Here is a 115,343-nt window from a genome sequence, read left to right as displayed (position 1 = left end):
ACCGGCCCGTCGCGTACGACTTCGCGATCAACTCCGCCGTCGACGACACCGACGCCCTCAAGCGTTACCTGGAGCACCCGGCACACCAGGCCGGTGTCGCGATCTGGCGGGAGTTCGCCACTTGGGTGATCGCCGACTACCCGTTCTGACCATTCTTGATCGCATTCGCTTCCGGAGCCCCTGACCGCAACCGGTCAGGGGTTTTTGGCGTCTTACGCCCCAACTCACCTCCAACTCACCTCCAACACGGCGTTATGCGGTGCTTGCACACAGTGCACATGTCTTGTGATGCTATGACCGCTTTTGACGGATGAGTTGACGGATACGTCGACGGATCGTTGACGAACAAAGAGGTGGCGTTGACCGTGTCGGCCAGTACTGCGCCGCCCCAGGAGGAAGCCCCGGCCAAGGCCCAGGCACCGGCCCTCACGCCTGCCCCGGCCCCCGCCCCGGCCCCGCCCTCACCCCCGGCACAGACCACGGCACCGACCGCCGCCCCGAGCGCCTCGACGAGCCCCGCGCCGCACACCGCACCGGACCGCACGCCGAGCCCGGCGCCCGCCACCACGCCGACCGCACCGACCGCACCGATCCAGGAGGTCGTCCAGGAGGTCGCTCCGGAGCGGCGCCGCGGTGCCGACACCCGGGCCCTCACACAGGTGCTCTTCGGCGAGCTCAAGGTGCTGCAGCCGGGCACTCCCGAGCACAACCGGGTCCGCGGCGCCCTCATCGAGGCGAACCTCCCGCTCGTCCGGTACGCGGCGGCCCGCTTCCGCTCCCGCAACGAGCCGATGGAGGACGTGGTCCAGGTCGGCACCATCGGCTTGATCAACGCCATCGACCGCTTCGACCCGGACCGTGGCGTGCAGTTCCCGACCTTCGCGATGCCGACGGTCGTCGGCGAGATCAAGCGGTACTTCCGTGACAACGTTCGCACCGTCCACGTGCCGCGCCGGCTGCACGAGCTGTGGGTGCAGGTGAACAGCGCGACCGAGGACCTGACGACCGCCTTCGGGCGCTCGCCCACCACCGCGGAGATCGCCGAACGGCTGCGCATCACCGAGGAGGAGGTGCTCTCCTGCATCGAGGCGGGACGGTCGTACCACGCGACCTCCCTCGAAGCGGCCCAGGAGGGTGACGGGCTGCCGGGACTGCTCGACCGGCTCGGTTACGAGGACCCCGCGCTCGACGGAGTCGAACACCGCGACCTCGTACGGCATTTGCTCGTACAACTGCCCGAACGCGAGCAGCGGATCCTGCTGCTCCGCTACTACAGCAACCTCACCCAGTCACAAATCAGCGCCGAACTGGGAGTCTCCCAGATGCATGTGTCAAGGCTCCTCGCCCGCAGCTTCGCGCGTCTTCGATCCGCAAACAGGATCGAGGCGTAACCGGAAAGAGCGAATCGCTCAAGGTTGCTTTTTCTGGCAGTTCAGCGCTGAAAGAGCGTCAGACCCCCCTTTTCCAGGGCTGATCCACCCTCTACATGTCGACAAGTCTCTACAGCGTGTTGCCGACATGTGACATTCTGCCGGAAGCGCGTTTGCCGCGGCCTCGCCTCCGGTATTCAGGTGGAGGCTGCGTTCCTCCGACGGGAGCGACTGCCGCGACCGTCCGCGACCCAAAGGGGGTGGCATGTCCGCAGACCAGGGCAGCTCGAAGGTGCTCACGCTCACGAAGAGCGACGCAGCGCCCGAGGCGCACGCCGCGCTTCACGATGTCCCTGCCGCCGAAGCCCCGGTAGCCGTTCGGGCTCCCGAGTCCTCCGGCGCCATCGACACCCGCACCCTGTCCCGCTCCCTCTTCCTGCGGCTCGCCGCACTCGCCGAGAACAGCCCGGAGCGTGCCTACGTCCGGGACACCCTCATCGAGCTCAACCTCCCGCTCGTCCGGTACGCGGCGGCCCGCTTCCGCTCCCGCAACGAGCCGATGGAAGACATCGTCCAGGTCGGCACCATCGGCCTGATCAAGGCGATCGACCGCTTCGACTGCGAACGCGGCGTCGAGTTCCCGACCTTCGCGATGCCGACGGTCGTCGGTGAGATCAAGCGGTTCTTCCGTGACACCTCCTGGTCGGTCCGCGTCCCGCGCCGCCTCCAGGAGCTGCGGCTCGCCCTCACCAAGGCCAGCGACGAGCTCTCGCAGAAGCTCGACCGTTCTCCGACGGTCGCCGAACTCGCCACCGTCCTCGGGGTGTCCGAGGAGGACGTGGTCGACGGCCTCGCCGTCGGCAACGCGTACACGGCGTCGTCGCTCGACTCGCCCGCCCCCGAGGACGACGGCGGCGAGGGCTCCCTCGCGGACCGCCTCGGCTATGAGGACACCGCACTGGAGGGCGTGGAGTACCGCGAGTCGCTCAAGCCGCTGCTCGCCAAGCTGCCGCCCCGCGAGCGCCGGATCATCATGCTCCGCTTCTTCGCGAACATGACCCAGTCGCAGATCGGCGAGGAGGTCGGCATCTCACAGATGCACGTCTCCCGTCTCCTCACCCGCACCCTGGCCCAGCTGCGGGAAGGCCTCATCTCCGACTGACCGCCCCACGCGGGGTTCATAATTGACGGATCGTCAGCCACACTGGCGCGATGCGTCACGAGTCGATACGTGGTCGCCGAGGTGCCCTGGTGGGTGCCTCGGCGGCTGTGCTGTGTCTGGGCGGAGCGCTGGCCGCGTGCGGGAGCGACGGGAGTGGCGGCGGGTATGTCGCCGTCGGGGCGGCGGGTGGCTCTCCACGGCCGTCGGGCGCGGTGGCGGCTCCTTCGGGCGAGGTGTCCCTGGTGCCGCTGCGCGGCGCGAAGGATACGGACGGCTCCAACGACCCCGGGGACAAGGGGAGTTCCGGTCCAGGGGCAGCGGCGTCGACCACCGATCCGGGCTCGCCCTCGGGCGACGGCACCGGTGACCCGGATGGCGCGGCGACCCGTGGCGGTGGCTCGGGGGGTACAGGGGCTGGCGCGGGCGGTCCGGGCGGCGTGGGGACCGGCGGCGGTGGCGGGTCCGCTTCATCTTCCGGCGGCGACTCGGGTCGTACGGGCGGGAGTTCGGGGCAGTCCTCCGCGCCGCCCGCGCCCGGGTCGACGGTCGGCACAGGGCCCGCCGTGCTCAGCGTGAGCGACACCTCGCGTGCGGCCGCCGATCGGCGGTGGTGCGAGAAGGTGACCGTCTCGTTCCGCAACACCGGTGGTACGGCGGTGCGTTCGGGCACGGTGACGTTCGGGACGCACATCATCGGGTCGCTCGGGATCGACTGGGCGACGATCGGGTCAACCGAGGCCCTCCCCGCGCCGATCGCCGCCGGCGCGAAGAAGAGCAGGACCTGGACGGTGTGCGTCGACGCGTGGCGGGTGCCGCTGGGCATGCACATCGAGACGCGGGACGTGTCCGGCCAGTGGAAGTAGGGCCTGCCCCGGAAGCAGGCGTGGCCCTACCCGGTCACATGAACGCGAGCCAGGCCACCGCGGCGACGACCGCGACGGCGAGGACGACGCCGACGATCAGGCCCACGCGGGGACCCGCCGGAGCGGCCGCCTGCTGCTGCCGGCCCTGGGGGGCCTCGTCGACGAACGCACGGAACATCTGGGTGCTGCCCGCGGGGTCGTAGTTGCCCTCGGGGCCCTGGGTGTTTGCCATAGGCCAGGACCCTAGCGAATACGCGGGGACCGCCCAAGTGCCGGGTTCCCCTTCAGACCGATCCCGACGGGTCTTCACATCGATCACGACGCACCTTCACGCCGATCGCGACGCACCTTCACACCGATCGCGACGCACCTTCAGCCGACCGCGACGCACCTTCACGCCGGCCATCACCGCCTCGACGCCGACCATCACCCGTAGCCCCGCACCCCCGGCCATCGGCCATCGGCCATCGGCAGCACAGCGAACGCGCGACCAGCCGCCACACCGACCCCCGCCTCCCATTCCCCACCTGCAAGTTTACGTTCGCCAATGCTTGCCTTTGCCAAGTTTTTAGCCCTCAAGCCCCCAACTCATTTGCCTGCGGCAACCAACTGCTTTTATGGTTGCCCCAAGCAACGAACAGGGGAGGTGCGATGGCCGAGCAGGCGCAGTACGAGGAACTGGCTCGTCAGCTCAGTGCCATCGGTGCCGTGAAGAGGGACATGGGACGGATCCTGCCGTCCGACTGCCCCGGAGGCTCCGCTGCCGTGCTCACGCTGCTCGGCCGGTACGGCGAGATGCGGATGAGCAGGCTCGCGGAGCTGCTCTCCGTGGACATGTCGGTGACCAGCCGCCATGTCGCGCATGTCGCCGACCGGGGCTGGATAGAGCGGTCCCCCGACCCGGCCGACAAGCGCTCACGCATCCTGCGCCTCACCGACGCCGGCCAGGAGCAGCTCGACGAGCTCTCCCTGCGCACGTCGCGGCTGCTCGCCGACCGGCTGAGCCACTGGTCCGACGACGAGGTCGGACTGCTCATCGAGCTGATGGGCCGGCTGCGCGAGAGCTTCGGCGACTGCCGCTCCCCGCAGCGGACGCCCGCGCACCCTCCCCCGTATGCGACAGACGTATCAGAACCGACCACCCGTACACCCGTGTAAGTACGTAAGAAAAGGAAGCCCATGGCAACGACCACACCAGCCGGTGTGCGGGGCTCTCACGCCAAGCACGGAGGCGCCGCCGACGGTGCTCCGATGACTCACCGGCAGATCATGGAGGCGCTCTCCGGGCTGCTGCTCGGCATGTTCGTCGCGATCCTGTCGTCGACGATCGTCTCCAACGCGCTCCCCGAGATCATCGGCGACCTGGGAGGCGGCCAGTCCGCGTACACCTGGGTCGTCACCGCGGCGCTGCTCTCCATGACCGCGGCCACGCCCCTGTGGGGCAAGCTGTCCGACCTGTACAGCAAGAAGGCGCTCGTCCAGCTAGCGCTCATCATCTATGTGCTGGGATCGGCGGCCGCCGGTCTCTCGCAGAACGCCGGCATGCTGATCGCCTGCCGTGTCGTGCAGGGCATCGGCGTCGGCGGTCTGTCCGCCCTCGCGCAGATCGTGATGGCCGCGATGATCTCCCCGCGTGAGCGCGGGCGCTACTCCGGCTACCTGGGTGCGACGTTCGCCGTCGCAACCGTCGGCGGCCCGCTGCTCGGCGGTGTCATCACCGACACCTCGTGGCTCGGCTGGCGCTGGTGCTTCTACGTCGGTGTGCCGTTCGCGATCATCGCGCTGATCGTGCTGCAGAAGACCCTGCACCTGCCCGTCGTGAAGCGGGACGTGAAGGTCGACTGGGGCGGCGCGTTCTTCATCTCCGCCGCGGTCTCGCTGCTGCTGCTCTGGGTCACCTTCGCGGGTGACAAGTACGACTGGGTCTCGTGGCAGACGTACACGATGGTCGGCGGCGCGATCCTGCTCGGCCTGCTGTTCGTGCTGGTCGAGTCCAGGGCGAGCGAGCCGATCATCCCGCTGCGGCTGTTCCGCAACCGCACCATCACCCTCTCCTCCCTCGCGTCGCTCTTCGTGGGTGTCGCGATGTTCACCGGCACCGTCTTCTTCAGCCAGTACTTCCAGCTGGCCCGGGACAAGTCCCCGACGATGTCGGGTGTCATGACGATCCCGATGATCGCCGGCCTGTTCATCTCCTCCACCGTCTCCGGCCAGGTCATCACCAAGACCGGACGGTGGAAGTACTGGCTGGTCGCGGGTGGCTTCCTGGTCACCGCGGGTCTCGGCCTCCTCGGCACGATCCGCTACGACACGGACTACTGGCACATCGCGGTCTTCATGACGCTGCTGGGCCTCGGCATCGGCATGATGATGCAGAACCTGGTGCTCTCCACGCAGAACCAGGTGGCCCCGGCCGACCTCGGCTCGGCCAGTTCCACGGTGACGTTCTTCCGTTCCCTCGGCGGTGCGATCGGCGTCTCCGCGCTCGGCGCGGTCATGGCCAACCGGATCACCGACTACGTGAAGGACGGACTGACCGACCTCGGCCCCAAGTACGCGGCCCTGGGCTCCGGTTCGGACTCCAGCTCCAGCATCCCGGACATGGACAAGCTGCCCGCGCCGCTGCGTACCGTGATGGAGAGCGCGTACGGGCACGGCATCGCGGACGTCTTCCTGATCGCCGCCGGCATGGCGCTGATCGCCTTCCTCATCGTGCTGTTCATCAAGGAGGTCCCGCTGCGGACGTCCGGCGCGATGGCGCAGGCCGCCGCGGAGAAGTCCGGGGCACCGGTCACCGAGGCTCCCGTCGCCGAGGCCGTCGAAGCCGCGGCCGCCGCGACCCTCGCCCCGGCCGTCGTCGCCACCACCGAGGCGGGCCCCGAGAGCACGCAGCCGCTCGCCGCCGTCGCCACCGCGACGCGGGAGGGCGCCCCGCGGCCCCCTTCCGGCGGCATCACCGTGCACGGTCAGGTCCGCGGCACCGAGAGCACGCCCGTGCCGCAGGCCGCGGTCACGCTGATCTCAGCGGCGGGACGGCAACTCGGCCGCTCGGTCGCACAGGCCGACGGCTCCTACGCGGTGGACGCGCCCGGTGCGGGCTCCTACGTCCTGATCGCCTCCGCCGACGGCTTCCAGCCGCAGGCCTCGACGATCGTCGTGAACGACGAGCCGCTCGCGTACGACATCCTGCTGAGCGGCACGAGCGGGCTGAGCGGTGTCGTGCGGGCCGCCGAGGGCGGTAACCCGGTCAAGGACGCGATGGTGATCGTGACCGACGTCCGCGGCGATGTGCTGGCCACCGGGACCACCGGTGAGCAGGGCGAGTTCGCGTTCGCCGAGCTGGTGCCCGGCGTCGTGACGGTCGCGGTGAACGCCGCGGGTCACCGGCCACGGGCCCTGCCCGTCGAGGTCGGCGGTACCGGGGTCACCCGGATCGAGGTCGACCTCGACGCGGGCGCCCAGGTCCAGGGCGTCGTGAAGGCGCCGCACGGCCCCCTGTCGGACGCCCGCGTGACGCTCGTGGACGCGGCCGGAAACGTGGTCGGCACGGCCAGGACCGGCAGCGACGGGGCGTACGCCTTCACCGATCTGGACGGCGGCGAGTACACCGTCATCGCGGCGGGCTATCCGCCGATGGCGACCGCGCTGACCGTCGGCGGCCGTGGCGTGGACGACCACGACATCGAACTCGCCCACCCCGGCGAGTAGTCCGAGCCCCGGCCCGTGGGGAAGCGCGCACTCTGAGCGGAGGTGCGCCCCCACGGGCCGGTCTTCATTGCTTCATCGCAAGGAGTTACTGCCATGGGACTGACCGCGAAGATCCGTACCCGGGACGGATGGGCCGTGTCGCACGCGGTCGTCACGGTGACCGACGCGACCGGGGCGCAGGTGCTGCGGGCCGAGGCGGACACCGACGGAGCCGTGCACGACACCACGAGCCTCGCCCCCGGCGCGTACACGGTGATCGTGACCGCGCTCGGCTACGCGCCCGTCGCGGCCGGCGCGATCGTCACGGCGGCAGGGCGCGCCGAGGTCGGCCAGGTGACGCTGGCCCGTCAGGGCGGCACCGAGCTGCCCCCGCCGGGACCGTGGACCATCGACCCGGCGCACTCCTCCATCGGCGCGGTCGCCCAGCACCTGGGCATCTCCAGCGTGCACGGCCGCTTCACGGACTTCGCGGGCCGCGTCGAGATCGCTGCCGACGACGTCGCGAAGTCCCGGGTCGAGGCGACGATCACGGCCGCCTCCATCGACACCGGAAACGGCATGCGCGACGGACACCTGAGGTCGCCGGACTTCCTGGACATCGAGACGTACCCCCACATCACCTACCGCTCGACGGACCTGAGCCCCGCCGGTCCCGACCGCTGGACCGTGCACGGCGAGCTCACCCTGCACGGCGTCGTCCGTCCCGTCGACCTCGACCTCGCCTACCTCGGCACCGGCGCCGATCCCTGGGGCGGCACCCGCGCCGCGTTCCGCGCGACCGCCGAACTCCACCGCGAGGACTTCGCCATGCACTACAACCAGGTCGTCCAGGCGGGCATCTCCGCCATCGGGACGACCGTGAAGGTGGAGCTGGACATCCAGGCGGTCCAGGGGGAGTCGCTGCCGACAGCGTGAGCACGGCTCACCCGACCGACTCTCCTGACTCGCCCCGCTCGCCCTACTCCCCCTACTCCCCCCTGATCGCCCTACCGCCCTGGTCACCCTCACTGGCGTCCACGATCCGTCGGGCCAGGTCACGGAGCTTGGTGTTCTCCCGCTGGGAGGTCCGTACGAGACGGTCGAAGGCCTCGGACGCGTCGATGTCGAGCCGCTCCATGAGGATGCCCGTGGCCTGCCCGATCAGATCCCGGGTGCGCATCGCCTCGGTGAGCTGTTCGCGCATGGTCGCCGAGTCCAGCGCGATGCTGACGTGCGCCGTGAACAGCCGCCCGATCCGGGTCGCCGACTCGTCGAAGGCGCGGGGTCTTCGCGCGTACGCCGTCAGGACGGTCAGCCGGCGCCGGTCGGCCCGCAACCGCAACGACAGCACCGAGCGCAGCCCGAGGCCCGACAGCGCGAGCTCCCCGTCACCGTCCGCCGAGGCGCTGTCCTCGATGCGCGCCACCGGCGCGGTCCACAGCCGGCTCCAGTACGGATGTTGCTCGCGGCCCGCGGTCAGGGCGTCGGCGGAGCGGACGACCTCGTCCGTCCAGGCCAGGGTCTGCCGGTGGGCCTCGTGCTCGATGACGGAGATCCCCGCGTGCTCGGCACCGGGCAGGATGCACACGGCCAGCCGGACGGCGGTGCGCAGGATGCTGTGGGGACTCGACGTCTCGTGCAACTGCTGCGCGGCGACCATCAGGGAATCGGCCAGCTCAAAACCCGTAGCACAACGGGGCAATTCAGAAAACTCGGACGCAGCCACCACGAACCTCTTCGGCATGCACGGCCATACGGCCATACGCAGGAGAGCTCCGCAGCACATTCCTGACTGCGAGCACAGGACGAACAGAACTTTAGCCGCTCCGTCGGAGGTCGGTGCCGCCCACCGGCCCAGTCCGCGGGCGGCTCCGGGGCACGCGGCCTAGGCTGATCGCATGGCACCCGACATCGCGACGAACACCTCTGTCTCCCTGGACGAGTTGCTGGACTTCGTACGCCCCCGGCACCGGGCCGTGCTGCTCACCCGCCGTGCCGACGGCGGCCCCCAGGGCTCCCCGCTGACCTGCGGTGTCGACGACTCGGGCCGGATCGTCGTCTCGACGTACCCGGAGCGCGCCAAGACCCGCAACGCCAAGCGGGACGAACGGGTCAGCCTCATCGTCCTCAGCGACGAGTGGAACGGCCCCTGGGTCCAGATCGACGGCACCGCCGAGGTCCTCGACTCCCCGGACTCCGTCGAGCCTCTCGTCGAGTACTACCGGAACATCGCCGGGGAGCACCCCGACTGGGACGAGTACCGCGAAGCCATGCGCAAGCAGGCCAAGTCGATCATCCGCGTCACCCCGACCCGCTGGAGCCCGGTCGCCACCGGCGGGTTCCCGGCCCACCTGGCCCCCCAGGACTGACGGGGTCCGGCACAACCTTCTTTCGCCCCCGCCGCCCCTACCCTTCCCGTACCTGGGGCTCCGCCCCAGACCCCGCTCCTCAAACGCCGGAGGGGCTGGATCTTCGCCCTCGACCCACCCACCCGGGCGCCGAAGAGGCCGGACCCCGGCGCGGGGCTCAGCCCCGCGCCACCATCGCCTCGATCCCCGCGACCAGCGTCTCCAGCGCGAACGAGAAGTCCCGCTCCCGCATCTCCGACACGGTGTCCCCACCCCGCGCCTCCATCAGACCCGCCGCGCTCTCGACGTTCGCCGCGAACTGCGGCTGTTCGCTGATGGTGCTCATGGCCTGCCGGAAGTACTCGTCCTGCGACATCCCCGCCGAGGCGCAGCGCTGAACGAAGTGCCCCTCGATCGTCCCGAACCCGTACACGAACTGGAACACCGCCGACATCGCCCCCATCCGCCCGTGCGGCGGCAGCCCGGTGTTCCGGATCACCTCCTGCACACGCAACGAGAACGCCATGGAATGCGGCCCGATGTTCAGGAAGTTCCCGATGAGCGGCGACACCCACGGGTGGCGCACCAGCAGCGCCCGGTAGCCGACGGCAAGCCCCCGCAGCTGATCCCGCCAGGCCTCCCCCGGCTCGGCGTCCGGCAGCTCCAGTTCACCGAACACGGCGTCGAGCGCGAGCTCCAGCAGATCGTCCTTGGTGTCGACGTACCAGTACACGGACATCGCCGTGACGTTCAGCTCCGCCGCCAGCCGCCGCATGGAGAACTTCGCCAGACCCTCCGCGTCGAGCAACCGCACCGTGGCCTCGGTGATCCGCTCCCGGTCGAGCCCGGACGGCTGGCCGCCGCCCCGGGCCGCCGTCCCACGCCGGGGTGCCTTGCCCTCCAGCCAGACACTGGTCCGCGCCGGCCGCTCGGCCCTGTCGGCTGTCCTCACCATGGCGCACCCTCCTCGGAACCGTCATACGGAGACCACCACCGCGGAGTCTGCCCTCTCCGCCCGCCGCAGCAACGCCGCCGCCCGTCAGCGATTCCGGGCGCCCTGGCTCTCCGGGCGGCACGGCTCGGGGCGGCACGGCTCTCGACTCGGCACTGGGCGCACGGCTCTGGGCGGCACGAAAAGGCGGTGGCCCGGGGCGTGTTCGCCCCGGGCCACCGCCCGTCTGCCGGACCCTCGGTCAGCCGTCTGTCGGCTCCGGCCGTCAGCTGCCGCTCGTCGGCTGCGTCAGGTCGTAGAAGGTGGCCGAACCCACCGTCACCTTCTTGAAGTTGGCCGCGACCCACGAGCTGATCTGCGAGGAGCTGGAGGTGGTTGCGGAGTTTCCGCCGCCCATGCCGCCGCCCGAGATGAAGTAGTGGATCCTGCCGTCCGTCACGTACTTCTTGAACTGGGCCAGGGTCGGGGACGGGTCGGTGCCGTTGAAGCCGCCGATCGCCATCACCGGCTTGCCGGTGGCCAGTTGGTAGCTCGCGGAGTTCTGGGAGCCGACGGCCGCCGCCGCCCAGGTGTAGGCGTCCGCGTTCTTCGACAGCAGCGTCTTGGCCTTGGAGCTGACGGTCGCGCCGCTCAGCAGTCCTCCGGCCCCGCCACCGCCGCCCATGCCGCCTTCACCCGTACCGCCGCCGGGCATGCCGCCCTGCTGGTTCTGGCCCTGGGTGGTGCCGTTGCCCTGCTGGTTCTGCCCGGGGAAGCCACCGGTGCCGCCCGTCGGAGGCTGGCCCGTTCCGCCGCCCTGCTGCCCGTTCTGCGGGGTGCCGTTGCCGTTCTGCTGGTTCTGGCCGCCACCGGGGAAACCGCCCCGCATGCCACCGCCGCCGCCGGGACCGCCGCCCCGGCCGCCCATCATGCTGGCCCCGGACGGACCGGCCGTCACGATGGAGCCGGTGTGTCCGGAGTCCACCGTGGACAGCGTGTAGGCCGTCGGACCGGCGATGGCAGCCACGAAGCTCAACCCGACCGCCGCGAGGGCGAGTTGCCGGCCCAGCCTGGCCACGAAGATCAGGCCGAGCGCGCCGGTCAGACCGCCGACGAGGACCAGCCACTTGAGCCACGGCAGGTAGTCGGAGGTGCGATTGAGCAGGACGTATCCCCAGACCGCGGACGCGGTGACCGCACCGGCGAGGGTGAGCGACGTCCACACCTTGCCCCGCTCCTCCCACAGCACCGTCACACCCATGCCGACCACGGCGGCGATGTAGGGGGCCAGGGCCACCGTGTAGTACTGGTGGAAGATGCCGGCCATGTAGCTGAAGACGAGCGTGGTCATCAGCAGCGCGCCGCCCCAAGCCAGGAAGGAACCACGGGCCAGGTCGGTCCGATTCGCCTTCCAGGTGAGGACGATGCCGGCCACCAGCAGGATCAGCGCCGCCGGGAGCAGCCACGAGATCTGGCTGCCGATCTCGGAGTTGAACATCCGGTCCCAGCCGGTCTCGCCCCACTGCCCGGTGCCGCCCGCGCCGCCACCGCCGCCGACGCTGCCGGTCTCGTCGCCGTTGATACGGCCGAGGCCGTTGTAGCCGAAGGTCAGCTCCAGGAAGGAGTTGTTCTGCGAGCCGCCGATGTACGGGCGGGAGGACGCGGGCCACAGTTCGACGACCGCGACCCACCAGCCCCCGGCGCCGACCATCGCGACCGCCGAGAGGCCCAGCTGCGCGAACCGCTTCCGAGCCTTCACCGGCGCGCAGACCGCGTACAGCACGGCCAGCGGAGGCAGGATCAGGAAGGCCTGGAGCGTCTTGGCGAGGAAGGCGAAGCCGACCGCGACGCCCGCCCAGACCAGCCACTTCGTCCGGCCGTCCTCCAGCCCGCGGATCACGCAGTAGACCGTGACGGTCATGAGCAGCGCGAGCATCGCGTCCGGGTTGTTGAACCGGAACATCAGCGCGGCGACGGGAGTGAGCGCGAACACCGCGCCCGCGATCAGACCTGCCGCCGGGCTGAACCGGCGACGTACGGCCGCGTACAGGACGCCGACCGTGGCCACGCCCATCAGCACCTCGGGGACGAGGATCGCCCAGGAGCTGAGACCGAAGATCCGTACCGCCAGGGCCATCGGCCACAGTGAGGCCGGGGGCTTGTCGACGGTGATGGCGTTGGCCGAGTCGAGCGAGCCGAAGAAGAAGGCCTTCCAGCTCTGGCTGCCGGCCTGCACGGCCGCGGAGTAGAAGGAGTTGGCGTACCCGGAGGCGCTCAGGTTGTACAGGTACAGCACCGCGGTGGCGAGCAGCAGACCGAGCAGGGCGGGGCGCGCCCAGCGCGGGTCCTCGGGCCGGCCTCTCCAGGCCCGCCGGAAGAAGGGCTGCTGGGGCTCACCGGACGCGGGCGCCGCCGTGGGCGGGACCGGCTCCGGAGGGAGCGTCGAGGCGGGCGGCCCCCAGGCGTGACCGGCGCCGACGGCGGGACTCGCGCCCACCGGACGGCTCGTACTCGTCTCGGTACTCGTATCAGTGCTCGTATCGGGCTGCGTCGTCATCGCGCGTTCCTCGGATCGTGATCGTGCGGGCGCACCGCCTGCAACTGCATGGTCGAGTCCCCCCAGGAGCGGTCCGCGGCATCACCGGCGCGGAACGGGGCGGTGTCGTACGGGGACGAGGGCGCCGTCGGACGCTGCGGCAGCGGCGGATACGCGTCCACGCCCTGCCGTACGGCCGTCGGGTGGACCGGCGGAGCCGGCTGGTGCGAGGCCACCACCGGGGACGGCGATGGTGTCTCGCCCGGTCGGTCCGGGAAGACCCAGGCCCGGAAGAGCAGGAAGCGCAGCACGGTCGCCGCGAGGTTGGCGGCGATCAGGACCGCCAGCTCGGTGGAGTGCGAGGGCTCGCTGGTCGCCGCGTTCAGGGCGGCGAGGGAGCCGCTGGTCAGGGCGAGGCCGATGGCGAAGACGACGAGGCCCTGCGCCTGGTGCCGGACGGCGCCGCCCCGGCCGCGTACGCCGAAGGTCAGCCGCCGGTTGGCCGCCGTGTTGGCGACCGCCGACACGAGCAGCGCGAGCGCGTTGGCGACCTGCGACCCCGAGATGGAGCGGAAGCCGCTGTAGAGCAGCAGATAGAAGAGCGTGGACAGTCCGCCCACGACACAGAAGCCGACGAGCTGGCGGGCCAGGCCCTTGGGTACGTCGGTCAGTTCGCGGTCGCGCGGGTCGTCCCCGAAGGGCCGGGCGAGCCGGTCGAGCGACAGCGAGCCGGTGGCGAGAGCGCGTCCCACCCGCCACACCCCCTTGAGGTCGTCCGTCGCGGTCTTCACGATGTGGACGGTCGAGTCCGGGTCGTCGACCCAGTCGACCGGCACCTCGTGGATGCGCAGCCCGGCCCGCTCGGCCAGCACCAGCATCTCGGTGTCGAAGAACCAGCCGGTGTCCTCGATCAGGGGCAGCAGCACCTGGGCGACGTCACGACGGATCGCCTTGAAGCCGCACTGCGCGTCCGAGAAGCGGGCCTGGAGCGAACCGCGCAGGATCAGGTTGTACGTGCGGCTGATGAACTCCCGCTTGGCACCGCGCACCACGCGCGAGGAGCGGGACAGCCGCGAGCCGATCGCGAGGTCCGAGTGACCGGAGATCAGCGGGGCCACCAGCGGCAGCAGCGCGTTCAGGTCGGTGGACAGGTCCACGTCCATGTACGCGAGGACCGGCGCGTCGGACGCCGACCACACGGTCCGCAGCGCCCGGCCGCGGCCTTTCTGCTCCAGCCGGAAGGACGTGACCTCCGGGATGTGTGCCGCCAGCCGCGCCGCCACCTGAGGGGTGGTGTCCGTCGACGCGTTGTCCGCGACCGTGATGCGGAACGCGTACGGGAACGTGCGCTTGAGGTGCTCGTGGAGTCTGAGCACACATGGCTGGAGGTCCTTCTCCTCGTTGTAGACGGGGATCACTACGTCCAGGACAGGCGTACCGGCGTCTCCGGCCGGGAGGTGCTCCCGCGCCGGCAGGTTGCCGGGAGAAGAGTCGGTTCGCATGGGAACGACTCTCGTCAAACCCCCTGTTGCACCCATGTGGTGGCGCTGTGCTGTGCCTGTGAGTGCGATTGCCAGGATGTTTCGAGGACAAGCGCGGGCAGATGCAGGGTGAACACCGTCCTGCCGGGGAGGCTGTCCACGGTCACCGCGCCCCCGTGCGCGGCCGCTACGGCCTGCACAATGGCGAGCCCGAGACCGGTCGAGCCGGAGGAACGGGAACGCGACGAGTCGCCTCGCGCGAAGCGCTCGAAGACACGCGGCAGCAGATCGGCCGGAATACCGGGTCCGTCGTCCTGGACGTCCACGCACAGCCACGGCCCGTGCCGGTGCACCCGCGCGGTGACGGTCGTCCCCGGTGGGGTGTGCGTGCGCGCGTTCGCGAAGAGATTGACCATGACCTGCTGCAGGCGCGCGGCGTCCGCCGACACCAGCGCGGGCTCCTCGGGCAGTTCGAGCCGCCAGTTGTGATCGCGCCCGGCGGCCCGCGCGTCGCTCACGGCATCGATCACCAGGGGTACGAGATCGGTCTGCTCGTACTGCAACGGCCGCCCGGCGTCGAGCCGCGCGAGCAGCAGCAGATCCTCCACCAGCCCCGTCATCCGGCTGGCCTCGGACTCGATCCGTCCGAGGGCATGCCGGGTGTCGGGCCCGGTCTCCTCCCGGCCGCGTCGGGTCAGCTCGGCGTACCCACGGATCGACGCCAGCGGCGTGCGCAGCTCATGACTGGCGTCCGCGACGAACTGCCGTACGCGCATCTCGCTCTGCTGCCGCGCGTGCAGCGCCCCGTGGATGTGGTCGAGCATGCGGTTGAGGGCCGCCCCGACCTGCCCGACCTCGGTGTGCGGATCGGACTCAGACTCCGGGACACGCTCGTAGAGGGTGACCTCGCCGGTGTGCAGGGGGAGTTCGGAGACGCGGGTGGCGGTCGCGGCGACCTTGCGCAGGGGGCGCAGGGCGAGCGTCACGATGGCCGCGCCGGCAAGGGAGGCTGCCAGGAGACCGGCGCCGGTGACACTGATCTCGACGTAGATCAACGTGGTGAGGGTATTGGTGACGTCGCCGGTCGGGAGCGCCACGTAGAAGGCGCCGTTCCTGCCCTCCTGGTACTTCACGCGGTACTCACCCCTGCCGGGGATGTCCACGGTGTGCGGGTGCTTGTCCTTCGCGACGGAGGCGAGGACGGCCAGCTGGCTGTCGCTGAGCTGGACCATGGTGGGTTGCTTGACCCCGCTGGAGTCCTTCTTCCCCACGCTGACGACGCCTTTGGTGACCTCGCCGTTCTTCACGATCGCGCCGATGGCGCCCATGTCCTGCCCCCGGGTGACGAACTCCAGGGGATCCTTGACGATGCCGTCCTCGATCGGGGGCGGCAGGGCCCCGCCGCCGGACGGGCCGCCCACCGGGCCGCCCGCCGCGCGCATCGACGCCTCGGCCACGTTCTCGTCCAGCTGGTGGTAAAGGTGCTCGCGCAACGCGATCGTGGTCACGGTGCCGATCACCGCGCACACGACGGCGATCAGCGCCACGGAAGCGACGACGAGCCGCGTCCGCAGGGTGCGCGGCTGTCCTCGCCTCTTCTGCGCTCGCGTCCGTCGTCGTCCGCTCATGACACGGCGGGCTTGATCAGATATCCGGCCCCACGCCGGGTGTGGATCATCGGCTCACGCCCGGCGTCGATCTTGCGCCGCAGATACGAGATGTAGAGCTCGACCACATTGGCCTGCCCACCGAAGTCGTACGACCACACACGGTCGAGTATCTGCGCCTTGCTCAGCACCCGGCGCGGATTGCGCATCAGGAAGCGCAGCAGCTCGAACTCGGTCGCGGTGAGGTGGATGTTGTCACCGCCCCGCGACACCTCGTGACTGTCCTCGTCCAGGGTCAGGTCCCCGACGACGAGCACGGATTCGGACCGCCGGTCGGCGGCGCCCGAACGCCGGATGAGACCGCGCAGCCGGGCCACGACCTCCTCCAGGCTGAACGGCTTGGTGACGTAGTCGTCGCCACCGGCCGTGAGTCCCGCGATCCGGTCCTCGACCGCGTCCTTCGCCGTCAGGAACAGCACCGGGACATCGGGCAGCTCCCGGCGGAGCCGGCCGAGCACCGTCAGCCCGTCCATGTCCGGCAGCATCATGTCGAGAACGACGGCGTCGGGCCGGAACTCGCGCGCGGTCTGCATCGCGCCCGTCCCGTCACCCGCGCTGCGGATCTGCCAGCCCTCGTAACGAAGGGCCATGGACAGCAGCTCGGTGATCGACAGCTCGTCGTCCACCACAAGCACCCGGACGGGGCTCCCGTCCGGCCTCAGCAGTTCGGTGCGCCCCTGGGGCGAGGTCGTGGTCATAGCGGACACCTTGGTGGGCGCCGCTGAGAGCATCCTTTCCACAACCTGTGATTTCCCTGAGAAACGCACAGGTACCTCTCAGGGAACTCCTGGGAAGATCACGCGGTTCCCGTTCCCGGGCAGGGCCCGAGCCGGCGGTGCGAGCCGGGGCCCACCCCCGTCGGCGTCAGCGGCGGCCGAAGAGGCGTGCGCCGTTCTCGTAGCAGACCGCCCGCAGCCAGTCGTCCCCCAGCCCGAGCCGTTCCAGCGCGCGCAACTGGTGGACGTACGGGTACGGGATGTTCGGGAAGTCGGTGCCGAGGAGGACCCGGTCGCCGAGGTCCGCGAGCCGGGGCAGCAGCTCCGGCGGAAACGGCGCGAGCCGCTCGCTGAAGTCCGTGAACGCCATGGTCGTGTCGAGCCGGACCTCGTCGTACCGCTCGGCGAGACGGAGGAAGTCCTCGTACTCGGGCATCCCCATGTGCGCGAAGACGAACCGCAGCCGGGGATGCCGGCCGAGGACGGCCGCAACCGGTCCCGGCCCGGTGTGCTTGCCGGGCGAGGGCCCCGATCCGCAGTGGATCACCACGGGAATGCCCGCCTCGGCGAGCAACCCCCAGGCCGGATCGAGGAGTTCGTCGCCCGGGTCGTACGCCCCCACCTGCACATGCGCCTTGAAGACGCGCGTGCCCGCCTCCACCGCCTCGCGCACGTACCGCTCGACGCCCGGCTCGGGGAAGAGGGTGGACGTGTGCAGGCAGTCCGGGGTCCGGTCGGCGAAGTCGACGGCCCAGGAGTTGAGCCACTCGGCCATGCCGGCCTTGTGCGGGTAGAGCATCGCCGTGAAGGCGCGCACCCCGAACTCCCTGATCAGCGCGAGCCGTTCGTCCTCGTCCGCGCGATAGGTGATCGGCCACTCGACGCCGCCGGTGAGCTCACCGAGCCCGTCGAAGTAGTCCCAGACCTTTCGCAGCACCCGCTCGGGCATGAAGTGCGTGTGGACGTCGACGAGTCCGGGCAGCCCGAGCCCCTCCCAGAACCCCCGCACTTCCCGCGCCTCGCCGCGCGCCTCCTGGTGGGCCCGGCCGCGCGTCTCCCCGGCGCCGTCCGCGCCCTCCCGCTCAGCCGCGGGCACGCTCGAACCCATGGCTCCGCTCGACCTTGGCGACGTGCAGGGTGTACCGCTCGTACCAATCGGCCCGGCCGCGCTTCTGTGCCGCCCGGTGTTCGGCGTGCGCGCTCCACTCCTTGATGGCGTCCTCGTCCCGGAAGTACCCGACGGTGATGGCCAGTCCGCCCGGCGTCCGCGCGTGATCCATCCCGAGGTAGCCCGGGATCTCCCGCACCAGTTCCTCCATCCGCTCGGCGGTCTCCCCGTACCCGGCGTCGTCCTCCCTCCGCGCGGAGGTGAACACGGCGACGTAGTAGGGCGGCTCATGGGCTGCGACAGGCACATCGGAGTGATCGCTCATGTCCGCCACTCTCCGTCCGGGCGTCCGCCGTCGTCCAGCACCTTTCCGAACGGGATCCAAAAGGGATCGAAGTCTTGACCATTCCGGCCCACTGCGCCCTCCCGCCCCGCCCCCGCTCAGAAGAGCCCGTCCTGGACACCGACGTCCGCGACCCGCAACTCCCGTACAGGAAAGGTGATTCCGAAGCCCCCGTCCCGGCTCTCACCCGCGCCCGCGTCACCCTCGCCGTTCCCCTCTTCCTCCCGGTGACCGCCCCTGCCCTCGACGCCGGTCAGGTCCCACCCCCTCATCAGCCGTGTGTCGAGAACGACGACTCCCCGCCCGGTGACGAGATGGAGATCGGGACCCGCGGCACCGCACAGCTCACCGCTGATCGCGCCTCCCGCGACCAGTTCGCTCACGACCCCCTGAGCGGGCGGGAGCCCGGCGAGTCCGAACACGTCCATATGGTCGACGGGTTCGAAGGGCGCGCGCGAGAGCGACTCCGGCCAGCCGTCCAGCCGTCCGACGAGCGCGTGCAGCTCCCGGATCTCGGCGACGCGCTCCTCCGGCCCCGGCAGCGTCGCCCGCACCACCCGCTTGGCGGCGTACGGAATCCGGTCCGGCACCTTGACCGCGGCCCGCAACAACTCCTCGGCCCGGCGCGCGGCCATCAACGGCCCCTGCCCCAGCCAGCTGAAGGTGACGGCGCCCTGCTCCAGGAGGCGCGCGGAACCCCGCTCGACCCGCGTGATCCCCACCTTCACCAGGCCGGGCCCGAACCAGGCCAGATACACGTGGTACGGCCGCGGATCATCGGCGAGCGTGTCGGCGGCCACGGAGTGCGCCCGGTCCAGCCGCGCGCACTCCTCGCACCGCGCACCCGTACCGCGCCGCGACACGGCGGCCCGCACGGGACACGGGTTCCCGCGCGCCCCGACGCACGTCCGCACACCGCCGTCCACGACGCCGAACGCCACCCGCTTCCCCCGGGCCAGCGGACTCCCCCGTCCCCCGCCCCACACCAGCACGGGCCCGTCCCCCGACCACCGCAACCCCGAACACGTCCACACCTGCCGCACCCCATCGACATTAGAGCCCCGCACCGACAAACCCGTCCGGGAGTCGGGCGCCGGCCCCGCCTGGCAAACCCACGAGACGGGGCTGTTCAGCCGTGCGGACCGGGGTCCGGAGTAACCCGTGAGGCGCTGCGCAGTTGTCGGGTTGATCAAGTGGGCGGACACGCTCCGCCCGTGAACCGCAACAACGTGGAGGACAGATGACCACCCCCACCGCCGTTCGGCGGACCGCAGTACGGACAACCACGGTCGTCGCGCTCACAGCGGGACTCCTCACCCTGGGCGTCATCAGCGCTCAAGCCGCCGGCACTCCGGACCCCCTCGGGGTGGTCCCGGCTCCCGTCAGCAATCCCACGGACATGGTGAGCCGGCTCCTGACGAATCCCAAGGGCGTCGTCAGCCAGCTCCTGACCAATCCCTCGGGCACCGTCAGCTCGATCCTGCCCAACGGCATCCTGGGCGGCTGAGCCGGCAATCCGAGGCCTGCCCTCTTCAGGGGGCCCCATGCGCTCGGCGTCAGACACAAGCACTGAGCGTTCCCTGGGTGCGTTGATGTCACCCGCTGATGTCAAAGGCCCTGCTGATGTCAAAGGCCCCGCCGGTTCAACCGGCGGGGCCTTTGAGCTGTGTGCACTCGGCAGGATTCGAACCTGCAACCTTCTGATCCGTAGTCAGATGCTCTATCCGTTAAGCTACGAGTGCTTGTTCTGTTTTCTGCTTCTGTCTTCGCTTCCCGGGCTTTTGCCCCGCTCGCGGCGACAGGAAGAACATTACATGACTGCCGCCGCCATGTGAAATCCGTTTGCCTCACCCCTTGTGAGCTGGGCAAACGCACTTCTGAGCCCTCACGGGCGCCCTGGACAGCGGCGCGCTCCACGACTCTCACGGACACCCGGAACGCCGAAGCCCCGGTCCACTGGACCGGGGCTTCGGATCTTCGCGCGGAGGCGGAGGGATTTGAACCCTCGATGGGCTTGAAGGCCCAAACCGCATTAGCAGTGCGGCGCCATAGACCGGACTAGGCGACGCCTCCCGCACAACCGCTCACGCGAGCGCGAGTGGTGCGTGCAGATGATGACACAGACGAGCGCGGTGTCACCAATCGCCCCCCACGGTACTAGGCAGGCAGGCCCCAGGGCAAAGCCCCCACCGACGCGCAACCGGGTGGGTCGCGTCGCGTTATGCAGGTCATGTTGCGCCGACTGCTCCTCACCGCCGCCGTGTCCGCCACCGCCGCGCTCTCCGCCGTACCCAGCGCCATCGCCGGCACGCCCACGGTCGACACCCTCACCGCCGGCACCTCCACCGCCGACACCCCCACCGGCGCACCCGCCGCGCCCCCCGTACCCACGGCGTCCCCCGCACCCGCGGCGTCCCCCCTATACACAGCGGTCCCCGCCGGGCCGCCCGCACTGTCCGCCGCATCGCTTTCCGCCGCGTACGGCGTCGCCCTGCCTGCCCTCATGCCGCCGCCGGCCCGCCCGGACGACTCGCAGGACCGGCTGACGGTGACGGTCCACGGCGTGGGCGGCGGTGCGGACGGCACGTTCGAGCTGGAGTGCCACCCCGCGGGCGGGAGCCATCCGGACGCGGCGGAGGCCTGCGACAGGCTGGACCGGATGACCACCTGGGGCAAGGACACCTTCGCCCCCGTACCGCCGGACACCCTGTGCACCATGCAGTACGGGGGTCCGGCCACCGCACATGTCACGGGAACCTGGGCGGGGCGCACCGTCGACGCGCGCTACGACCGCTCGGACGGCTGCGAGATCTCGCGCTGGAACGCCCTGGTGCCGCTCCTGCCCGGCGCCCGCCCCTAGCGCGGCCCCGGCCAGGACACGGCGACATCACGGTGATCTCACGGTTCCGCAGGCCGAAGTACGTGGTCACAGGTTCTCCGCCTCTTCTGCGTGTCTTCTGTGTGCGACCTCCCTCTCATCCGGCGTCGCGAGCGCAACCACTGCCCGTAGACTCCCTCGCGTGACACGCCGCGGGCAGGTTGGCAAGATGGCATCCGCGGTCGGCAAGGTGCGGTAACAGGGAGGAAGCGTCTCGTGAGCAGCAGGCCATCCCGAGGCGCTGCTCGCCTCGCAGCCATACTGGACGCGCTGCCCGATGCGCTGGTCCTGGTCAACGCCAATGGGACCGTCGTCAACGCCAACACCATCGCCCTGGAGGCCTTCGAGACCCCGGGCACGGCTCTGGTGGGCCGCGGGCTACTCGATCTGCTGCCCGAGTTCGACTCCCGGCTGATCCCCGGATCCATGCGGCGGCCCGACACCACCGACCAGCGCGGGCGGACCAAGCCGACCCGGATGATCGCGCGGCGGACCGACGGCACGGAGTTCCCGGTCGAGGTCACCAGTGCGAATCTGGAGGACGGCCAGCAGGCCTACGACAACCACGGCCCCACCCCTGACGAGCTGCTCATGCTCGTCGTACGCGACCTTTCGGGCACCGTCGACACCGAGGCCGAGCTCGCGCGTTCGCAACGCCAGACCGAGATGATCCTGCGCGCGGCGGCCGAGGGCGTCGTCGGGACGGACACCGAGGGGCGGGTCGTTCTCGTCAATCCCGCGGCCGCGCAGATCCTCGGCTACCGGGCCAGCGACCTCGGCGGCAAGGAGCTGCACGCCCTGATCCTGCACTCGCGGGCGGACGGCGAGGCGTTCCCCTATGCGGAGTCGCCGCTCGCCGACACCCTGCGCTCCGGGCGCAAGCACCGGGTGCGCGGGCAAGTGCTGTGGTCGAAGTCCGGGGACCAGGTACCGGTCGATCTGACGACCTCTCCGGTGCGCGACGGGGACCAGCTCGTCGGTGCCGTCATGACCTTCACCGACCGGCGGCCGTACGACACCCTGGTCGAGGAGAAGGACGCGGCCGAAACCCGGCACGCGGAGGAACTGGAACGGATCGGCGAGGAACACGCCGCCGAGCTGGAGGCGCTGCGCGAGCGGCACACCGCCGAGCTCACCGAGCTGAGCGAGGGGCACGAGGAGGAACTCGCCGCCGGCGACGAGCGGTACGCGGCACTCGGCGAGCGGGAGAAGGACCGGTTCGAGGCGCTGACCGCCCGGCACGAGCAGCTGCTCGCCGTCCTCGGCCAGTCCCTGCGCGGGCCGCTCGACCAGCTGCGCGGCGAACTCTCCAAGCTCGCCGCCGACGACGCGGGCCAGCTGTGGCCCGAGGCCAACCAGGTGCTCCACCACCTCGCGGCCGGCTACTCACGCATCACGACGCTCGTCGACAACGTCCTCAGCTACCAGCGGCTGGACGCCGGCGCCGAGACGATCTTCCGTACGAACGTCATGCTCGACGCCGTGGTCGCGGCCGGTGTCGACGGGGCCGTCGACCTCATCGGGCCCGGTCGCGTGCAGTTCGCCGTGCACGCGCCGCCCATCGAGGCCGAGGTCGACCCGCAGCGTCTCGCGGGCGCCCTCGCCCATCTCATCGCGGACGTCGCGGGAGTCGACGCGACCGGCAACGCGCCGGTCTCGGCGGGCGGTTACATGGACAACACGGTCGTCGTGGCCGCGGCACAGCGCGGCGAGGTCGTCCGGATCGAGGTGCGCGGGCCGTACCCCGGGGGAGACCCGGTGCACGAGCCGATCGTGCGCGGGATCGTCCGCGCACACGGCGGTGTGCTCCAGACGCACGAGGTGCCGGGGATGAGCGGCAGCGCGTTCGTCCTCGAGGTGCCCATCGGGGACGGGGCCGGAGCGGTTCCGCCCGCCACCGGACCGACGGTCTCCACCGAGGTCGCCCTTGCCGAGCCGGCCGCGCAGCAGAGCGGTGGCAGGCGTCGGGCCCGGCGGTCCTCCGTCGACGCCTTCCTGGAGAGCGAGGCGACGGGGCCGTCCGAGCCGACGGCATCCGAGGGTGCCGGAACCGACGCGACCGCTCCCACCGGACGCCGTCGGCGCCGTGCTGCCGAGGAGCAGGCGGCCGGCGAGCTGCCGGCTCCCGCACAGGCACAGGCACAGGCACAGGCACAGGCGATCGAAGGCGACGGCTCCGGTGGTACCGGGCGACGCCGTGGTCGGCCCAGCCCCGCCGAGGGCACGGGCGACGCCGCGGCACCGGGCATGTCCGACGGGGTCTCCGAGGGCGCGGTCGTCATGGCGGGCGAGCAGGCGGGGACCGCCGCCGTGGGAACCGGGCTCGGCGGGACGGTGCCTCCGCAGGGGGTGCCGGTGCCCTCCGGACGACGCGCCCGCCGGGACGGCGAACAGCACGCACTGCCCGCGGCGTTGCCGTCGGCGGCCGGCGCTCAGGCCGCTCCGGCCGCGGGGGCGACGGCGCCGGACGACGATCCCGCCCAGGCCGAAGACGGTGCCGTCGACGACGCGGGGCAGCCGACCGGACGGCGCCGTCGTGCGCTGGCCGCCGCGGCCGAGCGTGCCGCCGCGCAGGAGACGGGCGCCCGTACGGTGTTCGCGCTGCCTCCGGCGGAGGCGGACCGCTCACCGGAGTACGTCCAGGCCGCGGCCCAGGCGCAGGCCGCCCAGGCACAGGCCGTTCAGGCACAGGCCGCCCAGGTCCAGGCGGCTCACGCGCAGGCCGCTCAGGCGGCACAGGCTCAGGTCGCCCGGGCTCAGCAGGCCGACGACGACCGCCACGACGTGATGCTGCACAACCCCGACGACGATCACACCCCGCCGCAGCCGCACCCCGCCTCCGCCCCGACGGGCCGACGGCGCGCCCGTCAGATCGCGGCCCCGGGCCAGCCCGCCGCGACGGCCGGAACACCCGCGCAACCGTTCCCGGCACAGGGCATTCCGGGGCAGCCGGTCCCGGCGCTCGGGCAGGCCGTTCCGGCGCAGGGGCTTCCCGCGCAGGGCGTCCCGGGCACGGCCACCGCCGGCCGGCCGGTTCCCCCCGGGCAGCCCACTGTCCCCGCGCAGGCCACCCCGGCCGGTGCCATGCCCGCTCCGGCGCCCCAGCCGTGGCCCGACGCGAACACCGCCCCCGCCGCCGACGCCGCCTCGGGCAGCCCGGTGCCGCCCCGTGGCACCGCGCAGCCCGCTCTCCCGGCGGCGAACGCGGCGGCCCCGGCCCAGCCGATCCCGGCCCCGCTCCCCCCGGAGCGCCCGGCCGCGCGGGTCGCCCAGCCGCTGCCCGCCGAGGCGACGGCCGCGTCCGCCCCGGCCGACGCCACCTCGGCGCAGGCCCGTGCCATAAGCGTGCGCACGCTCGGCCAGGGCGTTCCGTTCGCCCGCCAGGTCGCGGCGGCCCAGCCGGGCGCCGGCCCCCAGGCCCCGACGCCTCCCCCGCACGCGACGAACGGTGGCGGCCGGCGCCGCAAGCTCGGTACTCCGCCCCAGCCCGTCGTCGAGCGCCCGGAGACGGCCGCGGGCTCGCTTGCGCAGGGCGGGCGGCCGGCTCCAGGATCCCGGCTGCCCGGAGCCACCGAGGGCGCCGGACGGTCGTACGCCATAGGAGCACCGGACGAGAACGCCGCCGAGGGCCCCGAGCCGCTGGACGGTCCCGGCGGTGCCGTCGAGGTCGCCGACCAGCCGCAGCCGCGGCCCGTGGACGACGAACTGCCCCCGGAGCCGCTGGACAACCCGCGGCGGCTGCTTGTGTGGCCGGCGCCCGACGTCACCACCCAGCAGGCGCTGAGCGACCGCGGCTACCGGCCCGTCATCGTGAACTCGCGCGAGGAGGTCGACGCGCAGATCGCCGCGTTCCCGGCCGCGCTGTTCGTCGACCCGCTGACCGGCCCGATCACCCGCACGGCGTTGCAGTCGCTGCGCCAGGCCGCCGTCGCCGCCGAGGTTCCCGTCCTCGTAACGGCGGGGCTCGGACAGGCGTCGCGCGAGGCGGCGTACGGCGCCGACCCCGCCGTACTCCTTAAGGCGCTCGCGCCCCGCGACTCCGAGCAGCACCCGCCGCGCGTGCTGCTCATCGAGGAGCACGCGGAGATCGCACTGGCGCTGACGGCGACGCTGGAGCGGCGCGGGATGCAGGTCGCGCGCGCCTCGACGGACGAGGACGCCGTCACCCTGGCCTCGCAGATGCGGCCGAACCTCGTGGTGATGGACCTGATGCAGGTACGGCGCCGGCGTGCCGGAATCGTCGACTGGCTGCGGGCGAACGGGCAGTTGAACCGCACGCCGCTCGTCGTCTACACCGCTGCCGTCGACCCGGCCGAACTGCCGCGGCTGGCCGCGGGGGAGTCCGTACTGTTCCTCGCCGAGCGCTCGACGAGCGCCGAGGTCCAGGACCGGATCGTCGACCTGCTGGCCCGCATCGGCACCAACTAGCCGTACGTCCGTACGCCGGTCCCCATGGACCTTCGCGCGTACGTCGACGAACGCGTACGTCGATGAACGCGCGTACGCCGGGCGGGGAGCCCTGGGGCACCCCGCCCGGCGTACGTGTCGACACTTCCCGGAGTCGGCCGTGGCCGCCCCGTCACGTCAGAGCTTGGTCACGTCCAGGCTGCCCTCCGCGTACTTCTTGCGGAGCACCTTCTTGTCGAACTTGCCGACGCTCGTCTTCGGGACCGCCTCGACGATCGACCAGCGCTCGGGCAGCTGCCACTTGGCTATCTTGCCCTCGCCGGCGAGGAAGGCCCGCAGCGACTCGAAGTCGGCGGTGGACCCCTCCTTCAGGACGACGGTGGCCAGCGGCCGCTCGCCCCACTTCTCGTCGGGGACGGCCACGACCGCCGCCTCGGTCACATCCGGGTGGGACATGAGGGCGTTCTCCAGGTCGACCGAGGAGATCCACTCGCCGCCCGACTTGATGACGTCCTTGGCGCGGTCGGTGAGGGTCAGGAAGCCGTCGGGGCTGATCGTGCCGACGTCACCGGTCTTGAGCCAGCCGTCCTCGCTGAACTTGTCGGCGGGGCGCAGCGGTTCCGCGTCGTTGCCGCCGTAGTAGGCACCGGCGATCCACGGGCCGCGGACCTCCAGCTCGCCGGCGGACTCGCCGTCCCACGGGAGCCGTTCGCCGCCGGGGCCGGTGAGGCGGGCCTCGACGCCGGCCGGGAAACGGCCCTGGGTGAGGCGGTACGCGAACTCCTCGTCCGTGCCCACGGCGTGGGCCGGCGGGCGGGCGACGGTACCGAGCGGGGAGGTCTCGGTCATGCCCCAGGCGTGGCTGACGCGCATGCCCAGACCGTCGAACGCGGCCATGAGCGAGGGCGGGCAGGCCGAGCCGCCGATCGTCACCTGGGTGAGGGAGGAGACGTCCCGGGGCTTGGCGGTCAGCTCGGCGAGCAGGCCCTGCCAGATGGTCGGGACGGCGGCGGCGTGCGTCGGACGCTCGCTCTCGATCATCTCGGCGAGCGGCGCGGGCTGGAGGAAACGGTCCGGCATCAGCATGTTGATGCCCGACATGAACGTCGCGTGCGGGAGACCCCACGCGTTGACGTGGAACTGCGGGACCACGACGAGGGTCGTGTCATGGTCGGTGAGCCCCATCGACTGGGCCATGTTCACCTGCATGGAGTGCAGGTAGATCGAACGGTGGGAGTACACGACACCCTTGGGGTCTCCGGTGGTTCCGGAGGTGTAACACATGGCCGCGGCCTGCCGCTCGTCGATCTCCGGCCAGTCGTAGACCGTCGGCTTCCCGGCGAGCAGCTCCTCGTACTCGTGCACCCGCACGCTCGTCCCGTCGAGCAGCGAACGGTCACCGGGACCCGAGACCACCACGTGCTCCACCGTCGGCAGATGGGGGAGGAGCGGCGCGAGCAGGGGGAGCAGCGAGCCGTTGGCGATGACCACGCGGTCGGCCGCGTGGTTGACGATGAAGACGAGCTGCTCGGCCGGGAGGCGGAGGTTCAGGGTGTGCAGCACGGCGCCCATGGAGGGGATCGCGTAGTACGCCTCGACGTGTTCGGCGTTGTTCCACATCAGCGTCGCGACCCGCTCGTCGCCCGTCACACCGAGGTCCTCGCGCAGGGCGTGGGCGAGCTGGTTCGCGCGCTCGCCGGCCTCACGGAAGCTGCGGCGGTGCGGCTCGCCCTGTCCCGTCCAGGTCGTGATCTGCGACTCTCCGTGCACCAGCGCCCCGTGCACAAGAATGCGGGTCACAGTCAGCGGTACGTCCTGCATCGTGCTCAGCACGGCGTCCTCCCGGGGGCGACATTGCCTACGCGGCAGTAATGGTGCGCTGATTCTGCTCACATACCGCGTGGTATGTCACTAGGGGCAGGAATGATCGATCACCGCAGGGACTGCTCGGCCACCGCTCGGGGCGTGCCCTGCCGAACGGGCATCAGCTCTGGGTCCTCGCGCAGCTTGCCCAGCGCACGGGACACCGCCGACTTGACAGTACCGACGGAGACCCCGAGGACCTCCGCCGTCTGGGCCTCACTCAGGTCCTCGTAATAGCGCAGGACCACCATCGCCCGCTGCCGCGCCGGCAGCTTCGTGATCGCCCGCCACATGGCGTCGTGCAGCGCCTGCTGTTCGGCGGGGTCCGTGGCGGACAGTCCCTGCGGCTCCGGCAGCTCGTCGCAGGCGAACTCGTCGACCTTGCGCTTGCGCCACTGCGACGTCCGCGTGTTCAGCAGCGCCCGCCGCACATAGCCGTCCAGCGCCCGATGGTCCTCGATCCGGTCCCAGGCGACGTACGTCTTCGTCAGCGCCGTCTGCAGCAGGTCCTCGGCGTCGCTCGGGTTCGCCGTGAGCGACCGGGCGGTCCGCAGCAGCACGGACTGGCGGGCCTTCACGTACGACGAGAACGACGGGTACGAACGGGTCTGCGTCGCCCTTGTGGCGGCGTCCGAGGCGCTGGTGCAGACGAGTGTGGTCATGGCTCCACGCTAGGTTCGCCCCCTCCTCCCGCGGATCGGCCGCAGGTCCCGAAGCCATGTCCGCCTCAGGTTGTAGAAATGGGGTTGTCCTCACCTCCTGAAGGTGGACGAGCGGGGCCCGCCCCCTGAGGGTTCACCCCTGAGAGACGACGCCCGGGGGAGTACTCGGGGGAGTGCTCGGGAGTGCTCGGGAGTGCTCGGGAGTGCTCGGGAACGCTCGGGGAGTCCTCAGGAAGTGCTCAGGGTGCGCCCGGGGGAGTCCTCGGCAGAGCAGGACGCGGGACCGCGCACGGCGGTCTCATCCGTCGGCCCCGAGGATCAGGCCCGACGTGGGAACCCCGGTCCCCGCGGTCACCAGGACGCGCCCGGCGCCCGGTATCTGGTTCACGGACGTGCCGCGCAACTGCCGTACGCCCTCCGCTATGCCGTTCATCCCGTGCAGATACGCCTCCCCGAGCTGCCCCCCGTGCGTGTTCAGCGGCAACCGCTCCTCGGCGACGAAATCCGCGGCCTCCCCCGGCTTGCAGAACCCGAACTCCTCAAGCTGCATCAGCACGAACGGCGTGAAGTGGTCGTACAGAATCCCCACGTCGATCTCCGCCGGGCCCATCTCCGCCGTCCGCCACAACTGCCGGGCCACCACGCCCATCTCCGGGAGCCCTGTCAGATCGTCCCGGTAGAAGCTGGTCATCTGCTCCTGCGCGCGGCCCGCGCCCTGGGCGGCGGCCGTGATCACCGCCGGGGAGTGCGGCAGATCACGGGCCCGCTCCACGGAGGTGACCACCAGCGCCTGGCCGCCGTCGGTCTCCTGGCAGCAGTCCAGCAGCCGCAGCGGCTCCACGATCCACCGCGACGCAGCGTGCTCGGCGAGCGTGATCGGCCTGCCGTGGAAGTACGCCGCCGGGTTGGTCGCCGCGTACTTCCGGTCCGCCACCGCGACATGGCCGAAGGCCTCGGGTGTCAGGCCGTAGGTGTGCAGATAGCGCCGGGCCGCCATCGCCACCCAGGAGGCCGGGGTGAGCAACCCGAACGGCAGGGCCCAGCCCAGCGCCGCGCCCTCCGCCGACGGCTCCCGCCGCTGCACGCCCGAACCGAATCTGCGGCCCGACCGCTCGTTGAACGCCCGGTAGCAGACCACGACTTCGGCCACCCCGGTGGCCACCGCGAGCGCCGCCTGCTGGACGGTCGCGCACGCCGCCCCGCCGCCGTAGTGGATGCGCGAGAAGAAGGACAGCTCCCCCATCCCGGCCGCCTGCGCGACGGTGATCTCCGGGCTGGTGTCCATCGTGAACGTCACCAGCCCGTCCACGTCCCCCGGCGTCAGCCCCGCGTCGTCGAGCGCGGACCGCACCGCCTCCACCGCCAGCCGCAGCTCGCTGCGCCCCGAGTCCTTGGAGAACTCGGTGGCCCCGATCCCGACGATCGCCGCTCGCCCACCGAGGCCGTCCCTCTTCCGCACGCTCACGCGACACCGCCTTCCGCCGAGGCGGCGGGGGTGGGGGTGGGGGTGGGGGTGGGAGCCGCCGCGGGGGCGGGCGCGGGGGCGGAGGCTGCCGCGGGGGCTCCGGCTGCGGCTGCCGCGGGGGTGGGGGCGGGCGCCACCGGCTCGGTCGGGACCGTCACCGTCACCGTGCCCATGACGTGCCGGCCGATGCCGTTGGCGCCGAGGATCTTCACCGTGGCCGTGTCCCCGTCGAGCTTCTCGATCGAGCCGGTCAACACCATCGTGTCTCCGGGGTGGTTGGGAGCGCCCAGCCGGATCGCCACCTTGCGCAGCACGGCGGCCGGGCCGAAATGATCGGTCACGTACCGTCCGACCAGGCCGTTGGTCGTCAGGATGTTCATGAAGATGTCCGGCGAGCCCTTGGCTCTCGCCAGGTCCGCGTCATGGTGCACGTCCTGGTAGTCCCGTGAGGCGATCGCCCCGGCCACGATCAGCGTGCGGGTGATCTCGATCTCCAGCGGCGGCAGTACGTCGCCCACCCTCATGTCTCCACCTCCTCGTCCACGATCAACTCCCCCAGTTCCTGCAGCACTTCGCCCCCGCACCCCAGATACGCGTCCAGCTGCCTGCCCCACAGGAAGTGCCGGTGCACGGGGTGTTCGAGGTCGGCCCCCGCCCCGCCGTGCAGATGCTGGCCCGTGTGCACCACCCGCTGCCCGGCCTCCGACGCCCACCAGGAAGCCGTCAGAGCGTGCGTCGCGTACCGCAGGCCCTCATCGCGCCGCCATGCCGCCTCGTACGCCGTCACCCGTATCGCCTCGGCGTCCATGTGCGCGTCGGCGGCCCGCAGTTGGACGCCCTGCTTGGCGGCGAGCGGCCGCCCGAACTGCTCGCGCGCGTTCGTGTACTCCACGGCCCGGGCCAGCGACCCCGCGCACACCCCGGCCTGGAGTCCGGCGAAGGCGGTGCGTGCCGTGGCCAACACGTCGTCGTACGCCCCCGCCGCGCCCAGTGCCTCGCCCGGCGTCCCGTCCAGCGTCAGACGCCCCGCCGACCAGGGCGCCGTCAGCTCGACCGGCTCACTCGCCGCCGCCTCCGCGGTGCGGACCAGCCAGAGCCGGCACAGGTCGTCGGCGACGAGCACATGGGTGGCATCGCGCAGCCAGGGCACCGCGGGGACGACACCGGTCAGCTTCCCCGGCGCCCCCTCCCGAGCGGGACCGGCCCCGGCCGCCTCACCCGATCTCGATCTCGATCCGGAGATCGCGCCGGCCACCACCACCGTCCCGTCCGCGATCCCCGGCAGCAGCCGCTCACGCTGCTCGGGCGAACCGTGTGCCGACACCGCGAGCAGCCCGTACACACAGCTCGCCGCGAACGGCACCTGCGCCGTGGTGCGCCCCTGCTCCTCCAGCAGCAGGACGAGACCGAGGAGCCCGATGTCCTCGACGGCCGCCACGAGCCCGGCGGCGCACAGCTCCTTCCACAGTTCGGCGTCGCTGCCCGTCCCGGCCGCGGTGAGCCGCTCGTGGGTGGAGAGGTCGCCGAAGATCCGCGCCGCCAGGTCCCGGGCGGCCGCCTGTTCCTCAGTGGGCGTGAAGTCCATGTCAGCTCCCCTCACCCGAGCGACCGACGGAACGGGCGGTCGAGCGGACCTCCGTGCGGGCCGAGGATGCCGGACGGTCCGAACGGCCGGAGCCGCGGGGTTCGAGCGCCGCTGTACGGGCGGACCGGAGGGCTTCGCGCGTGGCCGGCCCGGCGGGGCCGACGGGCTCGCGCGCGGCCGAGTCGCCGGGACCGTCATCGTCGCCGCGCCCCTCTTGGGCCCGGAAGACGGGCAGCTCCAACTCCTCGTCGTACCGCTGGAATTCGAGCCGCACGGGCATCCCGATCCGCACCTGGTCGTGTGACACGCCCACCACGTTGCTCACCATCCGCACGCCCTCGGCGAGTTCGATCAGACCGACGGCGTAGGGAGGGTCGAAGGCCGGGAACGGCGGGTGATGCATGACGACGTACGAATAGACGGTCCCTTCGCCGCCCGACTCGACGGTGTCCCAGTCCGGGCTGCCGCAGGCGCCGCACCCCGGCAGCCAGGGAAATCTCAGCGTCCCGCACCCCGTGCAGCGCTGGATCAGCAGCCGGTGCCGCTCGACGCCCTCCCAGAACCCGGCGTTGTCCCGGTTGATCACCGGACGCGGGCGCCTGCTCTTCGCCTCCTCGGCGTTCGCCTTCACCGTGCTCGATGAGTCCCGTGCCTCCGCCGGACCCTTCGGATTCCGTTGCGCCGGAACGTACTTGAGGATGCGGAACCTGTGCGTCCCGGCGAGCTCGCCCCCCGCGCGGATGTCCATCCGCGTCGTGACGAAGTACCCCGTGCCCAGCTTGGTCGTCTTGCGTTCGGAGACGGACTCGATCACCCCGTCGAAGGTGATCTCGTCCCCGGGGCGCAGCGGACGCAGGTACTCCTGCTCGCAGTCCGTGGCGACCACCGAGGTGTACCCCGCGCCGTCGAGCAGCCGGAGCAACTCGTCGTAGGCACCGGAGCGACCGGGGTGCCCGCGGAGGCCGCCCATCGTCCACGCCTGGAGCATGGTGGGCGGGGCCACGGCGTCCGGCCCGTCGTACGCCGGACTGGTGTCCCCCATCGCCTCGCACCAGTGCCGGATCATCGCCAGGTTGACCGGGTCCTTGCCGACGCCCCCGACGGTGGCCGCGCGCCCCTCGTACCCCTTCAGGCGCACCGCCAGGTCGCCCTCGTCGCGATCGGCGCCGTCCCGCACGGCAGTCCCCTCAGCTTCCGCTCCACGGCCGCTCACCGCCGCCCCCTCCTCATGCCGAGCCGCATCGTCGCGACGATCTCCCGCTGCACCTCGCTCACCCCGCCCCCGAACGTGTTGATCTGCGCCGCCCTGTTCATCCGCTCCAGCTCGCCGGACCCGAACGCCCCCGGCGAACCGGAGCGGACCAGTGCGTCCGCTCCCACAATGTGCTGACACATTCGGTACACCGCGACCGCGGATTCGGTTCCCATGACCTTCACGCCGCTCGCGTCCCCGGGCGCCGGCCCGCCGGCTCCCACATCCCCCACCAAACGCCAGTTGAGCAGGCGTGATGCCGCCAGCCGAGCATGCACTTCGGCCAGCTGGAAACGCACCCACGGCTCGTCAACCCTGCGCCGCCCGGTCACCGGATCCGGTGTACGGGCCGCCTCCAGCGCGGCCGCGTAGAAGTCCTCGGCCTGCATGCCGATCGCGGCGAGGGCCACCCGCTCGTGGTTGAGCTGGCTGGTGATGAGCCCCCAGCCGCCGTTCTCCTCGCCGACCAGGTTCCCGGGCGGGACACGGATCCCGTCGTAGTACGTCGCCGTCGTGGTCTGGCCGCCCACCGTCTCGATCGGTGTCCACGAGAAGCCGGGAGCGTCCGTGGGGACGAGCAGGATCGAGATGCCCTGATGCTTCGGCGCGTCCGAATCGGTCCGGCACGCGAGCCAGATCCAGTCGGCGTTCTGGGCGTTTGACGTGAAGATCTTCTGCCCGTCGATCCGCCAGCGCCCGCCCTCGGCGTCGGCCGGACCCGCGCTCCCCCCGGCCTCCCGCACGGCGCGCGTCCGCAAAGAGGCGAGGTCCGTGCCGGCCGACGGCTCCGAGTACCCGATCGCGAAGACGAGGTCCCCGCTCAGGATGCGGGGCAGGAAGAAGTCCCTCTGCTCCTGGCTGCCGTACTTCATGAGGGTCGGCCCGACGGTGTTCAGCGTGACCATCGAGACGGGCGCACCGGCCCGGTAGGCCTCGTCGAAGAAGACGAACTGCTCGTCCGCTCCGCGCCCCTGCCCCCCGTACGCGACCGGCCAGCCGAGCCCGAGCAGGCCGTCGGCCCCGATGCGGCGCCGCAGCGCCCGCTGTCGTACGGGGTCGTCGGCGGGCGGTGGCCCGTCCGGCATCAGATCCCGGAAGTACGTGCGGAGTTCGGAGCGCAGCCGCTGCTGGCGCTCGGTGGGGGCGAGGTGCACGGCGGCGGCCCTCCCGGACCTCGTACGAACAAGGTTTTCTGACTGTCCGTCAGATACCGTGGACTGTCAAGGTCACCGGCACCGCCCCGCCCGAGCGCGCCACACCCCTCGAACACGGCTGCGCGACGGCGCCGAAGCACCGTCGCGCAGCCACTGTGAAACCCCCACAAAGCGCTACCCCACGCAGGAGACCCAGGGCCGATGAGAGCGCATCGGCCCCCGGCTCACCAGAGGTTGACGAAGTTGACGAGGACGTTCTCGTTGCCTTGGTTGATGGCCGTGAACGCCGAGCCGTTCACCTGGGCCGTATTGCTCTGATTCGAGGCTCCGGAGCCGACCGCCTGCTGTTGAGTGGTGGAGGAGTTGCCGCTGTTGTCGTGTCCGACCCCGCTGCCGCTGACGGTCGCGACGCCCGCGTTCGATCCGTTGTCCGCGAAGGAGCCGTTGTCCGCCGCCGCGACGCCCGAGCAGAGGGCGACGGCCAGGGGCAGGGCCGAGACGGCGGCGAGGACGCGAGCGGTACGGATGCTTGCCATGTGAATTCCTCCAGAACCGGTTGTACCCACCGGCGGTGAACCGGGGTGTACGGGAAATACGGCTTGTTCCAAGGCGGTTGGCCGACCGCCTCGGCGTTGTCCACGACGTCGCGAGTCCAGAGTTGCCCACGGGGTCCCCGGCGAACCACCCCGGAAGCCGCGATTCCCCCTGAAGCGTGAGGACATGTCGATAAACCACCTTCGCGCCCACAAAGCCCCTGCTCAGCCCCCTGTCGACCGCTCAATCCCAGGCGCCGCAACGGCTGAAGCGTTCCGGCACATTTTCGGCCGATCTCGCCCATCGCCCACTCCGCGGCCTCGTACGCCTGGGGAGCCCTTCCCTTTTTCGAACACTCGTACGAACATGGAGGCATGGCCACCATCGACCGGCGGGCCACCACCCTGGCCCTGGCCCACGCCCTGTCCGCAGCCGAGCGCGGGCTGGCGGTGATCCCGCTGTCCCGAACGAAGCTCCCGGCCCTGCGCTCCCCCCACCGCGACGACCCCGATCCCCAGCCCTGCCACGGCGAATGCGGCCGCTTGGGGCACGGCGTGTACGACGCCTCGACCGAGCCCCGGCGCATCCGCGAACTCTTCGCCGCCGCCCCCTGGGCCACCGGCTACGGCATCGCCTGCGGGCTGTACCCGCACCACCTCATCGGCATCGACCTCGACACCAAATCCGATACGGACTCCTCGGCGGCCCTGCGCGAACTGGCGCTGCGCCATCTCTTCACGATCCCGGACACGGTCGTCGTCATGACCCCCAGCGGCGGCCGCCACCTGTGGCTGAGCGGGCCACCGGACGTCGTCGTCCCCAACTCGGCCGGCCGGCTCGCCCCCGGCATCGACATCCGCGGCGCCGGCGGCTACCTCGTCGGCCCCGGATCACGCACCGAACACGGCGTGTACGGGACGGCTCCCGGCACCGCCCGGCTCGCGCCGGCACCCTGTCCGCGCGAACTCCTGGACCTCCTGCTGCCCCCGCCCCGTACCCACCACCCCACGCCCTCCGCGACCGGCCGGCAGGGCCAGGGGCTGGTCCAGTTCGTCCTCGCCGCGCACGAGGGCCAGCGCAACACCCGTCTCTTCTGGGCCGCCTGCCGCGCGTACGAGAACGGCCTCGGCCCCCAGCTGATCACCCCGCTCGTCCAGGCCGCCGTCCGGACGGGCCTCACCGAACGCGAGGCCCGCTCGACGATCGCCTCCGCGGCACGCATGACGGCTCCCTCGCCCCACCAGCACTGAGGCGGCGCCGCGAACGGACGAGGAGCGACGGCGCCCGGCGGGCAGCGGACAGCGGGCACGAGAACGGCCCCCGACCGATCCACCCGGTCAGGGGCCGTTCATCCCGCAGGGCGGCAGGCATCCGCGTACGGCGTCTTCCAGACCGGGGCCGGGGCATCCACGCGACCGCCACCAGGGGTAGCCTTCCCGTCCGTTCGAAGGTCCCTGGAGGCCCCCTGTGCACACCACCGTTTTTCTGCTGCGGAGCGCGTTGGGCCTTGGCGGCGGTCTCGTGTTCGCGTGGGAGCTGAACCGCCAGGCTTCGGGACCGGGCTGGAGGAAGCCGCGGGTCTTCTCCGCGACGGCGGCCGTGCTGCTCGCCGGGCTCCTCGCCGGGCCGCTCAGCGCCTAGAAATCACCGGTCGATGTGCCCCTCCCGTGCCCGTTCGGTCGGGAAACAGCGGGGAGCCGCGGTCGCCGGCGGACATCACTCACATGAACGGCCCCTGACCGAGATACCTGGTCAGGGGCCGTTCACCTGCGGTGGGTGTGGGATTTGAACCCACGGTGACATCGCTGCCACGACGGTTTTCAAGACCGTTCCCTTAGGCCGCTCGGGCAACCCACCCCGCGCCGTCGGTGATCGGCGGCGCGGGGACAAGAGTAACGGGTCCGATGCCGGAAGCGGGGGTCAGCTGTCGCCCTCTCGGGAGGCGAGGGTGACGTCGGCCGTGCGGGTCTTGCCGTCGCGCGTGTAGGTGAGCTTGACGGTGTCGCCGGGCTTGTGGGTCCAGATGGCGCCGATGAGGGTCGGGCCGCTGTCGATCACCATGCCGTCGAGCTTGGTGATGACATCGCCGGGCTTGAGACCCGCCTGGGCGGCGGGGCCGCCGGACTCGACCGCGGCGGAGCCGCTCGCGCCCTGCTCGGTGATCTTCGCGCCGCCCGTGCCCTCCTCCAGGGACACCGACGCGCCGATCTTCGCGTACACGGGCTTACCGGTCTTGATCAGTTGCTGGGCGACGTACTTGGCCTGGTTGACCGGGATCGCGAAGCCCAGGCCGATGGAGCCGGACTGGCCGGAACCGCCGAGGCCGCCGCTGCTCGACGACTGGATCGCGGAGTTGATGCCGATCACCGCGCCCGAGGCGTCGAGCAGAGGCCCGCCGGAGTTGCCCGGGTTGATGGAGGCGTCCGTCTGCAGGGCGCTCATGTACGAGGCCTTGCTGCTGGCGCTGCCGTCGCTGGAGGCGACCGGACGGTTCTTCGCGCTGATGATGCCCGTGGTCACCGTGTTGGACAGACCGAAGGGCGCGCCGATCGCGATCGTGGAGTCGCCGACGGCCACCTTGTCGGAGTCGCCGAGGGCGAGCGGCTTCAGGTCCGAGGGCGCGTTCTTCAGCTTGATGACCGCGACGTCGTAGCCCTGCGCGTGGCCGACCACCTCGGCGTCGTACTTCTTGCCGCTCGAGAAGGTCGCGGTGAGCTTGCCGCCGTCCACCGCGTCCGCCACCACGTGGTTGTTGGTGAGGATGTGGCCCTGGGTGTCGAAGACGAACCCCGTGCCGGTGCCGCCCTCGCCGTTGCTGCTCTGGGCCTCGATGGTGACGGTGCTCGGCAGCGCCTGGGCGGCCACGTTCGCGACCGTGCCCGAGGCGCGCTTCACCTCGCCGCTGCTGCTCGGGGCGGAGACCGTCGTCGAGCCGGTGGAGTTGTCGTTGTTCTTGGCCAGGGAGTAGCCGAGGCCGCCGCCCACGCCACCGGCGACCAGCGCGGCCACCAGGATCGCGGCGACCAGGCCACCGCGCCCGTTCTTCGGCTTGGGCGCGGGCTGCTGGTAGGAGGAGCCCCAGCCGCCGGTTCCCGAGCCGCCGCCGTCGGCGTACGAGGGAGTGGCGGGCGGAGGAGGCGGCCAGCCCGCCTCGGGGGCGGAGCTCTGGGTTGCGCCCTGTCCATAGGGGTCGGCCTGTCCGGCTCCGGCCGACGCGTACGCCGGCAGGCCCGCGGGCGCCGACGCGTGCTCCGGTGCGCCGGGCACCGCGGGGATCGGTGCGGTCGGCGCGCCCCCCGCGTGCGCGGCGTCCTGCGCGGAGGCAGCGGGAGTTTCCACCGGCACGGGAGGTGCGGACGGGGCCGGGGGGACTGCGGTGCCCTCGTTCTCGGTGCTCACAGCTCTTCTCCTCGATCCACGGCTGTTGTTCTCGGTCGCACTCGGTCACGCCCACTCACACTTGTCGGATGGCCCGGCGCGATGCAGCTGTGCATGTGCTTTTGTACGCCGTCAGCTTTTCCCACAGGGCGTCAGGGCACCATAAGCGGTGCCTGTGCGTCCGAGGCCATCCTTTATAACGGACCTTTAACACTAAAAGTGCTCAATTGCGACGTATCTCACCTCACGCCCGCCGCGCGACGGTGGCACCATGACGCGGTGACCCTCGCACGACAGCACCCGATTCAGGTCGTCGCCCACCGCGGAGCCTCCGAAGAGGCCCCGGAGCACACACTGGCCGCGTACAAGAAGGCGATCGAGGACGGTGCGGACGCCCTCGAGTGCGATGTACGGCTGACCGCCGACGGCCATCTCGTCTGCGTCCACGACCGCCGCGTGAACCGTACGTCCAACGGCCGCGGAGCCGTCTCCGCCCTGGAGCTCGCCGAACTCGCCGCCCTGGACTTCGGCTCCTGGAAGAACCGCGACGAGTCGCCCGACTGGGAACACGCCCCCGAAGACCTCCAGGACACGTCCGTCCTCACCCTGGAGAGACTGCTCGAACTCATCGCCGACGCCGGCCGCCGCGTCGAGCTGGCCGTCGAGACGAAGCATCCGACCCGCTGGGCGGGCCAGGTCGAGGAGCGGCTGCTGCACCTGCTGAAGCGTTTCGGCCTGGACGCCCCCGCGTCCCCCGCCGAGTCCGCGGTGCGCGTCATGAGCTTCTCGGCACGCTCACTGCACCGGGTCCGGGCCGCGTCCCCGACCTTGCCGACGGTCTATTTGCTCCAGTTCGTCTCACCCCGGCTGCGGGACGGACGGCTGCCCGCGGGTGTCCGGATCGCGGGCCCGTCGATGCGGATCGTACGCAGTCACCCCGGGTACATCGAGCGACTGAAACGAGCCGGACACCAGGTGCACGTCTGGACCGTGAACGAGCCCGAGGACGTCGATCTCTGCGTTGAGCTGGGCATCGACGCCATCATCACCAACCGCCCGCGCGCGGTGCTGCGGCAACTGGGCCGCTGACCTGGCCTTGCCCCGGGCGGGAACCCCACGGAAAACACCACGATCGCTCCTCGAAAACCATCGAGAACCGGCCAGCCGATTACAGGGAGTGCACCGGCGCGTTCGTTCCGCATTCGATCGTTACGAGTGCGTCAGCAGACGTTGATTGGCCGGTTTCCGGTCCAGTCCAAAGGGGCATCCACACCGTGGCGTGGGGCAAAGGAGGTCTCGGGGGTGGCGTTGGTGGTGGCACAGGAGGTGCCCACGTCGTCGAGCATGGCCGTACCCCATGGCCCTGCGGGCGTGGGGGAAGCAAGACACCGGATGCGTGATGAACTGCGCTCTGGCGGTGTGGCGGAAACGGTCATCGACGATGCCGTACTGATCCTTTCCGAACTGCTCAGCAATGCCTGCCGACATGGCAGGCCCCTGGGCGACGCCCTCGCGGGCGACGGAGATGTGCGCGCGACGTGGCGGTTCGACCCGGCGGGACGGCTGACGGTCGAGGTGACGGACGGCGGTGGTCCGACCCGCCCCGTTCCGGCCACCCCCTCGGTCACCGCGCGCGGCGGCCGCGGGCTGAACATCATCACGGCGCTGGCCAAGGACTGGGGTGTACGGGACGACGCCCACGGCGAGGTCACGGTGTGGGTGGTCATCCAGGACGACGAGGAAACGGCGCGCCGGCGCGACGACTTCGCTACGCGCGTCGCGTCACCGAGGGTGTCCGGGATGTCCGACCTGAACTTCACGGACGCCTTCGACGACCTGGACTGAGGCACCCGGACCGAACCGCCGGGTTCCGGGACGACGCGGTGCGTTGTCCACAGGATCCCGTCGGCTCCCGTGCGAACGGCTAGGCTCGCGCCAGTACGAGACGAGCCGTGATCGGGAGACACCCACGATGGCCAAGAAGCGACCCCAGACGAAGGCCAAGCAGCCGCAGTTGAAGGACGGCGGCGAGATCCCGGTTGTCGGCGCTCGCGAGCCCTGCCCCTGCGGCAGCGGCCGCCGCTACAAGGCCTGCCACGGCCGAGCCGCCGCGCACGCCGTGACCGAGCTGGTGCACCGCCCGTTCGAGGGCCTGCGCGGCGAAGGGGACTGGATCGCGCTGCGCGAGCTGGTGCCCGCCGCGACGGTCGAGCTGAAGCTCAAGGAGAGCCTGCCCGAGGACGTTCCCTCGGTCACCCTCGCCACCGTCCTGCCGATGGCGTGGCCCGCGCTGCGCCGCGACGACGGCTCGGTGCTGCTCGGCCTGCAGAACGACACGGCGTCCGGCGACATCAGCCGCGACCTGGCCGACACCCTCCAGCGCGCGCTCACCGCGCCGCCCGGTACCCCGGTCGAGGGCCGGCGATCCCCGGCCGACGGTCCGCGGCTCCAGGACCTGCTCGACCCCGAAGGCACGTTCGAGCCAGTTGTGCACAGCGGCTTCGAGTTCTGGGTCCCCGACGCGGAGAACGCGACGGCCGAGGTGACCGCCTCGCTGGAGCGGGCCAACGCCGCCGCCATTCCGACCGTGAAGCTCTCCGGGGTCGACGCCGCCTACTGGTGCGAGACGCCCGACAAGAACCACCTGCGCTGGGTCATGCCGTACGCGGAGGAGCAGCTTCTGGACGCCCTCGCGCGGCTGCACGCGGCGGGCCGGTCGAGCCTCGGGGAGGGCACCCGGCTGGTCGGTTCCTTCCGCGCGCACGGCCTCACGGTGCCGGTCTGGGACCTGCCGACGGGCGTCACGGCGGACGACATCGAGAAGCCGGCGGCCGAGTTCGCCGAGCGCCTCACCACCGCTCTGGCCACGGACGCGCCGCTGACGGCGGACGAGCGCCGCGCGCGCGGCGGGCTCACCAACCGGCAGGTGACCCTCAGCTGACCCACAGCCGACGCACAGGTCGGGAAACTGACCGACCGGTCAGCTGGTCAGGACCTCGGAAACGGGTGACTCCTGTCACAACTCCCCGTTGTGACAGGTAAATCCGTGTCCGAATAGCCGAGATCGAATTTGCGAACCGCCGATCTCTTGTTACCGTTCGAGTAGCCCGGTTGCTGGTGCATCCCCCGTCGCCAGCAACCGGGTCTTTTCATGTCCGGGATCCCGTGAGGCGTCAACCGCCTTGCTACAGGCCCGAGTTGCTCCCCGAGCGCAGCAGCAGCGGCCCGTCGGAGCCGGCGCCCTTCGCGAACTCCGTGACCGCCGTGTACGCCCCCGCGCTCCCCGTCGTGCGTTCCCTGGGCGTCTCGCACACCCCCGGATCGTCCTCCGCGTCCACCGCGCAGTTCATCTGCACCGTGCGGCCGCCGGGACCCATCAGACTCAGTACGGAGCTCAGCGCGTCACCGGTCGCGTTGCGGTAGTAGGTGCGTGCCCAGGTCTCCTCGCCCTGCGTCAGGACACAGGTCTGCGCCTCGACGCCGTCGGGTGAGGAGAGCTCGGGGCCGCACCGGGCGGCGGTGGCGAGACCGAGGCCGAGCAGCCGGGGAGAGCGCCCGGGTTCGGGCGCCCTCGGCCGGTCGTCCGCGCGAGCCGTCCCGCGTACGGCCGTGGAGTCCTCGTCGCCCACGGAGCCGGCCGACGCCACGGCCAGCGGCAGGGCGAGAACGAACGCCACGACGCCTGCCAGCGCCACGAGACGAACTCTTCGGGGGTCGGGCCCGCCGCGCGGCGGCGATGAGGCTCTGTGCCCCCCAGAATGACGCTGCATACGCGGACGATAACGAGCACGGGCGGGCGCGCGGCTCACCGCGCGCCGGACGCCCCTACAACTCGGGAGCGCTCACACCCGTACGAGTGAGTGCCTCGACCACGGCATCCACCACGGCCTCCACATCGGGCACCCAGGGGGCGGCCGAGCCGGGCAGCGGAGCGCGCTCCCAGCGGATCTGGCTCTGGCCCGTCCCGGACGGCGGCAGCGCGATGTAGCCGCCCTCGCCGTGAAAACGCAGGGAGCCGGGAACGAAGTCCTTGGCGTAGAGCAGCTCGCCGAGCTGCTCCATGGAGTACGGGGCGACGAGGATCGCCCAGCGGGTGGGAGCCGCGACGACCGGGCCGAGGCGCATGCCCTGGCGGTCGAGGGCGTCGAGAGCGCGAGCCGCCGCGGGAGCGGGCAGGCTCACCGCGCACGGGGCCCTGTCTCCGGTGGCCAGCACGATGGGGGCCGACGGCCGGTTGGTCCACCACCAGCGCACCATGCGCTCGTCGGTGGTGGCCGCGAGGAGGCCGGGGTCGAAGGGATGGGCGCCGGGCACCGTGCACTCCGGGTCGGGGCATCCGCAGCGGGCACGCCCCTGCGGGTCGGCCGCCACACCCGGGAGTACGGGCCACCGCCATTCGGTCGCGAAGGTCAGGGCCGCGCTGAGCATCTCAGGCCTCCCGTTGTTTCGCCTGGACAGGAGCCTGCGTCGCCTTCCGAGGATCTCGCGCATGAGCGCTCGTTCCTTTCCGTTGCACGCCTGGCAACACCGAGGATCACATCACACCATGTGTCGATCACTTCACTGTGCGTACCTGCTGGCGCATCACACCCCTGCTGGAGACAAGGGGAACCCCTCTGGGCCGAGCATGTGGCTGTGTCCGCGCCCATACCGCGTGTATCCAAAGCATGGGCATGGCGTGGGGTGGCGGCGCCTGGCGTTTTGCGTCCCGCGTATTCCTTGCCGCCTCCGCCACGGGAGGATGGGGCACGGTCGTCGGTGGTTAAGACGCCCGGGTCCGTCGCCAGGTTCCGGGCGGATCTCGAACCACCCCTGGCCTTCACCGAGTACGTACCCATCACGACCGCTGTGACGCTCCGTCGAACGAGGCCAGTCGACCTCAATAAGCCGTTGCCCGAGTCAGTTTTAGGCCAACTTTGTTTTCCCGCAAGGGTTACCGACGGTCTCACGGACACCAGTAATCCCAGCAGGACAATGCTGGACATCCCCTCACGAGTACGTGTACATGTGGAGACACCGCTAGCGGCGCAGAACGACATGGGGGTTTGCGATGCTATTGAGCAATACGCACCGGTCGGAAAGCCGGACGTCATGAACGCCCCTCACCTTCCGAAAGTGGCTGGAATCGATTCAACGGTTCCTTCGCCCGCACACACTGTCGCGCCGACGCCTGCTCCCACGGGTGCCTCTTCGGCCACTTCTCCGAACGGCCCCGGAGCCGTTCTCCAGGACCGCCTCGCGGGCTGGGTCTCGGATCTCACGACGCTCCACGAACTCACCGAACGCCTGGCCCGCACCGCGACCCTGAACGACGCGCTGCAGGAACTGCTGCGCGCCGGAGCAGCCCTCGTGGGCGCCCGGCGAGGGCTCGTCGTGATGGAACCCGGCGACGGACTGGGTCCCGACACCACGATCGGTCTCGGCCTCGCCCGAGCGGATCTCGGCCACATCGAGACGGTGCCGCGCAGCTCGATGTCGTACGGGAAGATCCTGGACGGGCTGCCGGGCGGCGAGGGCGAGATCGCCCAGCCGGACCTCCTCTCGGAGGACGGCCTCGACCCGCGCCACCGCGAGGTGGCCGCCCGGCTGGGCTACGCCGCGAGCTACGCGCTGCCGCTGTCCACCGAGGCGGCGGGCCGCCTCGGTGCGGCCGTATGGCTCTACGACGAACCTGCCGAACCGGTGGAGCGTCAGCGCCACCTGCTCGGCCTCTACGCCCAGTACGCCACGGAGCACCTGGCGCGGCTGCTGGAGCTGGAACGCACGCGCGCGTGCATCACGACGATCTCCGCCGAGCTGCTCCCCCCGCGGCTGCCCCGCGTCTCCGGCGTCCAGCTCGCCGCACGGCACCGCACGGGCCCGCGCGGCGGCGGCGACTGGTACGACGCGCTGCCGCTGCCCGACGCCGCGCTCGGCCTCGCGGTCGGCTCCGTCACCGGGTCCGGCCCCAGCGCCGTCGCCGCCATGGGCCGGCTGCGGGCCTCCCTGCGGGCCTACGCCGTCATGGAGGGCGAGGACCCCGTCGCCGTGCTCTCCGACCTCGAACTGCTGCTGCGGCTGACCGAACCCGCCCGCTCCGCGACCGCCCTCTTCGCCTACTGCGAGCCCGCCCTGCGCAAGCTCACCCTCGCCGGTGCCGGACACAGCCCGCCGCTGGTGATCGGCCCGCGGCGTACCGAGTTCGTGGAGACGTCCCTGTCGGCGCCCCTGGGCATGCTCGCCTGCTGGGAGGCCCCGAGCGTCGAACTGACCGCCGACCCCGGCGAGACGGTGCTGATCTACACCGACGGCCTGCTGCACCGCACCGGCGACCCGATGGACCGTGCCTTCGCCCGGCTGCACGCGGCTGCGGCGAGTGTCCCGAGGGCCGTCCGCGACGACCCCGGCGCGATCGCCGACCATGTCCTGCGCGGTGTGCTGCCGGACGGTCTCGACGAGGCGGACAGCGACGAGGACGTCGTCCTGCTGGCCGCCCGGTTCGAGTGAGCGGGCGGATACGCCGTGTGACAGGCCTTCCGGCCCTGGGCCCCCTCCAGTACGACCGTACGATGGAGGAGGTCCAGAGTCGTAACTAGGAGGCAGACCGTGTCGGAGGCGCTCACCCCGGAGACCCCGGAAGCCGTGCTCGACGAAGCCGCTGACGAAGCGGGCGAGGAAGAGCCCATCAAGCAGCGCAAGAACGGCCTGTACCCGGGCGTGTCCGACGAGCTCGCCGACAGCATGAAGTCCGGCTGGGCCGACACCGAGCTGCGGGGCCTCGAGCCGATCGCGCAGGCCGGGTACACCGCGGCCCGCCGTGCCGCGCTGTCCGCGCGCTTCCCGGGCGAGCGCCTGGTGATCCCCGCGGGCAACCTGAAGACCCGCTCGAACGACACGGAGTACCCCTTCCGTGCCTCGGTCGAGTACGCGTACCTCACCGGCAACCTCACCGAGGACGGCGTCCTCGTGCTGGAGCCCGCCAACGGCCCGAACGGGAATGGCGGCCACAAGGCGACGATCTACCTGCTGCCCCGCTCCAACCGCGAGAACGGCGAATTCTGGCTCTCCGGGCAGGGCGAGCTGTGGGTCGGCCGCCGCCACTCCCTCGCCGAGGCCGAGCAGTTGTACGGCATCCCGGCGTCGGACGTCCGCGAACTGCCGGCGGCGCTGAAGGAAGCCACTGGTCCCGTCCGGGTGGTGCGCGGCTACGACGCCGCGATCGAGGCCGCCCTGACCGACAAGGTCACCCGCGAGCACGACGACGAACTGCGCGTCTTCCTCTCCGAGGCACGGCTCGTCAAGGACGAGTTCGAGGCCGGCGAGCTGCAGAAGGCCGTCGACTCCACCGTGCGCGGCTTCGAGGACGTCGTGAAGGTCCTCGACAAGGCCGAGGCCACCAGCGAGCGCTTCATCGAGGGCACCTTCTTCCTGCGCGCGCGGGTCGAGGGCAACGACATCGGCTACGGCTCGATCTGCGCCTCCGGCCCGCACGCCTGCACGCTGCACTGGGTGCGCAACGACGGCCCGGTCCGCTCCGGCGATCTGCTGCTGCTGGACGCGGGCGTGGAGACGCACACCCTCTACACCGCCGACGTCACGCGCACGCTCCCGGTCAACGGCACGTACACGGAGATCCAGAAGAAGATCTACGACGCCGTGTACGAGGCCCAGGAGGCCGGTATCGCGGCCGTCCAGCCGGGCGCCAAGTACCGCGACTTCCACGACGCCGCGCAGCACGTGCTGACCGAGAAGCTCGTCGAGTGGGGCCTCGTCGAGGGGCCGGTCGAGCGCGTCCTGGAGCTCGGCCTCCAGCGCCGCTGGACGCTGCACGGCACCGGCCACATGCTCGGCATGGACGTCCACGACTGCGCCGCCGCGCGCACGGAGACGTATGTCGAGGGCACGCTGGAGCCGGGCATGTGCCTGACCGTCGAGCCGGGCCTGTACTTCCAGGCGGACGACCTGACCGTGCCCGAGGAGTACCGCGGCATCGGCGTCCGCATCGAGGACGACATCCTCGTCACCGAGGACGGCAACCGGAACCTGTCGGCCGGCCTGCCGCGCCGGTCGGACGAGGTCGAGTCCTGGATGGCGTCCCTCAAGGGCTGACATAGTGCCCGCGAGGGCTGATACGAGACTGATGGCCGGGTGCCCTCCAGGGTGCCCGGCCATTGGTGTGTCCGGGGGGCGGCGGTGGCCTCCTGGACTTCGGCGTGCCTACGGGCCATCGGTGCGCCCGCGGGTTTTCGGTGTGCCTAGGGGGGCGGCTTTTCGTGGACGACGACTTCTGGTCCGGCGTCGGAGTGGACCTGCATCTGGAACCGGACGCGGCGGCCGGGCGCAGAGCCGGGCTCGAACGGGCCCTTCGGGACGCCGTCCGCGCCGGGCGGCTCGCCCCGGGCACCCGGCTGCCCGCGACCCGGCGGCTCGCCACGGAACTCGGCATCTCCCGGGGCACCGCGAAGGCGGCCTACGACCAACTGATCGCCGAGGGCTATCTGACGGCACGGCAGGGCTCGGGCACCGAGGTGGCGTCACTGCCGGCCGACAGCGCCGCGGCGGACGTGCGGGCGCCACGCGCGCGTGCGCCCCGTTTCGATCTGCGCCCCGGCAGTCCGGACGTCGGCACGTTTCCGGCGGCGGCCTGGCTGCGGTCACTGCGCCGCGCCATCGCGACGGCACCCTCCCTGGCGTACGACTACGGGGATCCGCGCGGCCGGATCGAACTGCGGACGGCGCTGTCGGGCTACCTGGGCCGGGCCCGCGGGGTGATCGCGCCGCCCGAGCGGATCGTCATCACCTCGGGCTACGTCCAGGGTCTCGCCCTCCTCACCCGCGTGCTGGACGGCGGGACGGTGGCCATGGAGGACCCGGGGCTGCCGTTCCACCGGGACGTGGTGCGCAAGGGCGGCGGAAACGTGGTGCCGCTGCCCGTCGACGAGCACGGCGCCCGCGCCGACGGTCTGACGGCGCTCGGGGCGGACGCGGTCGTTCTCACTCCCGCGCACCAGTACCCGACCGGCGTCACGCTCCATCCCGAACGGCGGCGGGCGCTCACCGACTGGGCCCGCACGCGGGACGGGCTGATCATCGAGGACGACTACGACGGGGAGTTCCGCTACGACCGGCAGCCGGTCGGTGCCCTCCAGGGAATGGCACCGGCCCACGCCGTCTACCTCGGCACGGCCTCCAAGACGCTCGGCCCCGCCCTGCGGCTCGGCTGGATGGTGCTGCCCCCTCACCTGGTCGAGCCCGTCGCCGACATCAAGCTGCACAGCGACCACCACACCGAGTCCATCGGCCAGTTGGCGCTCGCCGAGATGATCGAGAGCCACGCGTACGACCGCCACGTGCGCGCGTGCCGGCTGCGCTACCGGCGCCGCCGGGACCAGCTCCTCGACCGGGTGGGGGCGCGCAGGAGCGTACGGGGGATCGCCGCCGGTCTGCACGCGTTGGTGGAGGTGGCGGACGAGTCGCGGGTGCTGGCGCGCGCCGAGGAGGAGGGGCTCGCGGTCGGGCGTCTGGGCGACCACTGGCACACGCCGGGCGACGGCCGGCCGCAGGGACTGGTCGTCGGGTACGGAACACCGCGCGAGCGGCTGTACCCCGGGGCGCTGGAGGTGCTGGATCGGGTGTTGCCGTAGGTCCGCCGTCGTAGATCCGCCGCCGCAGATCCAGCGCCGCAGATCCAGCTGTGGGAATCGGAGGTGTCGGCTCGGTCGGCCTCCTCAGGCGACGCGGGTCGGCGCGCCGGCCGTCACCGGCAGCGCGTCCACGAACAGTGCCCCCGCGAGCAGGGCACCACTGCCCCGAGGGCTCCACGCGCGCGCGTGTAGATCGTCGTCGAGGGCGGACAGGCCCGCGCGCCCCGCCTCCGTGGACGTACCCCCCGCTTCCAGCACCCCCCGGGCGCCCGCCTGGACATGGCGGAGGCCATGGGGACCCGCGGTGTACAGCAACTCGGTGTCCTGGAGGGTGGACATGACGGTGAGGAGGGCGTCGAGCCGTGCGTACGGTTCGGGCGCGCCGGCCGAGCGGGCGGTGGCGAGCGCGTCCAGGGCCCGTCGCACGTGCGGGAATCCGGCCCGCGCCTCACCGCGCGCACCGGCCGCGCCGTACTTCGCGGAGACGGACGAGCCGCGGGAGGGCCGCCGCGGTGCCCGCCGGTCGGTGTGCGCCGCGATCCGCTTGGCGGTCGCGGTGACGTCGGACCCGGTGGCCTGGGGATCCAGGGCCGCCGCGGCGACCAGGAACCCGAGTGCCCACAGGGCGCCGCGGTGGCCGCCGCCCGTCAGGGCCACCGAGTGCTCGGTGCAGCGGCCGATCGCGCCCAGCTCCGCGCGGAGTTCGGGCGTGGCCCGGCCGGTGCGGCGGGCGGCGGCGGCCATGGCCGCGAAGCCGGGTGTCAGCGCCTTGGCGGACCAGCGCAGGGAGCCGAGATCCCGCCGGGTGGCCCGGGCGCGGAGGTCGCGCGGGTCGGGCAGTCCGGGTTTGGGGGCCAGCTCCAACTGCAGGGTCAGCGCGGCCACGGCGGTCCGCGCCAGTGCCTCGTCGTCCTCGCGGCTGCTCATGGACGTACCCCTTCCGGTGAGGACGCCGACGGTGAGGACGCCACCGGACGAAGTCGGCTACACGCGATCGACTCGTCTCCGCGGCTTCCCGTCGTACCGGAAAGCCTAGGAACGTCAGCCCTCAGGACCATGGGTGAGCGCTGTGACTTTCCTGTGGACTCCGAGAACACCGAGCCGGGGTCGTGCCGCAATCCCGTCGAGCCGGAAGCCCGTCGAGTCGAAGCCTGTCGAGCCGGGTGCTCTAGAACTCCAAGCCGTCGGAGAGCAGGGGCAGATGGCGTTCGTACAGTTCCGCCAGGTCCTCCGTGCCGCCGCCCTCGACCCAGTGCCGTACGAGGGTCGCGAAGACGGCGATGATGGCCGCGGCCGCGCATTTGACGGCGAGGTCCGAGGCGTCGCGGCCGCTGCGCTCCGCGATGATCGCGGCGATCTCCCGCTCGCTGCGCTCCTGTTCGCCGACCGAGCGGGCCCGGATCGCGGGGTCCGTGAAGGTGATCCGGGTGCGCAGCAGCAGTTCCTCGCGGTCCCGGTCGAGCATCCGGCCGAGGGGGCCCTTCAGGGACTGGAGGATCGCCTCGACGATCGGTTCACCGGCCGGGCGGGCGCGCAGTGCCTCGACGAGGGCGGGGTCGTACTCGTCCTGGATGACCACGTCCTCCTTGCTGGGGAAGTACCGGAAGAACGTGCTCGGGGAGATCTCGGCCGCCTCCGCGATCTGGTCGACCGTTGTCGCCTCGTACCCGTGTTCGGCGAACAGGCGGTAGGCCTCGCGGCGGACCCGGTCGCGGGTCTGCCGCTTCTTGCGCTCCCGCAGACCGAGGGGCGCGGCCGAGGTCTCCTGCGTCGTCATGCGATCTTCTCCAGCGTCCGCCGCGTCACGCGGTCCCCGCCGGTCTCTCCGGCGTCTCCCGCGTCGTCATGCCATCGATTCTGCGCGTTCGGGCTCCACCCGGGCCACCTTCGGGCGTCGGGAGGACCGGCTCGGCAGATAGCGGGCGGCGAGGACGGCGGTCAGGAGGGAGAGGACACCGCATGCCATCAGGACCAGGTCCATGCCGTGCACGAAGGCCGCGTGGGCGTCGGCCGCGAGACCCGCGTCGTGCAGGTTCCGGGCGACCTCGCCCGCTCCGGACACCGAGTCGCGAGCCGTGTCGGCGGCGGACGCGGAGAGACCGTCCGTGCGCAGCCGGGCCAGATAGCCGTAGCCGAGGAGGCTGCCGAGTCCGGCCACGCCGAGGACGCTGCCGAGTTGCTGGACGGTCTCCAGGAGGCTGGTCCCGCGCCCGGTGTCGCCGTCCGGGAGCGAGCCCATCACCAGGCTGGTCGCGGGGACGACGGCGAGGCCGAAGCCGAGGCCGGTGAGGGAGAGCCAGAGGGCGGTGAACCCGTAGCCGCCGGAGAGGTCGGTGGTCGCTCCGAGGAGGACTCCGCCGGCCAGGACGGCCATGCCGAACGGGACGACGACGCGGGCGCCGAGCCGGGGAACGAGGGGTTCGCTCGCCGCGGCGGCCGCCATCAGCCCGCCGATCAGGGGCAGTACCCGGATTCCGGTGGCGAAGGAGTCGTGGCCGAGGACGACCTGGAGGTACTGCGGGACGACGAACAGAATCCCCATCACGGCGAAGTTCACGAACACCGCGATCAGCGTGCCCCACAGGAAGCGGCGGTCGGCGAACAGTTCCAGGTCGACGATCGGGTGCGGGTGGCGGCGCTCACGGAACACGAACCCGGTCAGCAGCGCGGCCGAGGCGAGGAGTGCGGCGAGGACGATCGGGTCGGTCCAGCCGTCGCGCGGGATCAGGATCGTGCCGTAGACGAGCGCGGTGATGCCCAGGGCGCTCAGCAGGGCACCCGGGCCGTCGAAGGGGACGGCGGCGCCCGCCCGGTCATCGGCCACCCGCACCTTGCCGTGAGCGGCACGGCTCTCGCCGCCGAGCGCGGGTTTCCCGTCGGCCGTCGCACGCTTCCTGTCGCTCGGCAGCAGCCACAGACCGGCGGCGAGGGCGAGGACGGTGACGGGCACGTTGAAGAGGAAGACCGAGCCCCACCAGAAGTGGTCCAGCAGCCAGCCTCCGACCAGGGGCCCGACGGGCATGCCGAGGGCGGTCGCCGCGGTCCAGACGGCGACCGCCCTCGGCAGTTCTTCCTTGGAGAAGAGGCGCGGCAGGATCGCCATGGACAGCGGCATGATGGCGGCCGCGCCGAGGCCGAGGACGGCCCGCGCCGCGATGACCGTGGTGGGGGACCCCGCGAACGCGCCGCCCAGCGAGGCGAGTCCGAAGAGGGCGATACCGCTGAGCAGCAGACGCTTGTGCCCGTATCGGTCGCCCAGCAGGCCGACGGGGAGCATGGCCACGGACAGGGCGAGCAGATAGCCACCGCCGATCCACTGCAGCTGCGCGCTGTCGGCGTGCAGATCGCCGGCGAGGGTCGGCAGGGCGACGTTGATGATCGTGCCGTCCAGTCCGACGATCAGGACGCTGAGCGTGAGGGCGGCCAGTGCCGGCCAACGGCGGGGAGCCATGGGAGTCGACGGCGGGGAAGAAGGGCTCGGGTTCGACGGCGGGGAGGAGGGGCTCGGGTTCGACGCGGACATGCGGACCTCCAAGAGGGAGCAACCTAATGAGAGGCTACTCCCAAATGAGAGTCAACTGTCAATATGGAGTTGGCTTCCAGATCGGGGCACGGGACGGAGAGGCGCCCTCTCGCCGACGCGGTCGGGCGTCGACGCGGATCAGAGCATCAAGCCGGCAGCAACGAGGGGACCTTCCTCCACTTGAGGATCTTGTCGAAGCTCACCACCGCACCGCCCCGCCCCGGCTTGTTGCCGATGTGGACGTGGTCGGCGAGCTCCTGGATCAGACACAGACCCCGGCCCTGCTCGGCGTCCTCCCCTGCCGGGTGGAGCAGGGAGCGGGCGTTCCCGGCCGGGAAACCCGGGCCGGAATCCGCGACTTCGATGCGGCACTGGTCACCGTCGAGGTAGGCCGTCACGCGATACGCCTCGCAGGAGGCACCCCGCACGGCGTCCCCGCCGTGCTCGACGGCGTTCGCGCACGCCTCGGTGAGAGCGACGGAGAGGTCGTACGAGATGTCCGGGTCGACGCCCGCGCTCTCCATCGTGCCGAGCAGCAGACGTCGGGCGAGCGGAACGCTCGCAGCCTCGCGCCGCAAATGGAGTGACCACCAGATGCTCATGCTCCAGCCTCCCGGCCGCGGCTCGACATACCGTTACGTATTGCCGCAACCACCCGTGCGCAATCGCCTACGAGACGTGATGCCGCCCATACGGCGGATGCGCTCTCTTGAGAGGTCGGTGTAAGCGCGGGCGAGTTGACGCCGAATGACGACCTTTCGGTCGTACGCCGTGTTGCGGACGCACCGGCCGCATGCCATCAATCGGACCTGCCGTGGGGGGCGGGTGCGCCCAGTGCGATGATGAGCCCGCCATGACTGCCCCCCACCAGCGTTCGGCGCGCTCCGGAGCAGGCCTCCGGACCCTGAGGGCCGCGGTGTTCGCCGCGGTCTGCGTCGTGCTGGCCGCGGCCGGTCATGGGATCGCCTCCTGCGCCACGGTCCCCCTGTGGACTCTGGGCGCCGGCTTCCTCGCGGTCTTCGCCGCCGCCGCCGCGCTGGCGGGACGGGAACGCACGCTGCCGGGCATCGTGGCGGTCCTCGCGTTCGGCCAGACCGTGCTGCACACCCTCTTCGGACTCGGCCTGCAGGCCGGCGCGACGGCCACCGGGTCCATGGGCTCGACTGCCTCGGGGATGTCGATGTCCGACACCTCGCTCGTGGCGCGGGCCGCCCGCCTGGTGTGCGGTACGACCGCGGCGGCGATCAGTCCCGTACAGGCCCAGAAGATCCTCGCCGACGCGCGGATCGACCCGGGCATGGCGGACATGACGTCGTCCATGCACCATGCCGCGGACGCCGTACCGGCCGCGGGCACTCCGATGCCGGTGCTGCCCTCCCTGCCGATGCTGCTCGGCCACGTCCTCGCGGCCGTCGCCGCCGGGTGGGTGCTGCGCCGCGGCGACCTGGCGCTCCTGCGTCTTATGCGGCTGTCGGCGCAGGGAGTTGCGGAAGGGGCGCTCGTACGTTCCTTGCGCGCCGCCCTGACACTCGTACGCGCTCTGCGCACGGGACTTCACGGGGCACCCGAGATCGCGTGCATGCCTCGCACCGCGCTGCTCGCGCCTCCCACTCCACGGACGGCCGACCTCCAGCACAGCGTCGTCCGACGCGGGCCGCCCGCCTCCACCGCACTCGTCCTCGCCGCCTGACACGACGCGCCGCTTCACGGAACCCACCTTCTCGAAGGGGACGCGGTCGTGCCGCACGCGCGCGTGCCCGCCGGGTCTCCCCCGGGCACCGTTTCGCCCCTCTCCGGGACACCGAGGCGCACGCGCATCCCCTTTGTCACTGGACTGAAAGTGGAGTGTTCCCTTCCATGAAGGCTTCTCGTATCGCCGCCGCCGGCACCGTCGCCGCCTCGGCCGTTCTCGCCCTCTCCGCCCCCGCGTTCGCGCACGTCAGCGTGCAGCCCGAGGGCGTGGCGGCCAAGGGTGACTACGCCGTCGTGAACTTCAAGGTTCCCAACGAGCGCGACGACGCCTCGACCACCAAGGTCGAGGTGAGCTTCCCGGCCGACCACCCGCTCTCCTCCGTCATGGCGCAGCCGCTCGACGGCTGGAGCGTGAAGGTCACCAAGTCCAAGCTGGACAAGCCGATCACCGCGCACGGCCAGAAGATCGACGAGGCCGTCACCAAGGTCACCTGGACCGCCGACGGCAAGGGCATCGAGGCGGGCTTCTTCCAGAAGTTCCCGCTCTCCATCGGCGCACTGCCCGAGGACACCGACGAACTCGTCTTCAAGGCCGTCCAGACGTACTCCAACAAGGAGGTCGTGCGCTGGATCGAGCCGCAGAAGGAGGGTGCGGAGGAGCCCGAGAACCCGGCTCCGGTGCTCGCGCTCTCGGCCGCGAGCGAGGGCGGCCATCACGGCTCCACCGGTGCGGAGGACGCCTCCCACACCGAGGAGGCCGAGAAGACCGAGAAGACCGCCAAGGACACCACCGAAGCGGCCTCCTCCGTGGACAGCAGCGACACCACCGCGCGGGTGCTCGGCGTCGTGGGCATCGTCGTCGGCCTGGCGGGCGTGGCGTACGGCGTTCTGGCCGGTCGGCGGCGTACGAACGCCTGAGGTGCCGGCAAACACCTGAGGTACTGAGACACACCCGCTCCCGGTGCGCACCGGAGGGTCGCGGTACGCGACTCTCCGGACCGGCTCGACCGGCTCGGCCCGGACCGGCCCCCGGTCCCGTCCGACCTGGCCCTTCGGCCTCGTACGACCCCCGGTGCGCACCGGAGCGCTCACATCTGGGACATTTTTCTATGCGCAAGAAGACGTACGCGGTGGCCGCACTGTTCGCCGCCGCCGCTCTCACCCTCTCCGCCTGCGGCAGTGGCGGCGACAGCAACAAGCCGGTCGCCGACGTGTCCGTCGAGGCGGGCTCCGGCAAGGCCGCGACGGTCCTCGACAATCCGTTCGAGAAGCCGGACCTCGTGCTCACCGACACGGCCGGCAAGAAGTACGACCTGCGCGCGCAGACCAAGGGCCGGCCGACGCTCGTCTACTTCGGCTACACCCACTGCCCCGACGTCTGCCCGTTGACGATGAACAACCTCGCGGTCGCCAAGAAGCAGCTGCCGAAGGCCGAGCAGGACAAGCTGCGCGTCGTGTTCGTCACCACCGACCCGGCCCGCGACACCCCCGCCGCGCTCCGCACCTGGCTCAAGGGCATCGACTCCGACTTCATCGGCCTGACCGGCGACTTCGCCACGATCCAGGCCGGCGCCCGCACCCTGGGCATCACCATCGAGCCGACGACGAAGGACAAGAACGGCAAGGTCGTCTCCGTGCACGGCACCCAGGTCATCGCCTTCTCGCCGAAGACCGACAAGGGCTATGTGCTGTACGGCGAGAAAGCCACCGTCGACGACTACACCAAGGACCTTCCCAAGATCGCCGAGGGGAAGACCCCGTGAGGCGTCGTCCGGTCCGTCCCGTCGGACTCCTCACCGCCGGCGCGCTGGTCATAGCCGCCGCGGGGACGCTGGCGGGCTGCGCCTCGGGCGACGGCGGCACCTCGGGCTCGTCGTCCTCCTCGGCCGGGCCCGAACTCAAGGTCACCGGCGCCTACATGCCCGCCCCGAGCATGGACACCATGGCGGCGGGCTTCTTCACCGTCACCAACTCCGGCGGCGCCGACACACTGACCTCGGTCTCCAGCGACCTCGCGGACGAGGTGACGCTGCACTCGACCGAGAACGGCGCCATGGAGGAGGAGAAGTCCTTCCCCGTGCCCGCCCAGGGCACCCTGGACTTCGCGAGCGGCGGCAACCACCTCATGTTCGCAAAGCTCACCCACAAGCCCCAGCAGGGCGAGAAGGTGTCCGTGGAACTGCACTTCGCAAAATCCGGCACGGTGAAGATCTCGATGCCGGTGAAGTCCGCGACGTACAACCCGAAGACCGGGCACTGAGGGAGGCATCACCGTGACACCGACCATCGTCTCCCGCTTCCGGACCCTCCTCCTGCTGTTCCTCGCCGTCTCCGGCGCGCTCCTGGCCGGCGCCGCGCCCGCCTCCGCGCACGCCGCGCTGACCGGGAGCGACCCGGCGCAGGGATCGGTGGTCGACAAGGCACCCACCCAGGTCTCGCTCACGTTCTCCGAGCAGGTCTCGCTGAACGACGGCTCGCTCCGCGTGCTCGACCCCAAGGGCAAGCGGGTCGACGCCGGCGGCGCGAGCAACCTGGGCGGCACCGCGTACGGCGTGAAGCTGCACGCGGGGCTGCCCGACGGCACGTTCACCGTCACCTACCAGGTGGTCTCGGCGGACAGCCACCCCGTCTCCGGCGCCTTCACCTTCTCCATCGGCGCCCCCTCGCAGACCTCCGTCGCGTTGTCCGACCAGGCGGCGGGCGGCGGCGTGGTGGGCTTCCTCTACGGAGCCGGGCGCTACTTCTCGTACGCCGGATTCATCCTGCTCGTCGGCGGGGCCGCCTTCGTGCTGGCGTGCTGGCAGCGGGGCTCCGGCGTCCGTCCGGTGCAGCGGCTCGTGGTCTCCGGATGGCTCACGCTGACCGCTTCCACCCTCGCCCTGCTGCTCCTGCGCGGTTCGTACGTCGGCTCCGGCAAGGTCGGCGACATCTTCGACCTGACACTGCTCGGGCAGGTACTGCAGACCAAGTCGGGCGCCGCGCTCGTGTCGCGGCTGCTGCTGCTCGCCGCGGCGGCGCTGTTCATCGCGGTGCTCTTCGGCGCGTACGCCAAGCGGGACGAGGACGAGCGGGCGGCGGGCGCGGAACCGTCCGACGCGGCGGACGGGGATCCCGACGACGCGGCGGACGGGGATCCCGACGACGCGGCGGACGGGGATCGCGACGGCTCCGCCGACGCCGACGACCTGGCCGCGGAGAAGAAGGACCTCACCTTCGGACTCGCCATCGGCGGCACGGTCGTCGCGGCCGGCCTCGCCGCGACCTGGGCGATGGCCGAACACGCCTCGACGGGCGTCCAGGCGGGCGTCGCGATGCCCGTCGACGTCCTGCACCTGTTGGCCGTCGCCGTCTGGCTCGGCGGCCTGTCGACCCTGCTGGTGGCCCTGTTCCGGGCGCCCGTGGAAGCGCCGATCGAGGCGGCGGCCGTACGCCGTTTCTCCCGCCTCGCGTTCGGTGGCGTCCTCGTCCTGGTCGCGACCGGGATCTACCAGTCGTGGCGGCAGGTCGGCTCCTGGTCGGCGCTCACCGACACGACGTACGGACAGCTGCTGCTCGTCAAGGTCGGCCTGGTGGCCCTCCTCGTGGGCATCGCGTGGATCTCGCGGCGCTGGACGGCCCAGCTGGCCCAGGAACCGGCCCCCGAGGCCGTCGCCGCCGCCCTGGTGGAGCAGCGCTCGGCGAGCAGGACGCCCGCCACCGTCCCCGCCGACTCCCGGCGCGCCGCCCAGCTCGCCCGGCAGCAGGCCGCTGTGGCCTCCGCGCGCGACAAGCGTGTCCGCGACGCCGACCCGCACCGCTCGGGCCTGCGCCGCTCGGTGCTCACCGAAGCGGGCGTCGCGGTCGTCCTGCTCGCGGTCACGACCGCGCTGACGGCCACCGAGCCGGGACGTACGGAGGAGGCGGCCCAGCGGGCCACCGCGTCCGCCTCGCAGCGGTCCGGGCCGCTGTCCCTGAAGATCCCGTTCGACACGGGCGGTGAGGACGGCAAGGGCACGGTGGAGGTCACCCTCGACCCGGCCCGTGTCGGCGGCAACGAGATGCACGTCTTCGTGGTCCGGCCGAACGGCAAGGCCTTCGACGTCCCCGAGGTGAAGGTCGCCTTCACGCTCGCCGCCAAGGATGTCGGCCCGCTGCCCGTGACCCCCGACCGGATCGCCACCGGACACTGGTCGGCGAGCGGAGTACAGATCCCCATGGCGGGCGACTGGAAGATCGCGGTGACCGTGCGCACCTCGGACATCGACCAGGCCACCGTGAACAAGAACGCGCAGATCGGCTGAACCTGACCATGGCTGACCAGTCCACCCCCGGGACTCCCGCCCCCTCCGCCCCCTCCGCCGCCTCTGCCCCGAAGGTCCCCTCCCCCGAGGCGTCCCCCGACGGCGCGTCGTCGGACGTCTCCCGCAAGGGGGTCATGTCGCGGCGGCGCCTGCTCGGCACCGCCGGCGCCACCGGGCTCGCCCTCGGAGCCGCGGGGGCAGCCGTGGGCTACGCGGCGGCGCCCTCCACCGAGAAGGCCACCCCGCTGGCCTCGGTCGGCGCGGACGCGGTGATGTTTCACGGGAAACATCAGCCCGGCATCACCACCGCGCTCCAGGCGCGCGGGCATCTCGTCGCCTTCGACCTGGCGGCGGGCGCGGGGCGCAGGGAGGCCGCCGCTCTGCTGCGCCGCTGGTCGGTGACGGCCGAGCGGCTGATGGCGGGCGAGGCCGCGGGCCACGAGGACACCGACGTCGCGCGGGACGCCGGCCCGTCGTCCCTGACCGTCACCTTCGGCTTCGGACACAGCTTCTTCGCGCGTACGGGCCTGGAGAAGCGGCGCCCGGTCGCCCTCGACCCGTTGCCCGACTTCTCCTCCGACCACCTCGACAAGGCGCGCAGCGACGGCGACCTGTGGGTGCAGATCGGCGCGAACGACGCCCTCGTCGCCTTCCACGCCCTGCGCGCGATCCAGAAGGACGCGGGCAGGGCGGCGCGGGTGCGCTGGCAGATGAACGGTTTCAACCGCTCGCCGGGCGCCACCACCACCCCGATGACCGCGCGCAACCTGATGGGCCAGATCGACGGCACCCGCAATCCGAAGCCGTCCGAGCAGGACTTCGAGGGACGTGTCTTCGTCCCCGCCTCCGGCGACCCGGACTGGATGGCGAACGGCTCCTACGCCGTCGTCCGCCGCATCCGCATGCTTCTCGACGACTGGGAGAAGCTCTCGGGCAAGGCCCAGGAGGACGTCATCGGGCGGAAGAAGTCCACCGGGGCGCCGCTCAGCGGCGGCACCGAGACCACCGCGATGGACCTGGACAAGACCGGCGCCGACGGCAATCTCATCGTGCCCGTCAACGCGCACGCCCGCATCACCCGGCCCGACCAGAACGGGGGTGCCGCGATGCTGCGCCGCCCGTTCTCGTTCCACGACGGCATCGACACGGACGGCGTGCCCGACGCCGGCCTGCTCTTCGTGTGCTGGCAGGCCGATCCGGTGCGCGGCTTCGTCCCCGTCCAGCGCAAACTCGACCGCGGCGACGCGCTCTCGACGTTCATCCGCCACGAGTCGAGCGGGCTGTTCGCGGTTCCGGGCGGCGCGGCGGAGGGGGAGTACGTGGGACAGCGGTTGCTGGAGGGGTGAGGGGGACCCTTCCGTGCCGGCTCGGTGCCGGGGCTCCGCGGGCGTGAGCCGGGTCGGGCGGGGCCCATTAGGGTGACGGTATGTCGGCGACGCGCTACACCTATCTCGGCCCCGAGGGAACGTTCACCGAGGCCGCCCTCCGCACGCTTCCCGAGGCCGCGACGCGGGAGCTGGTGCCCATGGTGTCCGTGCCGGCCGCGCTCGACGCGGTGCGCGGCGGCCAGGCCGCGGGCGCGCTCGTCCCGATCGAGAACTCCGTCGAGGGCGGTGTGACCGCCACCCTCGACGAGCTCGCCAAGGGCGACCAGCTGATGATCTACCGCGAGGTCGTGCTGCCGATCGCCTTCGCCCTGCTGGTCAGGCCCGGCACGGCGTTGAAGGACGTCAAGACGGTCACCGGGCACCCGGTCGCCCAGCCCCAGGTGCGCAACTGGCTGGCCGCCCATCTGCCGGACGCCCTGTGGGAGTCGGCGGCGTCGAACGCGGACGGTGCCCGGCTGGTCCAGGAGGGCCGTTACGACGCGGCCTTCGCGGGCGAGTTCGCCGCGGTGACGTACGGCCTCGAACCGCTGGTGACCGAGATCCACGACGCGGCGAACGCCGAGACCCGCTTCGTGCTGGTCGGCCGTCCGGCCCGGCCCGCCGCACCGACCGGCGCCGACAAGACGTCCGTGGTCATCTGGCTCGGCGACGACCATCCCGGCGCGCTGCTCGAACTGCTTCAGGAGTTCGCCGTGCGCGGCGTCAACCTGATGCGGATCGAGTCCCGCCCGACAGGCCAGGGCATCGGCAACTACTGCTTCTCGGTGGACGCCGAGGGTCATATCACCGACCGTCGGGTCGGCGAGGCGCTGATGGGCCTCAAGCGGATCTGCCCCCAGGTGCGCTTCCTCGGTTCCTATCCGCGGGCCGGTGTCGCCCTGGAGGACGTGCGGCCGCTGCGGCCCGGGACGTCGGACAACGCGTTCTCCGCCGCGTCGGACTGGCTGGCGCGTTGCGAGGACGGCCGGTTCTGAACGGCGGATCCACATCCGTCAGAACGTTTCCTCACGGTCCTACCTGCTGATTTTCGTCATCCACAGAGGTTATCCACAGGTGCGCTTCTCGACCTGGGGACAAGTCGACAACGAAGCACTACATCATCGACAAATCGGCTACTGGGCCCAAGTCCTTCCACAACCTCGTACGACACCCTTCGTCTACCCTTTTCCATTGATCAACCCTATGGAGCGAATCATTTACACCCGAAAGTGGGTGTACGGAGGGTTTGAACCGGGAATTCCTCGGCCGTCGAAGGGTACTCGGAATGATCAATTCCGACATCCACAGATCTTCCACACAGCCTGTGGATAACTGTCCGAGGGGACGGATTCCTGTGGACAACCCGGCTCGCAAGTCCCGTCTCCCGCAAGGAAATCGAGTCAACCGTCGAGGCGGCACCTGCCCCGTTCCAGGGAGTGGGACCCTTTTCCTTGACGCCGATCGGTGATCAAGGGATTCAGTCCGGCATTTCACTCAAACCGTGACAGCCTTCACGCTCTGGAATATGGAGTCGTTCGCGGGAAGCCCGCACCGGTAGCCTTGAGGGGTGATTGACCTTCGCCTGCTCCGTGAGGACCCCGACCGAGTTCGCGCCTCCCAGCGCGCCCGTGGAGAGGACGTCGCGCTCGTCGACTCCCTCCTCTCCGCCGACGAGCGGCGCAGGTCGTCCGGCGTCCGCTTCGACGAGCTGCGTTCCGAGCAGAAGGCGCTCGGCAAGCTGATCCCCAAGGCCTCCCCGGACGAGCGCGCCGAGCTGCTGAAGAAGGCCGAGCAGCTCAAGACCGACGTCAAGGCCGCCGACGCCGAACAGAACGAGGCGGACGAGGAGACCAAGCGGCTCCTCCTCCAGCTCGGCAACCTGGTGCACCCCGACGTCCCGGTCGGCGGCGAAGAGGACTTCGTCGTCCTGGAGACGCACGGCACCATCCGTGACTTCGGCGCCGAGGGCTTCGAGCCCAAGGACCACCTGGAGCTCGGCGAGGCGCTGGGCGCCATCGACGTCGAGCGCGGCGCCAAGGTGTCAGGCTCGCGCTTCTACTACCTGACGGGCGTCGGCGCGCTCCTGGAGCTCGCCCTCGTCAACGCGGCGATCGCGCAGGCCACCGAGGCCGGCTTCATCCCGATGCTGACCCCGGCGCTGGTCCGCCCGCGCGCCATGGAGGGCACCGGCTTCCTCGGCCAGGCCGCGGAGAACGTGTACCACCTGGAGAAGGACGACTACTACCTGGTCGGCACCTCCGAGGTCCCCCTCGCGGCGTACCACATGGACGAGATCCTCGACGCCGACAAGCTGCCGATGCGCTACGCCGGTTTCTCGCCGTGCTTCCGCCGCGAGGCCGGCACCTACGGCAAGGACACCCGCGGCATCTTCCGCGTGCACCAGTTCGACAAGGTCGAGATGTTCTCGTACGTCGACCCCGAGGACGCCGAGAACGAGCACCAGCGGCTCCTCGAATGGGAGAAGCAGTGGCTGACCGGCCTGGAGCTGCCCTTCCAGGTGATCGACGTGGCGAGCGGTGACCTGGGCTCCTCGGCCTCGCGCAAGTTCGACTGCGAGGCGTGGATCCCGACGCAGGGCAAGTACCGCGAGCTGACCTCGGCGTCCAACTGTGACGGTTTCCAGGCCCGCCGCCTGTCCGTCCGTATGCGCGACGGCAAGAAGGTCCAGCCGCTCGCGACACTGAACGGCACGCTGTGCGCCGTCCCGCGCACGATCGTCGCGATCCTGGAGAACCACCAGCTCGCCGACGGTTCGGTGCGGGTTCCCGAGGTGCTGCGGCCCTACCTGGGCGGCCGGGAAGTTCTGGAGCCGATCTCCAAGTGACCGGCAGCACTGGGTCGACGGGTTCGTCCGGGGCCACGGGGTCGGGGGCGTTCCCGTACAAGCTCGTCGCGACCGATCTCGACGGGACGCTGCTGCGTTCCGACGAGACGGTCTCGGAGCGTACGCGTGAGGCGCTCGCCGCGGTGACCGCGGCGGGCGCGGCCCACATCGTCGTCACCGGGCGCGCGGTGCCCTGGACGCGGCACATCCTCGACGACCTCGGCTATCGGGGTCTCGCGGTCTGCGGTCAGGGCGCGCAGGTCTACGACGCGGGGGAGCACCGGCTGCTCACCTCGGTGACGCTGGACCGGCAGCTGGCGGCTCTCGCGCTCGCCAAGATCGAGGCGGAGGTCGGCCCGCTGCTGCTGGCCGCGAGCCGCGACGGACTCGACGGCGCGGTGCTGGTCGGTCCCGGCTACCGCAGGCTGGACGGCTCGCTCCCGGTCGTCCCGATCAAGGACGCGTCGGACCTCTGGTCGGCCCCGCTGAACAAGGTGTACGTCCAGCACCCGACGCTCTCCGACGACGAGCTCGCGGCCGTGACCGTGGAGGTCGCGGGCGGACTCGTCGGCGTCACGATGGCCGGAGCGGGGATAGTGGAACTCCTCCCCCTCGGCCTCTCCAAGGCGACGGGGCTGTCCCTTGCGGCCCGGCGCCTCGGCCTGAAGGCCGCGGACACCCTGGCCTTCGGCGACATGCCGAACGACCTCCCGATGTTCGCCTGGGCGGCGCACGGCGTGGCCATGGACAACGCCCACGACGACCTCAAGGCGATCGCGGACGAGGTGACGTCCTCGAACGAGGAGGACGGCATCGCGGTGGTGCTGGAACGGTTGCTGACGCAGCCGTAGCGGCCGCCGGTCACGACTGCTGCGGTGTTGGTACGCCTTGCGGAGGATGCGCGGATCGAACGCGCGCGGGGTTTCATCCCCGACCACGGCTTAGCAAGCCGGTGCCTTTCCACTCGGCCAATCCTCCGGGTGGGCGGCCCGCGCGTGACGCGCGCTCGAAGCGGCCGCCCCGGACAGCTCCCCGTGCGAGCGGGTTCGACGGAGGGGTAACTACTCCGGAACCCGCCGCGGGCTGCCCTGCCGGGAGCTCGACGAACTGCTCCTGATGAACATCGTCGCGCTCCTCTCCCAGAACGTGGCGCCGGCTCGATGCGGCGGGGGTGGACACAACTACTGTGCCCTTACGCCGACTTGGGCGCCACTCATTAAAGGCCGCCCCCGACGGGCCTCACCGGCGGCGCCACCTGCGCCGACGCGCCTTGCTGAAGAACCACCCCGCGGGCGGTTCGTCCGAGCGCCAGGGCTGCGGATCGGGGCCTCCCTCGCGCCAACGGGCGGCGAGCATGCGCGCGCGGGCCGACGGTTCGGTCGTCTCCGCGGACCGTATGAATCTCTCGTCCAGGACGAGGTCGTCCCACAGCTCCCCGGCCGTGTCCCCGGGCCTGGCCCCTGACTCGTCCCCGGCCTCTTCGTGGCCTTCACCCCGTGGTTCTTCGGATGCCATCCCCGTTCCTCCTGGCCGTACGTCCCCGTTCGGCCAGTGTGCGCGGACAGGGATGAAGCCGCTGTCAAGAAAAAAGAGGGCTCCCCGCGCGCGTGCCGCCCACCGGACGGCACGCGCGCGGGGAGCCCTCGCTCACTCCTCGCCGGCCAGTGTCAGCGACCGCAGCCGCTGCCCGGCGTACCAGGTGGCGAGGACGGTGACCACGACCAGCAGGACCGTCGCGGTCGGCAGGCCCACGTCCGAGGTGACGAGGTCGCCGCCGGTCACCTTGTGGCCCACGGCGAGCGCCCACTGCTGGACGCTGAGCGTGCGCGCTCCGGACACCAGCGACCCGAACAGGGCCTCCCAGACGAGCGCGTAGACGAGCCCGAAGACGACCGCGTGCCGGGTCACGGTCCCGAGGAGCAGGAACATCGCGGCGTAGGCGATCGAGGCGACCAGGGCGGCCACGGTGTAGGCGACGGCGATCTGCTGGCCGTTGCCGTTGAGGATCATGCCCGCGATGAAGGTGGGCACCGCCGAGAACGCCATGGTGACGGCGATCGCGACGATCAGCTTGGTGAAGATGATCGTGGGCCGCTTCAGGGGCTTGGCCAGCAGATACACCACCGAGCCGTCGTCGATCTCGGGTCCGATCGCGCCCGTGCCGGCGATGACACCGATGATCGGCACCATGGTGGCGAGCGCGAACCCGCCGAGCAGGTCCGAGGCCACCTGGTCGTCGGCCCCGGAGAAGCTCCGGACGGCCACGGAGATGACGATGAGCAGGACGGGCAGGACGCCGAGGATGAGGGCCCGGCGGCGGCCGAGCAGGCCCCGATACGTGAGCCGGGCGACTGTGGGGTCGTACATCTTCGGCCTCCTACGCCGCGACAAGATACGAGAAGACGGATTCCAGGGACTCGTCGGACGGCGACACCGTGAGCAGCCGGATGCCGTGCTCACGCGCGACCCTCGGCAGCAGGGCGGTGAACCGGCCGAAGTCGACGGCCTGGATGCGCAACGCGCCCTCGGCGAGGTCGACTTCGATACCGGACGTCGACGGGTCGGCGATCAGCGCGGCGGCCAGCGCCCGGTCGTCGCTGGAGCGGACCAGGTAGCGGTGCGGGCGGTCGGTCATCAGCCGGCGGATGCGCCGGAAGTCACCGCTCGCCGCGTGCCGTCCGGCGACGATCACCTCGATGTGGGCGGCGAGCTGCTCCACCTCTTCGAGGATGTGGGACGAGAACAGCACTGTGCGGCCCTCGTCGCCCATGCGGCGCAGCAGGTCCATGAGCTGCATGCGCTGGCGCGGGTCCATGCCGTTGAACGGTTCGTCGAGCAGCAGCAGCGACGGGTCGTGGACCAGCGCGGACGCCATCTTCACGCGCTGCCGCATGCCCTTGGAGTACGTGGAGATCTTGCGGTCCTGCGCGTACTCCATCTCGACCGTGGCGAGGGCCCGTTGGGCGGACTTCGCGCCGAGGCCGTGCAACTCGGCGTTGGCGACGACGAATTCGCGTCCGGTGAGGAAGTCGTACATCGCCTCGCGCTCGGGGACGATGCCGATGTGCCGGTAGATGTCCTCGTTGCGCCAGGTCGGCCGGCCGTCGAGGGTGACGGTGCCCGTCGAGGGGGCGAGGAAGCCGCCCATCATGTTGATGAGGGTGGACTTCCCGGCGCCGTTCGGGCCGAGCAGGCCGGTGACGCCGGGGCCGATCGTCATCGTGATGTCGTTGACCGCCACCACGTTGCCGAACCAGCGCGAGACGTGGTCGATATTGAGCGTGGTCACAGCCCGACCTTTCGGTAGCGGCGCATCAGGAGGCCGTAGCAGCCCGCGATGAGACCCAGGACGACGATGAGGTAGACGACGCCCTGTCCGGACGAGGGGCCCACCTCTCCGGGGAAGGCGGAGGAAGCGCCGAGGAAGGCCGTCTGCACGCCGTCGATGAGCGTGATCGGCGAGAAGAGTCCGAGCCACGGGACGGCGTCGCCGCTGGACTGCTCGAAGGCGATGGCCTGGACGGTGGAGACCGCTCCGTAGGAGATGGTCAGGGCGGCGATGACGGCCGCGATGCCGAAGCCGCGGCGCGGGGTGATCGCCGAGATGACCAGGCCGATGCCGGCGAAGAGCAGCGACAGCAGCGCCACGGAGAGCAGCCCCTGCCCGAAGCCCTTGGTCTGGTCGGAGAAGTCGAGCTTGGCCAGGAGCGCGCCCACGTAGAGCACGATCAGCGGGGCGGCCGTGAGGATGAACAGCGCCGAGGCCAGCGCCGCGTACTTGGCACGCACGTAGTCGGCGGTCTCTATGGGGCGCGAGAAGTACAGCGGCACGGTCTTGAAGCGCAGGTCGCGGGAGACCGCCTGGGGGCCCTGCGAGGCGACGTACAGGCCGATGACCGCCTGCATGATCACCGCGTAGCGCGTGTAGTCGACGGGCAGGTCCTTCGCCTTGGTGGCGACCGCGACGGCCACCATGATCAGCGCGGGGACGCACATCACCACGAACAGCAGCATCGGCAGGACCTTGGACTTGACCGAGCGGCCGAGGCCGTAGGCGCCGCGCAGGGACTGCGAGTAGAGGGAGCGGCGGGCGTAGGCGCGGCCGAGGCGCGGGCCGTCGTAGTTGCGGTAGCCGATGTTGTGGATACGGGTCTGCTCACCCGGCTGGGTGAGGGGGTGCTCAACTGCCATGGCCGACCGCCTCCTTCCGCTGGTCGTCGCCGGTCCGCGGATCGCCGCTCGCCGCTCTCTCGTCCTTCGCCCGCTGCTCGTCGCTGTCGTTGAAGACCTCGGCGATGTGGTGCCTGCGCTGCTCCATGCGGACCAGCCCCAGACCGAGGTCGGCGACTACGTCGCGGACGAGGTCGTAGGTGTCCTCGCTCTCGGTGGTCAGCAGCAGGATGTGTCCGGCGCCCGGGAGCCCGCTGCCGTCGTGGGTCTCGATCCCGCGCGCGTGGAGGACCTCGCGCACCGCGCCCGTGCCGTCCGGGTGCTCGTCGGTGTCGGTGACCTCGATGGCGAGGGTCGTGGTGGTCTGGGTGAAGTCCGTGGTGGAGCTGGAGCGCAGCAGTTTGCCGCCGTCGACCACGACGACGTGGTCGCAGGTGCGTTCCAGTTCGCCCAGGAGGTGCGAGGTGACCAGGACCGAGATGCCGAAGTCCGTGTGGATGCGGCGGATCAGTCCGAGCATGTCGTCGCGGCCGACCGGGTCCAGGCCGTTGGTCGGTTCGTCCAGGAAGACCAGCTGGGGGTCGTGGACGAGGGCCTGCGCGAGTTTGACGCGCTGCTTCATGCCCGTCGAGTAGCCGCCGATGGGGCGGTAGCGCTCCTCGTACAGACCGACATGGCGCAGGGTGTCCGCGGTGCGCTCGCGGGCCGCGGCCGGCGGCAGCCCGGACATCCGCGCCATGTGGACGACGAACTCGGTGGCCGAGACGTCGGGCGGCAGGCAGTCGTGCTCGGGCATGTAGCCGACCCGCTCGCGGATGGCGCCGCCTTCGGTGGCGACGTCGAGGCCGAGCACGCGTGCGCTGCCCTCGGTGGCGGGGGACAGACCCAGCAGGATCTTGATCAGAGTGGACTTGCCGGCTCCATTGGCTCCGACGAGTCCGGTCACACCGGGCCCGACGTCCACGGAGAGCCGGTCAAGCGCGGTCACCCGGGGGAACCGCTTGCTCAGGCTTTCGGTCGCGATCACAGTCACGATTCGAAGGTAGTGGCGCAGACCACAGCGGTCGTCAGCCCACGGAGGTGGATCCGCGTCAGCCTCCAGTCGTACGGGCCCGTAGGGGTCCCCCTCAGGTATACCGACCGGGAGCCCTGGTCGTCCGACCGGTTGTCCACAGGCTGCGCACGGGCCTATTGACGCAGCCTCTAACAACTGTCACATTCGCCAGTGTCACGTTACGGGCACGTACCGCAGTCGGTGCGGACAGGGTGGGGCGGTGGCATGACGACGGCAGTGGCAGGCGAACTCTCCGCGGAGCTGCGGGGGTTCAGAGAGGTGCAGCGCCTCGCGTACGAGTGCGCGGAAGCGGTCGCGGCACAGCTGAAGCCCGGTGTCACCGAGCGCGAGGCGGCACGCATGCAGCGCGGGTGGCTGCGCGAACGCGGGGTGCGGGACTGGTTCCATCTGCCCTTCGCCTGGTTCGGTGACCGCACGGCCTTCGTCGGCTTCCGGATCCCGCTGCAGTTCTTTCCCACCAACCGCCCTCTGGAGCCGGGGATGCCCTTCATCCTCGACATGGCCCCTGTGTACAAGGGCTTCACCGCGGACATCGGCTATTCGGGCTCGCTCGGACTGAACCCCGTGCAGGACAAGCTGCTCGCCGATCTGGAGGCGCACCGCGAGCTGATCCTGCGCGAGGTGCGTGAGCGGCGCTCCCTGCGCGAGATCTACGAGGACGTCGACCGGCTCATGACCCGCCAGGGCTATGCCAACCGACACCGCGCGTATCCGTTCGGCGTGATCGCGCACAAGGTGGACCGGGTGCGGGAGCGGTCCTGGTCGCCGCGCCTGTTCGGGTTCGGCACCCAGTCCCTGAAGGGGCTGGCGAGCGACGCGCTGCACGGGCACCGGGACGGCTGGTCACCCCTGTGGTCGCCGTACACCTTCTCCGACCACCCGCCCCGGCCGGGGCTGTGGGCGGTCGAACCGCACCTCGGTTTCCGGGGGACGGGCGCGAAGTTCGAGGAGATCCTGGTCGTCACCGACTCCAGGGACCCCGAACAGAGCGCGTTCTGGCTCGACGACGATCTGCCGCACGTGCGGCGCTGGGCGGAGGACAAGTGAGTCTCGTGGGCGCGCGCGAGCGCTGGGTGCGGACGGGCGGAATCGAGCTGTGCGTCGCCGAGCTGGGCGACGACAGGCAGCCGACCGTGGTGCTCGTGCACGGCTATCCGGACTCCAAGGAGGTGTGGTCCGAGGTCGCCGTCCGGCTCGCCGACCGCTTCCACGTCGTGCTGTACGACGTACGCGGGCACGGTCGTTCGACGGCACCGCGGCCCCTGCGCGGCGGGTTCACGCTGGAGAAGCTGACCGACGACTTCCTGGCGGTCATCGACGCGGTCAGCCCCGACGAGCCGGTGCACCTGGTGGGCCACGACTGGGGTTCGGTGCAGTCGTGGGAGTTCGTCACGGTCGCGCGTACCGAGGGCCGGATAGCGTCGTTCACGTCGATGTCCGGGCCGTCCCTGGACCACTTCGGCCACTGGATCAAGCAGCGGATGAAGCGGCCCTCCCCGCGAAGGATCGGCCAGCTCCTCGGCCAGGGCGCCAAGTCCTGGTACGTGTACCTGCTGCACACGCCGGTGCTGCCCGAACTGGCCTGGCGCGGTCCCCTGGGCAAGCGGTGGCCGAAGATCCTCCAGCGCGTCGAGAAGGTGCCCTCGGACGGCTATCCGACCGCGTCGCTGCCCTCCGACGCCGCGCACGGCGCCTGGCTGTACCGCGACAACGTACGGCCGCGGCTCGGCCGCCCCCGCGAGGACGCGTACGCGCACGCGCCCGTGCAGCTCGTCACGCCTCTCGGGGACGCCTTTCTCTCCGAGCGGCTCTACGACGAACTGGAGACGTGGGCCCCGCGGCTGGTGCGCCGCACACTCCCGGCCAAGCACTGGGTTCCGCGGACCCGTCCCGACCAGCTGGCCGCCTGGATATCCGAGTTCGTGACGGCCAACGAGGGTCGCGAGGCCGGGATGCCCGTGCCCGAGCCGGTGGCCACCGGCAAGTACACCGACCGGTTCGGCGGGCAGCTGGTGCTGGTCACCGGTGCCGGCAGCGGCATCGGGCGGGCCACCGCGTTCGCGTTCGCCGAGGCGGGCGCTCGTGTGGTGGCAGTCGACCGGGACGCGGAGGCGGCGGCCCGCACGGCGGAGATGTCCCGGCTGATCGGCTCACCCGCGGCCTGGGCCGAGACGGTCGACGTCTCCGACGAGCAGGCCATGGAGAAGCTCGCCGACAAGGTGGCCACCGAGTACGGCGTGGTGGACGTGCTGGTGAACAACGCCGGCATCGGACTCTCCGGCTCCTTTTTCGACACCACACCCGAGGACTGGAAGAAGGTCCTCGACGTCAATCTGTGGGGCGTGATCCACGGCTGCCGGCTGTTCGGGAAGCAGATGGCCGAGCGCGGGCAGGGCGGCCACATCGTCAACACCGCGTCGGCGGCGGCGTACCAGCCCTCGAAGGCGCTGCCCGCCTACAGCACCTCCAAGGCGGCCGTCCTGATGCTCAGCGAGTGTCTGCGCGCGGAGCTGGCCGGGCAGGACATCGGTGTCTCGGCGATCTGCCCCGGCTTCGTCAACACCAACATCACCTCGACCGCGCGCTTCGCCGGGGTCGACGCGGCCGAGGAGAAACGGCGCCAGAAGAAGTCGGCGCGGCTGTACGGGCTGCGCAACTACCCTCCGGAGAAGGTCGCCGACGCGATCCTGCGCGCGGTCGTACGCAACGAGGCGGTCGTTCCGGTCACCCCGGAGGCGCGGGCCGCCCACCTCATGCACCGCTTCGCGCCCAGGACGCTGCGCGCGATCGCCCGAATGGAGCCACGGCTGTGAGCGAACGACCGATCGACGCGACCGGGGCTTCGGAGGGGGCCCCGGCCGACGGCACGGTGAGCGGCGGCCACCACGCGATCGTCCCGAGGCGGGTGTCCTTCGACTGGGAGGACACCCCGCTGCACTGGATCCCGGAAGAGCCCACCGCCACCCATGTCATCAACGTGCTGCATCTGCTGCTCCCGGCCGGGGAGCGGTGGTTCGTGAGGGTCCTCAAGGAGGCGCTGCCGCTCGTCCGCGACCCCGAACTCCGCAAGGACGTCAAGGGGTTCATGGGCCAGGAGGCCACGCACAGCGTGCAGCACGCGTACGTCCTCGACCACCTCGCCGCCCAGCGGCTCGACACCTCCGACTTCACCAGGCACGCCGATTTCCTCTTCGAGAAGCTGCTCGGCGAACAGCCTCCCCTGGGGGCGCCGGTCCCGGCCCGGGAGTGGCTGCGCTTCCGGCTGTCGATGGTCGCGGCGATCGAGCAGTTCACGGCGGTGCTGGGCGACTGGGTGCTGACGGCCGAGGGCCTGGACCTCGCCGACGCCGACGCGGTCATGCTCGACCTGCTGCGCTGGCACGGCGCCGAAGAGGTCGAGCACCGCGCGGTGGCCTTCGACCTGTACCAGCACTGCGGCGGCCAGGGCGCGCCCCGTTACGCCCGGCGGATCGCGGGCATGGCCGTCACCGCGCCGATGATGCTGTACATGTGGATATGGGGGGCCGCCTATCTGATCCGCAACGACCCCCGTCTCGCGGGCCGCCTGCGCTATTCGCTCGCCGCCCACAACAAGGCCGTCCGCAAAGGGCTGTTGCCCAGCTGGAAGGAGCTCGGCGCGGCCATACCGCGCTATCTGCGCCGGTCGTACCATCCGTCGAAGGAGGGCTCGCTGCTCAGGGCCGTCGAGTATCTGGCGCAGTCACCCGCGGCACGGTCGGCGGTGGGGGCGATCGGGCGGGTGGCCTCGTAGGGCCGAGGGCGGAAGGGGCGGGAGAGATGAGCGACGAGTCGGGCGGTGTCGCGTACCGCATCGAGGATCTGGCGCACCACAGCGGCGCCACGGTCCGGACGATCCGCGCCTATCAGGACCGCGGGCTGCTCCCCCGCCCCGAGCGGCGCGGCCGCGCCAATGTGTACGCGGACGCCCATCTGGCGCGGCTGCGGCAGATCGCCGACCTCCTCGACCGCGGCTACACGCTGGCCTCGATCAAGGAACTCCTGGAAGCCTGGGACGCCGGCCGTGGCCTCGGCGGGATACTCGGTCTGGTCGCGGAGGTCGACGGCCCGTGGACCGACGAGGAGGCCGCCCGGATCACCCGGGCCGAGCTGGACGAGCGGTTCGGCGGGCGTCCCGACGACGCGGCCGTGGCGGACGCGGTGGAGCTCGGCGTGCTGGTGCCCGTTCCGGGCGAGGAGGACTCCTTCCTCGTTCCGAGCCCTCAAGAGCTGTCCGCGGCGGTCGAGTTGTACATGGCGGGCGTTCCCCTGTCCGCGATCTCCTGCCATCTGCGGGAGTTGAGGGGACAGGTCGAGCACATCGCCTCCCGCTTCCTGGAGTTCACCACGGAACATGTCTTCGCGCGCTATCTCGGGGAGCATCCGCCGAGCGACGCGGAAGCGGCCGAGGCCGCCTCGCTCGTCCGGCGGCTGCGACCGCTCGCGCAGCAGACGGTGGATGCCGAACTGGCCCGCGCCATGCGGCTCTTCGCCACCCGCCACCTGAGCCGGCACCTGGCGGCGGAGCAGCCCCCGAAGGAGCGGGAGAACGCGCGCACGGTGGAGGTCTCCGCCGGGACAATGCGGGCCGTGGAGCGTCTGGTTGGCCTGGAGCACGCGTCGGCGTTCGTCACGGCCGCCGCCGAACGGGAGCTGCAGGCACGCACGTTGGACCGGCTGGCAGCAAACGGCGCCAATCGCAGCATCATTGACGAAATACCCTAAACGGGCTGCTGGTTGTCCACAGATTCGTCAATTCCCCTGTGGATAACAGGACTTGGCTGTGGATCAAACCTCCGAATCAAAATCAAGTGCGTGATCCGTCTCTCGCCAGGCACGCTGGGAGGATGAAGGAACAGACGGATGAACAGACGGATCAACAAACGCATGGACGGGCGCATGGACAGGCGCATGAGCGAACGGATGATCGGACGGAAGGACAGGCGGATGATCGGATGGACGAAAGACGCACCGTGAAGGTGTCGAAGTACCTCTCGAAGCATCTGCGGCACCAGCCCGAGCGGATCGGACTCACGCTCGGCGAGGGCGGCTGGGTCGAGATCGACACACTGATCGCCGCGGCGGCCGCGCACGGCTTCCGGTTCACCCGCGACGAGCTCGATCACGTCGTGGCCAACAACGACAAGCGCCGCTTCGCCGTCGAGGGGACCCGGATCCGGGCCAGCCAGGGCCACTCCGTCGAGGTCGACCTCGGACTGCCCCCGGCGACCCCGCCGGCGTACCTCTACCACGGGACCGTGGCCCGCACCCTGGACGCGATCCGCGCCGAAGGTCTCAAGCCCATGAACCGGCACGACGTACATCTCTCGGCGGACCGGGAGACCGCCACCCGCGTCGGCGCCCGCCGCGGCCGCCCTGTCGTGCTCTCCGTGGACGCCGCCGCCATGCACCGCGACGGCCTTGTCTTCCGGGTCAGCGCGAACGGCGTCTGGCTGACGGAGGCCGTACCCCCGCGTTACCTGCGGATTCCCGGACCGCACTGATCCCCGGGCACCGGGCCGCCGGGCCGGGAGCGATCTCGGGGCGGCCACGACCAGGCCCCGGCTCCGCTTACGCTCGATGCATGAGTCTGCGTCTGAGCACCGTGATCCTGCCGTACGTCCGCTGGCACGAGGGCGGGCGTTCCGCATGGCAGCGTGCGGAGCAGTTCGGCTTCCACACAGCGTTCACCTACGACCACCTTTCCTGGCGGACCTTCCGCGACGGCCCGTGGTTCGGGGCCGTGCCGACACTGACCGCGGCTGCCGCGGTGACGGACCGGCTGCGCCTCGGCACGCTCGTGACCTCGCCGAACTTCCGGCATCCGGTGACCCTCGCCAAGGAACTGATCTCCCTCGACGACATCTCGAACGGCCGGATCACGCTGGGCATCGGCGCGGGCGGCACCGGATTCGACGCCACCGCGCTCGGCCAGGACGCCTGGACCCCGCGTGAGCGGGCCGACCGATTCGGTGAGTTCGTCCCCCTGCTCGACCGGCTCCTCACCGAGGACTCCGTCTCGTACGACGGTGATTTCTACTCCGCGCACGAGGCGCGCAACATCCCGGGTTGTGTCCAGCGCCCCCGGCTGCCGTTCGCGGTGGCCGCCACCGGCCCGCGCGGACTGAAGCTCGCCGCCCGTCACGGGCAGGCGTGGGTGACGACCGGCGACCCGAAGCTGTTCGAGACGGGCACCCCCGAGCATTCGGTTCAAGCCATTCGCGGGCAGGTCGCCCGGCTGGCCGACGCGTGTGCCGAGATCGGCAGGGACGTGACGGAGCTCGACAAGGTCCTGCTGACCGGCTTCACCCCCGACCGGAGCCGCCCCCTGGAGTCCCTCGACGCGTTCGTCGACTTCGCGGGCCGGCACGCCGAGCTGGGGTTCACCGACATCGTGATCCACTGGCCGATCCCCGACTCGGACTTCGCGGCCGACCAGAAGGTCTTCGAGCAGATCGCCATGGAGGCGGTGGCTCAGCTTCCCTGAGATCCGTCGCCGTGACCCGGTTCGACAGGGTGTGACGGTGCTGGTGAGGACGGTAACCACTCAAGTGTGCACACCGCCGCACGGCCGTGCGCGCATATGCGGGAGAATGAGCACGTGACCTCAGCGACTCGCCGGCCCGAGACTCCGGCCTCAACCGTCCCGCCCCGGCTGATCGCCACGGACCTCGACGGCACCCTGTTGCGCGACGACAAATCGGTGTCCGACCGCACGATCGCCGCCCTCGCCGCCGCCGAACAGGCCGGCATCGAGGTCTTCTTCGTCACCGGCCGCCCGGCCCGCTGGATGGACGTCGTCAGCGACCACGTCCACGGGCACGGCCTGGCGATCTGCGGCAACGGCGCCGCCGTCGTCGACCTGCACGGCGGCCCCGGCGCCCACCGCTTCGTCAAAATCCGCGAACTGGCGCCCGACATCGCCCTCGACGTCATCCAGGTCCTGCGCGCCGCCGCGCCCGGCACGGTGTGTGCCGTCGAGCGGACGTACGGCCTCCATCTCGAACCGGGCTACCCCCTGATGCACATGGAGCCCCCGGAGATCGTCTCGCCCGCCGAGAAACTCCTCGCGCAGGACGCTCTCGACGCCGATCAACCGGTGCTGAAGGTCCTCGCGTTCCACCCGGAGATGGACCCGGACGACTTCCTCGCGGTCGCCCGCCCGGCCATCGGCGACCGGGCCAACGTGACCCGGTCGAGCCCCAGCGCCCTGCTGGAGATCAGCGGGCCCGGCGTCTCCAAGGCCAGCACCCTCGCGCTGTGCTGCGCCGAGCGCGGTATCTCCCCCGAGGAGGTCGTCGCGTTCGGTGACATGCCGAACGACGTCGAAATGCTCACCTGGGCCGGCCGGTCGTACGCGATGGGCAACGCCCACCCCGCCGTGGTCGCCGCCGCCTCCGGGCGCACGGTCGCGAACAACGAGGACGGGGTGGCGGTCGTCATAGAGCGGATCGTGGCAGACCGGACGTAGCCACCGGCCCGCACGCCCGCAGGGCCCCCGGCACGCCTGCCGAAGGCCCTGCGGCAGCCCGGTCGCGGCACTGCCGCAGTCCATCGGCCGATACTCGCGCGAACCCTGGCGCCGCATCGGGGGATGCCCCGGGCTTTCGGCAAACCCGCACGTCCGTCGTGCGACAGCCGACTCGCGGCAGCGCTGTGAGTCTTCGGCGGGGCTAGGGCCTGTCCGGCGGATCAAGTCGGAGGAGACCTGCGGCGCCTGATCAGTGCACGTGAGCGGGGTCTGGTGCGTGCAACTGCAAGGCGGAGGAGGGCGTCGATGCGGAGCATCGGCAACCGACGACAACGCCGCTGGGGGTCCCCCTGCTCGAAGAGCTTGGGGGAGGGGGTGCCAGGCCCCGCGTCTCCGGCATGATCCGCCGGACAGGCCCTAGACATCGACCCCGTGCTCCGCCAGCCACGGCACCGGGTCGATCGCCGATCCCATCTCCGGCGTCACCCGCACCTCGAAGTGCAGATGCGGGCCGGTCGAGTTGCCGGACGTGCCCGACTGCCCGATCCACTGCCCGGTCGCGACCAGCTGCCCCTGGTCGACGGCGACGGCCGCGAGGTGCGCGTACTGCGTGTAGTAGCCGCCGGGGTGCTCGATCACGACCTCGATGCCGAAGGCCCCGCCACAGGACACCTTCACCACCCGGCCCGCCCCGACCGCCCGCACCGGCGTGCCGATGGGCACCGCGAAGTCCTGCCCCGTGTGCCGGTGCGCCCAGCGCTCGCCCCCGCTGCCGAAGCCCGCGGACAGCTCGTACGTCTGCACCGGCGCCACCCACGCACGCGTCGAGTCCGCCGGCGGCTGGTCGAGGCGGACCGCACCACGGCAGGAGCCCGCCGCCACCGAGGCGTCCGCCTGGCTCTGCAACACCGACCGCGCCTCGTCGAGCTTCGCCTCGATGGTCCGCTTCATCTCGGCGAGTTCGCCGCTGCGCCGCTCCAGTGCCTGCCATGCGGACTGGGCCTTCGCCTCGTCCGTGGCGAGCCTGTCCTCGGCCCGCCGGCTCTTCGCGACGGAGTTGGCGACGGCCAGGTCGGCCCGCCACACGGCACGCTGACCGCGCATCAGATCATCGGGGTCCTTCGCGAACAGCATCTGTGCCGTGTACGGCAGCCCGCCGCCCTGCCGGTACTGAGCGCGCGCGATACGGCCCAGGTCCTGGTGCAGTACCGCGATCTCCTGCCGCTCCCGCACGAGGAGCTCTTCGACCCGCTCGGCCCGGCCGCGCTGCGCCTCCGCATCCTGGCGCCCCGCCTCGTACTGCCGCGTGGCCTCGGAGGCGTCGTCGTACAGCCGCGCCACCTGGGCGCTGATGCCGAGATCCGCGCCGTCGCCGTCGGCCTCGCCCTCGGCCACCGTCGGCCGGGCCGCGAGGACCACGAGCGCGCACAACAGCGCCGGTACGAACAGGGGATGGCGACGAGATGAGCGCATGACAGCGATCGTGGCCCGCGCCTTCGGGCCCGGCCTGTTCAAGGGGTGCACCTGGGGGACGGGACGTCACGAATGGCCCAGCGGAAGGCCCGAACGGCCCCGTTCCGGCAGGGTCACCTACGAACAGGGCCCGCCGCGCGTGTCGCGCCGAGAACTCGCCGAGAACTCTCCGAAGGCGAGCCTGCGCGAGGAGCGGCCGAACAGGCCCCCCGCACAAGGGGATTCAGTGCGGCACCTGCCACACCACCGTCGTTCCGCCCCCGTCGGTGCCGATCCCCGGTCCGTACCAACTGGCTCCGCCCAGGGACTCGGCACGCCGCTTGAGGTTCCTCAGGCCGCTGCGGCGGCCGCCGTCGGGGATGCCGACGCCGTCGTCCGCGACAGACAGGCGCACGCCCGGCCGTCCGTCCGGCAGAAGGACGTTCGCGTCGACGGAGACCTCGATACGGGAGGACCCCGCGTGCCGGAAGGCGTTGGAGAGGGCTTCGCGCAGTGCGGCGATGAGGTTCTTGCCGGTGAGTTCGCCGACCAGTGTGTCGACGGGCCCGGTGAAACGGTGCCCGGGCCTGAAGCCGAGCGGGACGGCGGCCATGTTGATCTCGCGCAGGACGCGGGTGCGCAGCCCGGACCGGGCCTCGGCGGGACCCTGCTGGAGCGCGAAGATCGCGGTGCGGATCTCCTGGATGGTGACGTCGAGTTCGTCGACCGCCTTGCCGACGCCGCGCTGCACCTCGGGCACGTTCGACCGGCGCTGCGCGCTCTCCAGCATCATCCCGGTGGCGAACAGCCGCTGGATGACGAGGTCGTGCAGGTCACGGGCGATCCGGTCGCGGTCCTCGTACACCGCGAGCCGTTCCCGGTCGCGCTGTGTCTCGGCCATCATCAGTGCCAGCGCGGCCTGCGAGGCGAACTGGGCGGCGAGGGTCCGCTCGGTCTGCGTGAACGGGCGCCCTTCGCGGGTCCGTGGAGTGACGAGGGCTCCGAGGACCCGCCCGTCGCTCTGCAGGGGGAGCATCATGACGGGGCCGTAGGCGCGGGCGAGATCCGGGAGCACGCGCGGGTCGACGGTCGCGTCCTCCACGAACACCGGTTCTCCGTCGAAAAGTTCGGCGACCAGCTCGCTCTCCGGCGGGAGGACGACTCCGAGCGCCTTCGAGGGGTGGTCCGAGGCGACCGCGACGATCTCCAGGCCGCCCTCCTCCGCGGGCAGCAGCACGATCCCGGCCGCGGAGCCGGAGAGCCGGCGGGCCTGTTCGGCGACGACCTGCAACGCGTCCTCGGCGTCGCCGCCCGCCAGCAGCGCGGTGGTGACGGCCACCGAGCCGTCGATCCAGCGCTCACGCTGCTTCGCCGCCTCATAGAGGCGGGCATTGCCTATGGCGATACCGGCCTCCGTGGCCAGCACGCGGACCATGTCGAGGTCTGCGTCACCGAAGGTCCCGCTGCCGCGCTTCTCCGTGAGGTACAGATTCCCGAAGATCTCCCCCTGCACCCGAATCGGCACTCCGAGGAAGCTGTGCATCGGTGGATGGCCGGCCGGGAAGCCGCAGAAGCGCGGGTCGTCGGTGAGGTTCGAGAGCCGCACCGGACCCGGATCGTGGATGAGAGCTCCCAGCAGCCCCTTGTGACCGTCGGGCATCCGTCCGATCCGTCGGGCAGTCCCCTCGTCGACGCCGTGTTGGACGAAGTCCGCGAGTCCCTCCCCGCTCTCGGCCACGACCCCGATGGCCGCGTACCGGGCGTCCGTGAGCTCGGCCGCGGTCTCACAGATCCGGTCCAACGTGGAGTGCAGCTCCAGCCCCGATCCGACCGACCGCATCGCTTCCAGCAACCGCGGCACCCGTGCGGTCAGCTCGGCGGGCAGCCCTCGCAGACCACGGACCACCGGAGCCGCCGCGCCCGTGCTGCCGTCCGGCGCGGGGGAGGCTGGGGCTGCTGACATGCCTTGAGCCTAATTAGTCCCCTTTGTGGGGGAAAGTCGGGTCGGGGGGAATCGGGTCGAGGGGAAGGGGACAGAGCCCGCGACCTCGGCCCATCACCCCGTCGCCCTTTCACCGGCCGCAGCCGACCCACCACGCTCATCACCCACGACCCGCCCGCACCGCCCGCACCGCGCTCAGCCCGCCACGGCACCCACCAGCAGATCCCCCGCCGCCTCGCGTTCCACCATCTCGCGCAGCGGTCCCTCGACGGCCGACAGTTCCGCGAACGCCCCGCGCTGGACCACCTGGCCCTCCGCGAGCACGATCACCTCGTCCACCGCGTCGAGCCCGGCCAGCCGGTGAGTGATCAGCAGGGTCGTACGGCCCTCGGTCGCGGCCAGCAGATCCGCGGTGAGCGCGTCGGCCGTCGGCAGGTCGAGGTGTTCCGCCGGCTCGTCGAGGACGAGTACGGGGAAGTCGGCGAGCAGCGCGCGGGCCAGCGCGAGCCGCTGGCGCTGGCCGCCGGACAGCCGTGCCCCGTGCTCGCCGATCAGGGTGTCGAGCCCGTCGGGCAGCCCGTGCACCCAGTCGAGGAGCCGGGCCCTCCCGAGCGCGTCACGCAGTTCGGCCTCGGTCGCGTCCTTTCGGGCGAGCAGCAGGTTCTCGCGCACGGTGCTGTCGAAGAGGTGCGCGTCCTGGGCGCACAGCCCGACCAGCCGGCGCACGGCGTCGCCGTCCATCCCGTACGCGTCGACGCCTCCCAGCGTGTACGTCCCCGCTTCGGTGTCCAGGAACCGCAGCAGCACCTGCGCGAGCGTCGTCTTGCCGGCCCCGGACGTGCCGACCACGGCGATCCTGCGGCCCTCTTCGAGGGTCAGCGAGAGATCGGCCAGCGCGTCCCGGTCCTGTCCCGCGTGACGGGCCCGGAGCCCCTCCACACGGAGCGGGAACGGCGACGCGGGTGCCGGCCGGGGCTGTTCGGGTTCGCGTACGGGATCGGCGGCGTCCAGCACCTCGTACACGCGCTCCGCGCTCTTGCGCACCCGCTGCCGGTACTGGACGGCGAGCGGCAGTCCCATGACCGCCTCGAAGGCGGCGAGCGGAGTGAGGACGACGACGGCCATCACCACACCGTCCAGACGCCCGGCGGCGACCGCCTGGGCACCCAGGAGAGCGGTGGCCGCGACGGTGAGCCCGGACACGAGAGCCGTGAGCCCGTCGCCGAGGGCGGTCGCGGTGGCGGCCCGCGAGGCGATGCGGGTGAGGACGGTGTCGGCCCGCCGTGTCTCCGCGGTGCGGGCGGGCAGCGCGCCCGCGACGGTCAACTCGGCGGTCCCCGTGAGCAGATCGGCCACCTGGGTCGCCAGCGTCCCGCGGGCGGGGGCCAGCCGTCGTTCGGCGCGGCGCGCCACGGCGCCGGTCACGAGGGGAACGCCGACACCGGCGGCCAGCAGGCCCACGGCGAGCGCGGCACCGGCCTCGGGCAGCAACCACGCGGTGAATCCGACGGAGGCGGCGGACACCAGGATCGCGGCTCCCGTCGGCAGCAGCCACCGCAGCCAGTAGTCCTGCAGGGCGTCCACGTCGGCGACGAGCCGCGACAGCAGATCGCCGCGCCGGGTGGCCCGCAGCCCGGCGGGCGCGAGCCGCTCCAGACGCCGGTAGACGGCGACCCGCGTATCGGCCAGCATCCGCAGCACGGCGTCGTGCGACACGAGCCGCTCCGCGTACCGGAACACCGCCCGGCCGATACCGAACGTCCGGGTGGCCGTCACGGCCACCATCAGATAGAACACCGGTGGCTGCTGGGAGGCCCGCGAGATGAGCCATCCGGACGTGGCCATCAGGCCGACGGCGCTTCCGAGCGCGAGGCTGCCGAGGAGCAGGGCGAGCGCCAGCGGCCCACGCCGGGGAACCGCCATGGTCCGGACGCGGGCGAGCACGCCGCCCCGGCTCCGGGACGCCGGGGCGAGTTCTGCGCCGTCGGCCGAGGGCGCGGCTTCCGGCTCGACTCCCCGGGGCGGCTGGGTGCGGCCGGGCTCCGCGGACCCGGACATCTCGGCGAGGGCGGCCGGCGCCGGTCGTCGGTCGCCGGCCGCAGCGGCCTCCAAGCGCACCACCCGGTCCGCCACCCCCAGCAACGCCGGCCGGTGTACGACCAGCAGAACGGTTCGTCCCACGGCGAGCCGCCGCACGGCCGCGACCACTTCGGCCTCGGTCGCCCCGTCGAGCGAGGCCGTCGGTTCGTCGAGAAGCAGCACGGGCCGGTCCGCGAGGAACGCCCGGGCAAGAGCGAGGCGTTGACGCTGACCGGCCGACAGTCCGGTGCCGTCCTCGCCGAGGACCGTGTCGGCCCCGTCGGGCAGCGCGTCGACGAATCCGGCCGCTCCCGCGTCCACGAGGGCCCGGCGCAGCGCCGCGTCGTCCGCGTCGGGCCGCGCCAGCCGTACGTTCTCGGCGATGGATCCGGCGTACAGGTGCGGTCGTTGCGGCACCCAGGCGATCCGCGAGCGCCACTCCGCGAGGTCGGCCTCGGCAAGATCGGCTCCCCCGGCCCGGACCCGGCCGGCGGTGGGCTCGACGAACCCGAGCAGGACGTTCAGGAGCGTCGACTTGCCGACGCCGCTGGGCCCGACGAGGGCGAGCGTCTCACCGGGTTCGACCGTGAAGGAGACGTCCGAGACCGCGTCCTCGGAGCGCCCCGGGTACCGCACGGTCACGCCCTCGAAGCCGATCTCCCCCGCCGGCATGCGCAGCGCCCCGGACGTCGGTGCCGGGGTCTCCAGCACGGCGAAGATCTCCTCGGCGGCCGCGAGTCCCTCGGCGGCGGCGTGGTACTGGGCTCCCACCTGCCGCAGCGGCAGATAGGCCTCGGGCGCCAGCACGAGAACGACGAGCCCCACGTACAGGTCCATCTCGCCACGGACGAGCCGCATTCCGATGGTCACCGCGACCAGGGCGACGGAGATGGTGGCGAGCAGTTCCAGGGCGAAGGACGAAAGGAAGGCGATCCGCAGCGTCCGCATGGTCGCCTGCCGGTACTCACCGGTGATCTTCCGGATCGAATCGGCCTGCGCCTTGGCCCGGCCGAACACCTTGAGCGTGGGCAGTCCCGCGACGACGTCCAGAAAGTGTCCGGACAGGCGGGACAGCATGCGCCATTGGCGGTCCATCTGGGTGCGGGTGGCCCAGCCGATCAGCACCATGAAGAGGGGGATCAGCGGCAGCGTGCCGGCGATGATCGCCGCCGACACCCAGTCCTCGGTGACGATCCGCGCGAGTACGGCCACCGGAACCACCACCGCGAGGCCCAGTTGCGGCAGATAGCGCGAGAAGTAGTCGTCGAGTGCGTCGACTCCGCGCGTCGCGAGGGTGACCAGTGAGCCCGTCCGCTGGCCGCTGAGCCACCCAGGACCGAGGGACGCGGCCCGCTCCAGCAGCCGTCCCCGCAACTCCGACTTGACGGCGGCGCTCGCCCGGTGCGCGGCGAGCTCGGTGAGCCAGGCCACCACCGCCCGCCCGATCGCGACGCCCGCCAGCAGTACCAGGGGGGTCCGGAGTTCGGTGACGGAAAAGCCGTGCTGGAAGGCGCCGACCACCACTTCGGCGATGAGCATCGCTTGGGCGATGACCAACGCCGCTCCGGCGACGCCCAGCCCCACGACCGCCACAAGGAAGAGGCGGGTGGCTCGGGCGTACCGAAGCAGACGCGGATCGATTGGTTTCACGTGAAACACACCCCTGGCTCATCAGGCATGTTTCACGTGAAACATGCCACTACGTCGGATTCAGTGCGACACGTCCACGGCGATGTGCTGCGTGCCGATGCGCTTGCGGAACACCCAGTAGGTCCAGCTCTGATAGAGCAGGACGATCGGCGTGGCGATCAAGGCACACCAGGTCATGATCTTCAGGGTGTACGGGCTCGACGAGGCATTGGTGACCGTGAGGCTCCAGTCCTCGTTGAGCGAGGACGGCATGACGTCCGGGAAGAGCGACAGGAAGAGCATCGCGACGGCGGCCACGATGGTGAGCCCCGAGAGCATGAAAGCCCAGCCCTCCCGCCCGCCGTTGACCGCCACCAGCGCCGCGACGAGAGCCACCACGGCCACGACCAGCGCGACCAGCGAGGCGCCGTCACCGTTGTCGACCTGGGTCCAGATCAGGAAGACCAGCGCCAACACGGCGGTTGCCAGGCCGACTTTCAGCGCCAACTTCCGCGACCGCTCCCGAATGTCGCCGACCGTCTTGAGTCCGACGAACACCGCCCCGTGGAAGGTGAACAGCGTCAGCGTGACCAGGCCACCGAGGAGCGCGTACGGGTTGAGGAGGTCCCAGAAGTTGCCCACGTACTCGAAGTCCCGGTCGATCTTCACTCCGCGCACGATGTTGCCGAAGGCCACACCCCACAGGAACGCCGGGATCAACGAGGTCCAGAAGATCGCCGTCTCCCAGTTGCGCTGCCAGTGCTCCTCGGACCGCTTCGCCCGGTACTCGAAGGCGACACCGCGCACGATCAGACTGACCAAGATGATCAGCAGGGGCAGGTAGAAGCCGGAGAAGAGCGTGGCGTACCACTCCGGGAAGGCCGCGAAGGTCGCACCGCCCGCTGTGAGCAGCCACACCTCGTTGCCGTCCCACACAGGACCGATCGTGTTGATCAGTACCCGCTTCTCGGTGCGGTCGCGGGCCAGCAGCTTGGTGAGGATGCCGACTCCGAAATCAAAGCCCTCCAGGAAGAAGTAGCCGATCCAGAGGATCGCGATGAGGACGAACCAGACGTCGTGAAGTTCCATGACTCAGCAGCTCCCTGAGCCTAGTAGGAGAAGGCCATCGGCTTGTCGGCGTCACTGGAGTCGCCGCCGATCTTGGTGGGCGGGTTGAGGTCGGACTCGGTGAGCTCGGGGGGCCCTGCCTTGACGTACTTCGCGAGCAGTTTGACCTCGATGACGGCGAGGATCGCGTAGATCGCCGTGTAGACGGTCATCGAGGTGATGACCTCGCCCTGAGAGACGGTGGGGGAGACCCCGAACCGGGTCTGCAGGACCCCGTAGACGACCCACGGCTGACGGCCCATCTCGGTGAAGATCCAGCCCCAGGAGTTGGCGATCAGCGGGAAGGCCAAGGTCCAGATGGCGATGCGCCAGCCCCACTTGGTGAGCGTCGGGCCGAGTGCCTTGTTCTTGAACAGGACCAGATGCGGCGCCTCGTCCTCGCCGACCCTCAGGTGCTGCGGCAGCAGGAACTTCTTGCGCGTCAGCCAGAGTCCGACGATTCCGATCACGAAGGACGCCATACCGAAGCCGATCATCCAGCGGAACGCCCAGAAGGTGACCGGGATGATGGGGCGGTAGTCGCCGGGACCGTACTTCTCCTGCTCGGCCTTATTGGTGTCGTTGATGCCGGGGACGTACGAGTTGAAGTCGTCGTCGGCGAGGAACGACAGTATCCCCGGGATCGACAGCTCGACGGTGTTGTGACCCTTGCTGACGTCCCCGTAGGCGAAGACCGAGAACGGCGCGGAGTCCTGGCCGTCCCACAGCGCCTCGGCGGCGGCCATCTTCATCGGCTGCTGCTTGAACATGATCTTGCCGAGGGTGTCGCCGCTGATCGCCGTGAGCAGACCGGCGATGACGACGGTGACGAGGCCGAGCCGCAGCGAGGTCTTCATGACGGCGACATGCCGCTTACGGGCCAGGTGGATCGCGGCGATGCCCACCATGAAGGCGCCGCCCGTCAGGAAGGCCGCAGTGAGGGTGTGGAACGCCTGGGCCAGCGCGGTGTTCTGGGTCAGCACGTGCCAGAAGTCGGTGAGTTCCGCGCGCCCCTTCACCTTGTTGATCCGGTAGCCGACCGGGTGCTGCATCCACGAGTTGGCCGCGAGGATGAAGTACGCCGACAGGATCGTGCCGATGGAGACCATCCAGATGCAGGCGAGGTGGAGCTTCTTCGGGAGCCTGTCCCAGCCGAAGATCCACAGCCCGATGAAGGTGGACTCGAAGAAGAAGGCGATCAGGGCCTCGAAGGCGAGCGGGGCACCGAAGATGTCGCCGACGAAGCGCGAGTAGGCGGACCAGTTCATGCCGAACTGGAACTCCTGGACGATGCCGGTGACGACGCCCATCGCGATGTTGATCAGGAAGAGCTTGCCCCAGAACTTTGTGGCCTTGAGGTACTTCTGGTTCTCCGTACGTACCCAGGCCGTCTGCAGGCCGGCGACGAGCGCGGCGAGCGAGATCGTCAGGGGGACGAAGAAGAAGTGGTAGACGGTGATAATGCCGAACTGCCATCGCGCCAGAGTCTCCGGCGCCAAAGCCAATTCCACGTCGTCAGTCTCCTTACGTCGCCGTGGTCACAGCGGCAGTTTGCCCGCTTTATCGCAGACATCACGGGAGCAACAGGACACGCTTGTGAACGCGTTCACATTCACAAGCAATTATGACGCATGCCCGTTCGAGGGAGGAGGGGTGGGGGGTCCCTAAGCGGGACCGATGGACCCCAACAGGGAGGGACCGGTGGGCCCATGGCGCGCAGAAGGGGTGCCAGGCTCTTCCCCGAAGGTCACGCGCACGCCGAAGGCCCCGTACGCGTCCGACGCGTACGGGGCCCTCTTCCGGCTCGCGGGCGGACGCCCCCGCGGCCCGACGGGCAGGCGTAGCCCGGTGGGCGTGGGGACCGCCGGGAGGCTACAGCTCCTTGCGGAATCCCTCGGTCGCCTTCAGGAAGATGTCGTTCGCCTCGGTCTCACCGATGGTGACGCGGACGCCCTCGCCGGCGAACGGACGCACGACGACACCGGCCTGCTCGCAGTGGGCGGCGAAGTCGAGGGCGCGCTCCCCCAGCCGCAGCCACACGAAGTTGGCCTGCGTCTCGGGCACCGTCCAGCCCTGACCGCGCAGGGTGTCGACCACCCGGGTGCGCTCGGAGACCAGCGAGCCGACCCGGCCGAGCAGTTCGTCCTCGGCCCGCAGGCTCGCCACGGCGGCGTCCTGGGCCAGCTGGCTCACACCGAACGGCACCGCCGTCTTGCGCAGCGCCGCCGCCACGGGCTCGTGAGCGATCGCGAAGCCGACCCGCAGACCGGCCAGCCCGTACGCCTTGGAGAAGGTGCGCAGCACACAGACGTTGGGCCGGTCGCGGTAGATCGCCACGCCGTCCGGTACCTCGACATCACGGATGAACTCGCGGTACGCCTCGTCGAGGACGACCAGCACATCGCTCGGCACCCGGTCCAGGAACCGCTCCAGCTCGGCCCGGCGCACCACGGTGCCGGTCGGGTTGTTCGGGTTGCAGAGGAAGATCAGCCGGGTCCGGTCGGTGATGGCGTCGGCCATCGCGTCCAGGTCGTGCACATCGCCCGGGGTCAGCGGCACCTGCACCGAGGTCGCCCCGCTGATCTGCGTGATGATCGGGTACGCCTCGAAGGACCGCCAGGCGTAGATGACCTCGTCGCCGGGACCGCTCGTGGCCTGCAGCAACGACTGCGCGACACCGACCGAGCCGGTGCCGGTCGCCAGGTGGGAGACCGGGACGCCGAACCGGTCCGCCAGCTCGTTCATCAGCCCGGTGCACGCCATGTCCGGGTAGCGGTTGAACGACCCGGTCGCCGCGGTCACGCTCTCGATCACACCGGGCAGCGGCGGATACGGGTTCTCGTTGGAGGACAGCTTGTACGCCACGGCACCGGCCGCGGCGGGCTTGCCGGGCTTGTAGGTGGGGATACCCGCCAGCTCTGCTCGCAGCTTGGGGCTCGTCTCGCTCACCGCAGTCCTCCTCGTGACCACCAGCGGCTCATGACGACCACCGGCTACCAATGCTTCTCACCTTATGAGGATTCGGCGCCGCTGCGAATGGCCTGTGGAAAACCGAACATCACCTCGTGTCCGACCAGGTGATCATCCACGTACGCCGGACCCGGCCATCGGCGTCGCACGAACGGCAGCCGTCCTCGGACGAAGTCGTACGAAAAGGGGGCGCGCCGACAGCCGTCTCATGCGCCGGTGGCTCACTCCGTGGCGCGCATCCCTCGTACAGGTGAGTTGAGACCTCTTCGAAACATGGCCCCCTTGGCAGGCCCATGCGTGCCGACAAGTCAGGTATTGGCATTGGATCACTCAACTGCCTTTGTTTCAAAGGAAGTTAGCGTCTTTGGATCATGCAGAAACGTGCCTGTCAACGCGTGCATATGCGTCCGCACTACCCCACCGCCTGAGCCCTACTATCGGCTCGCCATGACAGCAGCAGGGAAGCACCAGGTGAGCCGGGCGGAGACCTCCCGCCGAGGCGGTCGGCCGGGCCGGGCGGGCATCAGAGACGTAGCCGCGGCAGCAGGGGTCTCCATCACAACCGTGTCCGATGCCCTCAACGGCAAGGGCCGGCTCCCGGACGCCACCCGACGCCATGTCCGCGAAGTCGCCGACCGGCTGGGCTATCGCCCGTCGGCCGCGGCCCGAACCCTCCGTACCGGCAGATCGGGCCTGATCGGCCTGACCGTGACCACGTACGGGGATGAACCTTTCACCTTCACCGAGTTCGCCTACTTCGCCGAGATGGCCAGAGCCGCCACCTCGGCCGCCCTCGCCCGGGGATACGCCCTGGTCATCCTTCCCGCGACCTCCCGCCACGACGTGTGGTCGAACGTCGCCCTGGACGGAACCGTGGTCATCGACCCGTCCGACCACGATCCGGTCGTCAGCGAGCTGGTCCGCCAGGGCCTGCCGGTCGTCTCCGACGGCCGCCCAGCGGGATCCCTCCCGGTCACCGCCTGGGTGGACAACGACCACGAGGCCGCGGTCCTGGGCATCCTCGACCACCTGGCCGCCGCCGGTGCCCGCCGCATCGGCCTCCTCACCGGCACCACCACGGACACGTACACCCACCTCTCCACCACCGCATACCTGCGCTGGTGCGAGCGGGTGGGCCAGGATCCGGTGTACGAGGCCTATCCTGCGCACGATCCGTGCGCCGGAGCCGTCGCCGCCGACCGGCTCCTCGCCCGGCCCGACCGGCCCGACGCCGTCTACGGTCTCTTCGACCCGAACGGCACCGACCTGCTGGCCGCGGCCCGCCGCTACGGTCTGCGCGTACCCGACGACCTGCTGCTCGTCTGCTGCAGCGAGTCCACGGTCTACGCCAACACGGAGCCGCCCGTCACGACCCTCTCCCTCAAACCGCGCAGAATCGGCACAGCGGTCGTCCAGCTGCTGATCGACGCCATCGAAGGGGTCGAATCGGACCAACCGGTCGAGCAGGTGATACCGACGGAGCTGATCGTGCGGACCTCGTCGGAACGCCGTCCGCCCCGCACGACGGTCAGTCCGCCCCGATCACCCGAGGCGGGTTGACGTCCGATGTCACCAGGGCGGGGCGAGCCCCGCCCAATTCGGGCGAAAACCGCGATGAACTGGACTCCTGTTCCGATTCACCACCCCTGGGTCATCACATGGCGCGATCCGCATTCCTATGATGGGCGGACGACACCGCGGGCCGCTGCGACCAGGCAGTCCGAACCGGTGCAGATGCGGCGCGATCGTGGTGGAGGGGTCGATGACTCAGGGGGCCGGTCAGGGACCCGAGGTGGTGCGGACGGCGACGTTGCGCGACTTCCGGGTACCCGGGTACGTCCACGAGACCGGTCCGTATGCGCAGAACACGCCTCACGGCGAGGGCGCCGGACCCGTCGGGGAGACTGCGCGGTACGCGTCGGGAGAGTCCTTGCAGTACACCTCCGGGGACTCCTCCGCCGAGTTCCCGGGGGAGTTCTCCGAGGGGTACACACCCACGCAGCGAGATCTTCCGGTCATCAACCGGGGTGACACCCTTCAGGTCGCCCTCGACCCCGCCGCCGCACCCGCCCCGGCGCCCGGCGCCGGCCCTGGACCGCTGTACGTCGTCGGCGATGTGCACGGCTACCTCGACCAGCTCGTCGCCGCGCTCCAGGAGAAGGGCCTCGTCGACGCCGCGGGCAATTGGTCGGCCGGAACCTCGCGCCTGTGGTTCCTCGGCGACTTCACCGACCGCGGCCCGGACGGCATCGGCGTGATCGACCTCGTGATGCGGCTGTCCGCCGAGGCGGCCGCGGCCGGCGGCTACTGCAAGGCGCTCATGGGCAACCACGAGCTGCTGCTCCTCGGCGCCAAGCGGTTCGGCGACACCCCCGTCAACTCCGGCGCGGGTACCGCCACCTTCCAGGCCGCCTGGCTGCTCAACGGCGGCCAGAAGACGGACATGGACCGCCTCCAGGACCACCACCTGCAGTGGATGGCGCGCCTCGACGCCATGGAACAGGTCGACGGACACCTCCTGGTGCACTCCGACACGACCGCCTACCTCGACTACGGCGACTCCATCGAAGCGGTCAACGACACCGTCCGCGAAACCCTCACCCGCAACGACGCGGACGAGTGCTGGGACCTCTTCCGCAAGTTCACCAGGCGCTTCGCCTTCCGCGACGACGGCGCCGAGGCCGTCCGCGAACTGCTCGGCGCGTACGGCGGTACGCGCATCGTCCACGGTCACAGCCCCATTCCGTACCTGCTGGGCGAGGTCGGCCCGGAGGACGGCGAGAACAACACGGGCCCCGTGGTCGAAGGACCGCATCTCTACGCCGACGGACTGGCCATCGCCATGGACGGCGGAGTGACCATGGCCGGAAAGCTGCTGGTCCAGCAACTTCCGCTGGATATCTGAGCGTTCACCGGGCAGGCGTCCTCCGGGCGGACCACCTCGGCCAGGGGCCAATTTCTGGAAACCCCCTGTCACGGCGTGCCGTCACCGCTCTACCATCGGCTTATCCGTAGCAGGCTCCCCTCCGTTTCTGCCCAACGGCTCGTCAGCGTGCGAGCCACCAGCCCTACGGAGCATCGGGGGATGCAGATGAACAGCGTTCCGCAGCACCTGCTGAGCGAGGACCGCCAGGAATACGAGCGGATCCTCGATGAGGCGCTGCGCTCCGCACCACACCGCCCGGAACTCGCCGCTGTCGGCCAGCGGCTCAACCTCGAACAACTGCGCACCATGGCGCTCAACGCCACCGTCCTCATCACGTCGGCCGCGGCCGACGAGTACGCGCACTATGTGAAGGTCCGCGAGGAGATGCGCCGGCCGGCGCGCTCCACCCCGGTCATCAACGAGGAAGTCGGCTCCGCGGAGCCGGGTACGACCGCGATGGGGCTCGCCGCCACCGTGGGGGAGGTCACCGAGACGGCCGGTGCCGGCGCGGTCGCCGTCGTCGCGGTGCTCGCGCCCGTCCTCGCCGGGACAGCCGCGGCGATCTTCCTGCTCGTGGGCTACGTCCTGAAGATGCTCGACCCCGAGCCGGCCATCGCCAGGACGCTCCTGACCACCGGGTGGGTCTTCGGCGCGGTCACGGCGGCCGCGATCCTGGTCGCCGCGGCCGGACTGCTGCTGACCGCACTGCGCAACAGCTCGTCCTCGCTCCAGGCCGGAGCGGGCGGCGAGATGAGCGAACAGGTCACCCGGGCCAAGGAAGCCTGGCACGACACCCTGCTGGAGCGCGGCATCCTGCCGTTCCTCCGGGAGGCTCTCGCGGACCCGGGCTCGGCGGCGCTGGGCCGGACCGCGCCGGCCCCCAGCCGCATCCCCCAACTCGGCTACGACCGGCCGGGGTTCAGCAGCCCCGACAGCGGACCCGCGGCGGGCCCGCGGCCGAGCTTCTCCAGCCCGGACTTCTCCAGCCCGGACTTCGGGGGACCGGAACACCAGCCCGAGTGACCCGGTCGGCCGACGGCCGGGCTCAAGGGAGACAAGGGGCCCGCGCGGGTGCGCGGGCCCGCACGGCAGCCGCGGACGGGCCTGTACGGCCGCCGCGGGTGCCGTCTCGTCCACCTCCGCTGTCATGGCTCCGAGCCTGTGGGCCGCACGACTCCGGGGTCGTACGGCGGCCACGGCCGCGGTCGCCCGCACAGGGCCGTCCTGGTCGCCCGCGCAGGGCCGTCGTGGGTGCCGCCGTGGGTGCCCGTCTCGGACGCCCGCTGCGGAGTGCCGTCCCGGGTGCTTGCCACGGCTCAGGGCTCGTCCGGCCGCAGTGGGTGCGGGCCGGGCCCGCGGGTGTCGTGCGCTGTCCTGGGGGCGTCTCAGAGGATGCCCAGCCGCCGTGCCTCGCTCATCCACGACGGGAACTCGGACAGCAGCCGGTCGTAGAGCTCCGGATCGGGTACGTGGCTGATGTCGTCGACGGCGAAGAACCCCACATTGTCCACGCGTCGGCCCGGCAGCGTGTCGAACCGCTCCAGTACGCCATAGTTGGAGCGTCCCAGTCCGACGAACTGCCAGAAGATCGGCTCGTCCACCGCCTCCCGCAGTTCCTTCTCGATCTCCTTGTTGCGGTAGACACCGCCGTCGGAGAAGAAGAGCACCAGCGTGGGATCGGCGGCCGGGTGCTCACGGACGTACGTCCGGACCTCGGCGATCACCTTCTGCTCCTCGTTCTGGATCCCGACCGCCCGCATGTCCACCTGGCCCGGCAGCATCCCCTTCCGCGGCTTCTTGCTCCGCCGGAACAGCGTCAGTTCACCGACGCGGACATGACGCTCCAGCCACTCCGGCAGGTCCCCCACGGCAAGGTCGGGGAGCCGGGCCGGGTTCGACGCGAAGGTCCACGCCTGCAGTTCTCCGTCGTCGTCCAGCTGTGCGGCCACCGCGGCCATCCGCTCCACCACATCGGCCACGACGCCCTTCGAGTACAGGAACGACATCGAGCCCGAGGCGTCCAGAACCAGGATGACGCGAGCCCTGACACCCTCCGCCCCGTGCTTGCGCAGGCTGACCGCCACCTGCTCCTTGCGCAGGGACAGCCGCTTGCGCATGTCCACGGGCAACTGGTCCTCGCCCTTGATCAGGCGCGGCGCGGAACCGAACGCCGGCGTCGAGGCGGGGGCCGGAGGTGCCGGGGGAGGCGTCGGGACCGGCGCGGTCGGAGGGACGGGGGCTGACGGGGGTGCGGAGGCGGCCGTCGGCGCGGACGGGGGCGTCACCACGGGCCGAGGCGGAGCGGCGGGCGTGGCCGCGGGAGACGTCGTCGCCCGGGACGAGGCACCTCCGGTGACCGCGCTCCCGGAGTTCTCGCTCCCGGACACCGCCGGTTCCTCGTCCACGCTGATCCCGAAGTCGGTGGCCAGGCCGGCGAGTCCGGAGGCGTACCCCTGGCCCACCGCGCGGAACTTCCACTGGCCGCCCCGCAGATACAGCTCACCACCGATGAACGCCGTCTCCGTCGTCGCCTCCATCTCGAAGAGCGCCAGCTCCTGCCCGGACCCGGCGTCGAGCAGCCTCAGCCTCAGATCCGTCAGCCGGCCGAAGGTGCCCCCGTCGGCGGAGGCGCCCAGGACGACCCGCTGGATCTCCGGCTCCAGAGCACGCAGATCCACCCCGACGGTGTCGGTCGTCCCGCCGCCTTCCCTCCGCTTCCCCAGGTGACGCACGGCACCGGAGGCATGGCTCGGCTGGTTGTAGAAGACGAAGTCACCGTCGTCCCGGACCCGTCCGTCCGCGCGGAGCAGCAGAGCCGAGGCATCGGCGTCCGGCGCACCGGGCCCCCCGGACCAGCCGAGCTCGACCCGGACCTCCTCGGCGGCGACGGGAAGGTTGGCGCCCTTGCTCATCGATGTCGCTGTCATGGGCCCAGTCTGCCTAGAGAACCCGGCACCGGAACCGTCCGATACGCACACTCCCGCATCGGACGCCCAAGTCCCACGCTCCACGGCCCCTCGCCCTGAGGACAGGGCACCCGGCGAACGGCACCGTGGCACCAGACACAGGCCCAGACCCCGGGCCCCAGGCCAGGCCCAGGCTCCGCCTCAAGGAGAGTCGGCCGCGTCCGTCGCGGCCCGTACGAACTCACGAACCCGCTCGGTGGTGTTGCCCTCCCTCCACACCAGTCCCCGTTCGATCGGCTGTGCGTCGTGGAGGGGCACGTAGGCGACATCGGGCCGGGGGTAGTACTGCCGGGAGTGCTCCCCGACCGGGAGAACACCCCGGCCCATCGCGACCAGGGTCAGCATTTCGGAGAACGACCCGCCCACCGGGCCCTTCGGAACGGGCCTGCCCGACGGCGTGCGGTCCGGTGTGCGGTCCCGCTTGAACCCCGCCGAGGTCACCTGTGGGTACTGCACCACCGGGTGTTCCGCGAGCACTTCCACGGACACCCGTTCCTCGCCGGCCAGCGGGTGACCGGCCGCCACGGCCAGTACCCGTCTCTCGCGCAGCAGAGCGGGGCCGCAGGCCATTCCGTCGAAGGGGAACGAGGCCAGGAGGACATCGATCGAGCCGTCCACCAGACTGGCCCGGGAGTTGGACAGCTGAACCTCCCGCACGTCGACCCGGCAGTCGGGGTGCCGCTCACCGAACAGGCCGACCGCCCTGAGCAGTGCGGGAGCCGTCCACTCACCGAGGAAGGCGACCCGCAGCTCTCCGGTGATCCCGCGACTGGCGTCCGCCGCCCTTCGCAACGCCGCCTCCATCGCGGCGACCAAGGGCACCAGGTCGGCCGCCAGCTGACGGCCGATCGGGGTGAGCCGGACAGAACGGCTGTTGCGTTCGAACAGCAGGCCGCCGACGCCGCGTTCCACCTTCTTGATCACTTGGCTGACCCGCCCGGTCGTGATCAGCAACCGCTCGGCGGTCCGGCCGAAGTGCAGTTCCTCAGCCAGCGTCAGGAAGGTCTCGATCTCCAGCCGTTCCAGCATGAAAACCCCCGGCGTTAAATCTGGCTCAACAGTCGTACGTCGATCATGCCTTGATGGCGTCTGCCCCGCGGCGGATCGTAGAAGGCGTCCACACACCCCTCCTGAACGGAACCCACATGACCGCCTCGGACATCACCTCCTACCTGAACGGGCTCGACGCCCCCCTGCGCGAGATCGGCGAGAAGATCCGACCTGTCATCGACGCGGCCCTCCCCGACGACTCCGGCGCGCTGTGGCACGGCCATCCCACCTGGAGCCTCGGAGACAAGCCCGGTCAGACCCCGATCTGCCTGCTCAAGGCCTACAGGTCCTACGTCACGTTCGGCCTCTGGCGCGGCCAGGAAGTGGCCGATCCGTCGGGCCGACTGATCGCCGGAGCCCGCCAGATGTCCTCGGTGAAGCTCAGCCGTACCGACGACATCGACCCGGTCCTGTTCGGTGAGTGGCTTCGCCGCGCCGTCGCCCTGGAGACGAAGTGACCACGATGCGCGTGAAGGCCTTCGACCACCTGGTCCTCAACGTCGAGGACGTCGAACGGTCCCTGGGCTTCTACACCGGACTTCTCGGGCTGGCACCCGTACGCCTTGCCGAGTGGCGGGCTGGCCAGGTCCCGTTCCCGTCGGTGCGGATCACCGCGGAAACCATCATCGATCTCGTGGACGGCCCCCGAGGGGAGTCCAACGTCGACCACATATGTCTCACCGTGGAACCGCTGGACTGGGACGAGGTCATCGCGTCGGGATCCTTCACCGTGCTGGACGGTCCCGTCGACCGCTTCGGCGCGCGGGGCACCGCCACCTCTGTCTACGTCCAGGACCCGGACGGCAACACCGTGGAACTGCGCTGGTACCCACAGGACGCCGCGGCATGACCGGGCGGGCCGAGGGCGACGGTCCGGGCGTTCCGTGCCCCGGACCGCGCCCCTGTGGAACAGCTCAGTCGGCCAGCGGCAGGTAGACGCGGTTGCCCGCCTCCGCGAACTCCCGGGACTTCTGAAGCATGCCCTCGGAGATCTCCTCCGCGGAAGCGCCTTCGGCCGCGTCACCGCCGAACCGCTCGTTGATGCTCTGGCTGATCTTCATCGAGCAGAACTTCGGCCCGCACATGGAACAGAAGTGAGCCGTCTTGGCCGGTTCGGCAGGCAGCGTCTCGTCGTGGAACTCCCGTGCCGTGTCCGGGTCGAGAGCCAGGTTGAACTGGTCCTCCCACCGGAACTCGAAGCGGGCGTCGGAGAGCGCGTCGTCCCAGTCCTGTGCTCCTGGGTGCCCCTTGGCGAGGTCGGCTGCATGGGCGGCGATCTTGTAGGTGATGACGCCGGTCTTGACGTCGTCACGATTGGGCAGGCCCAAGTGCTCCTTGGGCGTGACATAGCAGAGCATGGCCGTGCCCCACCAGGCGATCATCGCGGCACCGATGCCGGAGGTGATGTGGTCGTACGCCGGCGCGACGTCCGTCGTCAGCGGGCCGAGCGTATAGAACGGAGCTTCATCACAGATCTCCTGCTGAAGGTCGATGTTCTCCTTGATCTTGTGCATCGGGACATGTCCCGGGCCTTCGATCATCGTCTGTACATGAAAACGCTTCGCGATCGCGTTGAGTTCCCCGAGAGTCCTCAACTCCGCGAACTGTGCGGCGTCGTTGGCGTCCGCGATGGAACCCGGCCGCAGGCCGTCGCCGAGTGAGTAGGTGACGTCGTACGCGGCGAGGATCTCGCAGAGCTCCTCGAAGTTCTCGTACAGGAACGACTCCTTGTGGTGCGCGAGGCACCAGGCCGCCATGATCGAGCCGCCGCGCGAGACGATGCCGGTCTTGCGGTTCGCGGTGAGCGGCACGTACGCCAGGCGCACGCCCGCGTGGACCGTCATGTAGTCCACGCCCTGCTCGGCCTGCTCGATGACCGTGTCCTTGTAGATCTCCCAGGTCAGCTCCTCGGCACGGCCGTCGACCTTCTCCAGCGCCTGGTAGAGCGGCACCGTGCCGATGGGGACGGGGGAGTTGCGGAGCACCCACTCGCGCGTGGTGTGGATGTTGCGGCCGGTCGACAGGTCCATGACCGTGTCGGCGCCCCAGCGGGTCGCCCAGGTCATCTTCTCGACCTCCTCCTCGATGGAGGAGCTGACCGCGGAGTTGCCGATGTTGGCGTTGACCTTCACCAGGAACCGCTTGCCGATGATCATCGGTTCGATCTCCGGGTGATTGACGTTCACGGGCAGCACCGCCCGGCCGGCGGCGATCTCCTCGCGTACGACCTCGGGGTCGACGCTCTCCCGGATCGCCACGAACTCCATCTCGGGCGTGATCTCGCCACGTCGCGCATAGGCGAGCTGGGTGACCGCCTGCCCGGCGCGCCCCCGGCGCGGCTGACGCGGCCGCCCGGGGAAGACCGCGTCGAGGTTGCGCAGTCCCCCACGCGGGGCCGTGTGCTTGATCCCGTCGTCCTCGGGACGGACGGGACGGCCCGCGTACTCCTCGGTGTCTCCGCGGGCGATGATCCAGTTCTCGCGCAGCGGCGCCAGCCCCCTGCGCACATCGGTGTCGATGGTCGGATCGGTGTACGGGCCGGAGGTGTCGTACAGCGTCACGGACTGCCCGTTGGTCAGGTGCACCTGCCGGACCGGCACCCGTAGATCGGGACGCGTACCCCCGACGTACCCCTTGTGCCAGCCGATGGACTTCCCGGCCTCGCCGTCCAGGGACGGAGAGGAAGCTCCGTCCGTCTGGCTGGAGGCAGGCGTGCTTACGTCCTTGTTGGTCATGAGACCTACTCCCTACGCCGGCATTACCCGGTAACAGGTTCAGCGGTCGACGCAGCGGCTTCCGTTCGTCGATGTTTCATGTGAAACATCGCGAAGACGGAGGTCAGCGCCCTCTCAGCCCGGTGCTCCGAGCTCCCGCGTGTGCAAAGGTGCCCCCACGCTAGCGTCATATTTGGCGCGGTGAACAGAGGGCCCTTGCCGTTCTTGCGATGATCGGTCGGTGACAACGACCCCGCAGTCCCCGTTCCCACCGTCCGAGCCGCCGCGCCGTACGGGCTCCGACGACGGCCAGGGACATGGCTCTGGCACCGGACACGGGCACGGTCATGGCCCGGACGGTGGCCATGACGGTGCCGACGGCGGGCACGGGCCGCGCCCGGCAGGCGGGCACGGCGAAGGTCTGGGAGGCGGGCACGGGCACTCGCACAGTCACGGCCCCGCCGCGCCGGTCTCCAAGCACCTGCGCAAGGTCATCGCCGCGGTACTGATCCCCTTCGCCGCCGCGGTCGTCGTGGGTCTCGTGGTGCTGTGGCCCGGCGGCGCCCCCTCCCACGAGCGCACCGGTGTCGGCTTCGACCGGCAGACCCAGCAGGCGACCGTCACCACGATCGACCAGGTGGACTGCAAGTCCGTGAACGCCTCGGGGGAGACCCCGACGGGCGACACCTCCACCGCCGAGGGCTCCTCCGCCCAGCAGCAGGCGACGGGTGAGTGCAAGAAGGCGACGATCCGGATCGACACCGGCAAGGACAAAGGCCGCACGTTCACCGAGATCGTTCAGCCGGACCAGTCACGGCAGTTGCACCAGGGCGAGAAGGTCGTCGTCGCGTACGAGCCCTCCGCCCCCAAGGACCTCCAGTACTCGGTCACGGACGCGAACCGGAAGCTGCCCCTGACGCTGCTCGCCGGGATCTTCGCCGTGGTCGTCGTGGTGGTCGGCCGGATGCGCGGCGTCATGGCACTGATCGCCCTGGCCATCAGCTTCATGATCCTGAACTTCTTCATCCTGCCCGCGATCCTTCAGGGTTCGAACCCGCTGGTCGTCGCCGTCGTAGGGTCCAGCGCGATCATGCTGATCGCGCTCTACATGTGTCATGGCCTGTCGGCCCGGACATCCGTGGCGGTGGTCGGCACCCTGCTCTCGCTGGTGCTGATCGGCATCCTCGGCTCCGTCTTCATCGACTGGGCCGTACTGACCGGCAACACCGACGACAGCACCGGCCTGATCCATGGGCTGTACCCGTCCATCGACATGAGCGGTCTGCTGCTGGCCGGAGTCATCATCGGTTCGCTCGGTGTTCTCGACGACGTGACGGTGACGCAGACGTCCGCGGTCTGGGAACTGCACGAGGCGAACCCCACGCTGGGCCGGCGTGGCCTGTACCGCGCGGGCATCCGCATCGGCCGCGACCACATCGCGTCGGTCGTCAACACGCTCGTCCTGGCGTACGCGGGTGCCGCGCTGCCGCTGCTGCTGCTCTTCTCGATCGCGCAGAGCAGCGTGGGCACCGTCGCCAACAGCGAACTGGTCGCCGAGGAGATCGTGCGCACCCTGGTGGGCTCGATCGGTCTGGTCGCCGCGGTACCGGTGACGACCGCGCTGGCCGCCCTGGTGGTCGCCGCGGACCGTGAAGGGCCCGCGACCGCCCCCGCGGCACCCGCAGGTGCCAGGACACCGGCACGGAGCGGGAAGGGCCGTCGCCGCAAACACTGAACCGTCCGCCGGAAGCGCCGAAACCATCCGGCACGCACGCCCCTTGAGAGGAAGCGTTACTCCGCTCGGGGGTTCCAGGGCTTCAGCCCGCGCTCTGCTCCTCGGCGAGGATGCGGTCGAGCGCTTCGTCGAGAGACGTGTCGAAACCGGCGAGGGAGCGCTCCTGCCCGAGCGGCACCAGCTTGTCGGTACGGTCGAGGAACGCGACGAGCGGCGCGGCCCCGGACCGGAACAGTGCGTGATCGCACCCGACCTGAAGCCGGATCAGCACCTCGCCGAACGCCTCGGGGTCGGCCGGAGCGATGTGGACATCACCGTCACCGCACGGCCTGCCCACCCCGTCGATCAGCAGCTCCCGCCCGAACGCCCAGGTCACAGGCGCGTCACCGGGCAGGTGGAAGGTCAACCGCACGGCATACGGATCACAGGTCTCGTATCGCAGCTCCACCGGAATGCGGAAAGACAGCTCCTCGGACACGAGGAAGCTCATCATGACCTCTGCCTGCACCGACTCGCGCATCGCCTACCCCGTCGTTTGCCATCGACTGGCCAGGAATCGTTCCCCTGACACTGCGGAAATATTGCTCACCGTGCACACAGGATCACAAGGAGTGAGTTTTCAGATACTGATAGAGATGGCGAGTGTCCCTAGAAGCCTGCCGATTTCGCTCTGCAACTTCCGTGCCGCGGGCAGCAGTCGGTCGACCTGGTGGAAAGGGAGAGAAATGGCCATGGCCGCGGCGGTACTGCCCGCGGTGATCGGGATCGCGGCGCAGACCGTGCCCAGCGCGTACTCCTGGCGCTCGACCACCGGTTCCATCCGCCCCGTCCTTTCCAGGCGCCTCAGCAGACGGTCCTTGTCACGCACCGTGTAAGGGGTGATCGACTGCACCGGGTAGCGATCAAGGTGGTCTCGCCGGGACTTGTCGTCCAGCTGGGAGAGCAGGCACAGGCCGATCGCGTGGGCGTGCCCGGTCTCACGGAAGTCGGCCCATTCCTCGACGGCGGGGTTCGCGGCGGAGTCGGCGACACACATGACCTCGATCTCGCCCTCGCTGTAGATCGCGTAGTACACGGGTGCGCCAATCGTGTCGCGCCATTGCGCGAGCATGTCACTCACCGTGCTGCGACGTTTCTGATGGGCTCCGCTGCTACTCAGCCGCTCGGCGGCCTCGCCGAGGAAGAACAGCCCTCTCTCCCGGCGCAGATAGCCCTCGTGAACCAGGGTGCGCAGCAAGTGGTAGGCGGTCGGCAGCGCGAGTCCCGCCTCCCGGGCGAGCTGCTTGGCGGGTGCGCCCTGCTCGCGCGCGGCGACGGCCTCCAGCAGACGCATCGCCCGCTGCACCGAGCCGATCAGCGTGGTGGGGTGGGAATCCAGAGAGGCGGCTTCGGGCTCCGCGGGAGGAGTGCGGGCGAGCCGTGCCGTCCCGGGCACCGGGGAGCGTGGACCTCGAGTCACCGACGGCTGCGTGGGCCCGGTGAGCCCCTCCTCCGGCAGGGTGCGCCGGGTGGGGGATTCCGCCGTCGGAGTCCGTGGCGGCGTCAGCTCCCCCGGCGAAGCCGGCGAAGTGCGTGACAGGGGCGGCTCCCCCGGCGAAGTACGCGGCTGCACCGGTGGAACGCGTGCCGCCGCAGGCGCGCCCGCTCTCCGGAACGGTGGAGCGATCAATGGTGCGGGTGCGGTGTCAACCGTGGCCAAGGGGCACTCCCGAAGCGCGAGGAGGACCGCCCGTGCGGGGAAACACGGGAGGGGGCTGTGCGCTGTCCGCGGGAGTCGACCCCGCGTCGAGTTCCGGACTTTAACCGCCAGTCACCGCTCGCATACGGCCTCGCCGGAAAACTTCCCTCGCCCGAGGGAACCTTGGGTTCCCTTTCCCCTTTCGCCGTTACCTCCCGCTCACCCTCTCGCGCCTCACCAGTCGCTGCGCGACGACGAACTCGACATGAACTTCCGCACGATGTAGATCAGCCCGCCGACCAGCGCGACGAAGACGAGCACCTTGAAGAGCAGGAGGACGACGAAGCCGACGACGCTCGCTATCAGACCGCCGAACACCACCAGGGCGATGACCGGCACCGCGACCCACTTCACCCACCACGGCATACCGTTGAAGATCTCTCGCATCGCCCTGTCCTTACCTCTCCTCGCCCGTGGCCCCAACACCGGGACACCGATTCCGGGTTCTCTTATGTCTTGCATCCGATGCTAGGTCGCAGAGGGGCCGTGTGGCGGCCGCGCACCCCTTGTCCTCCCCTGACCGTCCCCCTAGGGAACCCTGAGACGCAGGTCAGCTCTCGGGCGGAGAGAACACCACCAGGACCCGCAGATCCTCCGTGATGTGGTGGAACTTGTGGGCGACTCCGGCGGGTACGTAGACGACACTGCCCCGTGCCACCTGGGTGGTCTCCAGGCCGACCGTGATCGAAGCCCGTCCGCTCACCACGAAGTACACCTCGTCCTGCGCGTGCGGCTTCTGCGGGTCGAGGCCGCCCGCGTCGAGCGCGTACAGCCCGACCGACATGTTCCGCTCGCGCAGAAACTGCAGGTATGCGCCGTCGTTGGCGGCGCGTTCCGCCTCCAGTTCATCCAGCCGGAATGCCTTCATCGCCCTCGTCCGCTCTCGTGCACGTCAGGCTGTGTCCACAGCCCCTTCTTGCCAGTCGATCTCTCTGCCACGATCAGACACATGAAGAATTTCGTAGTCAAGACGCTCGCCAACGCGGGGGCCCTGGCCGTCGCCGTCTGGCTGCTCGACAAGATCACCCTGACGGGTGACAGCACGGGCAAGAAGATAGGCACGCTCCTCCTCGTCGCACTGGTCTTCGGACTGGTGAACTTCCTGGTCAAGCCACTCGTGAAGGTACTGACCTTCCCGCTCTTCATCCTCACGCTCGGCCTGATCACCCTTGTGGTGAACGCCTTGATGCTGCTGCTCACCTCATGGGTCGCCGACAAGCTCGACCTGAGCTTCCATGTGGAGGGCTTCTGGACCGCCGTCCTGGGCGGCCTGATCATCTCCGTCGTCTCCTGGGCGCTCAATGTCGTCCTGCCCGACGGCGACAACGACTGAGAGAGGCCTATGTCCTACCGCGTCTGCTTCGTCTGCACCGGCAACATCTGCCGCTCGCCGATGGCCGAGTCCGTCTTCCGCGCCCACGTGGCGGAAGCCGGACTCGGCGAGCTGGTCGAGGTCGACAGCGCGGGCACAGGCGGCTGGCACGAGGGCGACGGCGCGGACGAGCGCACCGTCGCCGTGCTGGAGGCAGGCGGCTACGAGAGCGACCACGCGGCCCGGCAGTTCCAGGCCTCGTGGTTCTCCCGTCTGGACCTCGTCATCGCCCTCGACACCGGCCATCTCAAGGCCCTGCGCCGCCTCGCGACCAGTGCCGAGGACGCCGCGAAGGTCCGGCTGTTGCGGTCGTACGACCCCGCCGCGGGCGACGACCTGGACGTCCCCGATCCGTATTACGGACATATGGAGGGCTTCGCGGACTGTCTTGAGATGGTGGAGGCGGCGAGCCCCGGTCTGCTCGCCGCGGTACGAGAGCAAGTGGAGGGACGAGCGGCATGACGTCAGGGGATTTCGTCACGGCGAACAGTGAGGGCACGGGCCCGGCGGGAGAGAGCGACGGCACACGCGCGACGGTGCCGGGCGACGGCACACGGGCGGTGCGCGCCGGACTGCCCGATCCCGTCAAGTACGAGCCGACGCTTCCCGGCCCGGTCTTCGCCGCGCACTTCCATCTGCCCGGTGAACCCACCGGCCCGTACACCTACGGCCGCGACGAGAACCCGACCTGGACGCTCCTGGAGCGAGCCATCGGCGAGCTGGAAGCACCCGGTCAGGACTCCGTCGAAACGCTCGCCTTCCCCTCGGGCATGGCCGCCGTCTCCGCGGTGCTCTTCTCCCAGCTGCGCGCCGGCGACATCGTCGTCCTGCCCGACGACGGCTACCAGGTGCTGCCACTGGTGCGCGAGCAACTGACCGCGTACGGCATCGAGGTGCGCACCGCCCCCACCGCCGGCGATGCCCAGCTGGAGGCGCTCGACGGCGCGAAGCTGCTGTGGATCGAGACGCCGTCCAACCCGGGTCTCGACGTCTGCGACCTGCGACGTCTCGTCGCTGCCGCTCATGCGCAGGGCACGCTCGTCGCCGTCGACAACACACTGGCCACCCCGCTCGGGCAGCGCCCGCTGGAGCTGGGCGCCGACTTCTCCGTGGCCAGCGGCACCAAGATGCTCACCGGACACGGCGACATCCTCCTCGGGTACGTCACCGGGCGCGACGCCACTGTCATGGCTCCCGTACGACGCTGGCGGAAGGTCGTCGGCGCGATCCCCGGCCCGATGGAGGCCTGGCTGGCCCACCGCTCCCTCGCCACGCTCCAGTTGAGGGCCGACCGGCAGACGGCCAACGCCAGGGCGATCGCCGAGGCCCTGCGGGATCGGCCCGAGGTGACGGGGCTGCGCTACCCGGGGCTGCCCGACGACCCCTCGCACAAGATCGCATCGCAGCAGATGCGCCGCTTCGGATGCGTGGTGTCCTTCACGCTGCCCACGCGCGCGCGTGCCGAGCGTTTCCTCGACGCGCTGCGCCTGGTGGACGACGCCACCAGCTTCGGCGGGGTGCGGTCCACAGCCGAGCGGCGCGGCCGGTGGGGCGGGGACGCCGTCCCGGAAGGCTTCATTCGCTTCTCCGCCGGCGCCGAAGATCCCGAGGACCTGGTGGCGGACGTGCTGCGGGCCCTCGACGCATCCTCGGAGTAGGGCGGCCGGGGCGGCTGGATCAGTACCCCCGCTACGTACAACGGACGGTCCGAGCCTCCCCCCTCGTGGCTCGGACCGTCCCGGTTCCGCGCGCGAAGAACCGCGCGAACAAGGCTAGTTGACTCTGTGTCAGTGTCCAATCACCGTAGCGACAGAGACCTATCGACTTATTTATAGTTGGGGCTCGCGCGGGGTGCTGGAAGGGGAGGGGCACCATGGACTTGGCCTTGCTGCGCACTTTTGTGACGGTGCACCGCTCCGGTTCCTTCACTCGTGCCGCCGCGCTGCTCGGACTCTCGCAACCGGCCGTCACCTCGCAGATCCGCACACTGGAGCGGCAATTGGGGCGGCCCCTGTTTCTGCGCCAGGCCCGCGGGGTGACCCCCACGACCATCGGCGACGAGCTCGCCCACAAGGCGGCGCCCCATCTCGACGCTCTCGTGGAGATAGCCGAGACCGGCCTCGACGAGGACTCCTCTCTTCGCACACTGCATCTCGCGGGGCCCCCGGAGTTCACCGCGGAGCGCGCGTTGCCCGCTCTCACGGAGCTGACCGGCGACGACGGCCAGGGCTTCGCGCTGCGCGCCTCCTTCGGCAACGCGGAGGAGACGCTGGAGGGGCTCGGCGCCGGACATCATGATCTGGCCATGACGACGGCCCGCCCACGCGGTGCGCTTCTCACCGCGACTCCGCTCTGCGACGAAGAGCACGTCCTGGTCGCAGCCCCTCGCTGGGCCGCCGAAGTCGGCCCGGGCAAACTCCGCCGCAAGGGCGCCCACGCACTCGAGGACCTCCCCATCGTCGAGGTCCACGAGTCGCTGCCGCTCGTCGCCCGCTACTGGGCCTCCGTCTTCGACTGCCGCCCCGCCGCCTCCGGCACGGTGGTCGTCCCGGATCTGCGAGCGGTCCTCGCCTGCGCCTCCGCGGGCGCCGGCCTCGCCGTCCTGCCCAAATACCTCTGCTCCGATGCCATCGACCGCGGAGACGTGGTGGCGCTCCTTGACCCACCGGTGCCTCCGCTGCGTACGTACTTCCTTGTCGTCCGGACCGGAACCCTGGCGATGCCGCACATCGCCCGGGCTCATGAATGGCTGCTTCGAGCCGCCGCCGACTGGAGCTGAGACCGGCGCGGGCCGGAACCAGGACACGAGGCCGCAACGCCCGCTGCGGAGGACCGGAGGGCAGCGATTCGGGCGTCGGCCGCTCCCGCCTTCCCCGTGCCCCAGGAAAGTCTTCAGAGCGATTCACTCGGAATCGCGGCCGCCTGATGTTTCACGTGGAACCAGCCGGGCCACATTTCTCCCATGACCGTCCGACCCGTGGTCAAGCGCACCGCCCGCGCCGTTCTGCTCGATGGTGACGACCTGATCTTGATCAAGCGCACCAAGCCCGGCGTCGATCCCTACTGGCTCACACCGGGTGGCGGGGTCGAACCGGAGGACACGACTGTCGTCGAGGCACTCCATCGTGAGGTGCACGAGGAGCTCGGAGCCAAGATCATCGATGTGGTGCCCTGCTTCGTCGACACCGTCGAGCACATCGGCGACGACGGGGGCGCGACCGGTGTGAAGGTCCAGCACTTCTTCGTCTGCCGGCTGGAATCCATGGATCCTGCCCTGCGGCACGGCCCGGAGGTGGACGAGCCGTGCGGTGAGTACGAGATCGTCCGCGTCCCGTTCACCCGGGTCGGGATCGCCTCCGTCCACCTCGTACCGCTCTCGCTGAGGCACTATCTCGACGGGAACATCGAGGGCGTACGGGCCATGCACGCACCTGACCTGGGCTGACGCGGAGCGTAGCCGCTGTGGGTCAGTCGCCTGTCGCGACGAGTTCTTCCACCGAGTCGTGGCGGATGCGGTCCGACGGGATGCCGATGTCCCTGAGTGCGTCGACACCGTTGCGGATCATGCCGGGCGGCCCCGAGAGATACGCGTCGTACTCGTTCCACGGCCCGTACTCGCGTACGACGTCCGGCAGCTGGAGATGGGCCTGCTGGTCGACGACGGGCCGTACCGCGAGCCAGGGGTGGCTCTGCTGGAGCCGCAGCATGGTGTCGATGTCGTAGAGGTCGTGATCGGTGCGAGCCCCGTAGAAGACCTCGACGGGGCGGCGCTCCCCGTGTTCGGCGACGTCCTCGACCAGAGCCTTGATGGGGGCGATGCCGGTGCCGCCGCCCAGACAGAGCAGGCCGCTGTCGGTGGTGTGGTCGACGGTCATCGAGCCGGACGGCGGCCCGAGCCGGATGACATCACCGGGCCGGGCACGGTGCACCAGCGCGTTGGAGACCCAGCCGGCCGGAACCGCCTTCACATGGAGCGTCAGCAGCCCGTCCGAGCGGGGCGCCGAGGCGAAGGAGTAGTGCCGCCAGATCCGTGGCCACCACGGTGTCTCCAGGCTTGTGTACTGGCCGGCGAGGAACGGGTACGGCTGGTCGGGCCGGACCGTGATGACCGCGACGTCCGGCGTCCTCAGGTCGTGGGACACCACTTCGGCGAACCACCAGGGCGGAGCGCGCAGCTCGTCCGCGGAAGCCGCGTCGATCATGACCTGGGAGATCGTCGTGTACGTGCGCACCCAGGCCGCCTCCGTCTCGGCGTCCCAGACCGCCGAGGCGAACCTGCTGAGCGAGCCGATGAGGCATTCACCGACGGCCGGATAGTGCTCGGGCCGGGTGCCGTACTTGCGGTGTCCCCGGCCGAGGTTCTGCAGATACGCGACGAGGACGTCGGTGTTGTCGATGTGCTCGGCGGCGGTCAGCAGCGCTTTGAGCAGTCTGTCGCGCTGGGTGTCCATCGCGGCGGGGAACAGCGAGCGCAGCTCCGGGTGGCGCACGAAGAGCAGCGCGTAGAAGTAGGAGGTGACCTTGTCGGCGATGGGACCGACCTCGGCCATGGTCCGGCGGATCAGCACAGCGTCGGGGGACGCCGTGGGGGCGGGAGCGGGCTGCCGGCCTGTCAGAAGCGGCTCAGGGCGGGCGTCAGGCCGAGGAGAGCCGTGGTGGGGCCCTGGCGACCCGTGCTCGGGCGCGGAAGCCTGTGAGGGCCGCGGAAAGCCGGCCTCCGTCTGTCCGGGGCCCGACGCGGGTCGTACGGCTTCGTGGGCGGGCTCCGGCTCGAAATGCCGTGCCTCGAACCGTGTTGGTGGATGGGAGCGCTTCTCGGGAGGTACCGGCTCCGCCGGCACGGGCTCCGAAGGCTGTGTTCCAGGAGGCGGAGCCTCCTGGGCTCGCGTCTCCGCGGAGCCTTCCCCAGGGGGTACCGGTGCCGCCCCACGACGCGCCATGAGCGCCTCCACGAACGGGGATATTCGTTCCTGCTCCGGTGTTCCCTGTCCAGGGGCCGCTTGCTCAGGGGCGGCTTGCCCGGGTTCCCCCCGCGCCGCGGCCGACCGGCCCACCGGGCGCATCGCGGCCAGTCGACGGCCGTCCGATGGCCCCTGGTCACCGCTGGGAGTCGGCGGCTCCTTGTGCGGCGTGAACCAGCCGCCCCCGCCGTTGCCGCCTGAAGTGCCGTTGTCGGCCGACGTGGTGGTCGGAGCGTCCATGTTCTGCCTCGCCTCGAACATCTTTCGGTCGGTCTGCGCACCTCCGCGATCGGAAGATGCCTGCTTTCCCCCGCAGACGGTTTGCTCTCTTTCCCGGTTCGGTCCCCGTCGCCCCCATGCGGCCCTATTGAAGCCGGAATCCCGCCCTGTACGGACAAGCAAGGCGAGAAGGTGACACGGGCCGCAGCGATCTCGTCGAGCATCCCACTCCGGGTCAGCGCCCGGTCGCATAACAGAAAACGCGGGTCTTCGATCTCTCCGTCCCGTTAGGCTGCTTCGGCCTGCGTTGCGGTCGCCCGCGCCACCAAGACACGCACACATCTCGGCGGACACGAACCGGAGTCGACCATACCGGCAGCGGCTCTCGGCACAAGTACCTCTCCCTCACGGCGAATGAGCGGGGAGCCTCACGGCCAATTGCCTCAATTACCGGGTGCGGCACACCAATTGATAGGCAGCCCACAGGTCCTGTCCCACGTAGGAGTGGGTGGCGAGGTCGCGCAGATGCCGGTCCGCGTTGACCGCTACGGACACCGGCACAGCGCGGAAAAGATCCTTGTCCGAGAGGGAGTCGCCATAGGCGACACAGTCGGTTCGACTCACCCCGAACTCTTCACAGAGCCGGTCCGCGATCTGCACCTTTGCCGCGGCATTGAGAACGCCCGCGGGATCCACCGGCTCCGCGAACGGCACGGCGGGAAAGCGCGAGCCATGGGCCGCGTGCGCTCCCCACGCCATCAGGCGCTCCACAAAGAACGAGGGCGACAGCGAGACGACCGCGCAGTAGTCGCCGTTTCCCCGGATCTCTCTCCAGACGTCTTCGATTCCGGACATCCATGGCGCTCCCTCGAAAGCCGCGGTCACATGCGCATCGGTGAGTTCCGTCCACAGGGCATGCACCCCCGTCGCATACTCCGGAGGTCCTATGACCCCGGCGGAGATGGCCTTTTCGAGCGCCATGGTCTCGGTTTCCAGCCCAAGTTGCCGGGAGATCTCCAATGGTGCGGTGCTGCCGTGGAGCAGCGTGCCGTCGAGATCGAAGAGATGAAGTCGCGCCATGTCCGCCGAGGCTACTGCGGTAGCCGATGCCGAGGGGCGGAGGTTTCACGTGAAACGACTGTCAGCTCCCTGCGGAATGGTGCGGCACCTGGCCAAAAATGGAGAGGGCTGACGGGAAAGCGGTGGACGGCAGGGGCCTCTGTCGGACAGCCTGACCAGCGTGTCGACACCATCCCTTGACGCTCTGCCCGTTCGTCGTCTGACCCCTCGCGACCTCACCGCCTGCGCCGACTTGTCCGAGAACCGTGGCTGGCCCCGTGAGGAGCACAAGTGGGGCCTGCTGCTCACTGCGGGCACCGGGTACGGCATAGATGACCCCGCCGGGGGTCTCGTCACCGCGTGCGTGGTGACCGAATACGGACCGCGCGAGCGCCCCGAACTGAGTGCGATCGGCATGGTCCTCGTCGCCGAGCGCCACTCCCGCCAGGGGGTCGGCCGTCGTCTGATGCGGCACCTCGTCGAGGGGTTGGGCACCACCGCTCTGACCCTGCACGCGACCGTGCACGGGCGCCCGCTCTACGAGGAGTTGGGATTCAAGGTCACCGGCCGGGCCGAGATGGTCCGGGGAGTCTTCACTGCTGACCGCCTTGAGCCCGAGGTCTTCACCCGCCCGGCCACAGCGGAGGACCTCGCCACCGTCCTCCAGCTGGACGAAGAGATCTTCGGCGCCGACCGCACCCACATGATCACGCGATTGCCGGCCTTCTCGGACCAGTTGCGCGTGGCCGAGGACAACGGCCGGATCATCGGCTACGCGGCCGCCTGGCCCAACATGACCGACCATGTCATCGGCCCACTGATCGCCCGGGACACAGAGACCGCGAAGGCTCTCGTCTCCTCACTCGCCGCCCACACCGACCGCCCGCTGCGCACCGACGTCGACGTGCGGCACGAAGAGCTGCTCGCCTGGCTGAAGGAGCGCGGGCTTGCCTCCGTCGCCTTCAACGCGGTCATGACGTACGGAATCCTGGAACTGCCCGGTGACTGGACCCGCCGCTTCGCGCCTCTGACGGTGGCCGCCGGCTAGGAGCTGTCCGGCTTCCACAGAAGAAATGCCTGTCCCCCGGAACGCGTGGGGAACAGGCATTTCTGAGCTGTCGTACGTCGGACGTGCGCCGCGACTACCGAGCGTCAGACGAGCGACGCGACGGCGGTGACGGCGAAGCCGTGATCCTGGTCGGGCATGCCGCCACCGACTCCGATCGCGCCGATCAGACGGCCGTCGCGGTGGACCGGCACGCCGCCCGCGATGAACAGCAGGGGGCGGTCCAGCGCGGTGGGCAGGGTGTGGAAGAGACCGCCGGGCTGCACCGCGTCGACGAGATCGGCGGTGGCCGAGTTCAGCTGGAGTGCGGTGTAGGCCTTGCGCGTGCTGGTCTCTCCCGAGATCAGCACGGCCTGGTCGTCCCGCCGGAAGGCGAGCAGGTGACCGCCCGCGTCGAGGACGGTGGCGCTGATCCGAACACCGGCGGCTTCGGCGGCACGACGGGCCGCGGTGACGAGAACCTCGGCGTCCTCAATGGTCAGGGGGGCAACGGCGGTGGTGGTGCTCATCAGGGGTTTCTCCTTGTGGGGGCGTGCTGTTTCGAGTGGGGAAGCGCTGGGTCGAGACGGTGCGGGGACGGCCCTGTCCCCGCACGGACCCGATTCCGGTCAGTGGTGGACGGCGGTCCGCTGTTCGGCGGGGGTGCCACCGGCGACCACAGCGCCGGGGAGAGCCGTGCGGCGCTCCAGAGCGGCCGAGAGGACGGCCAGGACGAGCGCGCTCGCGGCGAGAACCGCACCGACCCAGTTGGGAGCGGTGTAGCCGAGACCCGCCGCGATGACGAGGCCGCCGAGCCAGGCCGAGAGGGCGTTGCCGAGGTTGAAGGCGCCGATGTTCACGGCCGAGGCCAGGGTGGGTGCGCCGTGTGCCTGGTCGAGAACGCGCTTCTGCAGAGGAGGCACGGTCGCGAAGCCCAGACCGCCGATCAGGGCGATCGTGACAGCCGCCAGGATCTTGTTGTGCGCCGTGACGGTGAACAGGGCGAGCACGAGGGCAAGTCCGCCCAGAGAGACGTACAGCATCGGCATCAGCGCGCGGTCGGCGAACCTGCCGCCGACCAGGTTCCCGCCGACCATGCCGAGGCCGAAGAGGACCAGGAGCCAGGTGACGGATCCGTCGGCGAAGCCCGCGATGTGCGTCATCATCGGCGCGATGTAGGTGATGGCCGCGAAGACACCGCCGAAGCCGAGCACGGTCATCGCCATCGCGAGCAGGACCTGGACGTTCTTGAAGGCGGCCAGCTCGTGGCGCAGGCGCACGCCCTCGGGCTTCGGCATCTCCGGAACCAGCTTGGCGATGCCCAGCAGCCCGATGACACCGAGCGCGGCGACTCCGGCGAACGTGACGCGCCAGCCGGCGGACTGTCCGATCAGCGTGCCCAGCGGGACGCCGACGACGTTGGCGATGGTGAGCCCGCTGAACATCATCGCGATGGCGCCGGCCTTCTTGTCAGGAGCGACCAGCTCGGCGGCGGCCACCGACCCGATGCCGAAGAAGGCACCGTGCGCGAGGGAGGCGACCACCCTGCCCACGAGCATCAACCAGAAGACCGGAGCCACGGCGGAGATCAGATTGCCGAGGACGAACAGACCCATCAGCACCATGAGCATCCGCTTGCGGGACACCTTCGTGCCGATCGCGGTCATGATCGGCGCGCCGATCACCACACCGAGGGCGTAGCCGGTCACCAGCAGTCCGGCGGTGGGGATGGAGACGCCGAAGTCTCCGGCGACCTCGGGCAGGACGCCCATGATCACGAACTCGGTCGTTCCGATTCCGAAGGCCCCGATCGCGAGGGCCAAGAGCGCGAGAGGCATGGTGGGGTACACCTTCCAGGGGAGTGCAGGAGCGCTTTACCTGCGCCAACAATAGTTGCAGACGCGGGCTATACGCAACAGCGGGCTATTGCGCCCGTGCTCTATCCTGGTTTTCAGCCGCTCCGGGACGGAGGAAGACGCCATGACAGCCACGGACCCCGCGCTCACCGCCCTCGCTCAGGGATGGTGCGCCCTCTCCCTGCTGCACGGGAGGATCGAGGCCCATATCGAGCGGGCCCTGCAGGCCAAGCACGGACTCAGCGTGCGCGAGTACTCCCTGCTCGACGTGCTCAGCCGACAGCACGACGGCGACGGCGGTCATCTCCAGATGAAGCAGGTCGCGGACGCGGTCGTCCTCAGCCAGAGCGCCACCACGCGACTGGTGACCCGCCTTGAGGACCGAGGGCTGCTCGCCCGCTACCTCTGCCCGACCGACCGGCGCGGCATCTACACGAATGTCAGCGAGGCAGGACTGAAGCTCCTCGCCGAGGCGCGACCCACCAATGACACCGCCCTGCGCGAGGCGCTCGACGACGCTGCCGAGGTCCCCGAGCTGGCACCTCTGGTCCGGGTCGTGGAGTCGGCGAGCGTGCCCGGACATCCCATGCCTTCCGTGGGCGTGCCCTCGTAGGGTGCGTTCATGGCAGATCTTGAGATACGAGCCGCGGTCGCCGACGACGTGCCCGCCATCGTCGCGATGCTCGCCGACGACCCGCTGGGCGCCCAACGGGAATCGCCCGACGATCTGACCCCGTACCTGGGCGCCCTGGAGCGTCTGAGCGGTGACCCGAACCAGCACCTGGTCGTCGCCGTACGCGAGGACCGCGTCGTCGGCACCCTGCAGCTCACCGTGATTCCCGGACTGTCCCGCAAGGGAGCGACGCGGTCCGTCATCGAGGCCGTACGCATCCACGCCGACGAACGCGGCAGTGGTCTCGGGACTGAGCTCATCGAGTGGGCGATCGAGGAATCCCGCCGCCAGGACTGCCACTTGGTCCAGCTGACTTCCGACGCCACCCGCACCGACGCCCATCGCTTCTACGAGCGGCTGGGCTTCGAGGCCTCGCACATCGGTTTCAAGCTCCCCCTCTGACCCGGGCCACTGTCCCCTGTCGCCGGCTCCCCATCAGCTGCCGCACAGCACTTCTCCGTACAGCGGGAGGCGGCCTGTTTCACGTGAAACAGGCCGCCTCCCGATCCGGTGTCGCCTACTGGACGCCTCGCCAACCCTCAGGGTCCACTCCACCCGGCACAGGGGCCTCCTCGTCGTACGGCTGGCGCGTGAACACGAACGACCCGAGGTCCAGATGGCTCACGGAGCCGTCAGGCCGCCGTACGGGCCGCAGAAGCTCGCCCGCGTAATAGCCGTCGAGCCCCGTCCACGTCCCGTCACCGTTCGCCCGGAACCGGGCAGCCCGGCCGACACCCGAGAGCGGGCCCAACTCGAGCCCCCCACCGGCCGGCAACCGCAGCCCGAAGGCTTGAGTCCCCCAGTACCACTGACCCGCCAACTCCAAGACGCTCTGGTCGGCTTCGGTCATCGGACGCCAGGGTTCGGGGATCCGTGGCTCTGCCTCCGCGACGATCCGCACGAGATCGGCGGCGACGGTGGACACGGGCGGCCCCGAGGTGCAGTTGGACAGCACCACCGCCGCCACGTCGTCCTCCACGTCGATCACCAAGCCGGCGAGGAAGCCCGGCAGGGAACCAGAATGTCCTACGAGGGTTCGGCCGTCACGGTGCACGATCTGCAGGCCGAGCCCGTAGGAGGTCCCCGCAGCCAGCTCCGCGGTCTCGGGCGGCGCGGCAGGCGCACGCATCTCCCTTACGGACTCCGCGCTCAGCACCCGGTCGTCCCCTCGGGCGAGGAAGACGGCGAAGCGGGCCAAGTCTCCCGTGGTGGACCACAGTTGCCCGGCCGGAGCCATCCGTCCGAGGTCCTCCGCGGGCTCGGGCATCATCGCGTCCGCCCAGGGGTGGACAGCCCATCCCCCCGCGTGTGGCGCCTGCGGGTGACCGCTCGTACGGTGCAGGCCGAGCGGTTCGAGGACCTCGCGGCGCAGAACCTCTTCCCAGGGAGCGCCTCGCAGCTCCTCGACCAGCGCCCCGAGCACCGTGTAGCCGGGGTTCGAGTAGTGGTGCCGGCGGCCGACCGGATGCCGGAAGGGTTGTTCGCCCAGCACGTCGGCCAGTGCGGGACGCAGCGAACCGGGTGTGCGCTCCCACCACGGCGCGGGCGACTCGGCAGCCAACCCTCCGGTATGCGCGAGCAGTTGGGAGATGGTGACCTCCCCCGCACCCGTGCCGGGCACATGCTTCTCCACCGGGTCACCGAGATCCAGGACGCCCTCGTCGCGCAGCCGCAGTACGAGCACGGCGGTGAAGGTCTTGGTGATGGAGCCGATCCGGTACTGCACGTTCTCGTCCGGTCCGTGACCGTCCACCGAGGTCCGCGCCCCGTTCCACACCGCTTTCCCACCCCGGACCACCGTCGCGACGAGCGACGGTGCCCGCCCCTCGCTCTGCGCGACGGCGATACGGTGCAGCAGGGCTCGGCGCGTGCCGGGAAGCAGATCATCCTGGGGTGTCGTCATGACACCAGTCCACCCGCCCTGCCGCCGAACGTCGAGTGGATTAACCCGAAGCGGCCCCGCAGGGCTGTAGGGTCTCGCCGCTCGTGACATGTCGATCTTGCGTGACCTGGGCGTTCTTGGCTGTCTCACGGCCTTGTCACCCATGATCAGTCTCAAATCCGTGGCATTTCCTCGCGAGGGCGAGGTCGAGATCAGGCGGCTTGCCCGCGTCGGCCGAGTACACCACGCTGAGCCCCGAGCACGAGGACTACCGGCGAGCCCAGATCGCGTACCGATTAGTTTCCCGCGCCGCGCCGGTCTGTACGCGCGAGACCCACTCACGGAAGGCTGGCGCCATGCGGAAACTGATCTACGGCATGAACCTGACCCTGGACGGCTACATCGCCGCGGCCAGCGACGACATCGGCTGGAGCGGACCGCCGAGCGACGAGCTGTTCCAGTGGTGGCTCGACCACGAGCAGGCGAGTGGCCTGTCGCTGTATGGGCGCAAGCTGTGGGAGACGATGAGCTCCTACTGGCCGACCGGCGACCAGCAGCCCAACGCCACCCCGGCGCAGATCGAGTTCGCGCGGAACTGGCGAGACACGCCGAAGGTGGTGTTCTCCTCGACGATCGACAAGGTCGACTGGAACACCCGCCTGGTCACCGGCGACGCGATCGCCGAGATCACCCGGCTCAAGGCCGAGGACGGCGGCCCAATGAACATCGGCGGCGCAACGCTTGCCGGGGCGGCCATGCGCGCCGGGCTGATCGACGAGTACGTGATCGCCACCCATCCGGTCCTGGTGGGCTGCGGCACGCCGTTCTTCACCGCGCTGGACAGCTGGGTGAACCTGAACCTGGTGGAGACGCGGACGTGTCCCGGTGGCGTGGTCCTGACCAGGTACGAGACGAGGCGCTGAGCAGCAGCACTCACGCGCTGGTCTCACGGTGTCGTATACGACATCGGTACGACACGGCCCGTGAGATTACGACATCAGCCGCGAGACCCTCCATAACCCGAAGCGGCCCCGCAGGGCGCCGGATCAGGTCTGTGCCATGTCCACGAAGCGCGAGTAGTGACCCTGGAAGGCCACCGTGATCGTGGCCGTCGGGCCGTTACGGTGCTTGCCGACGATGATGTCCGCCTCGCCGGCGCGGGGGGACTCCTTCTCGTACGCGTCCTCGCGGTGGAGCAGGATGACCATGTCCGCGTCCTGCTCGATCGACCCGGACTCACGCAGGTCGGAGACCATGGGCTTCTTGTCCGTGCGCTGCTCGGGGCCACGGTTGAGCTGCGACAGCGCGATGACCGGCAGTTCCAGCTCCTTGGCCAGCAGCTTCAGGTTTCGCGACATGTCGGAGACCTCCTGCTGACGGCTCTCGGACCGCTTGCCGCCCGACTGCATCAGCTGCAGATAGTCGATGACGACGAGCTTCAGATCGGCGCGCTGCTTGAGGCGGCGGCACTTGGCGCGGATCTCCATCATCGACAGGTTCGGCGAATCGTCGATGTAGAGGGGGGCGGCCGAGACATCCGGCATACGGCGGGCGAGCCGGGTCCAGTCCTCGTCGGTCATCGTGCCGGACCGCATGTGGTGCAGGGCCACGCGCGCCTCGGCCGACAGCAGGCGCATCGCGATCTCGTTGCGGCCCATTTCGAGCGAGAAGATCACGCTGGGCATGTTGTGCTTGATCGAGCACGCCCGTGCGAAGTCCAGGGCCAGCGTCGACTTACCCATGGCGGGACGAGCCGCGATGATGATCATCTGTCCGGGATGCAGGCCGTTGGTCAGCGAGTCGAGGTCGGTGAAGCCGGTCGGTACGCCGGTCATCTCCCCCGAACGCGATCCGATCGCCTCGATCTCGTCGAGCGCGCCCTCCATGATGTCGCCGAGCGGCAGATAGTCCTCGGTGGTGCGCTGCTCGGTGACCGCGTAGATCTCTGCCTGGGCGCTGTTGACGATCTCATCGACATCGCCGTCGGCCGCGTATCCCATCTGTGTGATGCGCGTGCCCGCCTCGACCAGGCGGCGCAGGACCGCGCGCTCGTGCACGATCTCCGCGTAGTACTCGGCGTTCGCCGCGGTCGGGACCGTCTGCACAAGCGTGTGCAGATACGGTGCTCCGCCGACCTTGGTGATCTCGCCCCGCTTGGTGAGCTCGGCCGCGACCGTGATGGGGTCGGCCGGCTCGCCCTTGGCGTACAGGTCGAGAATCGCTCCGTAGATGGTCTCGTGCGCCGGCCGGTAGAAGTCGTGGCCCTTGAGCACCTCGACGACGTCGGCGATGGCGTCCTTCGACAGGAGCATGCCGCCGAGGACGGACTGCTCGGCGTCGAGGTCCTGCGGCGGTACCCGTTCGAAGGACGAACCGCCGCTTTCCCATGATCCGTTGTCCCGGTCGTGCTGCTCGTCGCGGCCACGGCCGCCGCTCCCACGGCGGGACGGGGGCAGACGATCGCTGGGCCCAGTGTCCGCCCAGGGGTCGTCCAAGGGCTCGGAAATACTCACCGAGCCACCTCCTCCCGTCCGCAGAGCGGACCTAGCAGTGCCTTTAATTTCTACGGCACGGCACTGACAACTGAGCTACCCAACTCCGGTTCTCACGCGTCGGTTTTGCGTGGTTTCCGAGGACGGAGGAAAGAACGGGCGCCGCACCACGTTAGGCCCGCAGGCACCGTCAGCCAATCTGGTTATCCACAGGCCATGTGGACGACGGCCCCGATGCTGTGGAGAACTCCACAAAACCTGTGCACGACCCGGTGGACAGGCCTGTGAACAAGCCCTCACCTCTTCCAGAGAACTCACTCTGACCTGCTGTTTTCCCGTCCACCGGTTGTGCAGAAGAAAAACTTTCCCAGTCGGATCAAGATCGCTGCAAACGGTGCACCGTGACGCACCGCACCCGACACAGAGTAAGGGTCCTATGCACATTGCATCTCTTACCTGTGGAAGATTAGATTGGTGCTCATGACACAGGCTCCCGCGGCGCCCATGGCCGCCCGACGCCGGCACGACCGAGAGATCGTCGCGCTGGCCGTTCCGGCCTTCGGCGCACTCGTCGCCGAGCCTCTCTTCGTGATGGCCGACAGCGCCATCGTGGGCCATCTCGGCACGGCGCAACTGGCCGGACTCGGTGTCGCCTCGGCCCTCCTCATGACAGCCGTCGGAGTCTTCGTCTTCCTCGCCTATGCCACTACGGCCGCGGTGGCCCGCCGAGTCGGTGCCGGCGATCTCCGCGCGGCGATCCGCCAGGGCATGGACGGCATCTGGCTCGCCCTGCTCATCGGCGCGGCCGTCATCGCCGTCGCCCTGCCCACGGCACCCTCCCTCATGGAGTTGTTCGGCGCCTCCCACACCGCCGCCCCGTACGCGACGACCTATCTACGGATCTCGGCATTCGGTATCCCCGCCATGCTCGTCGTGCTGGCCGCCACCGGAGTACTGCGCGGACTCCAGGACACAAAAACCCCGCTGTACGTCGCCGTCGGAGGCTTCGTCGCCAATGCGGTCCTCAACGTGGTCCTCGTCTACGGCGCAGACCTCGGCATCGCCGGCTCCGCCTGGGGCACCGTCATCGCTCAGTGCGGCATGGCCGCCGTCTATCTGTTCGTCGTCATCCGCGGAGCCCGGAAGCACGGCGCCTCCCTGCGGCCGGATGCCACCGGGATACGGGCCTGCGCCCAGGCCGGCGCCCCACTGCTCGTCCGTACGCTGTCGCTCCGGGCCATCCTGCTGATCGCCACGGCAGTCGCCGCCCGACTCGGGGACGCCGACATGGCGGCGCACCAGATCATCCTGTCGCTGTGGAGTCTGCTCGCGTTCGCGCTCGACGCCATCGCCATCGCGGGACAGGCCATCATCGGGCGCTACCTCGGCGCGGACGACGCCCAGGGTGCCCGTGAGGCATGCCGGCGCATGGTGCAGTGGGGACTCGTCACCGGAGTCGTACTCGGTCTCCTGGTCATCGCGGCTCGCTCCCTGTTCCTTCCGCTGTTCAGCAGCGACTCGGGCGTACAGGACGCGGCGGTGCCCGCTCTGGTGATGGTGGCCCTCGCCCAGCCGATCTGCGGCATCGTGTTCGTCCTGGACGGCGTACTCATGGGTGCGGGGGACGGGGCATACCTGGCCTGGGCCATGCTGCTCACACTGGCGGTCTTCGCCCCCGTCGCCCTACTCGTTCCCCTTCTCGGTGGCGGACTGACCACGCTCTGGGGAGCGATGACGCTGATGATGGCGATGCGGATGCTGACCTTGTGGCTGCGCTCCCGCTCGGGGCGCTGGATCGTCACGGGCGCGACGCGCTGACACACGCCGACCGTTTCACGTGAAACGAGGGTTTCACGTGAAACGACGAGCCGCGCCATCCACGGAAAAGCCCCGAGGGCACGCTTGCGAAACGCAGAAGGGCCGCACCCCTAGGGGATACGACCGTGATGCATGCCGACCGCAAGATCCGTGCGCTGATGGCCGAGCGCCGCTCCATCTACAACCAGGTCACCGAGCTCACGA

The 115,343-nt window shown here is 70.5% G+C and carries 99 protein-coding genes, 4 tRNA genes, 1 pseudogene and 1 riboswitch (1 of these 105 running past the window's edge); of the genes and pseudogenes, 51 read left to right on the top strand and 53 right to left on the bottom strand.

What is annotated here, in order from left to right; all coding sequences use genetic code 11:
• From ABZX90_RS31265 to ABZX90_RS31250, 4 genes are all read left to right on the top strand, one after another.
• Positions 1–149 carry the 3' portion of a Dabb family protein gene (locus tag ABZX90_RS31265; RefSeq protein WP_351132137.1) on the top strand. The gene continues 145 nt to the left of window position 1, outside the view, so 149 of the gene's 294 nt are visible here — the last part of the coding sequence; its start codon lies off the left edge, out of view; it ends in the stop codon at positions 147–149.
• Positions 150–359: 210 nt separating this feature from the next.
• Positions 360–1,391: an RNA polymerase sigma factor SigF gene (locus ABZX90_RS31260; protein ID WP_355210405.1), complete on the top strand. Its 1,032-nt coding sequence runs from the start codon at positions 360–362 to the stop codon at positions 1,389–1,391.
• A 244-nt stretch (positions 1,392–1,635) separates the two neighbouring features.
• Positions 1,636–2,532: an RNA polymerase sigma factor SigF gene (locus ABZX90_RS31255; RefSeq protein ID WP_351132141.1), complete on the top strand. Its 897-nt coding sequence runs from the start codon at positions 1,636–1,638 to the stop codon at positions 2,530–2,532.
• 572 nt (positions 2,533–3,104) lie between these two features.
• Positions 3,105–3,395, top strand: coding sequence for a hypothetical protein (locus tag ABZX90_RS31250; protein ID WP_355210381.1), 291 nt, complete (start codon positions 3,105–3,107; stop codon positions 3,393–3,395).
• A 34-nt stretch (positions 3,396–3,429) separates the two neighbouring features.
• Here ABZX90_RS31250 and ABZX90_RS31245 read toward each other — a convergent pair whose 3' ends face one another.
• Positions 3,430–3,627: a hypothetical protein gene (locus ABZX90_RS31245; protein WP_037615166.1), complete on the bottom strand. Its 198-nt coding sequence runs from the start codon at positions 3,625–3,627 to the stop codon at positions 3,430–3,432.
• 419 nt (positions 3,628–4,046) lie between these two features.
• Here ABZX90_RS31245 and ABZX90_RS31240 point away from each other — a divergent pair, with 419 nt between their 5' ends.
• From ABZX90_RS31240 to ABZX90_RS31230, 3 genes are all read left to right on the top strand, one after another.
• Positions 4,047–4,553, top strand: coding sequence for a MarR family transcriptional regulator (locus tag ABZX90_RS31240; protein WP_351132145.1), 507 nt, complete (start codon positions 4,047–4,049; stop codon positions 4,551–4,553).
• A 21-nt stretch (positions 4,554–4,574) separates the two neighbouring features.
• On the top strand, positions 4,575–7,103 hold the full coding sequence (locus ABZX90_RS31235; RefSeq protein ID WP_355210377.1) for an MFS transporter: 2,529 nt from the start codon (positions 4,575–4,577) through the stop codon (positions 7,101–7,103).
• A gap of 93 nt (positions 7,104–7,196) precedes the next feature.
• The gene (locus tag ABZX90_RS31230; RefSeq protein ID WP_355210374.1) at positions 7,197–8,018 is read left to right on the top strand and encodes a YceI family protein; all 822 of its coding nucleotides are present in this window, start codon (positions 7,197–7,199) and stop codon (positions 8,016–8,018) included.
• A 52-nt stretch (positions 8,019–8,070) separates the two neighbouring features.
• On the opposite strand, the gene ABZX90_RS31225 is transcribed toward ABZX90_RS31230, so the two are convergent.
• On the bottom strand, positions 8,071–8,826 hold the full coding sequence (locus ABZX90_RS31225) for an ANTAR domain-containing protein (RefSeq protein WP_355210371.1): 756 nt from the start codon (positions 8,824–8,826) through the stop codon (positions 8,071–8,073).
• A gap of 154 nt (positions 8,827–8,980) precedes the next feature.
• Between ABZX90_RS31225 and ABZX90_RS31220 the strand changes: the two genes are divergently transcribed.
• On the top strand, positions 8,981–9,451 hold the full coding sequence (locus ABZX90_RS31220) for a PPOX class F420-dependent oxidoreductase (RefSeq protein WP_351132151.1): 471 nt from the start codon (positions 8,981–8,983) through the stop codon (positions 9,449–9,451).
• A 157-nt stretch (positions 9,452–9,608) separates the two neighbouring features.
• On the opposite strand, the gene ABZX90_RS31215 is transcribed toward ABZX90_RS31220, so the two are convergent.
• The 8 genes from ABZX90_RS31215 to ABZX90_RS31180 form a co-directional block, all read right to left on the bottom strand.
• Positions 9,609–10,385 (bottom strand): TetR/AcrR family transcriptional regulator C-terminal domain-containing protein, encoded by a 777-nt coding sequence (locus ABZX90_RS31215; protein WP_351132153.1) that lies wholly within the window; start codon positions 10,383–10,385, stop codon positions 9,609–9,611.
• A 262-nt stretch (positions 10,386–10,647) separates the two neighbouring features.
• Positions 10,648–12,918: a glycosyltransferase family 39 protein gene (locus tag ABZX90_RS31210; protein WP_355210367.1), complete on the bottom strand. Its 2,271-nt coding sequence runs from the start codon at positions 12,916–12,918 to the stop codon at positions 10,648–10,650.
• A complete protein-coding gene (locus ABZX90_RS31205; protein WP_351132157.1) occupies positions 12,915–14,399 on the bottom strand; it encodes a glycosyltransferase in 1,485 nt (494 codons plus the stop codon). The genes ABZX90_RS31210 and ABZX90_RS31205 overlap by 4 nt, the downstream gene beginning before the upstream one ends.
• Positions 14,400–14,413: 14 nt before the next feature.
• A complete protein-coding gene (locus ABZX90_RS31200; RefSeq protein WP_355210364.1) occupies positions 14,414–16,006 on the bottom strand; it encodes a HAMP domain-containing sensor histidine kinase in 1,593 nt (530 codons plus the stop codon).
• Positions 16,003–16,743: a response regulator transcription factor gene (locus tag ABZX90_RS31195; RefSeq protein WP_351132161.1), complete on the bottom strand. Its 741-nt coding sequence runs from the start codon at positions 16,741–16,743 to the stop codon at positions 16,003–16,005. Before ABZX90_RS31195 ends, ABZX90_RS31200 begins: the two co-directional genes overlap by 4 nt.
• Before the next feature lie 166 nt (positions 16,744–16,909).
• Positions 16,910–17,869, bottom strand: coding sequence for an amidohydrolase family protein (locus ABZX90_RS31190; protein WP_355210361.1), 960 nt, complete (start codon positions 17,867–17,869; stop codon positions 16,910–16,912).
• Positions 17,844–18,194, bottom strand: coding sequence for an antibiotic biosynthesis monooxygenase (locus ABZX90_RS31185; RefSeq protein ID WP_355210358.1), 351 nt, complete (start codon positions 18,192–18,194; stop codon positions 17,844–17,846). Before ABZX90_RS31185 ends, ABZX90_RS31190 begins: the two co-directional genes overlap by 26 nt.
• Positions 18,195–18,310: 116 nt before the next feature.
• Positions 18,311–19,255: a DUF2797 domain-containing protein gene (locus ABZX90_RS31180; RefSeq protein WP_355210355.1), complete on the bottom strand. Its 945-nt coding sequence runs from the start codon at positions 19,253–19,255 to the stop codon at positions 18,311–18,313.
• Between the two features lie 197 nt (positions 19,256–19,452).
• Between ABZX90_RS31180 and ABZX90_RS31175 the strand changes: the two genes are divergently transcribed.
• Positions 19,453–19,719, top strand: coding sequence for a hypothetical protein (locus tag ABZX90_RS31175; RefSeq protein ID WP_351132169.1), 267 nt, complete (start codon positions 19,453–19,455; stop codon positions 19,717–19,719).
• Positions 19,720–19,881: 162 nt separating this feature from the next.
• Here the strand turns inward: ABZX90_RS31175 and ABZX90_RS31170 are convergent.
• A tRNA-Arg gene (locus tag ABZX90_RS31170) sits at positions 19,882–19,954 on the bottom strand.
• A 240-nt stretch (positions 19,955–20,194) separates the two neighbouring features.
• A tRNA-Ser gene (locus ABZX90_RS31165) sits at positions 20,195–20,285 on the bottom strand.
• Positions 20,286–20,442: 157 nt separating this feature from the next.
• Here ABZX90_RS31165 and ABZX90_RS31160 point away from each other — a divergent pair.
• Both ABZX90_RS31160 and ABZX90_RS31155 read left to right on the top strand, forming a co-directional pair.
• Positions 20,443–21,072 (top strand): SSI family serine proteinase inhibitor, encoded by a 630-nt coding sequence (locus ABZX90_RS31160; RefSeq protein ID WP_351132263.1) that lies wholly within the window; start codon positions 20,443–20,445, stop codon positions 21,070–21,072.
• Between the two features lie 234 nt (positions 21,073–21,306).
• Positions 21,307–25,518: a PAS domain-containing protein gene (locus ABZX90_RS31155; RefSeq protein WP_355210352.1), complete on the top strand. Its 4,212-nt coding sequence runs from the start codon at positions 21,307–21,309 to the stop codon at positions 25,516–25,518.
• Positions 25,519–25,674: 156 nt separating this feature from the next.
• Here the strand turns inward: ABZX90_RS31155 and ABZX90_RS31150 are convergent, their stop codons facing one another.
• From ABZX90_RS31150 to ABZX90_RS31115, 8 genes and pseudogenes are all read right to left on the bottom strand, one after another.
• Entirely contained in the window at positions 25,675–27,318 is a 1,644-nt protein-coding gene (locus ABZX90_RS31150) for a long-chain fatty acid--CoA ligase (protein WP_355210402.1), read from the bottom strand.
• Between the two features lie 110 nt (positions 27,319–27,428).
• Positions 27,429–28,022, bottom strand: a complete 594-nt coding sequence (locus tag ABZX90_RS31145; protein WP_355210349.1) for a SigE family RNA polymerase sigma factor — start codon at positions 28,020–28,022, stop codon at positions 27,429–27,431.
• Between the two features lie 298 nt (positions 28,023–28,320).
• A complete protein-coding gene (locus ABZX90_RS31140; RefSeq protein WP_351132245.1) occupies positions 28,321–29,487 on the bottom strand; it encodes a lipid-transfer protein in 1,167 nt (388 codons plus the stop codon).
• A gap of 146 nt (positions 29,488–29,633) precedes the next feature.
• A pseudogene (locus ABZX90_RS31135) lies at positions 29,634–30,011 on the bottom strand (MaoC family dehydratase); the annotation flags it as partial.
• A complete protein-coding gene (locus ABZX90_RS31130; protein ID WP_355210346.1) occupies positions 30,008–31,072 on the bottom strand; it encodes an acyl-CoA dehydrogenase family protein in 1,065 nt (354 codons plus the stop codon). The pseudogene ABZX90_RS31135 and the gene ABZX90_RS31130, both read right to left, overlap by 4 nt.
• A gap of 1 nt (position 31,073) precedes the next feature.
• The gene (locus ABZX90_RS31125; protein ID WP_351132267.1) at positions 31,074–32,216 is read right to left on the bottom strand and encodes a bifunctional MaoC family dehydratase N-terminal/OB-fold nucleic acid binding domain-containing protein; all 1,143 of its coding nucleotides are present in this window, start codon (positions 32,214–32,216) and stop codon (positions 31,074–31,076) included.
• A gap of 65 nt (positions 32,217–32,281) precedes the next feature.
• Complete coding sequence (locus tag ABZX90_RS31120) at positions 32,282–33,478, bottom strand: acyl-CoA dehydrogenase family protein (protein WP_355210343.1); 1,197 nt, start codon at positions 33,476–33,478, stop codon at positions 32,282–32,284.
• 224 nt (positions 33,479–33,702) lie between these two features.
• Positions 33,703–34,014 (bottom strand): hypothetical protein, encoded by a 312-nt coding sequence (locus ABZX90_RS31115; RefSeq protein ID WP_351133794.1) that lies wholly within the window; start codon positions 34,012–34,014, stop codon positions 33,703–33,705.
• Positions 34,015–34,386: 372 nt separating this feature from the next.
• Between ABZX90_RS31115 and ABZX90_RS31110 the strand changes: the two genes are divergently transcribed.
• Positions 34,387–35,262: a bifunctional DNA primase/polymerase gene (locus ABZX90_RS31110; protein WP_351133792.1), complete on the top strand. Its 876-nt coding sequence runs from the start codon at positions 34,387–34,389 to the stop codon at positions 35,260–35,262.
• Between the two features lie 217 nt (positions 35,263–35,479).
• Positions 35,480–35,653 carry a hypothetical protein gene (locus tag ABZX90_RS31105; protein ID WP_351133790.1) on the top strand — a complete coding sequence of 58 codons (174 nt, stop codon included), beginning with the start codon at positions 35,480–35,482 and terminating at the stop codon, positions 35,651–35,653.
• 129 nt (positions 35,654–35,782) lie between these two features.
• Here ABZX90_RS31105 and ABZX90_RS31100 read toward each other — a convergent pair.
• Both ABZX90_RS31100 and ABZX90_RS31095 read right to left on the bottom strand, forming a co-directional pair.
• Positions 35,783–35,869, bottom strand: a tRNA-Ser gene (locus ABZX90_RS31100).
• Positions 35,870–35,932: 63 nt separating this feature from the next.
• Positions 35,933–37,411 (bottom strand): trypsin-like peptidase domain-containing protein, encoded by a 1,479-nt coding sequence (locus tag ABZX90_RS31095; RefSeq protein WP_351133788.1) that lies wholly within the window; start codon positions 37,409–37,411, stop codon positions 35,933–35,935.
• Between the two features lie 258 nt (positions 37,412–37,669).
• Between ABZX90_RS31095 and ABZX90_RS31090 the strand changes: the two genes are divergently transcribed.
• The 3 genes from ABZX90_RS31090 (at position 37,670) to ABZX90_RS31080 (ending at position 40,331) form a co-directional block, all read left to right on the top strand.
• Complete coding sequence (locus ABZX90_RS31090) at positions 37,670–38,479, top strand: glycerophosphodiester phosphodiesterase (RefSeq protein ID WP_351133786.1); 810 nt, start codon at positions 37,670–37,672, stop codon at positions 38,477–38,479.
• A 126-nt stretch (positions 38,480–38,605) separates the two neighbouring features.
• Positions 38,606–39,235 (top strand): ATP-binding protein, encoded by a 630-nt coding sequence (locus ABZX90_RS31085; RefSeq protein WP_351133784.1) that lies wholly within the window; start codon positions 38,606–38,608, stop codon positions 39,233–39,235.
• Between the two features lie 127 nt (positions 39,236–39,362).
• Complete coding sequence (locus ABZX90_RS31080) at positions 39,363–40,331, top strand: DUF5926 family protein (RefSeq protein ID WP_351133783.1); 969 nt, start codon at positions 39,363–39,365, stop codon at positions 40,329–40,331.
• 244 nt (positions 40,332–40,575) lie between these two features.
• Here ABZX90_RS31080 and ABZX90_RS31075 read toward each other — a convergent pair whose 3' ends face one another.
• Both ABZX90_RS31075 and ABZX90_RS31070 read right to left on the bottom strand, forming a co-directional pair.
• On the bottom strand, positions 40,576–41,160 hold the full coding sequence (locus ABZX90_RS31075) for a hypothetical protein (RefSeq protein WP_351133781.1): 585 nt from the start codon (positions 41,158–41,160) through the stop codon (positions 40,576–40,578).
• Between the two features lie 55 nt (positions 41,161–41,215).
• Entirely contained in the window at positions 41,216–41,881 is a 666-nt protein-coding gene (locus tag ABZX90_RS31070; protein ID WP_351133779.1) for a bifunctional DNA primase/polymerase, read from the bottom strand.
• Positions 41,882–42,364: 483 nt separating this feature from the next.
• Between ABZX90_RS31070 and ABZX90_RS31065 the strand changes: the two genes are divergently transcribed.
• From ABZX90_RS31065 to ABZX90_RS31055, 3 genes are all read left to right on the top strand, one after another.
• Positions 42,365–43,876 (top strand): PP2C family protein-serine/threonine phosphatase, encoded by a 1,512-nt coding sequence (locus ABZX90_RS31065; RefSeq protein WP_351133777.1) that lies wholly within the window; start codon positions 42,365–42,367, stop codon positions 43,874–43,876.
• Between the two features lie 135 nt (positions 43,877–44,011).
• Complete coding sequence (locus tag ABZX90_RS31060) at positions 44,012–45,478, top strand: aminopeptidase P family protein (RefSeq protein ID WP_351133800.1); 1,467 nt, start codon at positions 44,012–44,014, stop codon at positions 45,476–45,478.
• 164 nt (positions 45,479–45,642) lie between these two features.
• Complete coding sequence (locus tag ABZX90_RS31055) at positions 45,643–47,013, top strand: PLP-dependent aminotransferase family protein (RefSeq protein WP_351133775.1); 1,371 nt, start codon at positions 45,643–45,645, stop codon at positions 47,011–47,013.
• Between the two features lie 84 nt (positions 47,014–47,097).
• Here the strand turns inward: ABZX90_RS31055 and ABZX90_RS31050 are convergent, their stop codons facing one another.
• From ABZX90_RS31050 to ABZX90_RS31035, 4 genes are all read right to left on the bottom strand, one after another.
• On the bottom strand, positions 47,098–47,940 hold the full coding sequence (locus ABZX90_RS31050; protein ID WP_355210334.1) for a triphosphoribosyl-dephospho-CoA synthase: 843 nt from the start codon (positions 47,938–47,940) through the stop codon (positions 47,098–47,100).
• Between the two features lie 241 nt (positions 47,941–48,181).
• Positions 48,182–48,790 carry a TetR family transcriptional regulator gene (locus ABZX90_RS31045; RefSeq protein ID WP_351133770.1) on the bottom strand — a complete coding sequence of 203 codons (609 nt, stop codon included), beginning with the start codon at positions 48,788–48,790 and terminating at the stop codon, positions 48,182–48,184.
• Positions 48,791–48,856: 66 nt separating this feature from the next.
• Positions 48,857–50,464, bottom strand: coding sequence for an MFS transporter (locus ABZX90_RS31040; protein WP_355210331.1), 1,608 nt, complete (start codon positions 50,462–50,464; stop codon positions 48,857–48,859).
• Between the two features lie 218 nt (positions 50,465–50,682).
• Positions 50,683–51,138: an ATP-binding protein gene (locus tag ABZX90_RS31035; RefSeq protein ID WP_355210328.1), complete on the bottom strand. Its 456-nt coding sequence runs from the start codon at positions 51,136–51,138 to the stop codon at positions 50,683–50,685.
• Positions 51,139–51,389: 251 nt separating this feature from the next.
• Here ABZX90_RS31035 and ABZX90_RS31030 point away from each other — a divergent pair, with 251 nt between their 5' ends.
• The 9 genes from ABZX90_RS31030 to ABZX90_RS30990 all read left to right on the top strand — a co-directional run bounded on the left by ABZX90_RS31030 (position 51,390) and on the right by ABZX90_RS30990 (position 61,571).
• Positions 51,390–52,226, top strand: coding sequence for a hypothetical protein (locus ABZX90_RS31030; protein WP_351133764.1), 837 nt, complete (start codon positions 51,390–51,392; stop codon positions 52,224–52,226).
• A gap of 167 nt (positions 52,227–52,393) precedes the next feature.
• Positions 52,394–53,146, top strand: coding sequence for a YcnI family protein (locus tag ABZX90_RS31025; RefSeq protein ID WP_355210321.1), 753 nt, complete (start codon positions 52,394–52,396; stop codon positions 53,144–53,146).
• A gap of 191 nt (positions 53,147–53,337) precedes the next feature.
• On the top strand, positions 53,338–53,991 hold the full coding sequence (locus ABZX90_RS31020; RefSeq protein WP_355210318.1) for an SCO family protein: 654 nt from the start codon (positions 53,338–53,340) through the stop codon (positions 53,989–53,991).
• Positions 53,988–54,488, top strand: a complete 501-nt coding sequence (locus tag ABZX90_RS31015) for a copper chaperone PCu(A)C (RefSeq protein WP_355210315.1) — start codon at positions 53,988–53,990, stop codon at positions 54,486–54,488. The genes ABZX90_RS31020 and ABZX90_RS31015 overlap by 4 nt, the downstream gene beginning before the upstream one ends.
• Before the next feature lie 13 nt (positions 54,489–54,501).
• Positions 54,502–56,508, top strand: a complete 2,007-nt coding sequence (locus ABZX90_RS31010) for a copper resistance protein CopC (protein WP_355210312.1) — start codon at positions 54,502–54,504, stop codon at positions 56,506–56,508.
• Between the two features lie 8 nt (positions 56,509–56,516).
• The gene (gene efeB / locus ABZX90_RS31005) at positions 56,517–57,854 is read left to right on the top strand and encodes an iron uptake transporter deferrochelatase/peroxidase subunit (protein WP_355210309.1); all 1,338 of its coding nucleotides are present in this window, start codon (positions 56,517–56,519) and stop codon (positions 57,852–57,854) included.
• A gap of 80 nt (positions 57,855–57,934) precedes the next feature.
• Complete coding sequence (pheA, locus tag ABZX90_RS31000; RefSeq protein ID WP_351133752.1) at positions 57,935–58,870, top strand: prephenate dehydratase; 936 nt, start codon at positions 57,935–57,937, stop codon at positions 58,868–58,870.
• A 572-nt stretch (positions 58,871–59,442) separates the two neighbouring features.
• The gene (gene serS / locus ABZX90_RS30995; protein ID WP_351133750.1) at positions 59,443–60,720 is read left to right on the top strand and encodes a serine--tRNA ligase; all 1,278 of its coding nucleotides are present in this window, start codon (positions 59,443–59,445) and stop codon (positions 60,718–60,720) included.
• Positions 60,717–61,571, top strand: a complete 855-nt coding sequence (locus ABZX90_RS30990) for an HAD family hydrolase (protein WP_355210304.1) — start codon at positions 60,717–60,719, stop codon at positions 61,569–61,571. The genes serS and ABZX90_RS30990 overlap by 4 nt, the downstream gene beginning before the upstream one ends.
• A 40-nt stretch (positions 61,572–61,611) precedes the next feature.
• On the opposite strand, the gene ABZX90_RS30985 is transcribed toward ABZX90_RS30990, so the two are convergent.
• The 6 genes from ABZX90_RS30985 to ABZX90_RS30960 form a co-directional block, all read right to left on the bottom strand.
• Positions 61,612–61,698: transfer RNA gene (locus ABZX90_RS30985), tRNA-Ser, on the bottom strand.
• Positions 61,699–61,959: 261 nt separating this feature from the next.
• Positions 61,960–62,235: a hypothetical protein gene (locus ABZX90_RS30980; RefSeq protein ID WP_351133746.1), complete on the bottom strand. Its 276-nt coding sequence runs from the start codon at positions 62,233–62,235 to the stop codon at positions 61,960–61,962.
• 132 nt (positions 62,236–62,367) lie between these two features.
• Positions 62,368–63,087, bottom strand: coding sequence for an ABC transporter permease (locus ABZX90_RS30975; RefSeq protein WP_351133744.1), 720 nt, complete (start codon positions 63,085–63,087; stop codon positions 62,368–62,370).
• A gap of 10 nt (positions 63,088–63,097) precedes the next feature.
• Positions 63,098–64,009: an ABC transporter ATP-binding protein gene (locus ABZX90_RS30970; protein WP_351133741.1), complete on the bottom strand. Its 912-nt coding sequence runs from the start codon at positions 64,007–64,009 to the stop codon at positions 63,098–63,100.
• Positions 64,006–64,911, bottom strand: coding sequence for an ABC transporter permease subunit (locus tag ABZX90_RS30965; RefSeq protein WP_355210300.1), 906 nt, complete (start codon positions 64,909–64,911; stop codon positions 64,006–64,008). Before ABZX90_RS30965 ends, ABZX90_RS30970 begins: the two co-directional genes overlap by 4 nt.
• A complete protein-coding gene (locus ABZX90_RS30960) occupies positions 64,901–65,917 on the bottom strand; it encodes an ABC transporter ATP-binding protein (RefSeq protein ID WP_351133798.1) in 1,017 nt (338 codons plus the stop codon). The genes ABZX90_RS30965 and ABZX90_RS30960 overlap by 11 nt, the downstream gene beginning before the upstream one ends.
• A 252-nt stretch (positions 65,918–66,169) precedes the next feature.
• Between ABZX90_RS30960 and ABZX90_RS30955 the strand changes: the two genes are divergently transcribed.
• The 7 genes from ABZX90_RS30955 (at position 66,170) to ABZX90_RS30925 (ending at position 73,454) form a co-directional block, all read left to right on the top strand.
• Positions 66,170–67,012: a M24 family metallopeptidase gene (locus ABZX90_RS30955; RefSeq protein WP_355210297.1), complete on the top strand. Its 843-nt coding sequence runs from the start codon at positions 66,170–66,172 to the stop codon at positions 67,010–67,012.
• The gene (locus tag ABZX90_RS30950) at positions 67,009–68,778 is read left to right on the top strand and encodes an SDR family oxidoreductase (protein ID WP_355210294.1); all 1,770 of its coding nucleotides are present in this window, start codon (positions 67,009–67,011) and stop codon (positions 68,776–68,778) included. Before ABZX90_RS30955 ends, ABZX90_RS30950 begins: the two co-directional genes overlap by 4 nt.
• A gap of 56 nt (positions 68,779–68,834) precedes the next feature.
• A complete protein-coding gene (locus ABZX90_RS30945; RefSeq protein WP_355210398.1) occupies positions 68,835–69,737 on the top strand; it encodes a metal-dependent hydrolase in 903 nt (300 codons plus the stop codon).
• A 26-nt stretch (positions 69,738–69,763) separates the two neighbouring features.
• On the top strand, positions 69,764–70,708 hold the full coding sequence (locus ABZX90_RS30940; RefSeq protein ID WP_355210291.1) for a MerR family transcriptional regulator: 945 nt from the start codon (positions 69,764–69,766) through the stop codon (positions 70,706–70,708).
• Between the two features lie 230 nt (positions 70,709–70,938).
• A complete protein-coding gene (locus tag ABZX90_RS30935; RefSeq protein WP_355210289.1) occupies positions 70,939–71,487 on the top strand; it encodes an RNA 2'-phosphotransferase in 549 nt (182 codons plus the stop codon).
• Between the two features lie 80 nt (positions 71,488–71,567).
• A complete protein-coding gene (locus tag ABZX90_RS30930; protein ID WP_355210286.1) occupies positions 71,568–72,470 on the top strand; it encodes an LLM class flavin-dependent oxidoreductase in 903 nt (300 codons plus the stop codon).
• A 96-nt stretch (positions 72,471–72,566) separates the two neighbouring features.
• Entirely contained in the window at positions 72,567–73,454 is an 888-nt protein-coding gene (locus tag ABZX90_RS30925; protein WP_351133725.1) for a Cof-type HAD-IIB family hydrolase, read from the top strand.
• Between the two features lie 417 nt (positions 73,455–73,871).
• Here ABZX90_RS30925 and ABZX90_RS30920 read toward each other — a convergent pair whose 3' ends face one another.
• The 6 genes from ABZX90_RS30920 to hisC all read right to left on the bottom strand — a co-directional run bounded on the left by ABZX90_RS30920 (position 73,872) and on the right by hisC (position 84,612).
• Entirely contained in the window at positions 73,872–74,927 is a 1,056-nt protein-coding gene (locus tag ABZX90_RS30920) for a M23 family metallopeptidase (protein ID WP_355210283.1), read from the bottom strand.
• Between the two features lie 223 nt (positions 74,928–75,150).
• Entirely contained in the window at positions 75,151–76,869 is a 1,719-nt protein-coding gene (locus tag ABZX90_RS30915) for a GAF domain-containing protein (RefSeq protein WP_355210280.1), read from the bottom strand.
• A gap of 174 nt (positions 76,870–77,043) precedes the next feature.
• Complete coding sequence (gene cydD / locus ABZX90_RS30910) at positions 77,044–80,577, bottom strand: thiol reductant ABC exporter subunit CydD (protein ID WP_355210277.1); 3,534 nt, start codon at positions 80,575–80,577, stop codon at positions 77,044–77,046.
• Between the two features lie 60 nt (positions 80,578–80,637).
• A complete protein-coding gene (gene cydB, locus ABZX90_RS30905) occupies positions 80,638–81,645 on the bottom strand; it encodes a cytochrome d ubiquinol oxidase subunit II (protein WP_355210275.1) in 1,008 nt (335 codons plus the stop codon).
• 20 nt (positions 81,646–81,665) lie between these two features.
• Entirely contained in the window at positions 81,666–83,174 is a 1,509-nt protein-coding gene (locus ABZX90_RS30900) for a cytochrome ubiquinol oxidase subunit I (protein WP_351133004.1), read from the bottom strand.
• Between the two features lie 361 nt (positions 83,175–83,535).
• Positions 83,536–84,612, bottom strand: coding sequence for a histidinol-phosphate transaminase (gene hisC / locus ABZX90_RS30895; protein ID WP_355210272.1), 1,077 nt, complete (start codon positions 84,610–84,612; stop codon positions 83,536–83,538).
• 468 nt (positions 84,613–85,080) lie between these two features.
• Here hisC and ABZX90_RS30890 point away from each other — a divergent pair, with 468 nt between their 5' ends.
• From ABZX90_RS30890 to ABZX90_RS30880, 3 genes are all read left to right on the top strand, one after another.
• Positions 85,081–86,193 (top strand): LacI family DNA-binding transcriptional regulator, encoded by a 1,113-nt coding sequence (locus ABZX90_RS30890; protein WP_351133000.1) that lies wholly within the window; start codon positions 85,081–85,083, stop codon positions 86,191–86,193.
• Positions 86,194–86,395: 202 nt separating this feature from the next.
• Complete coding sequence (locus ABZX90_RS30885) at positions 86,396–87,538, top strand: metallophosphoesterase (protein WP_351132998.1); 1,143 nt, start codon at positions 86,396–86,398, stop codon at positions 87,536–87,538.
• A gap of 180 nt (positions 87,539–87,718) precedes the next feature.
• Positions 87,719–88,582: a hypothetical protein gene (locus tag ABZX90_RS30880; protein WP_355210268.1), complete on the top strand. Its 864-nt coding sequence runs from the start codon at positions 87,719–87,721 to the stop codon at positions 88,580–88,582.
• A 362-nt stretch (positions 88,583–88,944) separates the two neighbouring features.
• Here ABZX90_RS30880 and ABZX90_RS30875 read toward each other — a convergent pair whose 3' ends face one another.
• Positions 88,945–90,486: a VWA domain-containing protein gene (locus ABZX90_RS30875; protein WP_355210266.1), complete on the bottom strand. Its 1,542-nt coding sequence runs from the start codon at positions 90,484–90,486 to the stop codon at positions 88,945–88,947.
• Positions 90,487–90,666: 180 nt separating this feature from the next.
• On the bottom strand, positions 90,667–91,554 hold the full coding sequence (locus ABZX90_RS30870) for a LysR family transcriptional regulator (RefSeq protein WP_355210264.1): 888 nt from the start codon (positions 91,552–91,554) through the stop codon (positions 90,667–90,669).
• Positions 91,555–91,670: 116 nt separating this feature from the next.
• Here ABZX90_RS30870 and ABZX90_RS30865 point away from each other — a divergent pair, with 116 nt between their 5' ends.
• Both ABZX90_RS30865 and ABZX90_RS30860 read left to right on the top strand, forming a co-directional pair.
• Positions 91,671–92,033 (top strand): DUF1801 domain-containing protein, encoded by a 363-nt coding sequence (locus tag ABZX90_RS30865; protein WP_351132990.1) that lies wholly within the window; start codon positions 91,671–91,673, stop codon positions 92,031–92,033.
• Between the two features lie 5 nt (positions 92,034–92,038).
• Positions 92,039–92,425 carry a VOC family protein gene (locus ABZX90_RS30860; RefSeq protein WP_355210395.1) on the top strand — a complete coding sequence of 129 codons (387 nt, stop codon included), beginning with the start codon at positions 92,039–92,041 and terminating at the stop codon, positions 92,423–92,425.
• Positions 92,426–92,489: 64 nt separating this feature from the next.
• Here the strand turns inward: ABZX90_RS30860 and thiC are convergent, their stop codons facing one another.
• Positions 92,490–94,310 carry a phosphomethylpyrimidine synthase ThiC gene (thiC, locus tag ABZX90_RS30855; RefSeq protein ID WP_355210261.1) on the bottom strand — a complete coding sequence of 607 codons (1,821 nt, stop codon included), beginning with the start codon at positions 94,308–94,310 and terminating at the stop codon, positions 92,490–92,492.
• Positions 94,303–94,459, bottom strand: a riboswitch (TPP riboswitch). (Overlaps the previous gene by 8 nt.)
• Positions 94,460–94,530: 71 nt before the next feature.
• On the opposite strand from thiC, the gene ABZX90_RS30850 reads away from it, so the two are divergent.
• Complete coding sequence (locus ABZX90_RS30850; RefSeq protein ID WP_351132986.1) at positions 94,531–96,024, top strand: YibE/F family protein; 1,494 nt, start codon at positions 94,531–94,533, stop codon at positions 96,022–96,024.
• 82 nt (positions 96,025–96,106) lie between these two features.
• On the opposite strand, the gene ABZX90_RS30845 is transcribed toward ABZX90_RS30850, so the two are convergent.
• The 4 genes from ABZX90_RS30845 to ABZX90_RS30830 all read right to left on the bottom strand — a co-directional run bounded on the left by ABZX90_RS30845 (position 96,107) and on the right by ABZX90_RS30830 (position 98,630).
• The gene (locus ABZX90_RS30845; protein ID WP_351132984.1) at positions 96,107–96,544 is read right to left on the bottom strand and encodes an SsgA family sporulation/cell division regulator; all 438 of its coding nucleotides are present in this window, start codon (positions 96,542–96,544) and stop codon (positions 96,107–96,109) included.
• A gap of 99 nt (positions 96,545–96,643) precedes the next feature.
• Entirely contained in the window at positions 96,644–97,402 is a 759-nt protein-coding gene (locus ABZX90_RS30840; RefSeq protein WP_355210392.1) for a helix-turn-helix domain-containing protein, read from the bottom strand.
• Positions 97,403–97,936: 534 nt separating this feature from the next.
• On the bottom strand, positions 97,937–98,149 hold the full coding sequence (locus tag ABZX90_RS30835) for a DUF5326 family protein (protein ID WP_351132982.1): 213 nt from the start codon (positions 98,147–98,149) through the stop codon (positions 97,937–97,939).
• Between the two features lie 163 nt (positions 98,150–98,312).
• Positions 98,313–98,630, bottom strand: coding sequence for a cupin domain-containing protein (locus tag ABZX90_RS30830; protein WP_261703765.1), 318 nt, complete (start codon positions 98,628–98,630; stop codon positions 98,313–98,315).
• Between the two features lie 81 nt (positions 98,631–98,711).
• Here ABZX90_RS30830 and ABZX90_RS30825 point away from each other — a divergent pair, with 81 nt between their 5' ends.
• The 5 genes from ABZX90_RS30825 to ABZX90_RS30805 all read left to right on the top strand — a co-directional run bounded on the left by ABZX90_RS30825 (position 98,712) and on the right by ABZX90_RS30805 (position 102,579).
• Positions 98,712–99,095 carry a phage holin family protein gene (locus ABZX90_RS30825; protein WP_351132978.1) on the top strand — a complete coding sequence of 128 codons (384 nt, stop codon included), beginning with the start codon at positions 98,712–98,714 and terminating at the stop codon, positions 99,093–99,095.
• A gap of 9 nt (positions 99,096–99,104) precedes the next feature.
• Complete coding sequence (locus ABZX90_RS30820) at positions 99,105–99,596, top strand: low molecular weight protein-tyrosine-phosphatase (RefSeq protein WP_351132976.1); 492 nt, start codon at positions 99,105–99,107, stop codon at positions 99,594–99,596.
• Positions 99,593–100,792 (top strand): cystathionine gamma-lyase, encoded by a 1,200-nt coding sequence (locus tag ABZX90_RS30815; RefSeq protein WP_355210255.1) that lies wholly within the window; start codon positions 99,593–99,595, stop codon positions 100,790–100,792. The genes ABZX90_RS30820 and ABZX90_RS30815 overlap by 4 nt, the downstream gene beginning before the upstream one ends.
• A gap of 215 nt (positions 100,793–101,007) precedes the next feature.
• The gene (locus ABZX90_RS30810; RefSeq protein WP_351132972.1) at positions 101,008–101,913 is read left to right on the top strand and encodes a LysR family transcriptional regulator; all 906 of its coding nucleotides are present in this window, start codon (positions 101,008–101,010) and stop codon (positions 101,911–101,913) included.
• A 183-nt stretch (positions 101,914–102,096) separates the two neighbouring features.
• Positions 102,097–102,579, top strand: coding sequence for an NUDIX hydrolase (locus ABZX90_RS30805; RefSeq protein WP_328554571.1), 483 nt, complete (start codon positions 102,097–102,099; stop codon positions 102,577–102,579).
• 22 nt (positions 102,580–102,601) lie between these two features.
• Here the strand turns inward: ABZX90_RS30805 and ABZX90_RS30800 are convergent, their stop codons facing one another.
• Complete coding sequence (locus ABZX90_RS30800; protein WP_355210251.1) at positions 102,602–104,356, bottom strand: globin domain-containing protein; 1,755 nt, start codon at positions 104,354–104,356, stop codon at positions 102,602–102,604.
• 405 nt (positions 104,357–104,761) lie between these two features.
• Complete coding sequence (locus ABZX90_RS30795) at positions 104,762–105,394, bottom strand: haloacid dehalogenase-like hydrolase (RefSeq protein WP_351132968.1); 633 nt, start codon at positions 105,392–105,394, stop codon at positions 104,762–104,764.
• Positions 105,395–105,554: 160 nt separating this feature from the next.
• On the opposite strand from ABZX90_RS30795, the gene ABZX90_RS30790 reads away from it, so the two are divergent.
• Entirely contained in the window at positions 105,555–106,421 is an 867-nt protein-coding gene (locus ABZX90_RS30790) for a GNAT family N-acetyltransferase (protein ID WP_355210248.1), read from the top strand.
• Positions 106,422–106,525: 104 nt separating this feature from the next.
• On the opposite strand, the gene ABZX90_RS30785 is transcribed toward ABZX90_RS30790, so the two are convergent.
• Both ABZX90_RS30785 and ABZX90_RS30780 read right to left on the bottom strand, forming a co-directional pair.
• Positions 106,526–106,948: a heme-binding protein gene (locus ABZX90_RS30785; protein ID WP_351132965.1), complete on the bottom strand. Its 423-nt coding sequence runs from the start codon at positions 106,946–106,948 to the stop codon at positions 106,526–106,528.
• Between the two features lie 99 nt (positions 106,949–107,047).
• The gene (locus ABZX90_RS30780) at positions 107,048–108,256 is read right to left on the bottom strand and encodes an MFS transporter (protein WP_355210245.1); all 1,209 of its coding nucleotides are present in this window, start codon (positions 108,254–108,256) and stop codon (positions 107,048–107,050) included.
• Positions 108,257–108,398: 142 nt separating this feature from the next.
• On the opposite strand from ABZX90_RS30780, the gene ABZX90_RS30775 reads away from it, so the two are divergent.
• A complete protein-coding gene (locus tag ABZX90_RS30775; RefSeq protein ID WP_351132961.1) occupies positions 108,399–108,887 on the top strand; it encodes a MarR family transcriptional regulator in 489 nt (162 codons plus the stop codon).
• Positions 108,888–108,896: 9 nt separating this feature from the next.
• The gene (locus ABZX90_RS30770; RefSeq protein WP_351132959.1) at positions 108,897–109,349 is read left to right on the top strand and encodes a GNAT family N-acetyltransferase; all 453 of its coding nucleotides are present in this window, start codon (positions 108,897–108,899) and stop codon (positions 109,347–109,349) included.
• 115 nt (positions 109,350–109,464) lie between these two features.
• Here ABZX90_RS30770 and ABZX90_RS30765 read toward each other — a convergent pair whose 3' ends face one another.
• A complete protein-coding gene (locus ABZX90_RS30765) occupies positions 109,465–110,850 on the bottom strand; it encodes a serine hydrolase domain-containing protein (RefSeq protein WP_355210241.1) in 1,386 nt (461 codons plus the stop codon).
• Positions 110,851–111,185: 335 nt separating this feature from the next.
• Between ABZX90_RS30765 and ABZX90_RS30760 the strand changes: the two genes are divergently transcribed.
• Complete coding sequence (locus ABZX90_RS30760; protein ID WP_355210238.1) at positions 111,186–111,752, top strand: dihydrofolate reductase family protein; 567 nt, start codon at positions 111,186–111,188, stop codon at positions 111,750–111,752.
• 123 nt (positions 111,753–111,875) lie between these two features.
• Here ABZX90_RS30760 and dnaB read toward each other — a convergent pair whose 3' ends face one another.
• Positions 111,876–113,342, bottom strand: coding sequence for a replicative DNA helicase (dnaB, locus tag ABZX90_RS30755; RefSeq protein WP_351135294.1), 1,467 nt, complete (start codon positions 113,340–113,342; stop codon positions 111,876–111,878).
• A 459-nt stretch (positions 113,343–113,801) separates the two neighbouring features.
• On the opposite strand from dnaB, the gene ABZX90_RS30750 reads away from it, so the two are divergent.
• Positions 113,802–115,139: an MATE family efflux transporter gene (locus ABZX90_RS30750; RefSeq protein ID WP_355210235.1), complete on the top strand. Its 1,338-nt coding sequence runs from the start codon at positions 113,802–113,804 to the stop codon at positions 115,137–115,139.
• Positions 115,140–115,343: the final 204 nt, after the last annotated feature.

It is taken from the genome of Streptomyces sp. NPDC002935 (assembly GCF_040611295.1).
Taxonomy (GTDB): Bacteria; Actinomycetota; Actinomycetes; order Streptomycetales; family Streptomycetaceae; genus Streptomyces.
This window is presented reverse-complemented; position numbering and strand designations above follow the sequence as displayed.

Coding starts and splice junctions, on each gene's coding strand:
- ABZX90_RS31240 (WP_351132145.1), top strand. CDS start 4,047: ATGGCCGAGCAGGCGCAGTACGAGGAACTGGCTCGTCAGCTCAGTGCC.
- pheA (WP_351133752.1), top strand. CDS start 57,935: ATGTCGGCGACGCGCTACACCTATCTCGGCCCCGAGGGAACGTTCACC.
- cydB (WP_355210275.1), bottom strand. CDS start 81,645: ATGGAACTTCACGACGTCTGGTTCGTCCTCATCGCGATCCTCTGGATC.
- ABZX90_RS30935 (WP_355210289.1), top strand. CDS start 70,939: ATGGACGAAAGACGCACCGTGAAGGTGTCGAAGTACCTCTCGAAGCAT.
- ABZX90_RS31050 (WP_355210334.1), bottom strand. CDS start 47,940: ATGAGCAGCCGCGAGGACGACGAGGCACTGGCGCGGACCGCCGTGGCC.
- ABZX90_RS31045 (WP_351133770.1), bottom strand. CDS start 48,790: ATGACGACGCAGGAGACCTCGGCCGCGCCCCTCGGTCTGCGGGAGCGC.
- ABZX90_RS31210 (WP_355210367.1), bottom strand. CDS start 12,918: ATGACGACGCAGCCCGATACGAGCACTGATACGAGTACCGAGACGAGT.
- ABZX90_RS31215 (WP_351132153.1), bottom strand. CDS start 10,385: ATGGTGAGGACAGCCGACAGGGCCGAGCGGCCGGCGCGGACCAGTGTC.
- ABZX90_RS30780 (WP_355210245.1), bottom strand. CDS start 108,256: ATGCCTCTCGCGCTCTTGGCCCTCGCGATCGGGGCCTTCGGAATCGGA.
- ABZX90_RS30975 (WP_351133744.1), bottom strand. CDS start 63,087: ATGTACGACCCCACAGTCGCCCGGCTCACGTATCGGGGCCTGCTCGGC.
- ABZX90_RS31040 (WP_355210331.1), bottom strand. CDS start 50,464: ATGGCTCCCCGCCGTTGGCCGGCACTGGCCGCCCTCACGCTCAGCGTC.
- ABZX90_RS31025 (WP_355210321.1), top strand. CDS start 52,394: ATGAAGGCTTCTCGTATCGCCGCCGCCGGCACCGTCGCCGCCTCGGCC.
- ABZX90_RS30870 (WP_355210264.1), bottom strand. CDS start 91,554: ATGCTGGAACGGCTGGAGATCGAGACCTTCCTGACGCTGGCTGAGGAA.
- ABZX90_RS31160 (WP_351132263.1), top strand. CDS start 20,443: ATGTTGCGCCGACTGCTCCTCACCGCCGCCGTGTCCGCCACCGCCGCG.
- ABZX90_RS31245 (WP_037615166.1), bottom strand. CDS start 3,627: ATGGCAAACACCCAGGGCCCCGAGGGCAACTACGACCCCGCGGGCAGC.
- ABZX90_RS30775 (WP_351132961.1), top strand. CDS start 108,399: ATGACAGCCACGGACCCCGCGCTCACCGCCCTCGCTCAGGGATGGTGC.
- ABZX90_RS31075 (WP_351133781.1), bottom strand. CDS start 41,160: ATGCAGCGTCATTCTGGGGGGCACAGAGCCTCATCGCCGCCGCGCGGC.
- ABZX90_RS31035 (WP_355210328.1), bottom strand. CDS start 51,138: ATGAGCATCTGGTGGTCACTCCATTTGCGGCGCGAGGCTGCGAGCGTT.
- ABZX90_RS30785 (WP_351132965.1), bottom strand. CDS start 106,948: ATGAGCACCACCACCGCCGTTGCCCCCCTGACCATTGAGGACGCCGAG.
- ABZX90_RS30760 (WP_355210238.1), top strand. CDS start 111,186: ATGCGGAAACTGATCTACGGCATGAACCTGACCCTGGACGGCTACATC.
- ABZX90_RS30940 (WP_355210291.1), top strand. CDS start 69,764: ATGAGCGACGAGTCGGGCGGTGTCGCGTACCGCATCGAGGATCTGGCG.
- ABZX90_RS30795 (WP_351132968.1), bottom strand. CDS start 105,394: ATGGCGCGACTTCATCTCTTCGATCTCGACGGCACGCTGCTCCACGGC.
- ABZX90_RS31130 (WP_355210346.1), bottom strand. CDS start 31,072: ATGGACTTCACGCCCACTGAGGAACAGGCGGCCGCCCGGGACCTGGCG.
- ABZX90_RS30925 (WP_351133725.1), top strand. CDS start 72,567: ATGCGGGAGAATGAGCACGTGACCTCAGCGACTCGCCGGCCCGAGACT.
- ABZX90_RS31225 (WP_355210371.1), bottom strand. CDS start 8,826: ATGCCGAAGAGGTTCGTGGTGGCTGCGTCCGAGTTTTCTGAATTGCCC.
- ABZX90_RS31150 (WP_355210402.1), bottom strand. CDS start 27,318: ATGCAGGACGTACCGCTGACTGTGACCCGCATTCTTGTGCACGGGGCG.
- ABZX90_RS30800 (WP_355210251.1), bottom strand. CDS start 104,356: ATGTTCGAGGCGAGGCAGAACATGGACGCTCCGACCACCACGTCGGCC.
- ABZX90_RS31200 (WP_355210364.1), bottom strand. CDS start 16,006: ATGAGCGGACGACGACGGACGCGAGCGCAGAAGAGGCGAGGACAGCCG.
- ABZX90_RS31220 (WP_351132151.1), top strand. CDS start 8,981: ATGGCACCCGACATCGCGACGAACACCTCTGTCTCCCTGGACGAGTTG.
- ABZX90_RS31195 (WP_351132161.1), bottom strand. CDS start 16,743: ATGACCACGACCTCGCCCCAGGGGCGCACCGAACTGCTGAGGCCGGAC.
- ABZX90_RS30880 (WP_355210268.1), top strand. CDS start 87,719: ATGCAGATGAACAGCGTTCCGCAGCACCTGCTGAGCGAGGACCGCCAG.
- ABZX90_RS30750 (WP_355210235.1), top strand. CDS start 113,802: ATGACACAGGCTCCCGCGGCGCCCATGGCCGCCCGACGCCGGCACGAC.
- ABZX90_RS30955 (WP_355210297.1), top strand. CDS start 66,170: ATGACGACGGCAGTGGCAGGCGAACTCTCCGCGGAGCTGCGGGGGTTC.
- ABZX90_RS31255 (WP_351132141.1), top strand. CDS start 1,636: ATGTCCGCAGACCAGGGCAGCTCGAAGGTGCTCACGCTCACGAAGAGC.
- ABZX90_RS30980 (WP_351133746.1), bottom strand. CDS start 62,235: ATGGCATCCGAAGAACCACGGGGTGAAGGCCACGAAGAGGCCGGGGAC.
- ABZX90_RS31080 (WP_351133783.1), top strand. CDS start 39,363: ATGGCCAAGAAGCGACCCCAGACGAAGGCCAAGCAGCCGCAGTTGAAG.
- ABZX90_RS31020 (WP_355210318.1), top strand. CDS start 53,338: ATGCGCAAGAAGACGTACGCGGTGGCCGCACTGTTCGCCGCCGCCGCT.
- ABZX90_RS30820 (WP_351132976.1), top strand. CDS start 99,105: ATGTCCTACCGCGTCTGCTTCGTCTGCACCGGCAACATCTGCCGCTCG.
- ABZX90_RS31190 (WP_355210361.1), bottom strand. CDS start 17,869: ATGGGTTCGAGCGTGCCCGCGGCTGAGCGGGAGGGCGCGGACGGCGCC.
- ABZX90_RS31065 (WP_351133777.1), top strand. CDS start 42,365: ATGCTGGACATCCCCTCACGAGTACGTGTACATGTGGAGACACCGCTA.
- ABZX90_RS31145 (WP_355210349.1), bottom strand. CDS start 28,022: ATGACCACACTCGTCTGCACCAGCGCCTCGGACGCCGCCACAAGGGCG.
- ABZX90_RS30825 (WP_351132978.1), top strand. CDS start 98,712: ATGAAGAATTTCGTAGTCAAGACGCTCGCCAACGCGGGGGCCCTGGCC.
- ABZX90_RS30845 (WP_351132984.1), bottom strand. CDS start 96,544: ATGCGCGAGTCGGTGCAGGCAGAGGTCATGATGAGCTTCCTCGTGTCC.
- ABZX90_RS30860 (WP_355210395.1), top strand. CDS start 92,039: ATGCGCGTGAAGGCCTTCGACCACCTGGTCCTCAACGTCGAGGACGTC.
- ABZX90_RS30865 (WP_351132990.1), top strand. CDS start 91,671: ATGACCGCCTCGGACATCACCTCCTACCTGAACGGGCTCGACGCCCCC.
- ABZX90_RS31030 (WP_351133764.1), top strand. CDS start 51,390: ATGACTGCCCCCCACCAGCGTTCGGCGCGCTCCGGAGCAGGCCTCCGG.
- ABZX90_RS30765 (WP_355210241.1), bottom strand. CDS start 110,850: ATGACGACACCCCAGGATGATCTGCTTCCCGGCACGCGCCGAGCCCTG.
- ABZX90_RS30885 (WP_351132998.1), top strand. CDS start 86,396: ATGACTCAGGGGGCCGGTCAGGGACCCGAGGTGGTGCGGACGGCGACG.
- ABZX90_RS30835 (WP_351132982.1), bottom strand. CDS start 98,149: ATGCGAGAGATCTTCAACGGTATGCCGTGGTGGGTGAAGTGGGTCGCG.
- ABZX90_RS30805 (WP_328554571.1), top strand. CDS start 102,097: ATGACCGTCCGACCCGTGGTCAAGCGCACCGCCCGCGCCGTTCTGCTC.
- ABZX90_RS31115 (WP_351133794.1), bottom strand. CDS start 34,014: ATGGCAAGCATCCGTACCGCTCGCGTCCTCGCCGCCGTCTCGGCCCTG.
- ABZX90_RS31235 (WP_355210377.1), top strand. CDS start 4,575: ATGGCAACGACCACACCAGCCGGTGTGCGGGGCTCTCACGCCAAGCAC.
- ABZX90_RS31070 (WP_351133779.1), bottom strand. CDS start 41,881: ATGCGCGAGATCCTCGGAAGGCGACGCAGGCTCCTGTCCAGGCGAAAC.
- efeB (WP_355210309.1), top strand. CDS start 56,517: ATGGCTGACCAGTCCACCCCCGGGACTCCCGCCCCCTCCGCCCCCTCC.
- ABZX90_RS31205 (WP_351132157.1), bottom strand. CDS start 14,399: ATGCGAACCGACTCTTCTCCCGGCAACCTGCCGGCGCGGGAGCACCTC.
- ABZX90_RS30930 (WP_355210286.1), top strand. CDS start 71,568: ATGAGTCTGCGTCTGAGCACCGTGATCCTGCCGTACGTCCGCTGGCAC.
- ABZX90_RS30810 (WP_351132972.1), top strand. CDS start 101,008: ATGGACTTGGCCTTGCTGCGCACTTTTGTGACGGTGCACCGCTCCGGT.
- ABZX90_RS30815 (WP_355210255.1), top strand. CDS start 99,593: ATGACGTCAGGGGATTTCGTCACGGCGAACAGTGAGGGCACGGGCCCG.
- ABZX90_RS30965 (WP_355210300.1), bottom strand. CDS start 64,911: ATGGCAGTTGAGCACCCCCTCACCCAGCCGGGTGAGCAGACCCGTATC.
- ABZX90_RS31110 (WP_351133792.1), top strand. CDS start 34,387: ATGGCCACCATCGACCGGCGGGCCACCACCCTGGCCCTGGCCCACGCC.
- ABZX90_RS30915 (WP_355210280.1), bottom strand. CDS start 76,869: ATGTCAGCAGCCCCAGCCTCCCCCGCGCCGGACGGCAGCACGGGCGCG.
- ABZX90_RS31175 (WP_351132169.1), top strand. CDS start 19,453: ATGACCACCCCCACCGCCGTTCGGCGGACCGCAGTACGGACAACCACG.
- thiC (WP_355210261.1), bottom strand. CDS start 94,310: ATGACCAACAAGGACGTAAGCACGCCTGCCTCCAGCCAGACGGACGGA.
- ABZX90_RS30875 (WP_355210266.1), bottom strand. CDS start 90,486: ATGACAGCGACATCGATGAGCAAGGGCGCCAACCTTCCCGTCGCCGCC.
- ABZX90_RS31230 (WP_355210374.1), top strand. CDS start 7,197: ATGGGACTGACCGCGAAGATCCGTACCCGGGACGGATGGGCCGTGTCG.
- ABZX90_RS30920 (WP_355210283.1), bottom strand. CDS start 74,927: ATGCGCTCATCTCGTCGCCATCCCCTGTTCGTACCGGCGCTGTTGTGC.
- ABZX90_RS31185 (WP_355210358.1), bottom strand. CDS start 18,194: ATGAGCGATCACTCCGATGTGCCTGTCGCAGCCCATGAGCCGCCCTAC.
- ABZX90_RS30770 (WP_351132959.1), top strand. CDS start 108,897: ATGGCAGATCTTGAGATACGAGCCGCGGTCGCCGACGACGTGCCCGCC.
- ABZX90_RS30830 (WP_261703765.1), bottom strand. CDS start 98,630: ATGAAGGCATTCCGGCTGGATGAACTGGAGGCGGAACGCGCCGCCAAC.
- ABZX90_RS30890 (WP_351133000.1), top strand. CDS start 85,081: ATGACAGCAGCAGGGAAGCACCAGGTGAGCCGGGCGGAGACCTCCCGC.